We start from the raw sequence: 111,392 nt of genomic DNA on the forward strand, positions 1-111,392 counted from the left end.
CAACATCACAGACGCCCAGATCGCCCGCTATGCGGAAAGCGGCGAGCCGCTGGGCAAGGCCGGTGCCTACGCCATTCAAGGCGCGGCGGCCGCGTTCATCGAGCACATCAGCGGGTCCTATTCGGGCATCATGGGCCTCCCCATGTTCGAGACAGCAGGGCTGCTTCGAAACGCCGGTTTCAATACTTGAGAATTCCATGCAAGACATCCTGATCAACTGGTCTCCGCAGGAGACCCGTGTGGCGCTGGTCGAGCACGGCGCGGTGCAAGAGCTGCACGTCGAGCGAACGCTGGAGCGAGGCTTGGTCGGCAACATCTACCTCGGCAAGGTGTCGCGCGTGCTGCCGGGCATGCAGTCGGCCTTCATCGACATCGGCCTGGAGCGCACGGCTTTCCTGCACGTGGCCGACATCGTGGCGCCGTTCACTCCGGGCTCGCGGCCCAGTGCGCCGGCGCCCGAGCGCGACCACCGCAACGGCGGGCCGATGGTGCCCATCGAGAAGCAGGTGTTCGAGGGCCAGTCGCTGCTGGTGCAGGTCATCAAGGACCCCATCGGCACCAAGGGCGCGCGCCTGTCCACGCAAATCAGCATTGCCGGGCGGCTGCTGGTGTTCTTGCCGCAGGACAACCACATAGGCGTGTCGCAGAAGATCCCGTCGGACCAGCGCGAGTCGCTGCGCAACCGCATGCTGGCGCTGATCGAAGCGGCCGCTGCGGCCGACAGTGGCGGCGTGGTGCCGGCCAACACCGGCGGCTTCATCCTGCGCACCAACGGCGAAGATTCCACCGACCCCGAGCTTGCCGAAGACATTGCCTACCTGCGCAAGACCTGGTCGCGCATCCGTGACGCCTCGATGCGCATGCCGCCGATGTCGCTGCTGCACCAGGACCTGAGCCTGCTGCAGCGCGTGCTGCGCGACATGACCAGCGAAGACACGCAGACCATCCGCATCGACTCGCGAGAGCAGTTCGAGGTGCTGCTGAAGTTCGGGCTCGAATTCATGCCCAAGGCGGCAGGCAAGCTGCAGCACTACAAGGGCGAGCGGCCGATCTTCGATTTGTATTCGGTCGACGAGGAAATCGCCAAGGCGCTGGGCCGGCGCGTCGAACTCAAGTCGGGTGGGTATCTGGTGGTCGACCAGACCGAGGCGTTAACCACGGTGGACGTGAACACCGGCGGCTTCGTCGGTGCACGCAACTTCGACGACACCATCTTCAAGACCAACCTCGAAGCGGCACAGGCCATTGCGCGACAGCTGCGGCTGCGCAACCTGGGCGGGATCATCATCGTCGACTTCATCGACATGGGCCGCGACGACCACCGCGAGCAGGTGCTGGCGGAGTTCCGCAAGCAACTGGCGCGCGACCGCGTGAAGACCACGGCCGGCGGTTTCTCGCAGCTCGGGCTGGTTGAGATGACGCGCAAGCGCACCCGCGAATCGCTGGCGCACATGCTGTGCGAGCCTTGTGCGGCCTGCGGCGGCCAGGGCATCGTGAAGACCGCGCGCAGCGTGGCCTACGACGTGATGCGAGAGATATTGCGCGAGGCGCGGCAGTTCACGCCGCGCGAGTTCCGCATCGTGTCGTCGCCGCAGGTGATCGAGCTGTTCCTCGACGAGGAGAGCCAGCACCTGGCGGGGCTGAGCGACTTCATCGGCAAGCCGATTTCGCTGCAGTCCGAGCCCGCGATCGGGCAGGGACAGTACGACATCGTGCTGCTTTAAGGCCTAAAGCGTCGGGTCTTGCCCCGGCGGCGCGCTGCGCACCGCCAGTGTCTGCAGCCGCGCGTAGAGGCCGTCCAGCGCCATGAGTTGCTCGTGGCTGCCTTGCTCGGCGATACGGCCTTGCTCCATCACGATGATCCGGTCGGCATGCTGGATGGTCGACAGGCGGTGGGCGACGATCAGCGTGGTGCGGTTCTGCATCAGCCGCTGCAGGGCGTCCTGCACCAGCCGTTCGGATTCGGTGTCGAGCGCCGAGGTAGCCTCGTCGAGCAGCAGCACGGGCGCATTCTTGTAGAGCGCGCGGGCAATGGCGAGGCGCTGGCGCTGGCCGCCCGAAAGCTGCGTGGCGTTGTGGCCGAGCACCGTGTCGAGGCCCTGGGGCAGGCTTTCGACGTGCGCGCTCAGATTGGCTGCCTCGATGCATTGCAGCACGCGCTCGCGGTCGATTTCGGCGCCCAGCGCCACGTTGGCCGCCAGCGTCTCATTGAGCATCACCACGTCCTGGCTCACCATGGCGAACTGGGCGCGCAGGCTTTTCAATTGCCATTCGCTGGTGTCGTGTCCGTCGAGCAGCACCTGCCCGCCGCTGGGCTGCACGAAGCGCGGCAGCAGGTTGACCAGCGTGGTCTTGCCCGAACCCGAAGGGCCGACGAAGGCCACCACCTGGCCGGGTTCGATGGTCAGGCTCACGCCGTCGAGCGCGCGCTGTTCGTCTTCGCCGCGGTAGCTGACTTGCACGTTGCGCAGTTCGATGCGTCCTTCGGCGTGTTCGACCTGGAACGTGCCTTGCGACTCAGGGGCCACGTCGTCGATCAGTATCAGTCCGCGCTCCAGTGCGGCGAGGCCTCGGGTGATGGGGCCGGCCACTTCGGCGAGGCGCCGGATCGGCGCGATCAACATCAACATGGCCGTGATGTAGGCGACGAAGCCGCCTACCGTGAAGCCCTGCTTGCCGCTTTGCCACAGCGCGATCATCACCACGATCGACAGCGCGAGCGACGCCATCATCTGCGTGAGCGGCGTGGTGGCGGCCTGGGCGATGGTCGACTTCACGGCCAGCCGGTTCAGGCGCTGGCTCAGTTGCTCGAAGCGGCGGCCCTGCGCGCCTTCCGCGCCGTGCAGGCGCACCACGCGGTGGGCGAGCACGTTTTCCTCGACCACGTAGGCCAGCTCGTCGGTGGCCTGCTGGCCTTGCTGCGTGAGGCGGTACAGGCGCTTGGAGAACACCTTCATGATCCAGGAGATGCTGGGCACCAGGAAGGCGACGATGAGGGTGAGCTTCCAGTTCAGGTAGACCAGATAGCCCAGCAGCGCGATCAGCGTGAAGCCGTCGCGCGAGAGTCCGAGGATCGCCTGTACCAGCAGCATCGCGCCGGTCTGCACTTCGTAGACCACCGTGTTCGAAAGGGTGCTGGCCGACTGCCGGGCGAACAGCGCGAGTTCGGCGCCGAGCAGCCGCTCGAACAACACCCGCCGCAGCTTCTGCATGCCTTCGTTGGCGATGCGCGACAGCGCGTACTGGGAAATGAACTGGGCGATGCCGCGCACTGCAAACAGCAGCAGCACGGCGGCGGGCACGAACCACAAGGGCATCTCGCCGCGCGTGAAGCCCCGGTCGAGCAGGGGCTTCAGCAGGGCGGCCATCAGCGGTTCGGTGATTGCTGCCAGCATCGCTCCGCTCAGTCCGAGGGCCCACCATTGGCGGGAGCCGCCAAACCAGGTCATGAGTCGCGCCATACGGCGCATCAGGGGAGGGCGTACGTTCTCGCCGCCGGGGGGTGCTTGCATGGCGGCGGATTCTACGGGGGCCCTTATTCAGGGCCTTCCGCAGGTGCTTCTGTAGGACCGCGCCGCCGGATAAACGTTTTGTGACGGCGGCTTCAAGCCAGTGTGTAACATGTGGCCCGTTACAGCCGGGGAGAACTTTTTACCCGGAAACCTCTCCGAACCGCATGAACAAGCCGTTGCCAACTCTAATTCCAACTCCTTCTTCATCGTTATTTGCACGCCGCACGCTCATCGCGGCTCTCGCTGCCACTCCCATGCTTCCTGCACTGGCCCAGTTCCGGGTCGAGGTGTCGGGCGTCGGGCTCACGCAGCTGCCGATTGCGCTCGTTCCTTTCAAGGGCCAGGAAGGCTCGCCCCAGAAGATCTCGGACATCGTCCAGGCCGACCTGGAACGCAGTGGCCAGTTCCGCGGCGTCGACGCTTCGGGCCAGGCGCTGGATGAGGCCTCGCGTCCCGACCTGTCGCTGTGGCGCCAGCGCACGGCCGATTCGCTCGTGGTGGGCAGCGTCAACCGGCTGGCCGACGGCCGCTTCGACGTGCGCTTCCGCCTGTGGGACGTGGTGAAGGGGCAGGACCTGGGTGGCCTGAGCTACACAGTGCCTCAAGGCGACCTGCGCCTTGCCTCGCACCGCATTGCCGACTACGTGTACGAGAAGCTGACCGGCGAAAAAGGCATTTTCTCGACCCGCATCGCCTACGTCACCAAGGGCGGCAGCCGCTACTCGCTGTGGGTGGCCGACGCCGACGGCGAGAACGCCCAGGCCGCGCTCGCCAGCCCCGAACCCATCATCTCGCCCTGCTGGTCGTCGAACGGGCAACAGCTGGCGTATGTGTCCTTCGAGTCGCGCAAGCCTGTCGTGTACGTGCACAACGTGGCCACCGGCCAGCGCCGGCTGCTTGCGAACTTCAAGGGTTCCAACAGCGCGCCGGCCTGGGCGCCAGACGGCAATTCGCTTGCCGTCACGCTCAGCCGCGATGGCGGCTCGCAGCTGTTCTCCATTCCGGCCAGCGGTGGCGAACCGCGCCGCCTGACGCAAAGCTCCAGCATCGACACCGAGCCGGTGTACTCGGCCGACGGCGGCACCATCTATTTCGTAAGCGACCGCGGCGGTGCGCCCCAGATCTACAAGATGAGCGCCGGTGGCGGCAACCCGACGCGGGTGACCTTCAGCGGCACCTACAACATTTCTCCGTCTGTCAGCGGCGATGGCCGGTGGTTGGCCTACATCTCTCGAGTGGGCGGTGCCTTCAAACTCCATGTGATGGAGTTGGCAACCGGCAACGTCAGCGCAATCACCGACACCTCCGCGGACGAAAGTCCAAGTTTTGCCCCGAACAGCAAGCTGATCGTCTATGCAACGCAATTGCAGGGCCGCGAAGCCCTGATGACGACCACGCTCGATGGAAAAATAAAGGCACGACTGGCGGGACAGGCGGGAGACATCAGGGAACCGGACTGGGGTCCGTTTCAAAAGCAATGACCAAGGTTTATTTGAGGAGTTTGAAAATATGTTGAAACGTACGATTTATTCGCTGGCCATCGTGGCTCTCATCGCCGGTTGCTCGTCGGGCACCAAGCTCAACGAAACGCCGGTGACCGACCGTTCCGGCACGGCCGGTGGCCAGCAAGGCGCCAGCACCGTGGCACCTGTCACCATTGATCCGACCGCGGGCACCGCGCAAGGTCCGATTGGCGTCGAGCGCATCGTGTATTTCGACTACGACAGCTACACGGTCAAGCCCGAGTTCCAGTCGCTGATCGACGGCCACGCCAGGTTCCTCAAGGCCAACCCGCAACGCCGCGTCTCGATCGAAGGCCACACCGACGAACGTGGCGGCCGCGAGTACAACCTTGCACTCGGCCAGAAGCGTTCCGAAGCCGTGCGCCGCGCGCTGACCCTGCTGGGCGTGAGCGACAGCCAGATCGAAGCCGTGAGCTTCGGCAAGGAAAAGCCTGCCGTCACGGGTTCGGGTGAAGAAGTGTGGGCGCAGAACCGCCGCGCCGAAATCCGCTACACCCGGTGATGCCACGCGCCATGCTGCGAGGCGCGGCGCTGGCTGCCGCCTTGCTCTGCGTCTCGATGGGGTCGCAGGCTGCACTGTTCGAGGATGACGAGGCTCGCCGCGCCATCCTCGACTTGCGCCAGCGCGTCGAGGCCATGCGCCAGCAGACCGACCAGCGGCTGACCGACGAGAACGGCCAGCTGCGCCGCAGCCTGCTCGACCTGCAGAACCAGATCGAGCAGATGCGTGGCGACCTGGCGCGCATGACCGGCCAGAACGAGCAGCTCACCCGCACGGTGAGCGAGATGCAGTCGCGCCAGACCACCATCGACGACAAGCTCAAGCAGAGCGAGCCTTCGAAGGTGTCGGTGGACGGCCGCGAGTTCACCGCCGATCCCAAGGAAAAGGCCGACTTCGACGCCGCCCTCGGCGTGTTCCGCTCGGGCCAGTTCGCGCAGGCGCAGACCGCGTTTGCCGAGTTCGTCAAGCGCTATCCGCAAAGCGGCTACAACGCCTCGGCGCTGTTCTGGCTCGGCAATGCGCAGTACGCCACGCGTAACTACAACGAGGCCATCGCGAACTTCCGCTCCATGCTCTCGCTCGCGCCCGACCATGCCAAGGCCCCCGAGGCCGTGCTGTCGATCGCGAACTGCCAGATCGAGCTGAAGGACACGCGCGCCGCGCGCCGCACGCTGGAAGACCTGACCAAGGCCTATCCGCAGTCGGAAGCCGCACAGGCCGGCCGCGAGCGCCTCTCGCGCCTGCGTTGATGCCGGCGGAGCTTTCCGCTTGAGCGCCATCATCGCTGCCGCGTTCACCACTCCTCCTACCGCCGCGGATGTCGTCACCGACACCGCGGCGCCTGACTTTGCGCGCCGCTTCGGCGGGCTCGAGCGGCTGTATGGCGTGGCTGGTGCCGCGCACATCCGCAACGCGCACGTGCTGGTCGTTGGCATCGGCGGCGTGGGCTCGTGGGCGGTCGAGGCGCTGGCGCGCAGCGGGGTGGGGCGGCTGACCATGATTGACCTCGACCACGTGTCGGAGTCGAACATCAACCGCCAGATCCACGCGCTCGACGCGACCGTGGGACAGGCCAAGGTCGAAGCCATGCGCGACCGCATCGCGCAGATCAACCCCGAGTGCAAGGTGCAGGCGATCGACGAGTTCGTCGAGCCCGGCAACTGGCTCTCGCTGCTCGACACGGCACAGGCTGCGAACGGGCCGGCAACGGCCGTCATCGATGCCTGCGACCAGGTGAAGGCCAAGGTGGCCATGGCGGCATGGGCGCGTGCATCGTCGCGCACGGCGTTCATCACGGTGGGCGCGGCGGGCGGCAAGCGGCAGGCGCACAAGGTCGACATCGACGATCTATCGCTCGTCACGCACGACCCGCTGCTTGCGCAGTTGCGTCAGCGCCTGCGCAAGGAGCATGGCGCCCCGCGCGAAGGCCGCAAGATCGGCGTTGCCTGCGTCTTCAGCCGCGAAAGCGTGGCGCCGCCGGATGCGTCGTGCGCAATCGAAGGCGACGGTTCGCTCAACTGTCACGGCTACGGCTCGGTGGTGAGCGTGACAGCAACCTTCGGTCAATGTGCTGCAGGTTGGGTGCTCGACAAAATCGCGTCAAACGTCGCGCTATAATCTTTGGCTTTGCCGGATTCAACGTCGGCAAGAGCAAGAATAAAAATGGTTTGGGACGTTAGCTCAGTTGGTAGAGCAGCGGACTTTTAATCCGTTGGTCACTGGTTCGAATCCAGTACGTCCTACCAAACTTTCAAGAATCCCCGCCTGCCTTGTGCACGCGGGGATTTTTTCTGCGCGATCAAGCCAGACGTTCAGGTGCTCATAGAGGATCAACACGCCGATCCCGATCAGCACGAGGCTGCCGATGATCTCCGCTCGCTTGCCGAGCACCGCGCCCAATACGCGCCCCACCATCACGCCGATAGGTCTGCTACGATTTCGGTCCCGGGGAAACAGCCTCCCGGTCTGCAAAGTAAGACGGTGTCCCGTCCAAGCGCTGGCGACTCATAACGGAGCTATCCGTGGACACCGTACTGCCTGACTCCTCTCCCGCGCATTCCGCGCCAATCCAGCCCGTCTCCTTCGCCGAAGCATTCCGCTTCTGGCTCAAGCTCGGCTTCATCAGCTTCGGCGGTCCTGCCGGGCAGATCGCGATCATGCACACCGAGCTGGTCGAGCGGCGGCGCTGGATCAGCGAGAAGCGCTTTCTGCACGCGCTCAACTACTGCATGCTGCTGCCCGGGCCGGAGGCCCAGCAGCTGGCCACCTACATCGGCTGGCTGATGCACCGCACCTGGGGCGGCATCGTCGCCGGCGCGCTGTTCGTGCTGCCGTCGCTGTTCATCCTGATCGCGCTGTCCTGGATCTACATGGCCTACGGCAATGTGCCCGCGGTGGCCGGCATCTTCTACGGCATCAAGCCGGCCGTCACTGCGCTGGTGCTGCACGCGGCCCATCGCATCGGCACGCGTGCGCTGAAGAATCGGTGGATGTGGGGCATTGCGGGCGCGGCCTTCGTGGCCATCTTCGCCTTCGACACGCCGTTCCCGGCGATCGTGATCGGGGCTGCGCTGATCGGCCATTTCGGGGCGCGCCGGGCGCCGGGCGTGTTCGCGCTGGGCGGTGGCCATGGCGGCGCCAATCAGGGCTACGGACCGGCGCTGATCGATGACGACACGCCGCCCCCCGCGCATGCCCGCTTCACGCGTGGCCGCCTTGCCAATGTATTGGCAGTGGGACTCGGCCTGTGGGCCCTGGCGATGGGCGTGCTCGTGGCCACGCAGGGCTGGCAGAGCGCGCTGGCGCAGATGGGCTGGTTCTTCACCAAGGCTGCGCTGCTGACCTTCGGCGGCGCCTACGCCGTTCTGCCTTATGTGTACCAGGGGGCGGTCGAGCATTACCACTGGCTCAACGGCACGCAGATGATCGACGGCCTGGCGCTCGGCGAGACCACGCCCGGGCCGCTGATCATGGTGGTGGCCTTCGTCGGCTTCGTGGGCGGCTGGCTGCAGCAGATCGCGGGGCCGGGCGCCTTGTTCGTCGGCGGGGCGTTGGCGGCCACGGTGGTGACTTTCTTCACCTTCCTGCCGTCGTTCGTTTTCATCCTCGCGGGTGGGCCGCTGATCGAGGCCACGCACGGCAAGCTCGGGTTCACCGCGCCGCTGTCGGCGGTCACGGCCGCGGTGGTCGGCGTGATCCTGAATCTCGCGCTGTTCTTCGCGTACCACGTGCTGTGGCCGCAGGGTTTCGGTGGGCGCTTCGACGCGCTGTCCGCGGTCATCGCGGTGGCGGCGGCCGTGGCGCTCTTTCGCTTCAAGGTCGGCGTGATGCCGCTGCTCGGTGCCTGCGCGGCCGTCGGGCTGCTGGCGACCCTGGTGCCCGGGCTGCGCTGAGGAGCTGCGCGCGGCCGGCTGGTCTTGCGCTTCATCGAGCCCGAGGGGTCTTCTTCAGTGCGGATGCGCGTGGTGCGCGTCCGGCACGTGCGCATGCGTGTGGTGCAGCGGCGTGTGGTGGTGCGGGTGGCTGTGCTCGCCCACCGGCATCGGGTCGTGCGTATGGTCGTGATGCCCGTCGTCGTGCCGGTGCGCGTGTTCGTGGTCGAGCGGCTCGTGGTCGTGTGCATGGCCGTGGGATTCGGCCAGGTGCAAGGCAACGCCGGCAAGCATCAGCAAGCCGCCGGTCGCCATGCCCCAGCTCAAGGCACGGTCCCCCAGCGCGATGGCGACCACTGCGCCGATGAACGGTGCGAAGGCGAACACCGAGCCCGTGCGCGCCGCGCCGAAGGCACGTTGCGCCAGCAGGTAGAGCCGCAGGCTGAGCCCGTAGCCGCTGGCACCGATGGCGAGCAGTGCCAGGGCCGCGGTCCAGCCGGGCAGCGGTTCGCCGGTCGCAATTGCGAGCAGGGCGGTCGCGCCCGCGCCCAGCAGCGACTTGCCGAGCACCACCTGGCCGGGATCGCGCTCGGCCAGCGCGCGCGACAGGGTGTTGTCGATGCCCCAGGCAGCCGTGGCAGCCAGCACCGCGAGCAGGCCCAGCAGCTGCACGCCGCCGCTCAGGCCCCGGTCGATCACCAGCACCATGCCGCCCGCGAGCAGCAATAGCATCGCGCTCCACACCCGGCGGTCCATCACCTCGCGGTAGAGCGTGCGCGCCAGCACTGCGGTGAACAGCGCTTCGAGCGCGAGCATGAGCGAGGCGCTGGTGCCGCTGGTGTGCTGCAGGCCCCAGGCGAGCGCCACGGGGCCGATGACGGCGCCGAACAGCGCCATCCACGACAGCCGCTTCAGGTCGGCGCGGCGCAGCGCCGCTTCGCGTTCTACCGGCTGGCGCAGCCAGGCGCCCATGAACGCGGCGCCGGCGTAGAGCAGGGCAGCAGTGGTGAAGGCGCCGAGTTCCGCACCCGCACGCTGGACCAACGGCGTGCTGATGCCGAAGAGTGCCGCGGCCGCGAGGGCCAGCAGGCCGCCGCGCAGTGCAGGGAGATGGAAGAGGGGCACGTCTTCAGTCCTTCAAGAGTCATTGCTGCAATTCTGAAACGAAAAAGCCCGCTGCTTTCACGGCAGCGGGCTCGACCAGTGCGACCTGGCCCGAAGGCTCAGGCCTCCGGCGCCACCGCCCCCGGCAACGCCGGTTGTTCCGGCGGGTTCTCCGCGCTTTCTTCCTTCTGATGCCGCGCCGCGATGAACAGGTACATCGCAGGCACGACAAACAAGGTGAACAGCGTGCCGATCGACAGCCCGCTGAAGATCACGATGCCCATCGCCTTGCGCCCGGCCGCGCCGGCGCCCGAGGCAATGACCAGCGGCAGCACGCCGAATACCATCGCCGCGGTGGTCATCAGAATCGGGCGCAGCCGTGTGCCGGCCGCTTCGACGATGGCGTCGAGCTTGCTCAGCCCCTGCTTCTGCAGCCGGTTTGCCACTTCGACGATCAGGATGCCGTGCTTGCTGATCAGCCCCATCAGCGTGACCAGCCCCACCTGCGTGTAGATGTTCATCGAGGCAAAGCCCCAGAAGATGAAGATCATTGCGCCGAAGAGGGCCAGCGGCACCGACACCAGGATCACCACCGGGTCGCGGAAGCTCTCGAACTGCGCCGCCAGCGCCAGGAACACGATGATCAGCGCGAACAGGAAGGTGATGGCGAAGTTGCCCGACTCCTGCACGAACTGGCGCGACTGGCCCGAGTAGTCGACGGTGTAGCCGCTGGGCGCCAGCTGCTGCACCACGCCGCGCAGGTACTCCAGCGTTTCGCCCTGCGTGCCGCTGGGCACGCCCTGGATGGTCACGGAGTTGAGCTGCTGGAAGTGGTTCACCGTCTCGGGCTGCACGGTGTACTTCAGGCTAGCGACCGTGCTTGCCGGCACCACGCCGTTCGGGGTCTTGATGTAGAAGTTGAGCACGTCAGACGGGTTGAGCCGGTCGACCTGCTGCACCTGCGGGATCACCTTGTACGAGCGGCCCGAGATCGAGAAGTAGTTGACATACCCGCCGCCCAGCGCCGCGCCCATCGCGTTGCCCACGTCCTGCTGCGTGATGCCCAGCGTGGCGATCTTGTCGCGGTCGACCACCACGGTGGCCTGCGGCAGGTCGATCTTCAGGTCGGCATCGATGTAGTAGAACTTTCCGTCCGCGCGCGCCTTGTCCATGATCTGCTGCGCGAGCGTGTTCAGGTTCTCGAAGGGCTCGGTTGTCTTGATGACGAACTGCACCGGCAGGCCCGAGGCACCCGGCAGCGCCGGGAACTGGAAGGCCACGACCTTCGCGCCCGCAATGCCGTTCCAGCGGTTCTGTAGATCGGCCTGGATCTCGTGCGCGCTGCGCGTGCGCTGGTCCCAAGGCTTGAGCAGCACGCCGGCAATGCCCGCGTTGGTGCTCGGCACGCCGGTCAGCTGGAACAGCTGCGCGTATTCGGGCGTGTCGTGCGCAACCTTGAAGATCTGGTCCGCATAGGTCTGCATCTGGTTGATGGTGGCCGTGGGGGCGCCCACCACCTGCGACAGCACGATGCCCTGGTCTTCCTCGGGCGCAAGCTCCGACTTCGACATCTTGAACATCACGAACAGCAGCGCCACGAGGATGGCGCCCATCACGATCATCACCGGCCAGGTCTTCAGTACGCCGCGCAATATCAGCTGGTAGCGGCGGTGCACGCGTTCGAAGGTGTGCTCGATGAAAGTCGCGAACTTGCCGGTGTCCTGCTCGGGCTTGAAGAAGCGCGAGCACATCATCGGCGACAGCGTGAGCGCAACCACGCCCGACACCACCACCGAGCCCGCGAGCGTGAACGCGAATTCGGTGAACAGCGATCCGGTCAGCCCGCCCTGGAAACCGATGGGCACGTACACCGCAACCAGCACCACCGTCATGGCAAGAATGGGCCCGCCCAGTTCACGTGCCGCGAGCAGCGAAGCCTGCATCGGCGACTTGCCCTCCCGCATGTGCCGGTCGACGTTCTCCACCACGATGATCGCGTCGTCCACCACCAGCCCGATCGCCAGCACCAGCGCCAGCAGCGTGAGCAGGTTGATGGAGTAGCCAAGCACCAGCATCACGAAGAAAGTGCCGATCAGCGACAGCGGCATGGCAATCACCGGCACCACCACCGCGCGGAAGCTGCCCAGGAAGAGATAGATCACCACCGTCACGATGATCAGCGCCTCGACCAGCGTCTTGATCACTTCGCTGATGGAGGTGTTGATGAAGTCAGTCGAGTCGTAGACGATCTTTCCGGTCAGGCCCGTGGGCAACTGGGCCTGCAGGTCGGGGAACACGGTGCGAACCTGCTTGGCCACTTCGAGGATGTTGGCCTCGGGCGCGACCTTGATGCCGATGAACACCGAGCGCACGCCGTTGAAGGCCACGTTGAAGTCGTAGTTCTCAGAGCCGAGCGTGACATTGGCCACGTCCTGCAGCCGCACGATGGCACCGTTGCTGCTCTTCACAGAGAGCTGCTTGAACTCGTCCACGCTGTGCAGCGAAGTGCCGGCCGTGAGCGGCACGCTCACCATCTGGCCCTTGCTGGTGCCCACGGCCGCCAGGTAGTTGTTGGCGGCGAGCGCGGTGCTCACGTCGGTGGCGGTCACGCCGTAGGCGGCCATCTTCTGCGCGTCGAGCCAGGCCCGCAGCGCGAAGGTGCGCGCACCGAGGATTTCGGCAGTCTGCACGCCCGCAATGGCGTTGAGCTTGGGCTGCACCACGCGCACCAGGAAGTCGGTCACGTTGTTGTTGGGCAGCGTGTCGCTGTAGAAGCCGATGTACATGGCATCGGTGGTCTGGCCCGTGGCCACCGTGAGCACCGGCTGCTGCGCCTGCGGCGGCAGCTGGTTGCGCACGGAGTTCACCTGTGTGTTGATCTCGGTCAGCGCGCGGTTCGAGTCGTAGTTCAGCCGCAGCGTGGCGGTGATGGTCGACACGCCCAGGCTGCTCGACGACGACAGGTAGTCGATGCCCTGCGCCTGCGACACGGCGGCTTCGAGCGGCTGAGTGATGAAGCCCGCGACCGTGGCCGCATCGGCGCCGTAGTAGGCGGTGCTGATGGTGACCACGCCGTTCTCGGTCTTCGGATACTGGTTGACCGGCAGGCCGGCCAGTGCGCGCAGCCCCAGCACCACGATCAGCAGGCTCACCACCATCGCCAGCACGGGCCGGCGGATGAAGATGTCGGTGAAGTTCATGCGGGCTGCCTCACTTTTCCTGCGGCGTCGGCGCCGCGTCGTTGGTGGGCTGCACGCTGTTGTCCACCGTCACGGGCGAGCCGTTCTTCAGCTTGTTCTGCCCGCTGCTCACCACCACCTGGCCGGCTTTCAGCCCCTTGACGATGGAGATCTGGTCGCCGCGCGTCGGGCCGGTCTCGATGAAGACCTGCTCGGCGATGAGCTGCGGCTTGCCCGACGGGTTGGCCGCGGGGGCTGGCGTACCTGCAGCACCGGCAGCACCAGCAGAACCAGCCTTTGGCGGCTCGGCTTCCTTCACCACGTACACCGTGGAGCCGTACGGGTTGTAGGTGACGGCGGTGGAGGGCAGCGTCAGCTGCTCCTGCACGCCGCCGATGTCGATCTTCACGTTCGCGAACATGCCGGGCAGCAGCAGCAGCTTGGGGTTCGATACCGTGGCCTCGACCTGCACGTTGCGCGTGGCGGAGTCCACCTTCGGGCTGATCGCGTTGATCTTGCCGGTGAAGCTCTGGCCCGGGAAGGTGTCGACAGTCAGGTTCACCACCTGGCCCACCGCGAGGCCCGCGAGCTGCTGCTGCGGCAGCGAGAAGTCGGCGTATATCGGGTCCAGCGTCTGCAGCGTCACGAGCTTGTCGCCCGCGTTAACGTACTGGCCCGGGTTCAGCGCGGTGATGCCGAGGCGACCCGAGAAGGGCGCGCGGATCGACTTCTTCGCCACCACGGCCGCCTGTTGCTCGACCTGTGCGCGCTTGGCTTTCAGGTCGTTGGTGTCGGCGTCGATCTGCGCCTGGCTCACGGCCTGCACAGCCAGCTGCGCCTGGTCGCGCTTGAGCACGGTGGCGGCCTGCGCGGCGGCGGCTTCGGCCGAATGCAGCAGGGCGATGTCGGAGTCGGCGTTGAGCTCGACCAGCAGCGCGCCGGCCTTCACGTCCTGGCCCGACTTGAAGTGCACCGTGCGCACCAGGCCCGCCACTTCGGTGCTGAGGTCGGCGCCGCGCACCGGGTTCAGCGTGCCGACCGCGGTGAACTGCGTCTGCCACTGCAGCTTCTGCACCTGGGCCGTCGACACCGTCTGCGGCGCCGGCTTGGGCACGGCCGCGATCAGCGCGCGGATCTGCAGGAACTTGCCGAGCGCGAGCGCGGCGACCAGCAGCAGCACGCAGCCGATCATGATGATCATTCTCCGGGTCATAGGTAGGCTTTTCTTCGTGTTATTTGATGGAGGTGTTCGGTCAGTTCTGTGCGGCGGGCTGTGCCGCAGGTTGCTGCCCCGGTGCGATCACCGCATCGGCCAGCGCGCCACGGTTCCACCAGCCGCCGCCGAGCGCCTGGAAGAGGGCGGCGGTGTCGGCATAGCGCGCGGCCTGCGCCTGCACCAGCGCCGTGTGCGTCTGCAGCCAGGCCTGCTGCGCGGTCAGCAGCGTGACGTAGCTCACCGCGCCGGCACGGAACTGCGCGGTCGACAGGTCGAGCGACTGCCTTGCAAGGGATTCGGCCGTGGCCTGGGTTTGCAGGGCGTTGGCGTCGAGTTCCAGTGCGCGCAAGGCATCGGCCACGTTCTGGAAGGCGCCGAGCACTGTGTTGCGGTACTGCGCCGCCGCCGAGTCGTAGGCCGCGACTGCCGCGCGCTGCTGCGCGCGCAGGGCGCCGCCGTTGAAGATCGGCTGCGTGAGCCCGGCGCCGATGCTCCACAGGGTGGTCGGGCCGGTGAACAGGTCGCGCGCCCGCAAGGCGCTGTTGCCGTAGCTGGCGCTCAGCTGGATCTGCGGATAGAGGTTGGCTGTGGCCACGCCGACTGCCGCGCTGGCCTGGTGCAGCTGCGCCTCGCTGGCACGCACGTCGGGGCGCTGGCGCGCGAGTTCGGAGGGCAGTGAAAGCGGCAACGCCTGCGGCAGCGAGAGGCTTGCCAGGTCGAACTCGGGCAGGCCCGCTTCGGACGGCAGCCGGCCCGCGAATACCGCGAGCTGGTGGCGCGTCTGCGCGAGCGATTTCTCGATGGGCGGCACCGTGGCTTCGGTCTGTGCGACCTGCGTGCGCTGCTGCAGCACGATCGACTTCGCGATCGCGCCGGTGTCGAACTGCTTTTCGATCACGTTCAGCTGCTCGCGCTGCGCCTGCAGCACCTCGCGCACAGCCTGCAGCTGCGCGCGCAGCGAGGCTTCGCGGATGGCGGTGGTGACAAGGTTCGAGGTCAGCGTGAGGTAGACCGCCTCGACCTGGTAGCGCTGCGCTTCCACCGCGGCCCGTTCGCCTTCGATCTGCCGGCGCGAGCCGCCGAACACGTCGAGGTTGTAGCTGACGTTGACCGAGGCGTTGTACAGCGTGAGCAACTGGCCGCCCGGCACCTGCGTGCTGACTTCGGATGCGCGCTCGCGCTGCACGCCGAGCTGTCCCGTGACCTGCGGCCACAGCAGGTTGCCCGACTTGGCGTCGTACGTCGCTTCGGCCTGGCGCAATGCGGCCTGCGCAGAAGCCAGCGTGGGGCTTTGCGCGAGCGAGGCGCGGATCAGCCGGTCGAGCGGCTCCGAGTGAAACACGTCCCACCACTGCGCGGGAATGTCACGGCCCGGCAGCAATTCCTGGGCCTGGCCGGCCGGCACGTTGGCCTGTGCGGTGCGCGCGGGCATAGGCGCGGGCGTGTAGTCGGCGCCGCTGGCGGCGGCCGGCAGGTCGGGCGTCTTGAAGTCGGGGCCGACCGCACAGGCGCTCAACAGCAGCAGGACGGCACCGAGCACGGCACCCTGGGCAGGCCGCCCCATTCGTCGGCGCGCGGAAGCCGCGCGCGGAGAACTGGGGGGACCCTCCAACGCATTGTTTTCTTGATTTGGCATGGGGCAGCGGTTGTACACCCGGACCGTCCGGGATACCTGACTTTCCTGAAATGTCGTCGTCTGCGCTCCACGCCGCAAGAGCGATGCGACGAAATTTGCACTGCGTGGTGCGAAATGCATGGGCACGGCGCGAACCGCGGCTACCGGAATGCAGTCCTTTGCTTTCCTTTTTCTTTTCGCCGTTGCCGAATCTGTTCCGCGCGGGCTCCCGTATTGAAGACAGCCGCTGCCATTTCGCGGTGGTCGGTCATTCATTCAACCAGGAGCATCTTCATGCAGCGCAAACTTCATCGCCTCGCCGCCGTCTCTCTCGCCATCGCACTGTCTGCCGGCGCGGTCTCGGCCCTCGCGGCTTCGGTCATGGTGGGCGGCGCGCCGATGTTGCCGACCAAGGACATCATCGACAACGCAGTCAACTCCAAGGACCACACGACGCTGGTTGCCGCAGTCAAGGCTGCTGGCCTGGTCGACACGCTCAAGGGCCCCGGTCCGTTCACCGTGTTCGCGCCCACCAACGCCGCCTTCGCCGCACTGCCGGCCGGCACCGTCGATACCCTGCTCAAGCCCGAAAGCAAAGACGCCCTGACCGGCGTGCTGACCTACCACGTGGTGGCCGGCAAGCTGGACGCAGCCGCGCTGAAGAAAGAGATCAAGGCCGGCAAGGGCTCGGCCGAACTCAAGACCGTGGCCGGCGGCACGCTCGTAGCCAAGGAAAAGAGCGGCAAGATCACCCTCACCGACGAGAAAGGCGGCACCGCCACGGTGACGATTCCCAACGTCTACCAGTCGAACGGCGTGATCCACGTGGTCAACAAAGTGCTGCTCCCCAAATAAGCAAGGCGCCCCCGCCCCCTTCCAGAAACACCGAGGAACCGGCTCCGCCGGGCCTCAGGTGTTGCCCCCGGGAGGGGGAAGGAGAAGCGACACGAAGTGCGCGCAGCCTGGGGGCGAGCAAAAAAAAGCCCGCACTAGGCGGGCTTGAAGGTGACCTGCTGGAGGAGGGAGGATCAGAGGATGCAGGCCACAGGGAGAGACATGAATATCGCCTGTGAACCTGCACGCAACCTGACCTCGCTGGAATCTTGTTCCAGGCTCATTTCTCGCTAATTTTTGGACCGTCTGCGCTCAGTCTTCGTCTTCCCATTTGCCGACGACGGTGCCCAGCACGGTGAAGGCCTCGCGCACTGGCTCGTGCTTCGGATTCAGCGGCAGCAGCCAGCGTCGGCCGTCGTCTTCCTTGTAGACCTTGAACGTGACTTCGCCGCTGTCCTCGAGCTTCGCGATGATGCGTTCGCCGTCCTCGGGCTTCCTCAGCGACGTATCGACGAACACGATCGACTCTGCGGGATAGCTCTTCAGGTGGCCGCTGGACGCCGTCATGCTGTCGCCGCGCACGCGCAGGGCGTAGCTCTGGAGGCTGTGGTGGGCGATGCAGGGAATCCAGCGCTCGGCACGCGGCTGTTGCGAGACTTCGTGGCTGTCCCAGTTGGCGGCATCCGCCCAGGAAATGAGCGGCACGGTGCCGGGCGTGCGGGGCGAGAACGACGGAATCAACGGCGCTATGTGCGTCACCCGGTAGGGGCCCGGCGGCTCGTTGGCCTTGTCGCGGGCCTGGCGGATCTGGTCTTCGTCCCAAGGCGCGGGGCCGTCGCCGGTGTCGAGCCAGTGCGGGTCGGCGCGGTAGGCGCGTGCCAGCGCGAGCACGCTCATCGACCGGCTGACGTCCCCCCGCTCGATCTTGGAAATGCTGGACTGTTTGACGCCGGAAGCCGCTTCGGCCTGCTTCTGCGTCATCTTGGCGAATTTGCGCGCAGCCAATGCGCGTGTGGCAATGCTCTCCATCGGTTGGGGATTTAAGCCCAAACGAATATTCTTCCCAAACTCTAGAATATTAAAAAAAGGGAGTAATGCCATGAAGCCACGCGAGTTGGTGCTGGCGCTGAGGGCCATGGGGCTCACGCAGAAGCAGATCGAACAGAGAACCGGAATTCCGCAGCCAACGGTCAGCAAGATCGGCCTGGGGAGGGTGGGCGACGTCATGTCGCGCCACTACCTCGCGCTGCTGGCGGCCTACGAGCAGCGGATGAAAGAAGAAGCGCTCAAGCCCGCGCCGCAGGGCTTTCGCCAGCCATCGATCAATGAATGAATAGGCCGTGCGCCGCAGACGATTGCCGTCGGGCCTGTGGCTCGACCGCGCGCTGTGCGTGCTGCTGGCGCTGCTGTCCCTGGCGGGGCTGGTCGTCGGGCTGATCGCGGCGCACCCGGCCATCGCTGGCGGCGGCTGCTTCGGGCTGGTCTGCGCGGCGTGGGCGGCGCAGGTGCTGTTCGACCGCGAGGCGCTCAGGCGCTCGCGTGCGGTTCGGGCGGCGCGAGAGCGAGGGTGGAGCTGACGCGCACGCAGTCCTTGATGTGCTGCTCGCCGAGCGCCCGCAGCGCCGCATAGCCGAGCGCGGCCGACACGATCTGCCCGGCAATGGGCACGTACTTGGTCGCCTGCTTGGCGGTGAGGCGCACGCCCGCGTGCTTTGCAAGCCGGATCAGCAGGTCGCGCGTGACGAGCCGCCCGACCAGCAGGGCGCCGACCGTGGTCGCGGCCTTCTGGATGCGCTCGCGTTGGTGCGGCGCGAGCTTTTCGACCTGGGTGACCGAGAGGCCGAATTCCGCGCTGATCTGCGGCACCAGCCGCGAGAGCAGCGCGGCGTCGGCCATCCAGTCGATGCCGGGCAGGGGAACGGCGCTGGCCGCGGCCGCCATCAGCGCCTTGCGGGTGATGAGGCGGCGGCTGCGGTGCACGGCGGCGATGAGTTTTTCGTCACCCCGGGCCAGTTCGATTGCAGACGGCATCCAGCGGCTCCCTTGTTGTCGGCTTCCAGGCTCAGGCCGCGAGCGCTTCCAGCTGGTCCGACAGGGCCAGCCAGCGCTCTTCGAGGCGGCCGATTTCATCGTTGAGCGCCTTCAGCCGCTTGCCGGCTTCGGCGATCTCGGCGGAAGGCAGCGGTTGCGCCAGGCGCGCCTCGAGCGCGGTGCGCTCGGTGCCGGCTGCAGCCAGGCGTTCGTCGATCTGGGCGATCTCGCGCTTGATCGGCTTGGCCTGGTCGCTGCGCTGCTGACGCTCCTGGGCGTCCTGCTTACGCTGCTGCGGGGCGGCGGGCGCGGCCACCGGCGGTGCAGCAGCGGCCGCAGCCGCCGCGCTGACGGCCTCGCGCACGGCCACCTTGGCCTCTTCGCGCAGGCGCTTGGCTTCGTCGAGCAGGTAGCGCTGGTAGTCGTCCAGGTCGCCGTCGAAGTCGCCGACCACGCCGCGGCCGACCAACCAGAACTCGTCGCACACCGAGCGCAGCAGCGCACGGTCGTGGCTCACCAGCATCAGCGTGCCCTCGAACTCGTTGAGCGCCACGGCCAGGGCTTCGCGGGTCGCCAGGTCCAGGTGGTTGGTGGGCTCGTCGAGCAGCAGCAGGTTGGGGCGCTGCCACACCATCATTGCCAGCACGAGGCGGGCTTTTTCGCCGCCGCTCATGGTGCCCACGGCTTGCTTGACCATGTCGCCGCTGAAGTTGAAGCTGCCGAGGAAGCCGCGCAGCGCCTGCTCGCCGGTGGCTTCCTTCACGCTGCTGCCGAGTTCGCGCGCCATGCGCACCATGTGTTCGAGCGGGGTGTCTTGCGGGCGCAGCACGTCGAGTTCCTGTTGCGCGAAGTAGCCGATGTTCAAGCCCTTGCCCTCGGTCACCTGGCCGGCCAGCGCGCCCATTTCGCGCGCGATGGTCTTCACCAGCGTCGACTTGCCCTGGCCGTTGGCGCCCAGGATGCCGATGCGCTGCCCCGCCAGCACCGAACGGCTGACGCCGCGCAGGATGGTTTTCGGCTCTTCGTTCTCGATCTCGTAGCCGAAGCTCGCGTTGCTGATCGACAGCATCGGGTTGGGAATGTTGCCCGGCTCCTTGAACTCGAAGGTGAAGTCTGCCTCGGCCAGCAGCGGCGCCACGCGCTCCATGCGTTCCAGCGCCTTGACCCGGCTTTGCGCCTGCTTGGCCTTGCTGGCCTTGGCCTTGAAGCGGTCGATGAACTTCTGCAGGTGGGCGATCTTGTCCTGCTGCTTGCTGAATGCAACCTGCTGCTGCTCCATCTGCAGCGCGCGCATGTCCTCGAACTTGCTGTAGTTGCCGCCGTAGCGCGTGAGCTGGGCGTTGGCGATGTGCAGGGTGACGTCGGTCACGGCATCGAGAAACTCGCGGTCGTGGCTGATGACGATCATGGTGCCCGGGTACTTCTGCAGCCAGGCTTCGAGCCAGACGAGCGCGTCCAGGTCCAGGTGGTTGGTGGGTTCGTCGAGCAGAAGCAGGTCGCTCGGGCACATCAGCGCGCGGGCCAGCTGCAGTCGCATGCGCCAGCCGCCGGAGAAGCTGTTGACGGGCTCGTCGAGCTCGTGCGACTTGAAGCCCAGCCCCAGGATGAGCGCCTGTGCGCGCGGCACGGCGTCGTGCTCGCCGGCGTCGGCCAGGTCGGTGTAGGCGTGGGCCAGCTCCATGCCGATGTCGGCGTCGTCGGGGTTCTCGGTGTAGGCGGCCTCGATGGCGGCCAGCGACTCGCGCAGCTCGGTCAGGCGGGTGTCGCCGCCCACCACGAAGTCGGTTGCCGACTCTTCGGTTTCGGGCATGTTCTGCGCCACCTGGGCCATGCGCCAGTGCTTGGGCACCGAGAAATCGCCGCCGTCTTCGTGCAGCGTGCCGTTGAGCAGGGCGAACAGGGTCGACTTGCCGGCGCCGTTGCGCCCCACCAGGCCGACCTTTTCGCCGGGGTTGAGGGTGACGGTGGCGCCGTCGAGCAGAACCTTGGCGCTGCGGCGAAGAATGACGTTTTTGAGAGTGATCATGAAAGAGGAACCGTAGGGGCGATTATCCCGCCCGTCCTTTGCGGCCCGGCGAAAGGGGGCAAAAGCGCAGGGGAAAGGCGCGGCAGGCGCGGGGAATGGCCCGGTGAATGGGGTTTCGCGGCCAATGGCTGCGAGAAAGCGGCTGAAGGGGGCTTGCGGCGGGCGCCGCTAACGCACGCCGGCGCCGGCCACCAGGGCGTCACGCGTGACAAGCAAGACCTGGTCCTCGCCCGCCGAGGTTTCGAGCCAGACGACTTCGAGCTGCGGGAAGGCGGCTTCGAAATAGTCGCGCTCGTTGCCGATTTCCAGCACCAGCACGGCCTGTTCGCTCATGCGCGAGGGCGCGTCGGCGAACAGCTGGCGCACGAAATCCATTCCGTCGGCACCGCCGGCCAGCGCAAGCTCAGGCTCGGCGCGGTATTCGGCGGGCAGGGCGGCCATGCTGGCGCTGTTCACGTAGGGCGGGTTGCACAGCACGAGGTCGTACGGGCCGGGCAGGTTCTTCAGCCCGTCCGATTCGATCAGCGTGACGCGGGCGTCCAGCTGGTGGCGGGTGACGTTGATTGCGGCCACTTCAAGTGCCTCGACCGACAGGTCGGCTGCGTCCACCGTCACGTCCGGGTAAGTCAGCGCCGCGAGCACCGCGAGGCTGCCGTTGCCGGTGCACAGGTCGAGCACGCGCTGCGTGTGTTCGCCCAGCCAGTAGTCGATGCTGCCGTCGGCGATCAGTTCGGCGATGAAGCTGCGCGGCACGATGGCGCGCTCGTCCACATAGAAGGGCACGCCCTGCAGCCACGCTTCCTTGGTGAGGTAGGCGGCAGGCTTGCGCGTGGTGATGCGCTCGTCGATGAGTGCGGCGACCTTGCCGGCGTCCGCGGGCGACACGGGCCTGTCGGCCACGCTGTCGATGTCGTCCAGCGGCAGCTTCAGGCGCCACAGCACGAGCCATGCGGCTTCGTCGAAGGCGTTGGCGGTGCCATGGCCGAAGGCCACGCCGGCCTCTTCAAGTCGCTTGGCGCCCGACTCGATCAGTTCGATGACGGTGCTCATGCCGCAAGCGCAGCGTCGAGCTGCTTCAGCGTGCGCACGTAGATGTTCTTCAGCGTCTCGATCTCGGCCACGTCGATGTGCTCGTCGATCTTGTGGATGCTGGCGTTCACCGGGCCCAGCTCGACCACCTGCTTGCAGATCTTGGCGATGAAGCGAGCGTCGCTGGTGCCGCCGCTGGTCGACAGCTCGGTCTCGATGCCGGTCTCGTCGCGGATGGCGCCCTGCACGGCCGTGACCAGTTCGCCCGGCGTGGTCAGGAAGGGCAGGCCGCCGATGGTCCAGGCCAGCGTGTAGTCGATCTTGTGCGCGTCGAGCACGGCGTGCACGCGCTGCTGCAGCGACTCGGGCGTGGATTCGGTCGAGAAGCGGAAGTTGAAATCGATCACCGCGCTGCCCGGAATCACATTGCTCGCGCCCGTGCCCGAATGGAAATTGCTGATCTGCCAGCTGGTCGGCTGGAAATAGGGGTTGCTTGCGGTGTCCCAGCCGTCGGCGGCGTTGATGGCCACCAGTTCGGCCAGCGCGGGCGCCACCGAATGGACCGGGTTCTTCGCCAGGTGCGGATAGGCGATGTGCCCTTGTACGCCCTTGACCGTGAGCTTGCCGCTCATGGTGCCGCGACGGCCGTTCTTGATCATGTCGCCGCAGCGCTCCACGGCAGTGGGTTCGCCGACGATGCAGTAGTCGATGACCTCGCCTCGGGCGGCCAGCGCATTGCAGACGATGACGGTGCCGTCGACGCCGGGGCCTTCTTCATCGCTGGTGAGCAGCAGCGCCAGCGTGAGCTTCGGCTCGGGCGCGGCCTGCAGGAATTCCTCGATGGAGGTCACGAAGGCCGCCACCGAGGTCTTCATGTCGCAGGCGCCACGGCCGTAGAGCTTGCCGTCGCGGTGCGTGGGCGTGAAGGGGTGGCTGGTCCATTGCTCGACGGGGCCGGTGGGCACAACGTCGGTGTGGCCGGCGAACACGAGCGTCTTGGTCGCGACCGCGTTCGCGGGGCGGCGCACCGCCCACAGGTTGGTCACGCGGAAGTCGGCCGGGCCGCTTTCGATGGTTTCCAGCGTGAAGCCCAGTTGCGCCAGCCGCTCGCCGAGGATCTGTTGGCAGCCCGCATCGTCGGGGGTGACGGAGGGGCGCGAGATGAGTTGTTCGGCGAGCTGGAGCGTACGGGACATCGGGAAAAGGCTTGGTTCAGAACTTCACGTCGAGCGTGATGTCGGTGAAGGTGGGTTCGTCGACCTGGTCGGTCAGATTGCGGTCGTCGACCTGTGGCTTGGGCGCGGCGCGGTTCTGCAGGCGCCACATCAGGTTGGTGGGCGAGTCGGCTTGCGACAGGCCTTCTTCGCGTGTGACGCGCTCTTCGGTGATGAGGCGGGCGATGTCTTCCTCGAAGGTCTGCGAGCCTTCGGCCATCGACTTTTCCATCGCTTCTTTCACGGCGGAGAAGTCGCCCTTTTCGATCAGCTCGGCCACCAGCGCGGTGTTGAGCATGACCTCCAGCGCCGGCACGCGGCCGCCGGCCGGCGTACGCAGCAGGCGCTGCGAGACGATGGCGCGCAGCGCGCCGCCCAGGTCGCCCAGCAGCGTGGGCCGCACCTCGACCGGGAAGAAGCTCAGGATACGGTTCAGCGCGCGGTAGCTGTTGTTGGCGTGCAGCGTGGCCACGCACAGGTGGCCGGACTGCGCGTAGGCGATGGCGGCGGTCATGGTGTCGCGGTCGCGGATTTCGCCGATCTGGATCACGTCGGGCGCCTGGCGCAGCGCGTTCTTCAGCGCCGTCTGCAGCGAGGTGGTGTCGCTGCCCACGTCGCGCTGGTTCACCACCGACTTCTTGTTGGTGTAGGTGAACTCGATCGGCTCCTCGACCGTGAGGATGTGGCCGCTGGCGTGCTCGTTGCGGTAGTCGAGCATCGAGGCCAGCGTGGTGGTCTTGCCCGCGCCGGTAGCGCCGACCATCAGGATCAGCCCGCGCTTTTCCATGATCAGCGTCTTCAGGATGTCGGGCAGGTTCAGATCGGCAAAGCTCGGGATGTCGGCGGCAATGTGCCGCACCACCACCGCGTAGGTGCCGCGCTGGCGCATGGCGCTCACGCGGTAGTTGCCGGCGCCTTCGAGGGCGACGGCCATGTTGAGTTCGCCCGTGCTTTCCAGCTCCTGGATGCGGGCGGCGGGCACCACTTCGGACAGCAGCGCGAGCGGTGCGGTCGCAGGCAGCACCTGCGCGTTGATGGGCACGCAGATGCCGTTGATTCGGATCAGCACCGGGGAGTGGGCCGAGAGGTAGATGTCGGAGGCCTTGCGCTCGGCCATCAAACGAAGAATTCGCTCCATCATGTTCATCGGTCTCTCTCCTCGGGTGCTGTTGTTTTCTCTAAGGGGAAAAGGGTTCGGCCTTGAAGGAGCCGATCAGTCGCGCAGCAGGTCGTTCAGCGAAGTGGTGGAACGCGTCTTGGCGTCGACCTTCTTCACGATGATGGCTGCGTACATGCTGTAGCGGCCGTTGTCCTTGGGCAGGCTGCCGGCCACGACGACCGAGCCGGCGGGCACGCGGCCGAAATGGGTTTCGCCGGTGGCGCGGTCGTAAATGGGGGTGCTCTGGCCGATGAACACGCCCATCGACAGCACCGAGTTTTCTTCGACCACCACGCCTTCGACCACTTCCGAGCGGGCGCCGATGAAGCAGTTGTCTTCGATGATGGTAGGGCCGGCCTGCAGCGGCTCGAGCACGCCGCCGATGCCGACGCCGCCCGACAGGTGCACGTTGGCACCAATTTGTGCGCACGAACCCACGGTGGCCCAGGTGTCGACCATGGTGCCTTCGCCCACGTAGGCGCCGATGTTCACGTACGAGGGCATCAGGATCGCGCCCTTGGCGATGAAGCTGCCGCGGCGGGCCACGGCCGGCGGCACGATGCGCACGCCCGATTCCTTCAGCTCACCGGCCGACAGGTGCGAGAACTTGGTGGGCACCTTGTCGTAGAAGCCGAGCGAGCCGGCCTGCATCTGCTCGTTGTCCTTCAGGCGGAACGACAGCAGCACGGCCTTCTTGATCCACTGGTGCACGGTCCACTGGCCGACGGCTTCGCGGGTTGCCACGCGCAGCTTGCCGTTGTTGAGCTCGGTGATGACGTGCTCGACGGCGTCGCGCACTTCGGCCGACGAGGCGGTGGGCGAGATGTTGGCGCGGTCGTCCCACGCGGCGTCGATGATTTGTTGCAGTTGCTGGGTCATTGAGAAGGTCTCGGGTGAAAAATCGGGGCAGGAAAGCGGGTCAGCGGCGGGCGTCCTTGCAGAAGCGGACGATGCGCTCGGCGGCCTCCACGCATTCGGCTGTTTCGGCCACCAGCGCCATGCGGATGCGGCCGCGGCCCGGGTTGGCGCTGTGCGCGGTCTCGCGCGCGAGATAGCTCCCCGGCAGAACCGTCACATTGTATTGAGCGTAGAGCGCGCGGGCGAAGGCTTCGTCGTCGCCAGCCCACACTTCGGGCACGCCGGCCCAGAGGTAGAAACTGGCGTCGGGCAGCCGCACGTCGAGCACGGGTTCGAGCAGCGGCGTGACGGCCGCGAACTTGGCGCGGTACTGGGCGCGGTTGTCGACCACATGCGACTCGTCGCCCCAGGCCGCGATGCTGGCCGCGGCCACGGTGCCGCTCATGGCGCTGCCGTGGTAGGTGCGATAGAGCAGAAACTTTTTGATGATGGCCGCGTCGCCCGCCACGAAGCCGCTACGCAGGCCGGGCACGTTGCTGCGCTTGGACAGCGAGGTCAGCGCAATCAGGTTGCGGAAGTCGGGCCGGCCGAGCTTCACCGAGGCTTCGAGGCCGCTGAGCGGGGGCTCGTCGCGGAAGTAGATCTCGCTGTAGCACTCGTCGGCGGCGATCACGAAGCCGTGGCGGTCAGACAGGGCGAAGAGCTTCTTCCACTCGTCCAGCGACATCACCGCGCCCGTCGGGTTGCCCGGCGAGCAGACGAACACCAGCTGCGTGCGGGCCCAGACGTCCTCGGGCACGCTGTCCCAGTCGACTGCGAAATTGCGCGCGGGCACGCTGGCTGCGTAGTACGGCTCGGCGCCCGAGAGCAGGGCCGCGCCCTCGTAGATTTGATAGAACGGGTTGGGCGACATCACCACCGGCTGCGGCGAAACGGTGGGGTCGACCACCGTCTGCGCCAGCGAGAACAGGGCTTCGCGCGAACCATTGACGGGCAGTACCTGGGTGGCTGGGTCGAGGGCAAGGCTGTAGCGGGTCTTCAGCCAGTCGGTGAAGGCGGTGCGCAGCGCCAGGTCGCCGGCGGTGGCGGGGTAGGCGGCCAGCGCGCCGAGGCTGGCGCTCAGGGCGTCCTTGATGAAGCCCGGCGTGGCGTGCTTGGGTTCGCCGATGCCCAGGCTGATGGCCGGGAACTCGGGGTTGGGCGTGACGCCCGCGAACAGTTGCTTCAGCCGTTCGAAGGGATAGGGTTGCAACCGGGAAAGCAGGGGATTCATGCCCGGGATTATCGGTGACAGGTGTTACCGCTCCTGCCGAAGCGGCTACTGACAGCCATGACGGCTGGCAGGCGTCAGGTCGCGCTGCGCCGGTAGAAGGCCAGCGAGCCGGCCAGCGCCAGCAGCATGCCGCCGCAGGCGCGATCGATCCAGCGCGTGGCCGACACCGTCAGCAGCCGGATCGCGCGGGCGCCGACGAAGGCATAGGCCAGCATCACAGCCATGTCCAGGCCCGCGAAGATCAGGGCAATGACGATGTATTGCGGCGCCTGCGCGGCTGAGGGATCGATGAACTGCGGCAGCAGGGCCGAGCAGAAGATGTAGCCCTTGGGGTTGGTCACCGCCACCAGGAAAGACTTGAAGAAGATGCGCCGGCTTTCGCCCGCCATGACCGAAGGCGCGGCATCGGCGGCCGGCAGGTGAAAACCGCCCTTGGAGCGCAGCATGCGCAGCCCGAGCCAGGCCAGGTACACCGCACCGACCCACTTCAGCATCGAGAACCAGAACTCCGACGCCGCCAGCAGCGCGCCCAGGCCGAGCGCCACGGCGCCGACCAGCACGAAGTCGGACAGCACCGCGCCGAGCATGCCCGGCAGGGCCCGGCGCACGCCGTGGCGCGAACCGTTGCTGAGCGCCAGCAGCACCGTGGGGCCGGGCGTGGCGATGGCCGCGAAGGCCACGATGGCGAAGAGAAGGGCGGTGGCGAGCGTCATCGGGGCAGTCTCCTTCGTGGGTTTTCAGCGGGCGGTCAGATCTTCTTGACCAGCACCTGGCTCTTGCGATCCCAGTTGTACTTGCGCTTGCGCGCTTCGGGCAGCCAGTCGGGGTTGACCTGCTGGAAGCCGCGCTTGAGGAACCAGTGCATGGTGCGCGTGGTGAGCACGAAGATGCTGTCCAGGCCCATGGCCTTGGCGCGGTGCTCGATGCGCTTGAGGATGCGCTCGCCGTCGCCCTGCGACTGCGATTGGGGCGACACCGTAAGCGCGGCCATCTCGGCGGTGCGCGCCTCGGGGTACGGATAGAGCGCCGCGCAGCCGAAGATCACGCCGTCGTGCTCGATCACCGTGTAGTGGCCCACGTCGCGCTCGATCTCGTTGCGGTCGCGCTTGACCAGCGTGCCATCGCGCTCGAAGGGCTCGATCAGCTGCAGGATGCCTCCGATGTCGTCCACCGTGGCTTCGCGCAGGCTTTCGAGCTTCTCGTCGATCACCATGGTGCCGACGCCGTCGTGCACGTATACCTCCAGCAGCAGCGAGCCGTCGAGCGCAAAGGGCAGGATGTGGTTGCGCTCCACGCCGCCCTTGCAGGCCTTCACGCAGTGCTGCAGGTAGAAGCCCGTGTCGGTCGGCTTCTGGGCCGGCGGCAGCGAGGCCAGCAGCTTTTCGGCGGCGTCCAGCGGCAGCTCGGTGTCGATCGGGTTGTCTTCGCTCTCGGGCAGCTCGCTGTCGATGCGGATGCCCGGGATCTCGGTCAGGAAGATCAGCTTGTCGGCCTGGATGGAGATGGCGACGCTGGTGGCCACCTCTTCCATCGTCAGGTTGAAGGCCTCGCCGGTGGGCGAGAAGCCGAAGGGCGACATCAGCACCATCGCGCCGAAGTCCAGCGTACGGCGGATGCCGGCCGCGTCCACCTTGCGCACCAGGCCCGAATGCTTGAAGTCCACCCCGTCGACCACGCCGACAGGGCGCGCAGTGATGAAGTTGCCCGAGATCACCCGAACCGTCGAGCCCGCCATCGGGGTGTTGGGCAGGCCCTGGCTGAAGGCAGCCTCGATTTCGTAGCGTAACTGGCCGGCGGCTTCCTGCGCGGAGTCGAGCGCCACCTCGTCGGTGATGCGGATGCCGTGCGAATAGCGCGCCTCGTGGCCCTTGGCCGCGAGCTGTTCGTTGACCTGCGGCCGGAAGCCGTGCACCAGCACGATCTTCACGCCCATGCTCTGGATCAGTGCCAGGTCTTGCGCAATGTTCTGCAGCTTGCCCGCCGCGATCGCCTCACCCGCCAGGCCGACCACGAAAGTCTTACCGCGGTGCGTGTGGATGTAGGGCGCGACCGAGCGGAACCAGGGCACGAAGGTGAAATTGAAGACGGTGGACATGGGGCGTGATTGTGCATTCATGAGGCGTCATTTGCCTGACTCAGGCGATCGCGCGCAGCACGCGGGCTGCGCTGGCGGGAATGGCCGCTCCTGCGCCCGTGGGTGGCGTCGGCGGTGGCAGGCCGGCGTTGCGGGCGCGGAAGGTCGCCAGCAGCGCCGCGTAGGCATCCGTGGCCGCGCCGGCCGCCGGGTCCGGCAGCTCGAGCATCGCGGCCAGTTCGGCCGGCGCGATGGAGCCCTCACGCAGCAGTGCGTCGACCACCGCCATCAGCGCAGGCGTATGCGCGTCGAGCAGCGCCAGTGCGCGTGCGTGCTCCTGCGCCAGCAGGGCCTCGATCTCGGGGTTGGTCACCTCGATGTCGGTGTTGACGTTGTCGCCCGGGTCGTTCGCGACGTCGGTGCGGCTCAGGCGCGTGCCGAAGGCGAAGTGGCGCACGTACTGCGCGGCATAGGCGGTCGCCTGCATGAAGTCTTGCGTGGCGCCCGAGGTGCAGGCCTGCTCGCCGAACACCAGCTGCTCGGCGGCTCGGCCCGCGAGGCTCACGCAGATGCGGTCGCGCAGGTTCTCCTTCGACCAGGCCTTGCGCTGCTCGTAGCTGTTGTAGCCGCCCTCGAACGAGGCCACGTTGATCTTGATCTCCTGCGGTGCGCGGGCGAACAGCAGGCCGTAGGCCACGCCGTGGCCTGCCTCGTGCACGGCGAGCAGGGCGCGGAAGTCCTCGCTCGAGCGCTGCTTGAGGCGGTTCAGCTCCAGCGCGACCGGAAACTGGCGGCGCGCCTTGCGGTACTTGGCCGTGATGCAGGATGCGCCCGCGTCCAGCGTGAGCCAAACCGGCTCGCTGCCGTCGGCGCGTTGCTCCAGCGCCCACAGCGCGGCATTGACCAGCGTCGCGCTCAGGATCGCGTGGATCGACGAGAACAGCGGGCGCGTGCCCTGCGCCGGGAAGACGGCGTTGGCGTAGATCTGCTCGTACACGCTAGCGTCGAGCACGAAGCGCACGCCGGAGCTTTCCTGGATCTCGGCCACGTAGCGGTCGCAGATCGACAGGATCAGGCGCACGTAGGTCGCGCGGTTGAACGAGGGGTAGATCACGTGGTTGTTGCCCAGTCGGGCGATCTGCTCAGGGCGGAAGCGCTCGGCCAGCGCCTTCTTCACGTCGATGACGGAGAGTTTCTTCGTCAGCGCGTGGAAGATGTCGGCGTCGGTGTCGCAGTCTTCGACGCGCTGGGCCGTCTCGGCGTACATCTCGTCGAGGTTGCCCGAGACGAACACCAGCAGCTTGCTGTAGTCGGTCTCCCAGCTCTGCTGCGTGTCGCGGAAGGCGCGCAGGCGCGCGTGCACCTCGGCGGGCTTCCACGCCATGATCTGCAGCAGGGTCTCGGAGAGCTTCAGGCAGCGCTTGACTTCGCGCGCTTCCCAGGGCGACAGGTGCAGCTTGCGCTTCTTGTCGAACTTCTTCTTGTCGGTGCCGTCGCGGTCCTGCACGAACTCGGCATGCGCGAGTGACGACTCGATCTCTCCGAGCATCGAGAGCGCGGGCGGCAGGCGGCCGTCGGACAGCAGCGCCCACACGTCCTGGTAGCGCTCGACCTTGGCGTCGTTGCCGTTGCCGTCGACCGTGCGGAAGCGCTGGAACTCGTCGAGCACCAGGATGCCGGGCGTGCCTTCGGCGATGCCCGATTCGGCCAGCATGGCCGAGATGGAGCCGCGGCTGTGGTAGCCCGAGCCATGGCTGAAGCCGTCCATCTGCACTTCGATGAAGCGGTCGTAGAAGCCCAGGTGCTGCGCGAGCTTGCGCACCAGCTGCGTCTTGCCGGTGCCGGTGAGGCCCCAGAGGCAGACGATGACGGGGCGGCTGATGATCTGCGGCAGCACATACCAGGCACGCAGCGAATCGATCACGCGGTCGATGATGTCGTCGATGCCGAAGAGCTCGGTCTTCAGGGCTTCGGCGACGGTCTGCAGGTGGCGCGTGCGCTCTGCGAGCTCGGCGTGCAGACGGGAATGGATGTCTTTGGACATGGTGTTTTTCTTTTTTGATTCTTTTGAATCGAGCTGGTACGACAAAGGCGGCCGCTCCTTCGAAATGAAGGAGTCGGCAGGCAAGACGCTGTGGGGGTCGGTTGCGGCGCTTCAGTGTCCGAAGCGCGCCGACATGAGCGAGGGCGCGGGCTTCAGGCCGGGCGAGGCAACTTGACCCTCCCATGCGCGGCGGGCGCATGGCTTGCGCAGCGACGGCGCAAGGTGGTGGGGGCAAGGCGATAGGACATGGGACGCGATCGTAGTAGCGGTTTGCAATTGAGTAAAGACTATTTACGGATCGTGTTGCAACGAAGCAGCGCGCTGTGGATGCCGTGCAACAGCCACGGTGCGCACCGATAATCGATGGTTTGCCCGCCGCGCCAGCCCGACGACTGCCTTCCCTTGACGACCACGACACCTCTCCGCATCGAATTTCCCGAATCGCTCCCTGTCTCGGGCAGGCGCGACGAAATCATGGCCGCCATATCGGCGCACCAGGTCGTGATCGTTTGCGGCGAGACGGGCTCGGGCAAGACCACGCAGCTGCCGAAGATCGCGCTCGCACTGGGCCGCGGCAAGCTCAACGCCGAGCCGGGCAAGGGCCGGCTCATCGGCCACACGCAGCCGCGCCGCATCGCCGCGAGTTCGGTGGCCAAGCGCATTGCCGAAGAGCTGAAGACGCCGCTGGGCGACGTGGTCGGCTTCAAGGTGCGCTTTCAAGACCGCCTGAGCCGGGACGCCTCGGTCAAGCTGATGACCGACGGCATCCTGCTGGCCGAGACGCAGACCGATCCGCTGCTGAAGGCCTACGACACGCTCATCATCGACGAGGCGCACGAGCGCTCGCTGAACATCGACTTCCTGCTGGGCTACCTGCGCGAGATCCTGCCGCGCCGGCCCGACCTGAAGGTGATCGTCACCTCGGCCACCATCGATGCCGACCGCTTCGCGCAGCATTTCGCCTCGGCCAAGGGGCCTGCACCGACCATCATGGTGTCGGGCCGCACCTTCCCGGTGGAGCAGCGCTACCGGCCCTTCGAAGAATCGCGAGAGCATGACCTGAACGACGCGATTGCCGATGGCGTCGACGAACTCTGGCGCGATCCGCACAACGCGGGCGACATCCTCGTCTTCCTGCCCGGCGAGCGCGAGATCCGCGAGGCGGCCGACCACCTGCGCCGCCACCTGAGCCACCAGCCGCTGCTGCGCAATGCCGAGGTGCTGCCGTTGTTCGCACGGCTCTCGGGTCCCGAGCAGGACCGCATCTTCGACGGCCACACGGGCCGGCGCATCGTGCTGGCCACCAACGTGGCCGAAACCTCGCTCACGGTGCCGGGCATCCGCTACGTGATCGACACCGGCACGGCGCGCGTCAAGCGCTACAGCTTCCGCAGCAAGGTCGAGCAGCTGCTGGTCGAGCCGATCAGCCAGGCGGCGGCCAACCAGCGCGCGGGTCGGTGCGGGCGCGTGGCGAACGGCATCTGCATCCGGCTCTACGACGAGAAAGATTTCGAAGGCCGCCCGCGCTTCACCGATCCGGAAATCCTGCGTTCGTCGCTGGCCGGCGTGATCCTGCGGATGAAGTCGCTGCGCCTGGGCGACGTGGCGCGCTTTCCGTTCCTGGAGGCACCGTCGCCGCGCGCGATTGCCGACGGCTACCAGTTGCTCAACGAACTGGGCGCGGTCGACGACGCCAACGAGCTGACGCAGACCGGCGCCGAGCTGTCGAGGCTGCCGCTGGATCCGCGCGTGGGCCGCATGATCCTGGAAGCCCGCTCGCGCGGCGCGCTCGAAGAAGTGCTCATCATCGCGTCGGCCCTCAGCGTGCAGGACGTGCGCGACCGCCCGATGGAAGCCCAGCAGCAGGCCGACCAGGCGCATTCGAAGTTCGACGACGAGAAGAGCGAGTTCAGCGGCTACCTTCGCCTTTGGAAATGGATCGCCGACGCGCGCGGCGGCCATGGCGACACCCATAAGCTCAGCAACCGGCAGTACGAACAGCTGCTGCGGCAGAACTTCATCAACATCCGTCGCGTGCGCGAATGGCGAGATATCCATTCGCAGCTGCTCACGGTGGTCACCGAACACAAGTGGCGCCTGAATGCGGAGCCTGCCGGCTACGAGCCGCTGCACCTGTCGATGCTCGCAGGCCTGCTGGGCAACGTCGGCTGGAAGCTCGAAGACGACGAGGCGTACCTCGGCGCGCGGGGCATCAAGTTCTACAAGCACCCCGGCGCGCACCTGAAGAAGAAGCCGGGCCGATGGATCGTCGCGGCCGAACTGGTCGAGACCACGCGGCTCTTCGGGCGCGGCATCGCCAATATCGAGCCGCAGTGGCTCGAACAGGTGGCGGAGCATCTGCTGAAGAAGCAGTTGCTCGATCCGCACTGGGAGAAAAAGGGCGCGCAGGTGTCGGCGCTGGAGCGTGCAACGCTGTACGGCCTTGTTGTCTACAGCGGGCGGCGCGTCGATTTCACCAAGGTCGATCCGGTCGCGGCGCGCGAGATCTTCATCCGCGAAGCGCTGGTCGCCGGGCAGTGGGAGAGCAAGTTTCCGTTCCTGCAGGCCAACCGCAAGCTGGTGCGCGAGGTCGAGGGGCTGGAACACAAGTCGCGCCGGCAGGACGTACTGGTCGACGACGAACTGATCTTCGCCTTCTACGACGCCCAGCTGCCCGCCGACGTGGCCAGCGGCATCACCTTCGAGAACTGGTATCGCCATGCCTCCAAGGAACAGCCGCGCCTGCTGTTCCTGACGCGCGACGAGCTGATGCGCCACCAGGCGGCCGGCATCACGACGCAATCGTTCCCGCCGACGCTGCGGCTCGGCGGCGTGGATTGCGCCGCGACATACCTGCACGAGCCCGGCGACGCGAAGGACGGCCTCACGGCCAGCGTGCCGCTGTTCGTGCTCAACCAGGTGAGCGAGGAGCGCTGCGAGTGGCTGGTGACGGGCATGCTCAAGGACAAGATCCAGGCACTGCTCAAGAGCCTGCCGCAGCGTCCGCGCTCGCGGCTGGTGCCGCTGCCCGAGTCGGCCTCGAAGCTGGCGGAAGAATTGTCCGTGCCTGAGCTGTTCGGCACAGGCTCGCTGACCGACGTGCTGCTCAAGCGCGTGCGCGACATGACCAGCATCGACGTCAAGCGCGCGGACTTCAAGCTCGACATGCTGCCGCCGCACCTGTTCATGAACCTGCGCGTGATCGACGAGCACGGCCGGCAATTGGGCATGGGGCGCAACCTCGGTGCGCTGAAGGCCGAGCTTGGTGCGCAGGCGCGTGGTGCCTTCCAGGCGCTGGCTGGGCTCAACGTCAAGGCGTCGCCGGAGAAGAATGCGGCGGCTGCGCCTGAAGGCAAGTCCGGGGCGCCCGCGAAGGACGCGAGCCAGCCCGCACCCGCCGCATTGCCTGCCGGCCAGCGCTACACGGGCTGGACCTTCGGCGAGCTGCCCGAGCTGATGGAAGTGCGCCGCGGCTCGCAATCGCTGATCGGCTTTCCGGCGCTGCGCGACGAAGGCGACGCGGTGACCATCGAGGTGTTCGACGAGCCCGCCGTGGCAGCCGCCAAGCACCGCGCCGGCCTGCGCCGCCTGTTCGCGCTGCAGCTGAAAGACGCGCTCAAGTACCTCGAGAAGAACATTCCCGACCTGCAGAAGATGTCGGTGGCCTACATGCCGCTCGGCACCTCCGAAGAGCTGCGTACGCAGATCATCGATGTGGCGATCGACCGCGCCTTCCTGCAGGAGCCGCTGCCGACCGACGAGTTCGCGTTCAAGCGCCGGCTGGAGGAGGGGCGTGGCCGCCTCACGCTGATTGCCAACGAGGTGGCCCGGCTCGCGTCGACCATCCTCATTGAATACGCGGCGGCCGCGCGTAAGATCAAGGACACGAAGATCCAGCCCGACGCCGTGCAGGACGCCGCGCAGCAACTGCAGCGCCTCGTCGGCAAGCGCTTCATCGCCGATGCGCCGTGGACGCAGCTGCAGCACTTCGCGCGCTACCTCAAGGCCATCGTGCTGCGGCTCGACAAGCTGCGCGCCGACCCGGCGCGCGACGCCGCCAAGCTCGCGGAGCTGAAGCCGCAGGATCAGCGCTACTGGCGCCTTGTGGCCGAACGCAAGGGCGTGGTGGACGACCGCATGCTCGAGTTCCGCTGGCTGCTCGAAGAACTGCGCGTGAGCTTCTTCGCACAGGAGCTGCGCACGCCGCAACCGGTGAGCGTGAAGCGGCTCGACAAGGCCTGGGCGCAGTTGCAGGCCTGATCCGCTGGCCGCAGTGGACGAAAAAAAGCCCGCTTGCGCGGGCTTTTTCTTTACGGTGTGCCTGGGCCTATATGCGTCCCATGAGAACCAGGATCACGACGATCAGCACGACCAGGCCGACACCGCCGCTGGGACCATAGCCCCAGGCCCGGCTGTATCCCCAACTCGGCAGCGCGCCGATCAATATCAGGATCAGGACGATCAGCAGAATGAACGAGAGCGACATGTTTTCTCCAGGGCGGTTGTTGTGACGAGCTTTCATGCTCCCCCTGACATGTCGCGCGGATCGCCGGAGAGCCGCCCCTTCGGTGGTCGGTGAACGTCCTACCCTGGCCGTCGGCGCGTTGCCGGCGCCTGCGCAGGCAGGAACAGCATCGCCACCGCGACGAGCAGGAAAACGAGGCCAATGCCACCGGTGATGACGGCGCCGCCCCACAGCGAGAAGAAGCCGTTCAGCATGGCGTCCTGCGGGTTGCGTGGATCGAAGAAGACGTCGACTTTCTCGCCGACGTCGTAGGCTGGCGGGTTGCTGCTGCTCGACGGCGTGAACTCGATGATCTCGCCGCCCGGCGCCTTGAAGCGCACCAGCGGCTTCCAGGTGCCCGAACTGTTGCTCTTCGAGCTTTCCACGTGGAGCAGCCGCAGGACTTCGCCCTGCGTGCGGCTGGCCGACGCGATGAAGGCCGACGTATGCTGGTACAGCAGCAGGGCAATGCCGCACAGCAGCGCGCCGACCAGGCTGAAAACGAGCCTGATGATGGTGGTGGGCTGTTTCGTCATCGACGTGCGGCTGCCGCAGGCGTCAGAGCCGCGCGAGGCGCTCCAGCGCGGCGAGCAGCGTCTCGTCCTTCTTGGCGAAGCAGAAGCGCACCACGCGCTGGTCGAAGCCGTCGCCGTAGAAAGCCGACAGCGGGATCGCCGCCACGCCGATCTCGCGCGTGAGCCACAGGCAGAACTCGGCTTCGGACAGGTCGCTCACCGCCGAGATGTCGACGCACTGGAAGTAGCTGCCTTCGCTGCGCAGCAGCTTGAAGCGGGTTTTTTCGGCCAGGCCCGCCGCGAACAAGTCGCGCTTGCGCTGATAGAAGGCCGGCAGTTCGAGGTACGGCGCCGGCTCGCCCATGTACTGCGCAAGCGCATGCTGCATCGGTGTGTTCACGGTGAACACGTTGAACTGGTGCACCTTGCGGAACTCCGCCATCAGCGGGGCCGGCGCGGCCACGTAGCCGACCTTCCAGCCGGTGACGTGGTACGTCTTGCCGAAGCTGCTGACGATGAAGCTGCGCGCTGCCAGGCCCGGGAAGCGGGCCACGCTTTCGTGGCGGGCGCTGTCGAACACCATGTGCTCGTAGACCTCGTCGCTGATCACGAACACGTCGGTGGGGGCGAGCAGTTCTTCGAGCTGCCGCATCTCGGCTTCGGTCCAGACCGTGGCGCTCGGGTTGTGCGGCGTGTTGATGATGATGGCGCGCGTGCGCGGAGTGAGCGCTGCGGCGATCCTGTCGAAGTCGGGGCGGAAGGTGCCCGGCGTGAGCGGTACGCGCACCACGCTGCCGCCGGCCAGCTCGATGTTGGGCACGTAGCTGTCGTAGCAGGGTTCCAGCACGATCACTTCGTCGCCCGGGCGCACGATGGCGAGGATGGCGGTGATGATGGCCTGCGTGGCGCCGGCGGTAACGGTGATTTCCGCGGCCGCGCTGTAGCTGTAGCCGTACATCGCCGAGATCTTCGCGGCGATGGCGTCGCGCAGCGCCGGGATGCCGGGCATCGGCGGGTACTGGTTGTGGCCCGCGGCCATGGCGGCCGTGACGTCTTCGAGCAGCTTCGGATCGCAGTGGAAATCCGGAAAGCCCTGGCCCAGGTTGACCGCGTTCTTCTCGGCGGCCAGCGCCGACATCACGGTGAAGATGGTGGTGCCGACGGCCGGCAGCTTGGTGACGATGTCGGGCGTGCGTGGGGATTGAACTGTGCTCATAGCTCGTAGTCTTGTTGGTGGCCGCTCAGGGCCTTGGCGATCAGGTTGCGGTCGAGGCGGTCGGACAGCAGCTCGGCGAACTTGAAGACGAAGTTGCGCAGATAGGCGCTGCGCTTGAACGCGACACGCGCAATATTCTGGCCGAACACATGCCCCATCGGGCGCACCACGAGGTCGGCGTTCGACTCGTCGCGCACGGCCATTTCGGCCACGATGCCCACGCCCAGCCCGAGGCGCACATAGGTCTTGATCACGTCGGAGTCGATGGCTTCGAGCGCGATGCGGGGCGTGAGCTTTTTCTGTGCGAACGCATGGTCGATGCGCGTGCGGCCGGTGAACGAGGGGTGGTACGTGATGATCGGCTCGCTCGCCAGGTCTTCGAGCGAAATGCGCTCCTTGGCGGCCAGCGGATGGTCCTTGGGCAGCACCAGAACGTGCTGCCATTCATAGCAGGGCAGGGTCACCAGCTCGGCGTAGCCGTCGAGCGATTCGGTGGCGATGCCGATCTCGGCGATCTCGTCGATCACCATGCGAGCCACTTGGTCGGGCGAGCCCTGGTGCAGGCTCACGTTGACCTTGGGATAGGCCTCGCGCAGGTTCGCCACGGGCACGGGCAGCACGTAGCGCGCCTGCGTATGGGTGGTGGCGATGGAGAGGGTGCCGCTGTCCTGCGCGCTGAACTGTTCGCCGATGCGTTTGAGATTGCCCACCTCGCGCATGATGAGTTCGATGCTGGCGATGACGTGCTGGCCCGGCTCGGTAACGCGTTTGAGCCGCTTGCCGTGGCGCGCGAAGATTTCAACGCCCAGTTCTTCCTCGAGCTCGATGATGGCCTTGGAGACACCGGGTTGCGAGGTGTGGAGCGCCTTGGCCGCCTCGGTGAGGTTCAGGTTGCGCCGCACGGCCTCCTGAACAAACTTGAACTGATGCAGATTCATATCAAATTCCGTCTTATTACGGAATTCATTATGCCTTCGGAATCTATCGAAATTGCCGGATGATCACTATTTGACCGCAATTCTGGCCAGGAGATCGACCAGTTCGGGCTCTTCGCCCACGATGCGCGCGAGCGAAAAGTCAATGGCGGGCCATTTCTGGCGCAGTGCCTCGAGTTGGTGCGGCAGGTCTTCGCGGGCGTGCTTGCCCATGCCCAGGAACAGCGGAACCACGCGGATAGCGGTGGCGCCGCTGGCAATCAGCGCCGCCGTCGCCGTGGGCAGGTCGGGCGTGGCCAGCTCCATGTAGGCGCAGGCCACGCGGGCATTCGGCTCGTTTTTGCACACGCGTTCGGCCACGGCCTCGATGGGCTCGCGCCAGCGATCGTCGCGCGAACCGTGCGCCAGTAAAACGATGCCCTGGGTCATCGTCGCAAGACCAGCCAGCTGAAGGCCGTCAACGACATCACCGAATAAATCATGCCCGGCGCCGCCGCCGTGAGCCATGGCGACCAGTTGCTGAGGTTGCCGAGGTAGCCGAACACGTTGTTCAGCAGGAAGAAGCTGATGCCGATCATCACGCCGCCGAACACGTAGGTGGTGATACCGGCCTGGCGGAAGTGCAGGTAGGCGAAGGGCAGGGCGAGCACCACCATCACCAGGCACGAGAGCGGGTAGAACACCTTGCGCCAGAACTCGATCTCGTAGCGCTGCGCGGTCTGGCCGTTGGCGTCGAGGTGGCGGATGTAGTCGAACAGGTCGATCGTGCTCATGCGGTCGGGGCGCAGGAGCGCGACCGAGACCATTTCGCTGGTCAGCGAGGTGGCCCAGTTCAGCTGCGGGGTCTTGGTCGTGGCGATGCGGGCCTGGTCGGCCGCGCCGCGCGTGTCGTACTTCTGCTCTTCCACGTCGGTGAGCATCCAGTGCCCGTCGCCGATGCGGGCCGAGCCTGCGGTGATCTGGGTGCTGATGTAGCCGTTGTCGTCGAATTCGAAGATGCGCGGGCTCTTCAGCGCGCCTTTGCGGTCGATGGACAGCACGTTCACCGCGTACGAGACATTGCCCCGTTTTTCCTTGAGCCAGGCGCCCGTGTTGCCCGCCAGCGAATAGATGCCCTGGTACTTGGCCTTGAGCAGTTGCCCCGTGCGCTCGGAGGCCGGGGCGACATAGTCGCCGACGGCGAAGGTCAGCACGACGAAGCCGACGCCCAGCAGCAGCAGGGTGCGCAGCGCGCGCCAGGGCCCCAGCCCGCTGGTGCGCAGGATGGTGTATTCGGAGCTTTGCGCCAGCCGGGCCATCACGAAGATGGAGCCGATCAGCACCGTGATCGGCAGCAGTTCGTAGAGGTGGCTCGGCACCAGCAGCATCACGTAGGCCAGCGCCTGTGCGGGCCCGTAGTTGAGGCTGTCCGGCTTGCCGATGGATTGCAGTTCGTCGACGAAGTCGAAGAAGAAAAAGAGGCTCAGGAAGCCGAGCGTCACGAACGCAACGGCCTTCAGCACCTCCACGTAGATCAGGCGTCTTATCGTTTTCACGTGGGTTCGATCTTGGGTGTGGGCAGCACGGCGGCGGACGGGCTTTGCTTTGATCGCCGGCCCCAGTTGTTCTGGCGAACGCCGAGCCATGCCAGGTTGATCAGCAGCACGCCGCCATGCAACAGCAGCATGAAACTGCCCATGCTGTATTTGCCCGAGCTGATCCAGCTTTGGCCCAGGTTGAGCATGTTGTAGTACACGACGAACGCGAACAGCGCGAGAAGCAGGTTGCCGCTTCGGCCGACGCGCGGGTTGGCGCTGGATACATTCAGCGCCAGCAGCACGAAGTTGATGGCCGTCAGCAGCATGCCGATGCGCCAGGCCAGTTCGCCGCGGCTGGGGTCGCTGGTGTCGGGCAGCAGGGACAGCGTGCTGCGCGCGCGCGGCGGTGTCGCGTCGTTGACCAGGCCGCTGTTGCCGCCTGCCCGGGTGCCGTAAGTCTTGAACTCGCTGATCTTCAGGCCGGTGTTTGTCATGGGCTGCTCGAGCCGCTGGCCGCTGTTGAGCAGCAGGTAGCGCGAATCGCCGATGTTCTCGATGCTGCCGCTGCGCGCCGAGGTCGTGATCTGCATGTTGCGCTCGATCGACCAGATGAAGACGTTGGTGGCCTTGGAGTTGTCCGGCGTCTCCTTGTCGATGAAGAACACGCGCACCCGGCCAGCGGATTCACGGAACTCACCTGGCGCCACCCGCTCGATGTCGCTGCGCTGCTCGTACTGCTTGCGCATGCCAATGGTCTGCGAGTTGGCCCACGGCCAGCCTACCAGCGCCATCACCGCGATCAGGATCAGCACCGGCCAGGCGAAGCGGAAGAGTGGCTTGATGAAGTCGGTCAGGCCCCGCCCGCTGGAAAACCAGATCACCATTTCGCTGTCGCGGTACATGCGCGACAGGGTGCCGACGATGGCGATGAACAGGCTCAGGCTCAGGATGGTCGGCATGTAGCCGAGCACCGTGTAGGCCATCACCAGGAACACCTCCTGCGGGTTCACACTGCCCTTGGACGCGAGCCCGAGGGTACGGATGAGCATCATGGTCATCACGATGGTGACCAGTACCACGAGGGTCGCTCCGAAGCTGCGGGACAGCTCCTTGCGTAGGGAAGAATGGAATAACATCGTTCGAGGAAAAAAAGGATTATGGACTTTCAACTCAAGACCCTCACCGTCGCCCAGGCCGCAGCCGAGAAATCCGATGTCCTGATCGTGCTCGTCGGCAGCGCTCCTCTTACCTCCAAAGACCCGTTGTCGGTGCTCGCCGCCAGTGCCCGCAAGGCCGGCGACCTGCCCGACAAGGCCGGCAAGCTGCTGGGGCTTTACCGTCCGGAAGACGTCGTGGCGTCCCGCGTGGTGCTCGCCGCCATCGGTGACGGCAAGCCCGCCTCGGTTCGCAGCGGCGTGGTCGCGGCGGTCAATTCGGCCAAGGCCCAGGCCCCCAAGCGCGTGACCGTGGTGTTCGCCCAGCCTGCCGAAGGCGCGGCGGTGGCCAGCGCCGTCACGGCGGCGGCTGACGCCAGCTATGTCTACACCGCCACCAAGTCGAAGGCCGAACCCCGCAGCATCCGCCACCTGACCGTCGGCGTGGCTGATGCCGCCGCCGTCACCGGCGCCTTCGACGCCGCCCGTGCCACTGTCGCGGGCATCGAACTGGCCAAGGAGTGGGGCAACCGACCCGCCAACCATGCCACGCCCACGCTGCTGGCCGAGGCCGCCAAGGGGCTGGCCAAGCTGCCGAACATCAAGTGCGAGGTGCTGGGTCCGAAGGAAGTCGAAAAGCTCGGCATGGGCTCCTTTGCCGCCGTGGCACAGGGCTCGGCGGAGCCGCTGCGCTTCATCGTGCTGCGCTACCACGGGGCGCCCAAGGACCAGGCGCCCGTGGTGCTGGTCGGCAAGGGCATCACCTTCGACACCGGCGGCGTCTCGCTCAAGCCCGCTGCCGAAATGGACGAAATGAAGTTCGACATGTGCGGTGCGGCCAGCGTGCTTGGCACCTTCCGCGCGCTCGGCGACATCCAGCCCGCCATCAACGTCGTCGGCCTCATTCCTTCGTGCGAGAACATGAACGACGGCCGTGCGGTGAAGCCGGGCGACGTGGTGACCAGCATGAGCGGCCAGACCATCGAGGTGCTCAACACCGACGCAGAAGGCCGGCTCATCCTGTGCGACGCGCTGACCTATGCCAAGCGCTTCGAGCCGGCGGCGGTGATCGACATCGCCACGCTGACGGGCGCCTGCGTGGTGGCCCTGGGCGGCGTGCGCAGCGGCCTGTTCTCGACCAACGAAGCATTGGCCGCGGCGCTCGAAGCCGCTGGCGAGACCTCGCAAGACCGCTGCTGGCGCCTGCCGCTCGACGACGACTACGCGGAGGGCCTCAAGAGCAACTTCGCCGACGTGGCCAACATTGCCGGCCGCGCGGGTGGCGCCATCACTGCCGCCAAGTTCCTGCAGCGCTTTGCGGGCGACTTCGCCTGGGCGCATCTGGACATCGCGGGCACTGCGTGGAAGAGCGGCGCGGCAAAGGGTTCGACCGGGCGGCCGGTGGGCTTGCTGGTGTCGTACCTGACGAGTCGCGCGGCCAGCGGCGACGCCAAGACCGGCAAGGCCAAGAAAACCAAGACCCCTGGAGCTCCGGCCAAAAAGGCTCGGGCCACGAAGTGACGGAAATCGGCTTTCACTACAACGCGCGTGACAAGCTGAACTACGCCTGCCGGCTGGTTCGCAAGGCCGTGAACGCGCGCGGCCTGCGCGTGGTAGTCGTGGGCGATGCGCAGGCGCTCGACGCGGTGGATGCGGCACTCTGGCAGCTGTCGCCGGTGGACTTCGTCGCGCACTGCCGAGGCGATGCGCCGGCTCATGTGGTCGCGCGTTCGCCCGTCGTTCTGTCGGCGCAGGGCGCTGATGCGGCCTCGCTGCCGCACCGCGAAATGCTGGTGAATCTGGGCCTCGAAGTGCCTGCGGGCTTCGAGCGCTATGAACGCATGATCGATATCGTGAGCGACGAGGCCAACGACCGCCAGGTCGGTCGTTCGCGCTGGCGCCACTATGCCGATCGTGGCTACACCATCCAGCCGCACGACTTCGCAAAGAATCCCTGACATGGCCAGCACACTGCGCACGCCGCCCCGGTTCGTTCCCACGCTGACCACGGTGCTCGAGATCCCGGAGGAGCCCGCGATCCCCGAGCCGCAGGCCGCACCGACGCCCCAGCCCGACCCGGCGAGTGCCATGGCATTGCCGCCGGCCGCGCAGCTTTCGCAGGCGGAAATCGTCAGCCTCGAAGAGCAGTTGCTGCACCGCGTTCTGCAGCGCGTCGACCTGTCTCTGGAAGAGCGTTTGAGCGACACCGTGTCAGCTGCCGTTCAGCATCAACTCGATGCGATGGTGCCGCGTTTGCGCAATGAAATCGAAGCCGTTTTGCGTGCGTTGGTGATCGAGGCCATGGCCGCCGAACTCAGCGAAAACACAGGGTCTACGCCAGCTTCCGGAGCCTGAATCCTCGGCTAAACTGCGCCGCAGGTCGGAAGGGCGTGAGGGTGCCGCTGGTCCGCGGCGCGAAACTTGCGAGGTCAGCGCGCCCGGATCACACGACCGGTTTTTTATTCTTTTCATCCAAGTTCTGGAGGTTCTCATGCAATTGAAATGGACTGCGGTCGCACTGGCTGCAATCACGCTCGTGGCTTGCGGCAAGAAGGAAGAAGCTGCTGCTCCCGCTGCAGCGCCCGCGCCAACGGCTGCGGCCCCGGCTGCACCTGCACCCGCACCTGCCGGAGAAACCCTGGTCGTCAAGATCGGTCACGTGGGACCGACCAGCGGTGCCATCGCCCACCTCGGCAAGGACAACGAGTTCGGCGCCAAGATGGCCATCGAAGACCTGAATGCAAAGGGCCTCAAGATCGGCGACAAGGTTGCCAAGTTCGAACTGATCGCCGAAGACGACGCAGGCGATCCGAAGCAGGGCACGGCTGTGGCCCAGAAGCTCGTGGACGAGAAGGTCAACGGCGTGGTCGGTCACCTGAACTCGGGCACCACCATCCCCGCCTCGAAGCTCTACAGCGACGCCGGCATTCCGCAGATCTCGCCTTCGGCCACCAACCCGAAGTACACGCGTCAAGGCTTCAAGACCACGTTCCGCGTGGTGGCTGACGACACGCAACTCGGCGGCACGCTGGGCAAGTACGCAGTCGAAACGCTCAAGGGCAAGAACATTGCCGTGATCGACGACCGTACCGCCTACGGCCAAGGCGTTGCCGAAGAGTTCGAGAAGTCGGCCAAGGCCGCTGGCGCCACCATCGTGGGCCACGAGTTCACCACCGACAAGTCGACCGACTTCAACGCCATCCTGACCAAGCTGAAGGCCTCCAAGCCCGACGTGCTGTTCTTCGGCGGCATGGACGCCGTTGGCGGCCCGATGCTCAAGCAGGTCAAGCAACTCGGCCTGAACGTCAAGTTCATGGGCGGCGACGGCCTGTGCACCAGCGAACTGCCGAAGCTGGCTGGCGATGCCATCGGCGAAGAGATGGTTGTTTGCGCCGAAGCCGGCGGTGTGGACGGCGACTTCAAGCAGCCGCTGGAAGACTTCAAGGCCAAGTTCAAGACCAAGAACGGCGTCGAAGTGCAGATCTATGCACCGTACGTGTACGACGCGGTCAACGTGCTGGCCGAAGCCATGGTGAAGGCCGGTTCGTCCGACCCCGCCAAGTACCTGCCTGAAGTTGGCAAGGTGCAATACAAGGGCGTGACCGGCCCGATCGCCTTCGACGAAAAGGGCGACATCAAGAACGGTGCCCTGACGCTGTACACCTACAAGGGTGGTGCACGCACGCAGATCGCCGTGGTGCGCTGATTCATTTCGGCAAACCTGCGGTTATCCGCAAAAGAGAAAAGGGCCTTCGGGCCCTTTTTTCATGGCCGCTTCGAAGGCGGCTTATTCAGAGTTCAGAGCGGAGCAAGGCCCGATGGGCGGTTGGCATTGCAGTACTCGATGAAGGCATCGAGGTCGCGTGACTTGTCGAACACCGCATCGGCGCCGAGCGCCGTGCAGCGCGCCCGGATATCCGCCGTCACGTAGTTGCTGAGCACGACCACTCGCTGGCTGGGTTTGCGGGTCTTGCAGCCGCCCAGCACGCCGAGACCGGAGCCTTCCTTCAGGAACAGGTCGACGATCAGGAGCTGCCAGTCATCAGGATGCGCCGCGAGCCATGCAAGGGCTTCCGTTTCGGTTTCGGCGAAGCCGACCACGCGGCCGTTGACCAAGTCCTCGAGTGCCGGGACCAGGTTATCCCTGATGGTCTTGTTGTCCTCGACGAGGAACGTGATGAGGGCCATGCCGTGGTTTCGCTTTGAGAACCAATAGCGTAGCGTGCCTGACGCTGATGCAGCGTAGGAGAAAGGATACGGACGGCGTATTGCGCGCCGGTCAGTCGGAGCTTTCGGCGCGGATCTTTGCCTTGAGCTTCTCGGCCAGAGCCTGGCTTTCGTCGCGCTCAGCCGTGACCTCGAGACGCTTCTCGATTTCCTCGCTCAGCGCGGCATTGACCTCGGCCAGCTTCTCGGCGGACTTGGCCAGCTTCTCTTCCAGCTGGCTGGTGTGTTCGATGGCCTGTGCCACCTCGCCAACCTGCACTTCTTCGGGCAGTTCCTGTTCGAGCACCGTATTCACCACGGCGAGGTTGTCCGATGCCCGTTGCACGTCGGCAGCCACCTGCTCGCTCTTTTCGAGGGTGCGGTCCAGCGGTGTCTTGCCACGCGGCTGGGTTTTCGGTTGTCCGGCCATCGAGGCTCCTTTGTGGGCTTGAAATGAAAACCTTTGGATGGTACTGCCAGAAGAAAGTGTCTGAGTTCGGGAGTCAAGTTGTTGCAAAGCAACGCACTGCCTTTCAAGTCTGGTTGGGCCAGACGACAAAAAAGCCCAAGTGCTTGTGGCAACTTGGGCTTCTTGCTTTGTCTTCATGTTCGCGAACGGTTACGAACAATCAATCTCTGGCGGAGCAGGCGGGATTCGAACCCGCGGAGGGCTATTAACCCTCACACGCTTTCCAGGCGTGCGACTTAAACCGCTCATCCACCGCTCCTGAGCCCACGATTGTAGCAGTCAGTTCAGGTCGGATTCGACGGCTTGCCTGCCTGGACCATGCGCATGGCCGACGCGATGAGCGCGGCGGTCTCGCTCATGTTGCTTGGCACGATCAGGGTGGTCTTGGAATCGGCCGCGACCTTGCCGTAGGCGTCGACCGCGCGCTCGGCCACCTTCAACTGCACGGCCTGTTCGCCGCCCGGCTGGCGGATGGCCGCGGCCACGCGTTCGATGGCATCCGCCGTTGCGGTGGCGACTGCGGTAATGGCGGCGGCTTCACCCTGGGCGTTGTTGATCTGCGCCTGCTTCTCGCCTTCGGAGCGGGCGATGAAGGCCTCGCGTTCGCCGGTGGCGATGTTGATCTGCTCCTGGCGGCGGCCTTCCGAGGCCGCGATCAGCGCGCGTTTGCCGCGCTCGGCCGTGATCTGTGCCTGCATGGCCAGCAGGATTTCCTTCGGCGGCGTCAGGTCCTTGATTTCATAGCGCAGCACCTTCACGCCCCAGTTGAGCGCGGCCTCGTCGATGGCGGCAACCACCTGGGCGTTGATGACGTCGCGTTCCTCGAAGGTCTTGTCGAGCTCCAGCTTGCCGATCACGCTGCGCAGCGAGGTCTGTGCGAGTTGCGTCACGGCCACGATGTAGTTCGACGAGCCGTAGCTCGCGCGCATCGGATCGGTCACCTGGAAGTACAGGATGCCGTCGACCTGCAGCTGCGTGTTGTCGCGCGTGATGCAGATCTGGCTCGGCACGTCGAGCGGGATTTCCTTCAGGCTGTGCTTGTAGGCCACCCGGTCGATGAACGGAATCAGGAAGTTGGGGCCGGGCGTCATGGTGCCGTGGTACTTGCCGAGGCGCTCGCGCACCCAGGCGTTCTGCTGCGGCACGAACTTCACCGACTGGCTGATGAAGATGATCGCGATGACCAGGATGATGAGTGGGACCGAAAATTCCATGGTGCGCTTCCTTTTCTGAGTTCTACGTATTGACTAAACCTTGTCGACGACCAGCCGGCTGCCGATGACTTCGACCACGCGGTGCTCGCCGGTCGACGGCGTGCGGCCTGCGCGCTGGACCACCGTCCATTGCGCACCCCGGTAGCGCACGGTTGCCGTGCCGTCGGCATTCCAGGCATCGACGTGAACGGTCTCGCCGATGTCGAGGTTCACGTCGCGGTTGGTTCCGGTGGGCGGGGCAGGGGGGCGCTTGCGCTGGATCGAGTACCAGGTCAGCACGGCGCCCACGCCGATGACCGAGGCCACGATCAGTTGGGTGACGGTGCCGAAGCCCAGGTGCGCCGCAATTGCCGCGGCCGCGAAACCGGCGGCCAGCAGCAGCAGATAGACGGTGCCCGAGAGCAACTCAACCACGATGGCTACCCCCGCAATCAGCCACCAGACGGTGGAATTCGCCATGTCGACTCCTCTTTTCCTTATTCGATGCGCGCCATTCTGATGCATCTGCTCCAAGCGCTTGCCCTGCGTAGGGGTACTGCGCCCGAGCCGACGAAAGGGACCATGCCGGACAGGCCCGAATGGCTTGCACGAGCCTGACCAGATTCGTCATCCGAATTCCGTACACTTCGCGCCTCGCCTTATTGCCTGTCTGTCAGCCTGCCCGGAGCCCCGCTCATGAAATTCCGCTTTCCCATCGTCATCATTGACGAGGACTTCCGCTCCGAAAACACCTCGGGCCTCGGCATTCGCGCGCTCGCGCAGGCCTTCGAAAGCGAGGGCTTCGAGGTGCTGGGCGTCACGAGCTACGGCGACCTGAGCCAGTTCGCCCAGCAGCAAAGCCGTGCCAGCGCGTTCATCCTGTCGATCGACGACGAGGAGTTCACGGTCGGCCCCGACCTCGACCCGGCCGTGCTGAACCTGCGCAACTTCATCGGCGAAGTGCGGCGCAAGAACGCCGACGTGCCGATCTACATCTACGGCGAGACCAAGACCTCGCGCCACATCCCGAACGACATCCTGCGCGAGCTGCACGGCTTCATCCACATGTTCGAGGACACCCCCGAATTCGTGGCGCGCCACATCATCCGCGAGGCCAAGAGCTACCTCGAGGGCGTGCAGCCGCCGTTCTTCAAGGCGCTGATCGACTACGCGGAAGACGGCTCCTATTCGTGGCACTGCCCGGGCCACTCGGGCGGCGTGGCGTTCCTGAAGAGCCCGGTGGGCCAGATGTTCCACCAGTTCTTCGGCGAGAACATGCTGCGCGCCGACGTCTGCAACGCGGTCGAGGAACTGGGCCAGCTGCTCGACCACACCGGCCCGGTGGCGGCCAGCGAACGCAATGCGGCGCGCATCTTCAACGCCGACCACTGCTTCTTCGTGACCAACGGCACCAGCACCAGCAACAAGATGGTGTGGCACCACACGGTGGCGCCAGGCGACGTGGTGGTGGTCGACCGCAACTGCCACAAATCGATCCTGCACGCGATCATCATGACCGGCGCGATTCCGGTGTTCATGAAGCCCACGCGCAATCACTTCGGCATCATCGGCCCCATTCCCAAGAGCGAGTTCGAGCAGAGCGCCATCAAGGCCAAGATCAAGGCCAACCCGCTGCTGGCCGACGTGGACCCCGACAAGGTCAAGCCGCGCGTGATGACGCTCACGCAGTCGACCTACGACGGCGTGATCTACAACACCGAGACCATCAAGAACATGCTCGACGGCTACGTCGACACGCTGCACTTCGACGAGGCGTGGCTGCCTCACGCGGCCTTCCACCCGTTCTATGGCGCCTATCACGCGATGGGCAAGCGCCGCGTGCGCCCGAAGGAATCGCTGGTGTTCGCCACGCAGTCGACGCACAAGCTGCTGGCCGGCATCAGCCAGGCCAGCCATGTGCTGGTGCAGGACTCGCAGAACCGTCAGCTCGACCGCGACCTGTTCAACGAGGCCTACCTGATGCACTCGTCGACCAGCCCGCAGTACGCGATCATCGCGAGCTGCGACGTGGCCGCCGCCATGATGGAGCCGCCCGGAGGCACCGCGCTGGTGGAAGAAAGCATCCTCGAGGCGCTCGACTTCCGCCGCGCCATGCGCAAGGTCGAGGCAGAGTTCGGCAAGGACGAGTGGTGGTTCAAGGTCTGGGGCCCCGAGAAGCTCGTCGAAGAAGGCATCGGCCGCGCCGACGACTGGATCATGCAGGGCGAGAAGAACGGCAAGCCCAAGAACAAGAAGTCTCCGCGCAACTGGCACGGCTTCGGCGAGCTGGCCGACGGCTTCAACATGCTCGACCCGATCAAGTCGACCATCGTCACGCCGGGTCTCGACCTCGAAGGCAACTTCGCCGAAACCGGCATCCCGGCCAGCGTGGTGACCAAGTTCCTCGCCGAGCATGGCGTGATCGTGGAGAAGACCGGGCTCTACAGCTTCTTCATCATGTTCACCATCGGCATCACCAAGGGCCGCTGGAACACGCTGCTGACGGCGCTGCAGCAGTTCAAGGACGACTACGCGCGCAACCAGCCGATGTGGCGCATCCTGCCCGAGTTCTGCCAGCAGCATCCGGGCTACGAACGCCTCGGCCTGCGCGACCTGTGCCAGCACATCCACCAGCTGTATGCGCGCTACGACGTGGCCCGCCTCACGACCGAGATGTACCTGAGCGACCTGACGCCGGCCATGAAGCCCAGCGACGCCTTCGCCCACATCGCGCACCGCAAGACTGAGCGCGTGGAAATCGACGAGCTCGAAGGCCGCATCACCACCAGCCTGATCACGCCTTACCCGCCGGGCATTCCGCTGCTGATTCCGGGCGAGGTGTTCAACAAGAAGATCGTCGACTACCTCAAGTTCTCGCGCGAGTTCAACACGCAGTGCCCGGGCTTCGAGACCGACATCCACGGCCTGGTTGCGCGCGTCGACGAGACGGGCAAGAAGCGCTACTACGCGGACTGCGTCAGGGAAGTGAAGTAAGGAAGCAGGCCGGCCGGACGGGCCGGCCTAACCTTCGCGCACCCGCATGAAGCGCGCGAAGCGGGGCAGGCCCTTGGCGGTGGTGCCGTTGTAGCGGTAGGTCACCCAGCTGCCGACGGCGGGCGGGCTCTCGCGTTCCGCGTCGGTCAGTCCGGTGCCGAGCTTGAAGCGCTTGCCGTCGGCCGTCTCGACCACCAGCGCGCCGAGCCGGCCACTGTGCTTGCCCTTGCCGGGCACGTGCTCGACCACGCGGGCTTCGGCGTCTTCGTAGGGCTTGACCTTCAGCAAGTCGCTGTTGCGCTCGCCACGGTATTGGGAGCTGCCGCGATGGAGCATCAGGCCCTCGCCCCCCATCTTTACTGTCTTGTCGAGCAGCGCCTGCAATGCGGCGTGCGTGGTTGCGCGTTCCTGCGGAACCACGACGACCCATGGCGCGTCGGTAATTGGCAGCAGCTTGCGCAGCACGGCGAGGCGCGTCGAGAAGTCGCCGCCCTGCGCGGGCAGGTCGAACACCATGAAGTGCATTTCGCGCCAGGCGATGTCATTGGGCGTCTGGCTGCGCACCGTGGAGACGGCGCGTGTGAACTGGCCGCGGCCCACCCACAGTTCGCCATCGAGGGGTTGCTTCGGCAGCGGTGCGGTGAACCATGCCGGCGCCACGATCCGTTCGCCCCCGCGTGTCCAAAGCTGCTTGCCGTCCCAGTAGCCGCGTACCCCGTCGTACTTCTCGCTGACCCAGTAGTCGTGCAGCGACATGCCGGGGCGGTAGACGTCGGCCAGCATCAGCGAGGGCGCCGCCTCGCGCGCGAACGCGGCAGGCGCGGTGACCGCGCCGAAAGCGGCAAGCAGGAGGGAGCGTCGGTTCAGCACGATGCTATGAAATGAATAGCGCAGCACGGCCATCTGGTGGCCGTGTCGGGGCTCGATGGCAGGATTACTCGGCCATCCCGCCGACGACATTGCTGAAGCCGCCGTCCACGTAGGTGATCTCGGCGGTCACGCCGCTGGCCAGGTCGCTCAGCAGGAAGGCGGCCACGTTGCCGACTTCCTCGATGGTCACGTTGCGGCGGATGGGCGAGGCGTCGGCCACGGCCGCCAGCATCTTGCCGAAGCCCTTGATGCCGCTGGCTGCCAGCGTCTTGATCGGGCCCGCACTGATGCCGTTCACGCGCATGCCCTTCGGGCCGAGCGAGGCGGCGGTGTAGCGCACCGAGGCTTCGAGCGAGGCCTTGGCCAGGCCCATGGTGTTGTAGTTGGGCAGCGCGCGTTCGGCGCCCAGGTAGGTCAGCGTGAGCAGGGCCGACTTGTCGTTGAGGTAGGGCAGGGCCGACTTGGCCATGGCCGGAAAGCTGTACGCACTGATGTCGTGCGCGATCTTGAAGCCTTCGCGCGAGAGCCCGTCGAGGAAGTCGCCCGCGATGGACTCGCGCGGCGCGAAGCCGATGCTGTGCACGAAGCCGTCGAACTTCGGCCAGGTCTGCGAGAGGTCTGCAAAGAGCTTGTCGATCTGCGCGTCGTCGCCCACGTCGCAATCGAAAATCAGCTTCGAGCCAAAGTCTGCGGCATATTCGGTGATACGGTCCTTGAATCGCTCGCCGACATAGCTGAAGGCGAGCTCCGCGCCCTGTTCATGACAGGCCTTGGCAATGCCATAAGCAATGGAGCGATTGCTCAACACACCGGTGATCAACAGTTTTTTGCCGGAAAGAAAGCCCATGAAGTTGCCTCGTGAAAATCTTGGGCAGAATTCTCGCATGCGAGGTTGGCTGCTTCTGATATTGGCTCTCTTGGCGCTCCCCTCGTGGGCAGCGCATGGTCTGGGCATGGGTTACGAGCCGAAGTACCCGGCGTCGTTCAAGAATTTCGACTACGTGAATCCCGATGCCCCCAAGGGCGGCGAGCTGATCCTCTCGGCCAGCGGAACCTTCGACAAGCTCAACCCCTTCACGCTGCGGGGTGTGCCGCCGCAGGGCATGGGCTACAGCGCCAATGGTTTTGTGTTCTCCGAGTACGGCCTGATCTTCGATTCGCTGATGACGCCGAGCGAAGACGAGCCCTTCTCCAACTACGGCATGCTGGCCGAAGACGTGCAGCTTGCCGCAGACCGCCTGAGCGTCACTTTCCGCCTGAACCCGAAAGCCAAGTTCTCCGATGGCTCCCCGGTGCTCGCGAAGGACGTGAAGTACTCCTTCGACACCCTGATGAGCAAGCAGGCAGGGCCGACCTTCCGCTCGTACTGGGTTGACATCAAGGGCGCCGTGGTGGTGGGGGATCGCACGATCCGCTTCGACTTCAAGCGCCAGAACTCCGAGCTGCACATGATCATCGGCCAGCTGCCGGTTTTCTCGAGTGCCTGGGGCAAAGGCAAGCCCTTTGACCAGATCGTGAGCGAGCCGCCCATAGCCAGCGGGCCGTACGTGGTGGACAAGGTCGACTTCGGGAAGTACATCTCGTACCGTCGGCGGCCGGACTACTGGGCCGCCGATCTCCCGGTGCGCAAGGGGATGTTCAATTTCGGCGAGGTTTCGTACCAATACTTCAAGGACGCACTCGGAGAGGAAGAGTCGCTCAAGGCCGGCTCACTCGATGCGATGGAAGAACGCTCGATCATCGCCTGGGTGCGCCGCTACAAGGGGCGGCGCTTCGATTCCGGCGAGCTGGTCAAGGAAGAGATTTCGCACCGTCGCTTCACCGGCATGCAGGGCCTCTCGCCCAACCTGCGGCAGCCTCGCTTCCAGGACATGCGCGTGCGACAGGCATTGGCGCTGGCCTTCGATTTCGACTGGCTCAACCAGCATCTCTTCTACGGGCGCAGGGCCCGCACGATGAGCTACTTCCAGAACAGCGATGACCTCATGGCCCAGCCCGAGATCAGCCCCGAGGAGCAAGTGCTGATCGAGCACCTCAAGAACAGGCAGCGATACATCGACAACACGAAGGGCGAACTGCCGCGCCCCGCCAGCAGCGGAGACACCGCCGAAGGCCTGCGGCGCAACCTCGTTCGCGCGCAGGAGCTGCTTAGAGAGGCGGGCTGGACATACAGGGATGGCGCCTTGCGCGACAGGGACGGAACGCCTTTCGTCATCAATTTCGACATTGGGGATCGCAGTTCGGGCGTGGTGCTGGCGCCTTACGCGCGCAACCTCGCCAAGCTGGGAATCGCGCTGGACTATCGCTTGCGCGACCCGAGCCTGATAAAGAAGAAACAGGACGATCTCGACTTCGACATGGTCATCAACATCGCGGGTGGCTCATCGAGTCCGGGCAACGAGCTGTACGACGATTTCGGCTCGAAATCGGCCAACGAAAAGGGGAGCCAGAACCTCAGCGGCATCAGCGATCCGGTGATCGACGAGATTCTCGAAGTGATCGTCAACAGCCCGGACCGCAAGTCGCTCGCAGCAGGCGCGCGGCTGCTGGACCGTTACTTGCTCCACCAGCATTACGTGATCCCGATGTACTACGGCAAGCAATATTTCATTGCCCACAAGCGCAAGCTGCGCCGCCCCGAAGCGCCATTGCCGCAACGTCTTCTCGCCGGCTCGGCGATGCTGACGACGTGGTGGATCGACCCGGCAGCGAAGTAGACGACAGACACAGACAGACCGCATGGCCGCCTACCTGCTCCGACGCCTTCTGCTGATCATTCCCACGCTGTTCGGGGTGCTGCTGATCAATTTCGCCATCGTTCAATTCGTTCCGGGCGGTCCGGCCGAGCAGTTGCTGTCGCAACTGACCAACAAGGAAAACCGCCTCTCGGGTGGCCCCACGGGGCGCTCCCTCGACGCCAAGCAGGTGGCGGAGATCAAGGCTCTCTACGGCTTCGACAAGCCGGCACCCGAGCGCTTCTGGCAGATGCTCAAGCAGTTCGCGCGCTTCGACCTGGGCAAGAGCTTCTTCCAGAGCAAGGACGTGTGGCAGCTCATCAAGGAGAAGTTGCCGGTCTCGATCAGCCTGGGGCTCTGGACCTTCTTCATCAGCTACCTGATAGCGGTGCCGCTCGGCGTTGCGAAAGCGGTTCGCGCCGGTTCGCGCTTCGACTTTCTGACGACGCTGCTGGTGCTCGTTGGCTACGCGATTCCGGGCTTTGTGCTGGGCGTGGCGCTGCTCGTGATCTTCGGCGGCCAGCTGCAATGGTTTCCGCTGCGCGGGCTGACCTCACCGAACTGGGAGTCGCTGAGTTGGGGCGCGCGCATCGTCGACTACCTGTGGCACATCACCTTGCCGGTGACGGCGATGGTGCTCGGCAGTTTCGCGATTACCGCGATGCTCACCAAGAACTCCTTCCTCGAAGAGATCCGCAAGCAGTACGTGCTGACGGCGCGTGCCAAGGGACTGGCCGAGCGCCAGGTGCTCTGGAAGCACGTGTTCCGCAACGCGCTGATTCCGATCATCACGGGCTTTCCGACGGCCTTTATCGGCGCCTTCTTCTCGGGCGCGCTGCTGATCGAGACGCTGTTCTCGCTCGACGGGATGGGCCTGCTCAGCTACGAAAGCGTGTTGCGGCGCGACTACCCGGTGTTTCTGGGCACGCTCTATCTTTTCACGCTGATCGGTCTGGTGACCAAGCTCATCTCCGATCTTTGCTATGTCTGGGTCGATCCGAGGGTGAAGTTTGACTAAAGCGCCTGTCGTGTCCGTGAGCCCCGGCCGCCGCGCCTGGCGCCGTTTTCGCCGCAATCCGCTGGGGTTCTGGAGCCTGTTGATCTTCTCGGCGCTGGTGGTGCTGAGCCTTTTCGCCGACGTGCTTTCCACCGACAAGCCGCTCGTGGTGCGCTACGAAGGCAAGACCTATTTCCCGGTGCTGCGGGACTATTCCGAGAAAACCTTCGGCGGCGATTTCGAAACGCCGGCCGACTACCTTGATCCGTTCATCGAGCAGCGCATCACCCAGGGCGGCAACTGGGCGATCTATGCGCCCAACCGCTATGGCCCGGCCACGCTCAACTATTTCTCGAAGCCTCCGAACCCTGCGGCCCCGTCGAGCGAGAACCTGCTCGGCACCGATGAGCGGGGCCGCGACCTGCTGGCCCAGCTGATCTACGGCTTTCGCGTGAGCGTGCTGTTCGCGCTGGCGCTCACGGTAATAGGGGTGGTGCTGGGTATCGCGACTGGCGCGGTGCAAGGCTTCTTCGGCGGAAAGATCGACCTGACCTTCCAGCGGCTGATCGAGATCTGGGGAGCGATGCCCGAGCTGTACCTGCTGATCATCTTCAGCGCGATCTTCACGCCCAGCGTGGCGCTGCTGCTGATCCTGCTGAGCTTGTTCGGCTGGATGGGGTTGTCGGACTACGTGCGCGCCGAGTTCCTGCGCAACCGGCAGATGGACTACGTGCGTGCGGCGCGGGCGCTCGGCGTGGGCAATCTGCAGATCATGTGGCGCCACATCCTGCCCAACAGCATGGTGCCGGTCGTCACCTTTCTGCCGTTCCGCATGAGCGCGGCCATTCTGGCGCTGACCTCTCTGGACTTTCTCGGCCTTGGCGTGCCGCCAGGCACACCGTCGCTCGGTGAGCTGCTGAGCCAGGGCAAGGGCAACATCGACGCCTGGTGGATCTCGCTGTCCACTTTCGTTGTGCTAGTCGTCACGCTGATGCTGCTGACTTTCATGGGCGACGCGCTGCGCGATGCGCTCGATCCGCGCAAGGCAGACAAGTGATGAGCGATTCACAACAACCCAACCAGCCCCTGCTCGACGTAAAGGGCCTGCGCGTCGCATTCAGCGGCAAGGAGGTCGTGCACGGCATCGACTTCCAGATGGCCGCTGGCGAAAAGCTCGCGCTCGTCGGCGAGTCGGGCTCGGGCAAGACGGTCACTGCGCTGTCGCTGCTGCGGCTGGTGCAGAACGCCGATCTTTCTGGCACTGCCCGGCTCTTTGGCGGCGGGCGCTCGCAGGGCGCGCGCGACCTGTTGTCGATTCCCGAGCGCGAATTGCGCGGCATCCGCGGCAAGGAGATCGCGATGATCTTCCAGGAGCCGATGACCGCGTTGAATGCGCTCTACAGTGTCGGCGACCAGATCGCCGAGGTGCTCGAACTGCACGAAGGGCTGTCGGCCCGCGCCGCGCAGACGGCGGCCGTCCAGCTGCTGGCTGACACCGGCATCCCGGAGCCGGCGCGACGGGCGAGGGCGTTTCCGCACCAGCTCTCGGGCGGCCAGCGCCAGCGCGCGATGATCGCGATGGCGCTGGCCTGCAAGCCGCGCCTGTTGCTGGCCGACGAGCCAACCACCGCGCTCGACGTGACCGTGCGCGCGCAGATCCTCGAATTGCTGGCCGACCTGCAGCGCAAGTACGGCATGGCGGTGCTCCTCATCACGCACGACCTGAACCTGGTGCGGCGTTTTGCCGATCGCGTGGTGGTCATGGAGAACGGCCACATCGTCGAGCATGGCGCGGTGGCGCCTGTGTTCGATGCCCCGCAGCATCCCTACACGCGCAAGCTGATCGACAGTCATCCTGAGCGCAACGTGGCGGCCGTCGCTGCGCGCGCTGACGCGGCGCCAGTGATCGAGGCCAAGGCCCTGCGCGTGATCTATCCCGTGCCGAAGCCGGGCTTCGCCGGCTGGTTCCGCAAGGGCGAATTCGTGGCGGTGCAGGGGGCGGATTTCCGCATCGTGCCGGGCGAGACGCTCGGCGTGGTCGGTGAGTCGGGTTCGGGCAAGTCGACGCTGGCGCTGGCGGCGCTGGGGCTGCTGAAGCACCAGGGCGCGCTGACGGTCGCGGGCAAGGGCTGGGCGGTCGACCGCGCCTCCGATCTTGGCCTGCGCCGCGTGATGCAGGTGGTGTTCCAGGACCCGTTCTCGTCGCTGTCGCCGCGCATGACGGTGGAGCAGATCGTGGGCGAGGGGTTGCGCGTGCACGCGCCCGAACTCGACACAGCGGCGCGCCGTGCCCGTGCACTCGTCGCGCTGGCCGATGTCGGGCTGACGGAGGCCCAGTTCCCCTCGCTGCTCGACCGCTATCCGCACGAGTTTTCGGGCGGTCAGCGGCAGCGTCTGGCGATTGCCCGCGCGCTGATCGTCGACCCGCAGCTGCTGGTGCTCGACGAGCCCACCAGCGCGCTGGACGTGACGATCCAGAAGCAGGTGCTGAGCCTGCTGCAGCGCCTGCAGCGCGAGCGGGGGCTGAGCTATCTGCTGATCACGCACGACGTCGAGGTGATCCGGGCGATGGCGCACCACGTCATCGTGATGAAGGACGGGGCCATTCTCGAAACAGGGTCGGTCGAGCGCGTGCTCGACGCGCCCGAGCACCCCTATACAAAGAAGCTGGTGGCCGCCGCGCTGCTGGAATAAACGGAGACTGCAAGAAATGTCGGAAATCGGACGCGACCGGCGCGGAGCCTGGCGCGCGGCGCTGGCCTGCATGGTCACCCTCGCAGTGGCGATGGGCCTGGGGCGCTTTGCCTTCACACCCATGCTGCCCATCATGCTGCACGAGGGAAAGCTGGAGCTGGCGGCGGGCGGGGTTCTGGCGTCGCTCAACTACCTGGGGTACTTCCTCGGTGCGGTGAGCTGTGCCGCCATCGGCATCAAGGCGTCGAGCATGGTGCGGGGCGGGCTGGTGGCCACGGCCGCTCTGCTGATCGGCATGGGCTTGCTGCACAGCTTCACGAGCTGGGGCGTGCTGCGCACGGCGGCAGGCGTGATGAGCGCCTGGGTCTTCGTCTTCGCCTCAGGCTGGGGCCTGCGCCGGCTGGCGGAGACGAACGCGCCGACGCTGGCCGGCGTGATCTACACCGGGCCGGGAATCGGCATCGCGATGACGGGCCTGCTCGGTGGTGCGCTGGGGCGCTGGGGTTCCGAGGCGGGGTGGATCGGCCTTGGCATCCTGGCGGTCGTGCTGATCGCGGTGATCTGGCGGGTGTTCGACGACGGCGAGCGGGCATCCGCAGGTGGCGGTGCCGCTCCGGCGCCTGCTGCGGCGGTTCGCGCGGCCGGGCCGGCCGATCGCAGCGATGCGATCTGGCTGGTCGCGCTCTATGGGCTGGCGGGCTTCGGTTACATCATTACCGCCACCTTCCTGCCGGTGATCGCCCGGCAGGCGCTGCCGGGATCGCCCTGGCCGGACTTCTTCTGGCCGCTGTTCGGGCTGGCCATCATTCCGGGCGCGCTGATCGGGGCCCGCGCGCCGACGCATTGGGACAACCGGCTACTGCTGGCTTGCGCCTACGCGTTGCAGGCGCTGGGCGTCGTGCTGTCGGTGGCATGGCCGAGCATTGCCGGATTCGCGCTCGGAAGCCTGCTGCTGGGCATGCCGTTTACCGCGATCACTCTTTTTGCCATGCGGGATGCGCGCCGGCTGCGCGGCAATGCGGCTGCCGGGCTGATCGGCTACGCGACGGCATCCTATGGAGTAGGGCAGATCGTCGGGCCGCTGTTTGCGGCGCCACTGGCCCAGCGGACGGGGTCTTTTCAGCTGCCGTTGCTGGTCGCGGCGGCGGCATTGGCGCTCGGCGCGGTGCTATTCGCATTGGTTTGGTTCAAATCGCGCCAATCAATAGGTGGCTGAGCCTCGAAGCCCCTTCATTTATTACACAAATAGCATATAATTCGAGGCTCACGACCAAACGGGCGGGTACCAACCGCCCGTTTTTTTTGGTCTATGCATTCTGAGCATTCATGGCGATCTGGCATCCGTGGCGGGCGGATGGCATGAACCCAGTATTTAAAAGGCACCTTCGAACACGTGGCATTGCAGCAAATAGTGGAACAAACCGTGGCCGGTCTCGGCTATGACCTGGTCGAGATCGAACGCTCGGCCGGGGGATTGCTGCGCGTGACGATTGATTTGCCCTGGACGGCCCCCACCTTGGAAGATGCGGCTGCCGGCGTGCCAGAGCCCTTCGTGACGGTCGAAGACTGCGAGAAGGTAACGCGCCAATTGCAATTTGCGCTCGAGGTCGATGGTGTCGATTACAAGCGGCTCGAGGTGTCCTCGCCCGGTATTGACCGTCCGCTGCGCAATGAGCAGGATTTCGAGCGTTTCGTGGGCGAGGTGATCGACATCACGCTCAAGGCGCCCATGGGTGCTGCGGCGGCGGGCCAGGTGTCGGCCACTCGCAAGAAGTTTCGCGGCACGCTGGAGCGTGTTGCACGGGTTGAGGGCGCTGTCGGCGCCCAGGGCTGGCAAATCGTCTGGAGCGATGCGCCGGAGCCCAAGCCGGGTCAAAAAGTGAGCAAGAAGCGCGCGCCTGCAACGCTGCAGGCGCTGGGCTTCGTGCTGGACGAGCTGCGCGAGGCGCGGCTCGCGCCTATTGTGGATTTCAAGGGCCGCAAGGCCAAAACCCAACCGGGTTTTTCGGATATTGACGACGGAACGCAGGTTCCGGACTGACTAGAGGAGTGGTGGCATGAATCGCGAAATGTTGATGTTGGTGGATGCGATCTCGCGCGAGAAGAACGTCGAGCGTGACGTGGTCTTCGGTGCGGTCGAGTCCGCTCTGGCGCAGGCCACCAAGAAGCTCCATCAGGGCGATGTGGACATTCGCGTCGCGGTCGATCGCGACAGCGGCGACTACGAAACCTTCCGCCGCTGGCACGTCGTGCCCGACGAGGCCGGCCTGCAGCTGCCCGACCAGGAAATCCTCCTGTTCGAAGCCAAGGAAGAAATGTCGGACATCGAAGTCGGCGAGTACATCGAAGAAGCGGTGGACTCGGTGCCGATCGGCCGCATCGGCGCCATGGCCGCCAAGCAGGTCATCCTGCAGAAGATCCGCGACGCCGAGCGCGAGATGCTGCTCAACGACTTCATGTCGCGCGGCGACAAGATCTTCGTGGGCACCGTCAAGCGCCTGGACAAGGGCGACATCATCGTCGAGGCCGGCCGTGTCGAAGGGCGCCTGCGCCGCAGCGAAATGATCGCCAAGGAAAACCTGCGCAACGGCGACCGCGTGCGCGCCATGATCATGGAGGTTGACCTGACGCTGCGCGGCGCGCCGATCATCCTGTCGCGCTCGGCCCCCGAGTTCATGATCGAGCTGTTCCGCCAGGAAGTGCCCGAAATCGAGCAAGGCCTGCTCGAAATCAAGAGCTGCGCCCGTGACCCGGGTTCGCGCGCCAAGATTGCCGTGCTATCGCACGACAAGCGCGTCGACCCCATCGGCACCTGCGTCGGCGTGCGCGGCACCCGCGTCAACGCTGTGACCAACGAGCTCGCTGGCGAGCGCGTGGACATCGTGCTGTGGAGCGAAGACCCGGCCCAGTTCGTGATCGGTGCGCTGGCCCCGGCCAACGTGTCGTCGATCGTGGTGGACGAAGAAAAGCACGCCATGGACGTGGTGGTCGACGAGGAAAACCTCGCCATCGCCATCGGCCGCGGCGGCCAGAACGTGCGCCTGGCTTCCGACCTCACCGGCTGGAAGATCAACATCATGGACGCCAACGAGTCGGCCCAGAAGCAGGCGACCGAAACGGACGCCAGCCGCAAGCTCTTCATGGAAAAGCTCGACGTCGACGAGGAAATCGCCGACATCCTCATTTCGGAAGGCTTCAACAGCCTCGAAGAAGTGGCCTATGTGCCAATTTCCGAAATGCTGGAAATCGAGGCCTTCGACGAAGACACCATCAATGAGCTGCGCTCGCGTGCCAAGGATGCGCTGCTGACCATGGAAATCGCCAAGGAAGAGGGCGTCGAGGCCCAGTCGACGGTGTCGCAAGACCTGCACGACCTCGAAGGCCTGGACCCCGAGCTGATTCCCAAGCTGACCGAAGCGGGTGTGAACACCCGTGACGATCTTGCCGACCTCGCGGTCGATGAACTCACCGAGATCACCGGCCAAAGCGCCGATGACGCCAAAGCCCTCATCTTGAAAGCCCGCGAACACTGGTTCGCCGGCCAAGAGTGACGGTCATGGAGGCACGAAACCAATATGTCCAGTACCACTGTCGCCGAGTTCGCGAACGAGCTCAAGAAGACTCCCGAAACCTTGCTTGACCAGCTCAAGAGCGCAGGTGTGCCCAAAGCGGCCGCCACCGATGCGCTCACCGAGGCTGACAAGCAGCGCCTGCTCGGCCACCTGAAGGCCAGCCACGGCACCGTCGAGCCCGAGCGCAAGAAGATCACGCTGACCAAGAAGTCGACCAGCGAGATCAAGCAGGCCGACGCCACCGGCCGCGCCCGCACCATCCAGGTCGAGGTGCGCAAGAAGCGCACCTTCATCCAGCGCGAAGACGGCCATCCCGCCACGCCCGAGACGGCGCAGCAAGTGGCCGAGGCACCTGCCGCCGCACCCGCCGCTCCCCGCATCGACGAAGCCGAACTGGCCCGCCGCGAGGAAGAAGCGCGCCGCCAGGCCGAGCTGATTCGCCGCCAGGAAGAAGAGCTGGCCGAAAAGCGCCGCCTGCGCGAAGAAGCCGAAGCCCGCGAACGCGAGCAGGCCGAGAAGGCTGAGAAGGCCGAGCAGGAAGCCGCACGTGTCGCCGCCGAAACCGCCGAGAAGAAGGCCGCTGCCGCAGCAGCTGCTGCCGCCGCGAGCGCAAAGGACAGCACCACGGCCACCAAGCCGGCGGCTGCCCCCGCGCCCGCCGTGACGGCCGCCGCCGCTGCTGCAGAGCAGAAGGCTGCCGATACCAAGCTCGCCGCGCAAACTGCTGCGACGCAGGCCAAGGAAGACGCGAAGGCCAAGGCCGCCGCCGAATCGAAGGCCCGCGCCGACGAAGAAGCCGCGCGCGCCAAGGATCTCGACGAGCGTCGCCGCAAGGCCCTGGCCGAAGCCGAAGCCATCCGCGCCATGATGAACGCACCGGCCCGCGTGCTGGTGCCGCACAAGGCGCCCGAGAAGCCGCAGCCCGAAAAGGCCGCGGTCAAGGGAACGCTGCACAAGCCGACCGCGCCCGCAGCGCGTGCCGGCGCACCTGCCGCTCCCGGCGCTGCAGCAGCTGCACCCGGCGCCGCCGGTGCCGCAGGCAAGGAAGTCAAGTCCGCCAAGCTCTCGTCGAGCTGGGCTGGCGATCCTGCCAAGAAGAAGGAAATCAAGACCCGCGGCGATGCCAGCGGTGGTGTCGGTCGCGGCAACTGGCGCGGAGGCCCGCGCGGTCGCCGTGGCAACGACCGCGGCGGTCACGACGAGCAACATGCGCCGGCCGCACCGGTCGAGGCGCGCATTCTCGAAGTGCATGTGCCCGAAACCATCACGGTGTCCGAGCTCGCGCACAAGATGGCCGTCAAGGCGCAAGAGGTCATCAAGCAACTGATGAAGCTCGGCCAGATGGCGACCATCAACCAGTCGCTCGACCAGGACACCGCAATGATCCTGGTGGAGGAAATGGGCCACAACGCGGTGGTTGCCGCGCTTGACGACCCGGAAGCCTTCACCGACGAGGACGTGTCGGCGCAAACCGCCGAAGCCCTGCCGCGTGCACCGGTCGTGACCGTCATGGGTCACGTCGACCACGGCAAGACCTCGCTGCTCGACTACATCCGCCGCGCCAAGGTCGCTGCGGGCGAAGCCGGCGGCATCACGCAGCACATCGGTGCCTACCATGTGGAAACCGATCGCGGCATGGTGTCGTTCCTCGACACCCCGGGTCACGAGGCCTTCACTGCCATGCGTGCTCGCGGTGCGCAAGCTACCGACATCGTGATCCTGGTGGTGGCGGCCGACGACGGCGTCATGCCCCAGACCAAGGAAGCCATCAAGCACGCGAAGGCGGCTGGTGTGCCGATCGTGGTTGCCATCAACAAGGTGGACAAGCCCGACGCCAACCTGGACCGCGTGAAGCAGGAACTGGTGGCCGAAGAGGTCGTGCCCGAAGAGTACGGCGGCGACGTGCCGTTCGTGCCGGTGTCCGCCAAGACGGGCCAGGGCATCGACGACCTGCTCGAACAGGTGCTGCTGCAGGCCGAAGTGCTGGAACTCAAGGCGCCGGTGGATGCCGCCGCCAAGGGCCTGGTCATCGAAGCCCAGCTCGACAAGGGCCGCGGCCCGGTTGCTACCGTGCTGGTTCAGTCCGGTACGCTCAAGACCGGCGACGTGGTGCTGGCCGGCTCGACCTATGGCCGCGTGCGTGCCATGCTGGACGAAGACGGCAAGTCGACCAAGACTGCAGGCCCGTCGATCCCGGTCGAAATCCAGGGTCTGACCGAAGTGCCGCAAGCGGGTGACGAGTTCATGGTGATGAGCGACGAGCGCCGTGCGCGCGAAATCGCCACCTACCGTGCCGGCAAGTTCCGCAACACCAAGCTGGCGAAGGCCCAGGCCGCGAACCTGCAGAACATGTTCACCGACCTGTCGGCGGGCGAAGTGCAGACGCTGCGCATCATCATCAAGGCCGACGTGCAGGGCTCGCAGGAAGCTCTGGCGCAATCGCTGCTCAAGCTGGCGACGGACGAAGTCAAGGTGCAGGTGGTGTATGCCGGCGTGGGTGGTATCAGCGAAAGCGACATCAACCTCGCCATCGCCTCCAAGGCGGTCGTGATCGGCTTCAACGTGCGTGCCGATGCCGGTGCGCGCAAGCTGGCCGAGAACAACGGCGTGCAGCTGAACTACTACAGCATCATTTACGACGCCGTGGACGAGATCAAGGTCGCGATGTCGGGCATGCTGGCGCCGGAGCGCCGCGAGGAAATCATCGGCTCGGCCGAAATCCGCACGGTGTTCGTGGCCTCGAAGATCGGTACCGTTGCAGGTTCCTACATCACTTCGGGCTCGGTCAACCGCACTGCGCATTTCCGCCTGCTGCGCGACAACGTGGTGGTCTACACGGGCGAAATCGACTCGATCAAGCGCATGAAGGACGATGTGCGCGAAGTCCGCGAAGGTTTTGAGTGCGGTATCAAGCTCAAGAACTACAACGACATCAAAGAGGGCGATCAGCTCGAATTCTTCGAGATCAAGGAAATCGCCCGGACGCTGTAAGCGTTCCATGCGAGAAAGTCCATGCCGAAGAGAAAAGCCGCCGCCCCCAACCGCGCGTTCAAGGTTGCCGATCAGATCCAACGCGATCTGACGGAGCTGATCGCGCGCGAGTTGAAGGACCCGCGCGTGGGCATGGTCACGATCCAGGCCGTCGAGGTCACGCCCGACTATGCGCACGCGAAGATTTTCTTCAGCCTGCTCACGGGCGACGTGGCCGAGACCACCGAAGCGCTGAACCAGGCCGCGGGCTTCCTGCGCAACGGCCTGTTCAAGCGCCTGCACATCCACACCGTGCCCACGCTGCACTTCCTGTTCGACCGCACCACCGAGCGTGCGGCCGACATGAACGCGCTCATCGCGCAAGCCGTCGCTTCGCGCTCGAAAGACGACTAGCCATGAACGCGCCACGCACAAGGGTGCAGCGGCGCCCTGTGCATGGGGTGTTGTTGCTCGACAAGCCGCTGGGACTCTCCAGCAACCAGGCCTTGCAAAAGGCCAAGTGGTTGCTGCGCGCGGAAAAAGCAGGCCACACCGGCACGCTCGATCCGCTCGCCACCGGCGTCCTGCCGCTGTGCTTTGGCGCGGCCACCAAATTCAGCCAGTTGCACCTCGATGCCGACAAGACCTATGAGGCCACGGCTCGCCTGGGCATCAAGACTGCCACGGGCGATGCCGAGGGCGAAGTGATCGCCGAGCGGCCGGTGCACGTCACGTCTGAAGACCTGGCGCGCGTCGAGGCGCAGTTCACCGGCCCGATCCGCCAGGTGCCCCCGATGCACAGCGCGCTCAAGAAGGACGGCAAGGCGCTGTACGAATACGCGCGTGAAGGCGTCGAAGTAGAGCGGACACCGCGCGACGTCGTGATCCACAAGCTCGAGCTCAGCGTGATCGGCGACGACGTCATCCGCATCCTGGCCTCCGTCAGCAAGGGCACCTACATCCGCACACTCGGCGAAGACATCGGCGAGGCGCTTGGGTGTGGTGCACACCTGAGCTCGCTGCGCCGGACCGCAACGGGCGGCTTTGTCGAGGCCCAGTGCATCACGCTCGAAGCGCTCGAAGCCATGGACGAGGAAGAGCGCCTGGCACAACTCCTGCCTGCCGAAGCCCTGGTGGACGGCCACAGCCGCGTCACGCTCGGCGTGGAAGATGCGGCACGTTTTCTTTCGGGCCTGCGCCGCCGTGGCGGCTGGGCCGATGCCGATGAGGTGGCCGTGTTCGGCTCCGACCCGCGGGCGTTCCTGGGCACAGCCCATGTAACGGCCGGCGAATTGATCCCGGGGCGCTTGCTGAACCCCATCGAAATCCAGCAAATTCTTTTGAACGCACAACAGACCGAAGCGACACCATGAGTACCAAGCAAATTCGCAATATCGCCATCATTGCCCACGTGGACCATGGCAAGACCACGATGGTCGACCAATTGCTGCGCCAGTCCGGCACCTTCGCCGAGCACGAGAAAGTGGTCGACACGGTGATGGACAACAACGCCATCGAAAAGGAACGTGGCATCACGATCCTGGCCAAGAACTGCGCCGTGACCTGGGAAGGCACGCACATCAACATCGTCGACACCCCGGGCCACGCGGACTTCGGCGGTGAAGTGGAACGCGCGCTGTCGATGGTCGACGGCGTGGTGCTGCTGATCGACGCGCAGGAAGGCCCGATGCCGCAGACGCGCTTCGTGACCAAGAAGGCGCTGGCCCTCGGCCTGAAGCCCATCCTCGTGGTGAACAAGGTCGACAAGCCGGGCGCCAACCCCGACAAGGTGGTCAACGCCGCCTTCGACCTGTTCGACAAGCTCGGCGCGACCGACGAACAGCTGGACTTCCCCGTGGTGTACGCCTCGGGCATCAACGGCTGGTCGTCGCTGGAAGAAGGCGCGCAGGGCGAGCAGTGGGGTCCCGACATGTCGGCCCTGTTCAACACCATCCTGAAGCACGTGCCGGCGCAAAAGGGTGATCCCGCCGCGCCGTTGCAGCTGCAGATTTCCGCGCTCGACTTCTCGACCTTCGTCGGTCGCATCGGCGTGGGCCGCATCAGCCAGGGCACCCTGAAGCCGATGATGGACGTGGTGGTGATGGAAGGCCCGGACGGCAAGGCCATCAAGGGCCGCGTCAACCAGGTGCTGACTTTCCAGGGCCTGGACCGCGTGCAGGCCACTGAAGCCGGCCCGGGCGAGATCGTGCTGATCAACGGCATCACCGACATCGGTATCGGCGTTACCGTGACCGACCCCGCGAACCCCGCGCCGCTGCCGATGCTCAAGGTCGACGAACCGACCCTGACGATGAACTTCTGCGTCAACACCAGCCCGCTGGCCGGCCGCGAAGGCAAGTTCGTCACCAGCCGCCAGATCTGGGACCGCCTGCAGAAAGAACTGCAGCACAACGTTGCGCTGCGCGTGAACGAAACCGACGAAGAAGGCATCTTCGAAGTGATGGGTCGCGGCGAACTGCACCTGACCATCCTGCTGGAAAACATGCGTCGCGAAGGCTATGAAATGGCCGTGTCGAAGCCGCGCGTGGTGTTCCGCACCGTCAACGGCGAGAAGCACGAGCCGATCGAACTGGTGACGGCCGACATCGAAGACCAGCACCAGGGCGGCGTGATGCAGGCACTGGGCGAGCGCAAGGGCGAACTGGTCAACATGGAGCCGGACGGCCGTGGCCGCGTGCGCCTCGAATACCGCATTCCGGCGCGTGGCCTGATCGGCTTCACGAACGAATTCCTGAACCTGACGCGTGGCTCGGGCCTCATCAGCAACATCTTCGACAGCTACGAGCCGCACAAGGGCGACATCGGCAGCCGCAAGAACGGCGTGCTGATCTCCATGGACGACGGTGAAATCTTCACCTACGCCCTGGGCAAGCTGGACGACCGCGGCCGCATGTTCGTGAAGGCGAACGACCCGGTGTACGAAGGCATGATCGTCGGCATCCACAGCCGCGACAACGACCTGGTGGTGAACGCCACGCGCACCAAGCAGCTGACGAACTTCCGCGTCTCGGGCAAGGAAGACGCGATCAAGATCACGCCCCCGATCGAACTCACGCTCGAATACGGCGTGGAATTCATCGAGGACGACGAGCTGGTCGAAATCACGCCCAAGAGCGTGCGCCTGCGCAAGCGCTACCTGAAGGAACACGAGCGCAAGCGCGCCGGCCGCGATACGTCGCAAGGCTGATCGACTCCGTCGATTTGCCATGCGCCTGACGCACGGCGGCGCCGTCTGGCTGATGGTCGTCGTGACCCTGATGTGGGGCACGGCGGGCGTCGTCACCCGCCACCTGGCGCAGGCGCACAGTTTCGAGATCACCTTCTGGCGCAGCCTCTTCACGACGCTGGCGCTGCTGGTGATCTTGCCGCTTTGGCGGGGCCGCGCCGTGTTCTCGCAACTGCGCCGCGGCGGGCGCGAACTCTGGATCTCGGGCGTGTGCTGGGCCGTGATGTTCACGGCCTTCATGGTCGCGCTCACGCTGGCTTCGACGGCCAGCGTACTCGTCACCATGTCGCTCGGGCCGCTGCTCACGGCGCTGGCGGCGCGCTTCTTCATCGGCCATAAGCTGCCCGCGCGCACCTGGCTGGCCATCGTGGTCGCGGGTGCGGGCATCGGCTGGATGTACGGCACGCAGCTCATGCAGGGCGGGGGCGGATCGCTGGCCGGCACGCTGCTCGCGCTGTGCGTGCCGCTGGCGGGCGCGGCCAACTGGACCGTGGTTCAGCACGCGCAGGCGAAGGGCCACAAGGTGGATCTGGTGCCCGCGGTGCTCATCGGCGCGGTGCTCACGGCGCTCTTCACGCTGCCCTTTGCATGGCCGTTCCGGGCCAGCGCTCACGACCTTGGGCTGCTGGCCTTCCTGGGCGTGTTCCAGCTCGCCATTCCCTGCGTTCTGTCGGTGTTGTGCGCCCAAGTGCTGAAGGCGCCTGAAGTCGCGTTGCTGGCCCTGCTGGAAGTCATTTTCGGCATCGCGCTGGCCTGGATCGGTGCGGGCGAGCAGCCCGCAGCGAGCGTGCTGACCGGCGGGGCGCTGGTCATTGGCGCGCTGGTGTTCAACGAACTGCTGGCGCTGCGCGGCCGGCGCACCACGGTCGCCGACACCGCGGTGCCGGGCGCGCACTGATCGACAGGCGCTTCTGCCTACTGCGGCATGGCCGCGTCGGTGACGCCCATGCTGTTCAGGCGGGCTTCGAGCACCTTGCGCACGAAGGTCTTCGGAAAATCGTCGCTGACACGCCAGTTGCCGTTGTCTTCCACGAAGGTGAATTCTCCGGTCACGGGCAACGAGGTGTCGCTGCCCGAGAGGGCGCCCAGCAGGCTGTCGTTGTATTCGATGACCAGTGGGCAGGCGTGGCCAGCGCCGTCGTCCAGCTTGCGACAGGGGCCCGTGGGCTCGATCTCGGCGATCTCGCGCGAACGGTTCGGGTCCTTGCGCACCAGGCCCGAGTCGGTGCGCGGACGCATGCGCATGGCCGAAGCCGATCGTGCCGCGCTCAACGGTGCCGCGCCTTCGCGGAAGGCTTTTTCCATCGCCTCGCGGCCGATGGGCTCGGCGTTGTAGAGCGGTCTGCCATCGGAGTCGAGATGCCCGAAGCGGGCCTCGACGATGGCTACGTCTGCGCCGCGCACCACCATCTCGTCGCTCTTCGGCTCCGTGGGACCGATGGTGTACGCCATGGGTTCCTTGCTGTCGCCCCGCGTCATGACCGCCACGCAGCCTCGTACGCGCTCCGGCTTGCGGTAGCCGACTTCGCGCATGCTGCCGACGGAGGGCGTTTCGATCACAGTGCCGGCGTTCGGGTCGAGGTGGCGCATGCGCACGTCCATGGTCACGCGGCGCATGAGGCTGTCGAGTGTCTTGCGCGTGGAGACGGCGTCGCAGGCGGGCACGCTCGCCGGGGCGAACAGATACCAGCCGAGGCCGCCGCCGATCAGCGCCACGGCCAGGATGAACTTCCACGCGCCGATGCGGCGGCTGCGTTGCGCGCGAGCCTGCCATGCCTTGACGGCCTGCTCGTCGGCCTCGATCAGGGCCTGTGCCTCGTTCACGATGCGCGTGCGCTCGGCGGCCATGGCAAAGGCTGGCTCGGCGGCGACCTGGGCGCGCAGGGCGTCGAAGCGTTCCTTTTCGAGCGGGCCTTCAGTTGCCAGCCAGGCCAGCGTGGCCACGGGTGACGCAGCCACGGTGCCCACGACCGGCGTTTCCGTCAGCGCCATGTCGCGCGTCTCGGCGTCGATGAGGCTGTCCCTGAAGAGCACCTCGATTGCCTCGTGCGTGATGCCTTGCCCGGCCAACTCGATGAGGTCGTCGGCATCGATGGCGGTATCCGCGGCGTCGTCGGCGTGCGGGGCGTCGTCGCCGATCTTGTCGAGCGCCGCGTTCTGTTCTTCCTCGGTGACCAGGCCGCGTACGCGCATCCAGGCCAGCGCATGGGCCGGGCTCGGGAGCGGGGGAAGGGCGGCGGTTTCGGGGTGGGCGCGCGCGGCGTCGTGCTGTGCGTCGCTGATCAGGCCCTGGGTCAGCAGGGCGAGGAACGCATCCGGATTGGCGTCAGAGCTCATGCGGGGATTCTGCCGTGGGTGGTGCCGGCCTCTACACCGGGAAACGCCGGGAAAAGCCGATAAAAGAAAACGCCGGCAGGCGCCGGCGTTCTTGCGTCAGATCCTTGATGGATCAGGGACGAGCGACTTTCCAGGCGCCGTTTGCCACGCCGTCGCCGGTCTTGTCACCGGGCTTGGCATCTTTCGCCCAGTAGTACAGCGGCCAGCCCTTGTAGGCCCACTGGCGCTTGCCGTCTTCGCGAATGATGATGGTGTAGCCGCCGATGGGCTTGGCGGTGTCGGCCACGGCGAGCGCGGGCCAGTTGGCGGCGCACTGGGCGTTGCAGGCGGAGGTGCCGGAGCCGGCGGTGTCCTTGGTGAAGGTGTACAGCGTCATCCCGTTCGGTCCGACCAGCACGCCGTCGGCGGTGCGGGTGGGCGTGTCGGGGGCGCTGGCGGTCTTGTTGGACATGCCGCCGCAGCCGGCGAGCAGGGCCGCCGCGAGGATCGAGGCGCTGAGCAATTTCATGCAGTTTCTCCTTCAGTTGAAAAATCGCGAAAACAAGCCAGGTGACGGAAAGCCAGGCAATGTGATTGCGCGACCGGCAGTTTATGCGGTCGTTACGACAAATCGCGGTAGGCCAGCGTCGCAAGTTTGAGCAGAACTTCTCGCGGCAGCTTGCCGGCGAGGGCATAGCCGAAGCCCTGGTCGACCCAGTAGAAGCTGGGCACGGGGCCTTCGGAGGCGAAGCGGAAGGCGGTTTCGCGTGCGGCGGTGGCCCCGGCGGCATTGGCGTCCAGCGTGCCGATGTAGAGCGTCACGCGCTCGCCGGCCGCATCTTCGAACATGAACTGGGCCCGCGCGCCGGTTTCCCCGGGCAGCAGGCGGCCGCCGACCAGGGTGTAGCCCTGGGTGGAGAGGTCGGGCACCTTCAGCGGCCTGTCGAGGCGCCTGGAGAGCCATTGGACCAGGTGCTGCTGCTCGGAGGCGGCCACTTCGACGGGGTGTCTTTTCTCGGGTGCGTAGACGGCGTGCGCGACAGAGGCGTCGTGCACGAATTCGCGCACCGCCGGCACCTTGGCCAGTTGCGTGCCGCCGCGCGGCGCGGACCATTGGACATTCCCGAGCCAGCCGGCAGCGAAGGCGATAAGCAGACCTGCCGCCATGCCGCCCCAGCGAAGCCAGGAGACGTGCCGCGCCGTTCGCGGCAGATGCCGATCGAGTGCGCCCATCAGGGCAGCGGGAACCGGTTCGTCGAGCAGTTCGCCATGCAGCCGGCGCAAGGCATCGCGCTGCGTGTGCCAGGCAGCGACCTTGGCGGCCACGGCGGGATCGTTGGCAATGGCTTCCTCGACCGCGCCATGACGATCGGCGGCCAACTGGCCATCGACCCAGGCGTGCAGCTCGTCGTCGGTAGGGGGCGGGGCGGGGCGGCTCATGGTGCGGCGGGTTTCATTTGAGGCGGCGCAGGCCGGGGCGAATGGGCGCCGATGCGCCGTCCATCAGTTCCTGCAGCCGGACGCGGGCGCGCGACAGGCGCGACATCACCGTGCCGGCCGGGATGCCGAGCACCTTGGCCACTTCGGCATACGACAGGTCTTCGAGCGTCACGAGCAGCAGCACGGCGCGCTGTTCGTCCGGCAACTGCATCAGGCAGCGCTGCAGGTCGAGGCTGGTGCCCTGGTCGCGACCAGGATCGACGCCGCCCTGCAGTTCGTGCGGCAGGTCGTCGAGCGGCACCACGGCATGGGGTGGTGGCGTGCGGCGGACCTGGCTCGCGAAGATGTTGTGCATGACGGTGAAGAGCCACGCGCGCAGGTCGCTGCCCACCACCCACAGACGCCATTTGCTGCAGGCGCGCTCCAGCGTGTCCTGCACCAGGTCGTCGGCCGCCCACGCATTGCCCGTGAGTGCCCGCGCATAGCGGCGCAGGCTCGGGATGTGCTCGACCAGCAGGCGGGCGTCCATGGGGCGTGGATCGGTCGATCAGGGCTTGGCGGTTTTCCAGGTGCCGTTGACGCCGTCACCGGTCTTGTCGCCCGGCTTGGTGTCCTTGGCCCAGTAATACAACGGCCAGCCCTTGGCGGCCCATTGCTTCTTGCCGTCGTCGCGGGTGACGATGGTGAAGTCACCGCTCGGCTTGTCGCTGTCGGCGGCCATGAAAGGTGGCCAATTGGTGGCGCAGCCGCCATTGCAGACCGACTTGCCGTTGCCGGCCGTGTCCTTGTCGAAGGTGTAGAGCGTCATGCCGTTCGCGCCGACCAGCGCGCCGTCGGCGGGCTTGGGCTGGGCGAAGGCGGGGAGCGCGAGAACGGCGCTCAGCAATACGGCGGAAGATGCGCGAAAAGGCGACATGGAAAGACTCCTGGGTTGTGTGTGGCGACACCGGTGGTCCGGTGACAACCGCACAAACGCCCGCAGCCCGTCTTTTATTCCATTGCCCGCAAAAAAGATTCAGCGGCTGCGGTTCTTCATTGCGCGCTCGACTTCGCGCTTGCCTTCGCGGTCCTTGATGGTGTCGCGCTTGTCGTGCTCGGCCTTGCCCTTGGCGAGCGCGATCTCGCACTTCACCTTGCCGGCCTTCCAGTGCAGGTTGAGCGGCACCAGCGTGTAGCCCTTTTGCTCGACTTTGCCGATCAGGCGACGGATTTCGTCCTTCTTCAGCAGCAGCTTCTTGGTACGGACCGAATCGGGGTTGACGTGGGTGGATGCGCTCTTGAGCGGGTTGATCTGGCAACCCACGACGAACAGTTCGCCATTGCGGATCACCACGTAGCCGTCGGTGAGCTGCACCTTGCCTTCGCGCAGCGATTTGACTTCCCAGCCTTCGAGGACCATGCCGGCCTCGAAGCGTTCTTCGAAGAAATAGTTGTACGCGGCCTTCTTGTTGTCGGCGATGCGGGAGGAGGTATCTTGTTTCTTTGTGGCCATGACTCGGGAATGTGGGGGCTGCATGGCTTCAATACAATCCGTCGCGCACGCTGTGTCGATTCTATGAAAACAGTCAACAAGTCCGTCCTCATCTGGTACAGCGCCGAAGAGATGTATGCGCTCGTCACCGATGTGGCGAGGTATCCGCAGTTTCTTCCCTGGTGCGACAAGGCCCGCATCATCGAGCAGGACGAGGCCGGCATGACGGCCGAAGTCGGCTTGGCCTTTGCCGGTTTGCACCAGAGCTTTACCACCCGCAACACCCATGTTCCGGGGCGCGAGGTGCAGCTGAAGCTGGTCGACGGGCCGTTCTCCAACCTCGACGGCAAGTGGAAGTTCGTGCCCGTGGGCGAGCAGGGCGAGCGCGCCTGCCGCGTCGAGCTGCACATGAGCTACGGCTTCAGCAATTTCGCGCTGCAGGCGCTGGTCGGCCCGGTGTTCGACACCATCGCCTCCAGTCTTGTCGAAGCCTTCGTCAAGCGCGCCGAGCAGGTCTACGGCGCACCCTGATGACCATCGAGGTCACGCTGAGCTGCTCGCCCGCGGCACGCGAGGTGTTCGAGCAGGTGCTGCAGCTCTTGCCCGAGACGACACTGGCCGATGCGGTGCGGGCCAGCGATCTTTCGCTGTGTTTTCCGGACCTGGATTGGCGTCATGCGATGACGCCGGGCATCTGGGGCAGGGTGGTCGAGTGGGACCAGGCCCTGAAGGATGGCGACCGCATCGAACTGTGCCGCCCTCTCGCGGTGGACCCCAAGGTGGCGCGCCGGGAGCGCTTCCAGCGCCAGGGATCGAAGGGAACCGGCTTGTTCGCGAATCGCCGCAAGGGCGGCAAGGCCGGCTACTGAACTCGAGCTACCGGGCTACTTGCAGTCGCTGTTGATGACCGTCTGAAGGCGCTTCTGCTCGGCGGCGCGCGCGGCGTCGTCCATGATCTCGCGCTCGCCCTGCGAATTGACCTTGGCAATGCGCATGCCGCTGTCGACGGTGGCTTTGCCCTGGCGTGCGAGAGCGCAGTTGTCGGCCTTGGCCTTTGCGACCTTGGCGGCTTCTGCGGCTTCCTTGGCCTTTGCTTCGGCCTCGGCCTTCTTGGTCTTTTCCTCGAGTTCCTTGTCGACACCAGTCGGCTTCGGCGTGCTCGCCGTCTTGGCCGGTGCAGTTGCCTCGGCCGGCGTACCTTCAGCGGGCGGCGCATCGACGTTGGGGTTCGCAGTGGAGCGCGCCGCTGGCGGCGGGCCCACGCGGCGCAGGATGTTCTTCTCGGGCACATCAGGCGGTGGCGCCTGATCGCTGAAGACCTTCTTGCCGTTCTTGTCGAGCCATTGCCATTGCGCGCTTGCCGAAAGCGGCAGCGCAACGACACATCCCAGTACCAGCCAGTGCACGAATTTCATCCCCGAAGTTTAGCCGGGCCTTACTTTTTGCAACATCCCGCTTAGGTAGTTTTGCAACGCCCATGAAAAGCCCGGGCCGGCGAACAGGCCGGGCGCCTCGTTACAATCCGTCTTTTGGAGCTTCACCCATGCGCCTTCTCGGCAAAGCGCTCACCTTCGACGACGTGTTGTTGGTGCCAGCGTTCTCCCAGGTCCTGCCCAAGGACACCTCTCTCGCCACCAAACTCTCCCGCAACATCACGCTGAACCTGCCGCTCGTCTCGGCTGCCATGGACACCGTGACCGAAGCCCGCCTTGCGATCGCCATCGCGCAAGAGGGCGGCATCGGGATCGTTCACAAGAACCTCACCGCGCAACAGCAGGCCGCCGAAGTGGCCCGCGTGAAGCGCTACGAGTCGGGCGTTCTGCGCGACCCGGTGGTGATCACCCCGACGCACTCGGTGCGCCAGGTGATGGCGCTGTCAGACCAGCTCGGCATCTCGGGCTTCCCGGTGGTTGACGGCGGCAAGGTCGTTGGCATCGTGACGGGGCGCGACCTGCGCTTCGAGAACCGCTATGACGTGCCGGTCAGCGAAATCATGACCCAGCGCGAGAAGCTCATCACCGTGCCCGACGGCACCACGCTGGCCGAAGCCAAGGCATTGCTCAACAAGTACAAGCTCGAGCGGCTGCTCGTCATCAACGGCGACTGGGAGCTCAAGGGCCTCATCACCGTCAAGGACATCACCAAGCAGACCAGCTTCCCCAATGCAGCACGCGACGCCAACGGCCGCCTGCGAGTGGGCGCTGCGGTCGGCGTGGGCGATGGCACCGAAGAGCGCGTCGAAGCCCTGGTGAAGGCCGGCGTCGACGCCATCGTGGTCGACACCGCCCACGGCCATAGCTTTGGCGTGATCGAGCGCGTGCGCTGGGTCAAGAAAAACTACCCGCAGGTCGAAGTCATCGGCGGCAACATCGCCACCGGCGACGCCGCGCGCGCGCTGGCCGACGCCGGCGCCGACGCGGTCAAGGTCGGCATCGGCCCGGGCTCCATCTGCACCACCCGCATCGTGGCCGGCGTCGGCGTGCCGCAGATCATGGCGGTCGACAGCGTCGCCACCGCGCTGCAGGGCACGGGCATTCCGCTGATCTCCGACGGCGGTGTGCGCTACTCGGGCGACATCGCCAAGGCCATCGCGGCCGGCGCGAGCACCGTCATGATGGGCAGCATGTTCGCCGGCACCGAAGAGGCACCGGGCGAAATCGTGCTGTACCAGGGCCGCAGCTACAAGAGCTACCGCGGCATGGGCTCCATCGGCGCGATGCAGCAGGGCAGTGCCGACCGGTACTTCCAGGAATCGACCACCGGCAACCCCAACACCGACAAGCTGGTGCCCGAAGGCATCGAAGGCCGCGTCCCCTACAAGGGCTCGATCGTCTCCATCGTCTACCAGATGGCCGGCGGCGTGCGCGCCAGCATGGGCTACTGCGGCTGCGCGACCATCGAGGACATGCAGAACAAGGCCGAGTTCGTCGAGATCACCACGGCCGGCATCCGCGAAAGCCACGTCCACGACGTACAGATCACGAAGGAAGCGCCGAACTACCGCGCTGAGTAGTCTGGCCCCCACGCTCCCCCACTGCGTGTGGGTCGCTGCCCCCCGAGGGGGCCGCAGGCCGCCTTGGGGCGGCCCGACGCCGGCCTGAAGCCCATTCTGGCCAGACCTTGAAAGTCAGGCCAGAATGGATTTAGAATTTGGGCCAGATTCAAATTTTCTGGCCCAAATGCAATCCATCGGCATCGCTGAAGCCAAGAACAACTTCTCGGCCCTGATCGACTCGGTCGAAAAGGGCGAGGAGGTTCGCATCACCCGCCACGGCAAGGAAGTCGTGCGCATGCTGCCGGTGCGCCGCAAGCCGGTCATCACCGACGAGCAGATCGAGCGCGAACTCGGCCAGATCGACGCGCTGCACGCCACCATCCAACCCGGCCTGCCATTGCGCGCCTTGCTCGACGAAGGGCGCCAATCGTGACAGCCTTCGTCATGGACGCCTCCGTCACCGCCGCCTGGCTGCTGCCCGACATGGCCAGCGAACACACCCGCAAGCTCTACGCCGCCATCCGCCGCGACGAGGTCGAGCCGCAGGCGCCCAACGCATGGCAGTGGGAGTGCGCCAACATTCTTGCCAATGGCGTCCGCAGCGGCCGCATTCCGGCGTCCGCGGTCGAAGGGCTGTGGAGCGTGCTCGACGCCATCCGCCATCGCGTCGAGCTGCATGAACTCGCGCCGGCCCAGCACAAGGCTGTGCTCGCGGTCGCCATCGATGCCGGCGTCTCGCTCTACGACGCGGGCTACCTCTGGCTCGCAAAGTCGCTCAATCTCCCGCTCGCCACCTTCGACGAGCACCTCATCCAGGCGGCGCCGCAAGCGGGCGTCAAGCTGTTCGACATTTCAACGCTCTGAGTCCTTTCGCCATGCAACACGACAAGATCCTCATCCTCGACTTCGGCTCGCAAGTCACGCAGCTCATCGCACGCCGCGTGCGCGAGGCGCACGTGCTGAGCGAAGTGCACCCCTGCGACGTTACCGATGAATGGGTACGCGAATACGCCGCCGACGGCCACCTCAAGGGCGTGATCCTTTCCGGCAGCCACGCCAGCGTGTACGAAGAGACCACCGACAAGGCTCCGCAGGCCGTGTTCGACCTCGGCGTGCCCGTGCTCGGCATCTGCTACGGCATGCAGACCATGGCGCACCAGCTCGGCGGCAAGGTCGAGGGCGGCCACAAGCGCGAATTCGGCTTCGCGGCCGTGCGCGCCCATGGCCACACCGCGCTCCTCAAGGACATTGCCGACTTCACCACGCCCGAGGGGCACGGCATGCTCAACGTGTGGATGAGCCACGGCGACAAGGTCACCGAACTGCCACCGGGCTTCAAGCTCATGGCAAGCACCGACAGCTGCCCCATCGCCGGCATGGCCGACGAGGCGCGCCGCTACTACGCGCTGCAGTTTCACCCCGAAGTGACGCACACCGTGCAGGGCAAGGCGATCATCGAGCGCTTCGTGCTCGGCATCTGCGACGCCAAGCCCGACTGGGTCATGCGCGACCACATCGCCGAAGCCGTCGAGAAAATCCGCGAGCAGGTGGGTAACGAAGAAGTCATCCTGGGCCTCTCGGGCGGTGTGGATTCGAGCGTGGCAGCCGCGCTCATCCACCGCGCCATCGGCGACCAGTTGACCTGCGTGTTCGTCGACCACGGCCTGTTGCGCCTGAACGAGGGCGACATGGTCATGGAGATGTTCGAAGGCAAGCTGCACGCAAAGGTGATCCGCGTCGACGCCAGCGACCTGTTCCTCGGCAAGCTCGCAGGCGTGAGCGACCCTGAAGCCAAGCGCAAGATCATCGGCGGCGAGTTCGTCACCGTGTTCAAGCAGGAGGCCGCCAAGCTCAAGGCGGGCGACGGTGGCCACAAGGGTGCGACCTTCCTGGCGCAGGGCACTATCTATCCCGACGTCATCGAGTCTGGCGGCGCCAAGAGCAAGAAGGCCGTCACCATCAAGAGCCACCACAACGTGGGCGGCCTGCCCGAGCAGCTTGGCCTGAAGCTGCTCGAACCGCTGCGCGACCTGTTCAAGGACGAAGTGCGCGAACTCGGCGTGGCACTCGGCCTGCCGCCCGAGATGGTGTATCGCCATCCGTTCCCCGGCCCGGGCCTGGGCGTGCGCATCCTCGGTGAAGTGAAGAAGGAATACGCCGACCTGCTGCGCCGCGCCGACGCGATCTTCATCGAGGAGCTGCGCAACTTCACCGACGCCGAAACGGGCAAGACCTGGTACGACCTCACGAGCCAGGCCTTTACCGTGTTCCTGCCCGTGAAGAGCGTGGGCGTGATGGGCGACGGCCGCACCTACGACTACGTGGTGGCACTGCGCGCCGTGCAGACCAGCGACTTCATGACGGCCGACTGGGCCGAGCTGCCTTATGCGCTGCTCAAGAAGGTGTCGGGCCGCATCATCAATGAAGTGCGGGGCATCAATCGTGTGACCTACGACGTGTCGAGCAAGCCGCCGGCGACGATCGAGTGGGAGTGACGAAATCGAGCAGTGGCAGCGGGCTCTCCGGGACGCCGGCAATCGCCGCCACTGACTCCGAAATCGTTCAGGGATTGCCGGGCTGTTCATCCAAGTCGCCGCGTAGCAGTGCGATGTCGCGAATGGGCGGATTGCCGAACAGCCGCCTGTACTCGCGACTGAACTGGGTCACGCTTTCATAGCCGACACGGTACGCGGCAGAGGTCGCGTCCAGCCCCTCGGTCAACAGCAGACGTCGTGCTTCATGGAGCCGAATGTGCTTTTGATATTGCAGCGGACTCATGTGCGTGATGGCGCTGAAGTGATGGTGCAGAGTCGAAACACCCATTGCCGCTATTTCCGCCAGATCCTCGATGCGGATCGCTTCAGCGTAATGCTCGCGTAGCCAAGCGATTGCAGTCAGGATCTTGTCGCGCCGGGGATCTTGTCTGGCAATGCGACGAAGATGACCGCCCGACGGCCCCATGAGCAGGCGATATGTAATTTCGCGCAGCACCAGCGGCGCCATGATCGCGATGTCCTGCGGTTTGTCAGCAAGCGCGGAAAGTCGCACGAAAGCGTCAAGCAGTTCCGTGGTCATATGCCCGAAAGTCATGCCGGATTCGGCGTTGCTCGTCGCGGCGATGCCTTGCAGGTCGATCTCCCCTCCGATCGCCTGCACCAAGGCAAAGTCCAGCTTCAACATCATGGACAGGCAGGGGCGGCTGGGGTTGGCCTCCAGCACATGCGAGATCGTGGGTAGATCCACCGCCGTCAGGACAAATTTGGCCGCGTCATATTCATAGGCATCCGAGCCCAGGACGACACGCTTGCGGCCCTGAACGACGAAGCCGACGCTGGACTCGTAAAGCATCGAGGCGGGTTCGGTGGGGCCATCGCGGCGATACAGAGTCAGGCCGGGCAACGCGGATACGTGGTCGCCAGCTTTAGGCAAGCGCGCCAATAGATGTGAGCGAAGGCGCGCGCGCAGCCACGCGCCCTCCGAATCTTCATCGGGCCGAGCCAGCTGAAGCTGGGCGTCATTCATCAGAACCATGGAGTCATTGTGCCCAGCGGGCTGCTGCTCGGACAAGAAATCCGCGCCCGGCAAGACGATCAGGCAATGATCGGGAAGGATCAGGCTACCGACCACCTGCAGCCATGCATAGAGTCAGACCCCATCACAAACTGATGGATACGAGATCGAATATGTCTAAGGTATGGCTTGTTACGGGTAGCGGCTCCGGCTTGGGCCGGGCAATCACAGCTAAAGCGCTGGAGGCGGGCCACCGCGTCGTCGCGACTGCGCGTGATGTGAGCCAGTTGGATGACTTGGTCAAGTCTTATGGTTCCCGCGTAATGCCGGTCCGTCTCGACGTTACCGATGAGCGAGAGGGCGTCGCAGCGGTAGACGCTGCCGTCTCTGCTTTTGGGCGCCTTGATGTTCTCGTAAACAATGCGGGATTTGGTGAAACGCGGCCATTTGAAGAGGTTTCATCGGACGACTTTCGCCGTGTTGTGGAAACCAATTTCTTTGGTGTCGTGAACCTCACGCGGGCTGCCCTTCCTGTAATGCGCCAACAGCGGAGTGGTCACATCATCCAGATCTCGTCCGTCGGTGGGCGGTCGGCCTTGGCTGGCAATGCTGCTTACGTTGCTTCCAAGTGGGCGGTAGGCGGCTTTGCCGAAACCGTCGCTCTTGAGTCCGCATCGTTTGGAGTCAAAGTGACCGCACTCGAACCAGGCGGCATGCGCACGAATTGGGGTAAGCGAGCGTTTGGAAGCGTGCCTGCCATGTTGCCGGACTATGAAGCCTCGGTTGGGGAAACCGTCCGGCAACTGGAAGCATATTGGGGCAATGAACCAAGCGATCCTGAAAAGGTCGCGCAGGTTGTAGTCGGTGTCGCTGGAGCCGATCGTCTGCCGCCTCACATCCTCCTCGGCTCGGACGCATTCCAAGGAGCACTTGGAGCTGACGCGGCGAGAAATGCCGCTGCTGAGCGCTGGAAGGCTGTAAGTGCGTGGACGGATATTGCTTTCGAGGGGCCACTGCCCGATTTCCCTTCCGAGTAGCGGAGCGAGTCCTCCCGCAGGAGGACTTCTCGGGTTGGCGGCGCGCCACTCTTCTTGCTCAGAAACTCGCCTTCAGACCCACCGTCAGCATCCCGCCCTTGGCCTGCTTCGACAGCTTGCCGAAGTAGTCGTAGTCCGCGGTGATGGCAAGGTTCTGCGTCACGCGGTACTCCGCGCCGAAGCCCGCCATTACGCCGGTCGAACTGCCCGAGATGCGCTGGTTGACTGGCACCCAGTTGTTGTCGCCGGAAATGCGTCCACGCGAAACACCGAGGCGGCCGTTGATGGCGAAGGAATCGCCCAGCGGCAGGCGCGCGGTGGCGGCTGCGTAGAAGACCTGGCCCGTGCCGCTTTGCAGGCGGGAGTAGGCGCCGCCCGAGCTCCACTGGCTTACGCGGCCGAGGCGCGCATAGCCGGCTTCCACACCGAAGTTTTCCGTCAGCCTGTAGCCGCCGTAGAGCTTGTAGGCCGTGCCGGCCTTGCTGCTCTTCTCGCCGCCCCATGGCACGGGCACGCGGTTGGACGACGGCAGGCTGTAGCTCGAGCGGCCGATGGCGCCGCCTACATAGAGTCCGGTATCTGCGTTCGGAGCGGCGGCGTGCGCGCCGATGGCAGTGGTGCCGAGCAAAAGTGCGGCGAGGGCAGAGCAGGCAAGCGAATGCTTCAAGATGAAATTCCTGGTTGGAGCTGTTGAGATTTGTGCGACGCGTGACCGGCTGTTTGACCCTGTCACCGGCGTGCGACGATTCTCAAATTCCAATCTGAAGAAGAGCTTTGTGCTTGCTGAAGGGCTCATGAAGCGCACTCTCGATGCGCGATGATCGGAGCAATGCCAGAACAGCTTTTTCTTCCCGGAATCGATCCCCCGCCGCGGCCCCTGCCGCGTCCACGAAGCAAGGTGCTCCGCAAGGAAGCACTGCCGCACGCACTCTTTTTCGCACTGCTCCCCGACATGCAAGACGCCGCGATGATCGCCGCGCTCGGCGAGCGCATGAATTCGCAACACGCCCTGAAGGGAACGCTGGTCGAGGCTCATCGCCTGCATGTCACGCTGTTCGATCTCGGCGACTACGCGCAGGTGCCGGCCGACAAGGTGGCGCAGGCTTCGAATGCTGCTGCCTCGGTGCCTGTGCCGGCATTCGATGTCGCTTTCGAGAAATCCATGAGCTACGCGAAAGGCGCGCTGGTGCTGTGCGCCGACGATGAGGAGAACGTCTCGGCCCTGCGGATTTTCAGGCAGCGTTTGGGCGAGGCACTGGCCGATGCCGGCCTGAAACCCTCGCGCTCATTCACGCCGCACATGACCGTCGCCTACGCGCGGCGCAAGCTCGAGAAGCACGCGCTCGAAGCGCCAGTCCGGTGGACCGCAGGTTCACTCGTTCTGATCGACAGTCACGTCGGCGAGGGCGTGCACGAGGTGCTGGGGCGGTGGCCTGACAACACTGCGGTCGCCTGAGGCGAGCGTGCCGCGTCTCCCTGCCAGTCGCGATCAATCGCCGTCCGCGAAGTTGTCGAACAGCAGCCCGCGCAGCCATTGGTTGCCCGGGTCGCGGTGCGCCTTCGCGTGCCAGAACAGATTGATCGCAATCTGCGGCAGTGCCACCGGGTGAGGGCGCCACACCAGCCCGAAAGGCTCGGCGATGCTCTGCGCGAGCCGCTCGGGCACGGTCGCGATCATGTCGCTGGAGCGCAGGATGTGGCCGATGGCCACGAAGTGCGGCACCTTGAGCTTGATACGCCGGTGAATGCCCTGAGCCGCCATCACGTCGTCGGCCTTGCCATGGCCCGTGCCGGCCGCCTGCACCTGCACGTGGTCGGCCGCGCTGAAGTCCTTGAGCGACACGCTGCGCTTGCGTGCGAGTGGATGCTCCTTTGAAAAGATGCACACATAGCGCTGCAGGAACAGCCGGCGCTGGAACACGCCGGCTTTCAGCTGCGGCAGCAGGCCGATGGCGATGTCGACGTGGCCGGCTTCCAGCTCGTCGCGCAGGCTGGCCGCGGTGTTGTTGCGCACGGTACTGATGGTCACGCCGGGCGCCGCCACTGACAGCGCCTCCATCAGCCGTGGCGTGAAGTAGATCTCGCCGATGTCGGTCATCGCGAGCGTGAAGCCGCGCGTGCTCGTGGCGGGGTCGAACACCACCTGCTGGTTGAGCGCAGTATGCAGCGCACCCATCGCGTAGGCGACAGGCTCGGCCAGCTGCAGCGCGAAGGGCGTGGGCTCCATGCCGCGCGCGGTGCGCAGGAACAATTCGTCGCCCAGCAGCTTGCGCAGCCGCGCCAGCGCATTGCTGATGGCCGGCTGCGAGAGTCCGAGTGACTCGGCCACGGCCGATACGCGTTTCTCGGCCAGCATGCGGTCGAACACGAGCAGCAGGTTGAGGTCGATGTCCTTGAGTTGCATGGCGCACCTTTATTCATCGTGGTGATGCATAGGATTCACCAAATTCTATTGGTCAATCGGCAGCGGCCGCGCATCATCCGGCCCCAGAGACAAGCCGGCCATGACGCCGGCGTAAGAGAACCCCACGATGGACCTGCATATTCACCCCCTTGCCCGCACCCTCGAAGTTCGCCCCGGCGCGAACCTGCTCGAAGTGCTGCGCGAGCACCATGTGCCGGTGTCGTACAGCTGCATGTCGGGGCGCTGCGGCACCTGCCGCTGCAAGGTGGTGTCGGGCCAGGTGCTCGACGCTGGCCAGGACGCGATCCGGCCCGACGGGCAAGGCGAGCGCTACGTGCTGGCCTGCCAGAGCACGCTGACCGAAAGCTGCGCCATCGAGATCCCGGAGCCCGACGAAGTGGTGGTGCACCCGGCGCGCATCCTCAAGGCCACGGTCACGGGCATCGACGTGCTCACGCATGACATCCGCCGCCTGCGCCTGAAGCCGAACAAGCCGTTGGAGTTTTCTCCAGGCCAGTATGCGCAGCTGCAATTCGCGCCCGACCTGGCGCGGCCGTATTCGATGGCGGGGCTGAGCCACGACTCGGAGCTTGAATTCCACGTGCGCAGGGTGCCCGGCGGGCGAGTCACGGCGCACATCTTCGAGCAACTGCGCGTAGGCGATTCTGTGCGCGTGAGCGGGCCGTTGGGAACGGCCTACCTGCGCACGAAGCATCGAGGGCCGATGCTCTGCGCAGCGGGTGGCACGGGGCTGGCGCCCATCCTGTCGATCGTGCGGGGCGCCATCGCGGCGGGGCTCAAGCAGGCCATTCACCTCTACCTGGGCGTGCGCTCCGATGCCGACGTCTACGGCCTGGGTGAACTGCGCGAGCTGCAGGCGCAGCACCCCGGCCTGAACGTGCATGTGGTCGTCGTCACCGGCCCCGCGCGCGACGGCCAGCGTGTCGGCCTCATTACTGATGCCATCCGCGCCGACTGGCCCGGCAGCCTCGATGGCTGGCGCGCCTACCTCTGCGGCTCGCCGCCGATGGTCGAAGCCGTGACGCAACTGGTGCGCGGTCGCGGCCTCGCACCCGAGCAGACCCACGCCGATGCCTTCTACCTGCAAGGCACCTGAAGCCAAGACCCACGAGAAAAGAAAAGGAGACCCGCGATGACCACGCAAGCCGTGTTCCCCATCGAGCTGAAATGGGAAAGCGAAAAGAGCAGCCGCATTCCCTTCATGGCCTATACCGACGAAGCGCTGCACAAGAAGGAGCTGCAGCGCTTCTTCTATGAAAAGCACTGGTGCTACGTCGGCCTGGAGGCCGAGATCCCGAACCCGGGCGACTTCAAGCGCACCACCATCGGCGAGCGCTCGGTCGTCATGTCGCGCGACGAGGAGGGTGCCATCCACGTCTTCGAGAACGTCTGCGCCCACCGCGGCATGCAGTTCTGCCGCGAGCGCCAGGGTAACCGCAAGGAGTTCGTCTGCCCCTACCACCAGTGGAACTACACGCTCAAGGGCGACCTTCAGGGCGTGCCGTTTCGCCGCGGCGTGAAGCAGGACGGCAAGGTCAACGGCGGCATGCCAGCCAACTTCAAGACCGAGGAGCACGGCCTCACCAAGCTCAAGGTGGCCTCGCGCGGCGGCGTGGTGTTCGCGTCATTCGACCATGAAATCGAGTCGTTCGAAGACTTCCTCGGCCCCGACATCCTTCATTACTTCGACCGCCTGTTCGACGGCCGCAAGCTCACCATCCTCGGCTACAACCGCCAGCGCATTCCGGGCAACTGGAAGCTCATGCAGGAGAACATCAAGGACCCGTATCACCCGGGCCTGCTGCACACCTGGTTCGTCACTTTCGGGCTCTGGCGCGCAGACAACAAGTCGGAGCTGAAGATGGACGCTCGCGGCCGCCACGCCGCCATGATTTCCACGCGCGGCAACGCCGGCAAGGCGGCGCAGGTCACGCAGGTGTCGAGCTTCAAGGAGAGCATGCAGCTGAAGGACCCGCGCTTTCTCGACATCGTGCCCGAGCCCTGGTGGGGCGGGCCGACCGCGGTGATGATGACGCTGTTTCCGAGCCTGATCCTGCAGCAGCAGGTCAACAGCGTGTCGACGCGGCACATCCAGCCGGTGGGACACGACGCCTTCGATTTCGTCTGGACGCACTTCGGCTTCGCGGACGACACCGAGGAGATGACGCAGCGACGCCTGCGCCAGGCCAATCTGTTCGGGCCGGCCGGCTTCGTCTCGGCCGACGACGGCGAGGTGATCGAGTTCTCGCAGGAGGGCTTCGAGCAGAAGCCCTTCCACCGCACGCTGGCCGAGCTCGGCGGACGCGAGGTCGAGAACACCGATCACATGGTGACCGAGACGCTGATCCGCGGCATGTATCGCTACTGGCGCGAGGTGATGGAAGCATGACGAACCTCGACGCCAACACTTATCTCGATCTGTCGCGGCTCTACGCGGCCTACGCGCATGCCGTCGATTCCGGCAACTGGGACCTGTGGCCCGCGTTCTTCATCGAGCAATGCAGCTACCGCCTGCAGCCGCGCGAGAACCACGAGCGCAACCTGCCGCTGGCCACGCTCTCCTTCGAGAGCCGGGGCATGCTGGAAGACCGGGTCTACGGCATCAAGGAGACGCTGTTCCACGACCCGTACTACCAGCGCCACGTCGTCGGCCTGCCGCTGGTGCACAAGGTCGATGACAACGGCACGATTCACAGTGAGGCCAACTACGCGGTGTTCCGCACCAAGCTCGACCAGGCCTCGACCGTGTTCAACGTGGGGCGCTACCTCGACACCGTGGTGCCCACGCCCGAGGGCCTGAAGTTCGCCACGCGCCTGTGCGTGTTCGACAGCGAAATGATCCCAAACTCCATCATCTACCCCATCTGAAAGCAACCATGAGCACGATGACCTGGGTCGACGCCGCGGCAGTCGACGACGTTCCCTCCGACGACGTGGTGGGTATCGAGGTGCAGGGGAGGGACATCGCCCTCTACGGCACCGAGGAGGGCATTCACGCCACCGACAACATCTGCACGCACGGCCACGCGCGGCTGTGCGACGGCTTTCTCGAAGGCCACGAGATCGAATGCCCACTGCACCAGGGGCGCTTCGACGTGCGCACGGGCAAGGCGATGTGCGCGCCGCTCACGGAAGACCTGCGCAGCTATCCGGTGAAGATCGAAGGCGGGCGGGTGTTTCTCGCGTTCGAGGGCTGATCTGTTCTGCCTCTTGTCCGCACCGTCTGTATCTGTTCTGCCGCGAAAGGGCTGGCGACAATGACGCTCCCTTTCACGGAACAGCCATGACAGCAGAAAAGACCCGGGACCGGATCGCCGACCAGATTGCCGCCGAGCTTGGCCACAGCTTCGACGGCGAAATCATCGCCGGCGGCCACTACGTGCCGCTGGTGCGCGACGGCCGCACGATCTACCTCAGCGGCCAGGTGCCGCGCGTGGGCACCACGGTGGTGGTTACCGGCCGCGTCGGTGACGCGGTGTCGCTCGACAAGGCCCGCGAAGGCGCGCAGATCAGCACACTGCGCAGCCTCGCGCTGCTGCGGCGTGCGCTCGGTTCTCTTGATGCGGTAGAGAAGGTCTTGCGCGTCGGCGTGTTCGTGCAGTGCACGGCCGACTTCACCCAGCAGAGCGAGGTGGCCGATGCCGCATCCGACCTGCTGCACCGCGTGTTTGGCGATGCCGGCGTGCATGTGCGCACTGCGGTCGGTGTCTATGCGCTGCCGAAGAATGCGACCGTCGAGGTCGAGATGACGGTCGCTGCCAAGCAGAACATCGGCTAACGCGACGTCAGGCCGGTGAGGTCACGCGCCAGTTGGGCGATGGTCAGCGGTGCACAGCCTTCGGCGTTGTTGCTCACGGTGACGAAGGCGTTCTGGCCCGCACGGGTGGTGCCCGCAATCACTTTGGCCAGTGCCTCGCGCGTCTCGGGATCGGGGTCGACGATCTTGTCGAACGGTCCGTAGAGCTTTTCCGCGTCTTCGTAGCCGAAGCGGCCGTGGCGCCGGTGCAGGTTCCAGCGGCACACCAGCGGGCCGGGCCAGAGCGCGCGCAGCATCGGCAACTGGTCTTCGATGGGCGGCATCTTGGCGTGCAGGCCCATGCAGAAGGTGGCGTGCACGCTGCGCAGCATTTCGGCGAAGGCGGGGTTCAGCAGTTGCGGGTCGCGCACCTCGACGGCGATCACCGCGTCGGGCGCGACCGATGTGAGGTCGGGCAGCGATTCGAGCATTGCCGCGATGCGCGCGAGCAGCGCGGGCTGGTCGGCGAGGATGTGCCCGGGAATCGGGCTCAGCTGGAACACCAGCACGCCGATGCGATGGCCCAGGCCTTCGAGCGCGGGCAGCACGAATTCCTGCCGCGCGATCTCGCTGCTGAGGAAGACGGGGTTGGCCTGCATGCCGCGTCCGCTTTCATCGCGCACGGTGGCATCGGTGACAAGGCTCGGCGCTTTCACGACGAAGCGGAAGTCGTCGGGCACCATGGCCGCGTAGCGTGCGTACTGGCTGGCTGTGAGGGCGCGGTAGAAGTTGCGGTCCAGGCTCACGGTGCGGAACAACGGGTGCTTCGCCAGTGCGGAGAGGCCGTTTTTCGACAGCACGGTCTCGGCGTATTCGCCGTCCCACACCAGGTTGGCCCAACCCGGATAGCTCCACGACGAGGTGCCTAGCCGCAGCTTGGGCGGCAGTGCTGCGGCTAGCTCGACCAGCTCCGGGTCGGTGGGCGCGGGCTCGACCGTGCCGATGCGCGATTTCTTTTTCGCGGGTGGCTCGGGGGCGGGGGCCGCAGCCGCCTCTTGAGGGCGCGGCAGTTCGGGGAAAAGGGAGTCCTGTACTTCAGCCATGTCTGGGCTCGCATTCTGGGCCAACATCGAACACGCCTGCCGCGCCGGGCACAATCCGCGCCATGAAACAGTGGTTGCGGACGCAGGGTGGTTGGTGGCTGGCATGGCTGGCGCTCACCGCCGTGGGCGCGGTGTGGATCGCGCGCGCAGAGCTCGCGCAGATGCACCAGGACTTCGAGACTGACGTGCGCATCGCGCACCGGCTCCTGAGCCAGCAGATGGTGCAGTACGACGCGGTGCTGGCCACGCTTGCGCTGCTGGAGCCAAGCACCGGCGCGGACCATCCGGAGCAGCGCCTGCCCTCGGTGTACTCGTCGATCCTGCGCGTGCAGCGGCGCGACCGCGACGAGCCCTGGTCAGACGGCGCGCAGGCCGCTGCACTGGCCGCGGCGGAGGCGCGCTCGCGCAGCCAGCAGCGCGCAGAGTTGGCGGTTCTCGACCTGGTCCACGGCCGCTACGTGCTGGTGATCGGCGCCACACCGTTCAGCTATGCACTCGACATCGACCTGGCCGGCTCCGTGCCGTGGCGCGACTGGCCTATGAACCCGCAGCGCAGCCCCGTGCGGCTGAGCCTGCAGCGCGACGGTCAGCAACTGGTGCTGCAACCCGGCGTGCCGGCCGCGAACGGCTGGCGCTTCGACCTGACAAAGCCACTGGCGTCGCCGAGCCAGCCGTTCGACCTCGTTGCCGAGCGGCAGGTGGGCTGGGGAGAACTGCCGTGGCGTGGCATCGCCGGCTGGGCCGTGGCGATTGCGGTGTTGCTGGCGGGCCTGTGGGCCGCGCAGCGCCAGCGCGTTGCGCGGCGGCGGGCCGAAGAACTGCTGCGGCTTGGACAGGTCGCGCGGCTCAATGCGCTGGGCGAGTTGTCGGCCGGCCTGGCGCACGAACTCAACCAGCCGCTCACGGCTGTGCTGGCCAACGCGCAGGCTGCGCGCCGCCTGCTCGACGACGACCCTCCCGACCTGGCCACGGCACGCGATGCGATGGGGCAGGCCGTGGAGCAGGCGCGCCGCGCGGCCGGTGTGGTGGGGCGCCTTCGCCGCGTCATCGAGCGGCCCGAGGCGGGTGGCGAAGAAGCGAAGCCGCTGGTGCTGCAGGAGGTAGTGCGCAGCGCCATGCATCTGCTGGTGCCGGAGTTCACCAAACACGCGATCAACGCGCAGTTCGATGCCACTGCGCAGGCGCCGGTGCGCGTACAGGCCGAGGCGGTGGCGCTCGAACAGATCGTGCACAACCTGCTGATGAACGCGCTGCAGGCGCTCGACCTCGTGCCGGCGGCCGAGCGGCGCCTCGTCGTATCCGTCGGCCGCAATGGGCAGGAGGGCGTGCTGACCGTGACCGACAACGGACGCGGCATCGCCCCCGAAGCTCTGCCGCGCCTCTTCGAACCTTTCTTCAGCACACGCGAAGGCGGGCTGGGCCTCGGCCTGAGCCTCAGCGAAACGCTGGCCAGCGGCATGGGCGGCAGCCTGAGCGCGGCCAACGCCTCGCCGCGCGGCGCGCGCTTCACCTTGCTGCTTCCGCTTGTTGCGCCGTCTCAATGAACATACCGAGCACCCATCAGCCGCAATCCCCGCTGGTCCACCTGATCGACGACGACCAGGCGGTGCGTGACAGCCTGTCGCTGCTGATCGGCACGGTCGGCCTGCGCGTGCAGGCCTGGGCCGACCCGCAGGTCTTCATCGACAGCTTTGATCGCGCGAGCGTGGGCGCCATCGTGCTCGACGTGCGCATGCCCGGTATCAGCGGTCTTACGGTGCTCGACCGGCTGGTGGCGCAGGGCGTCGACCAGCCCGTGATCATGCTGACGGGCCACGGCACGGTCGAGATGTGTCGCCGTGCCTTCAAGGCCGGGGCAGCGGAGTTCCTCGAAAAACCGGTGGACGACGAGCAACTGCTCGAGGCGCTGCAGCAGGCGGTGCGGCAGCACGTGCGCTCGCGCCAACGCTCGCAGGCCGACAACGCGGCGCGCGAGCGGGTGGCGCAACTGTCGGAGCGCGAGCGCGAGGTGCTGGCCTTCATCGTGCAGGGGCTCACCAACAAGGAGATTGCGCGCACGCTGGCGCTGTCGCCGCGCACGGTCGAGACCCACCGCGCCAACCTGTTCGCCAAGCTCGACTGCGATTCGCTCGCGCAGCTGATCCGGCGCTATGCCGTGCTGGTGGACAGCGCTCCGTAGTTCTACGGAGCGCCGGGCGTAGCCGTACGAATGGTTGTGGCGGCGCATGTTTTCTACAGTGGCGCAGCTGTCGGCAACAGCCGGCGCAACCACCCGTTTCACTGGAGAAAACGAACAATGCAATCCATCCTTCGCCTCGGCGGCCTCGCCGTTCTGCTCGCCGCTTCCGTCGCCCAGGCCCAGACGCCCGCACCTGCGGTGCGCACCGAAAAGAACATGTCGCTCGTGCTGGCCAACCAGATCGCGGCCGAAGCCGTGGCGGCCTGCGCTGCCAACGGCTACAACGTGGCGGCCACCGTGGTCGACCGCGCCGGGACCGTGCGTGCCGTGCAGCGCGCCGACAACGCCGGCCCGCACACGCTGGCATCGAGCGAGCGCAAGGCCTGGACTTCGGCTTCGGCCAAGAGCCCGACGCAGGCCATGATGGAAGGCGCACAGAAGAACCCGGCCGCCGCCAACCTGGTGTACCTGCCGGGCTTCCTGGTGCTGGGCGGTGGCGTGCCGATCAAGTCGGGCAATGAAGTGATCGGCGCGGTCGGCGTGGGCGGCGCGCCCGGCGGCCACCTCGACGAGCAGTGCGCCAACGCGGCGCTCGAGAAGGTCAAGGGCCTGCTCTGATGACGGCACGTGGTATCTGGTCGGGGGTGCTGGCGGCTGCGCTCGGGTTGGGCGTGACGGTAGGCGCGCTCGCCCAGGTGCCGCCGCTGGCGGCCGAGGTGCTGGCCTACGAAGGGCTGCACCAGGCTGCGTGGCATGGCGACCTGCCAAAGCTGAAGGCGCTGATCGCCTCGGGCGCCAATTTCGATGTGCGCGACACGCGCGGCCGCACGCCGCTGCATGTCGCCACGCATGCGCGGCAGCGCGAGGCGATCAAGCTGCTGGCCAAGGCCGGCGCCAACCTCGACCTGCTCGAAGACGACCGCTACGACGCGGTCACCATCGCCTCCGTGGCCGACGATGCCGCGACGCTCTCGCTGCTGCTGTCGCTCGGCGCCAAGGCCGGGCAGACGACGAGCCGCTACGACGGCACGGCGCTGATTGCGGCCGCGCACCTCGGGCACGACGAAGTGGTGCGCAGGCTGATCGCCGCCGGCGCGCCGCTCGACCACGTCAACAACCTGCACTGGACGGCAGTGATCGAATCCATCGTGCTCGGCGATGGCGGCCCGCGCCATCAGCGCACGCTTGCCGCGCTGGTCGATGCCGGCGCCAATCTCAAGCTGGCCGACCGCCAGGGCAACACGCCGCTGCAGCTGGCGAAGGCACGTGGCTACATCGCCATGGTGAAACTGCTGGAAGCTCCGCGCGCAAGATAGGCGGCTCGGGGACAATGGCGTTTCTCCACGAGGAAACCGCCCCATGTACATGCCCCCGCAGTTCAATGCCAAGGACCCGGCCATCGCGCTGGAACTGATGCGCTCGCACCCGTTCGCGAGCCTGATCTCGAACGACGACGACGGGCTGCCGTACGTCACGCACCTGCCGCTGGTGGCCGAGCAGCGAGAGGGCGATGAGCTTGTGCTGTGGGGCCATTGCGCCAAGCCCAATCCGCACTGGCGTTACTTGCAGGCGCGGCCCAAGGCGGCAGTGACCTTTCTCGGTCCGCACTCGTACCTGTCGCCCTCGGTCTATCCCGACTTGGCCCGCGTTCCGACGTGGAACTACCTGGCCGTGCACTGCACGGTCGAGGCCCGGCTGATCGAGGAGCCGTCCGACAAGGACACACTGCTCAAGAAGCTCATCGGCGAGCACGAGCCCGCCTACGCGCAGCAGTGGCGCGACCTGGGCGAGGAATTCCAGCTCAAGATGCTGGCCGGCATCGTCGGCTTCGAGCTGCGCGTGACGGCGCTGCAATGCAAGATCAAGCTCAACCAGCATCGCCGCGAGTCGCATGCGGCAATGTACGCGGTCTACAGCGCGGGCACGCCGGACGAGCAGGCGCTTGCCGTGTGGATGGGTCGCCTCGGCATGAACGCCGCGGCAACCGTGGCGGAAGGACGCTGAGATGCGCGCGTTCGGGCTGATCGGCCTTGTGCTGGCGCTGGTGATCGTCGGGCTGGTCGCGAAGAAGCAGATGACGAGCATGGCTTCTTCCACGCGGCCGGCCGTGCCCGGCGTTGCCGCACCGGCCGCCGGCGAAGCGCCTGCGAATGTGCGCGATCAGGCGCAGCAGGTGCAGCAGCAAGTCAAGGAAGCGCTCGACGCGGCGGCGAAAGCGCGGCAGATGCCGGATGACAACTGAGGCCCTTCCAACGCTGGCGGCGAAAGACGAGCACTGGATGGCGCTCGCGCTCGCCCAGGCGCGGCTTGCCGCCGAGGCGGGCGAGGTGCCCGTCGGCGCGGTGCTGGTCAAGGATGGCCAGCTGATCGCGACGGGGCGCAACACGCCGGTCGCGCAGCACGACCCGAGCGCGCATGCCGAGATCAACGCGCTGCGCGCTGGCGCCGCTGCGCTTGGCAACTACCGGCTCGACGGCTGCGAGCTGTTCGTCACGCTCGAGCCCTGCGCGATGTGTTCGGGTGCCATGCTGCATTCGCGCCTGGCGCGCGTCGTGTATGGCGCGGCCGATCCGAAGACCGGCGCGGCCGGCTCGGTGCTCGATCTCTTCGCCGAGCCGCGGCTGAACCATCACACGCAGGTGCAGGGCGGCGTGCTGGCGCAGGAATGCGCTGCAGTGCTGCAGGCCTTCTTCCAGCAACGCCGAAGCGCCGCGCGCGCACAGGCCGAGCCCTTGCGTGACGATGCGCTGCGCACGCCAGCGGAACGCTTCGACGCATTGGCCGGCTACAGCTTCGCGACGCAGTACGTGCAGGACCTGCCGAGCCAGCAGGGCTGGCGCATGCACTACATCGATGAAGGTGGCGACGCCGCCTGCTGCCTGTGCCTGCACGGCCCCGGCGAATGGGGCTACTTCTTCCGGCATCTCGTGGGCCTGCCCGGGTTGCGCACGCTCGTGCCTGACCTGATCGGCTTCGGCAAGAGCGACAAGCCAAAGCGCGAAGCACCGCATCGCCTCGAATGGCACCGCGATGTGCTGCTCGAATGGCTGGCCCGTGTGCAGCCCGCACCGGCGACCATGGTGCTCGCGCACAGCGCGGCCGCCGCCGACCTGGCCGCGCTGCTGATGGCCGCGGCGCCTGAACGCTTCGCGGCGGCGCTAGCCGTACCCGAGGGCGATGAGCACACCGAAGACGCATGGCGCGCACCTTTCCCCGACCGTGGCTACGAAGCCGCGCTGCGCGCACTTGGCCCCATCGCCACATCGTCGGGACCAACGCTGGTGCAAGCCCGAACGTTCGTGCTGCAGGCGCGAAACGCAATGGGATACTCGAACACGTGACCAAACACATCTACATCTATTCCCCCTCCAGCGCGGTGCGCGACAAGGCCGCTTTCCGGCGCGGCGTGAAGCGGCTCAAGGCACTGGGCCATGAAGTCGAAGTCGACGATGCGGCACTCTCGGTGCATCAACGCTTTGCGGGCGATGACGCCACGAGGCTCGCCGCGATTTCACGCGCGGCCGCCAGTGGTGCCGACGTGGCGCTCATTTCACGCGGTGGCTACGGCCTCACGCGCATCCTCGACGCCATTCCGTACAAGGCCGTGGCCAAGGCGATCGACAAGGGCACCGAGTTCGTCGGCTGCAGCGACTTCACCGCACTGCAGAACGCACTGCTGGTCAAGACCGGCGCCGTGACCTGGTCGGGCCCTGCGGTCGGCGAAGACTTCGGTGCCGAGGCCGGCGCTGACGACATCATGGAAGCCTGCTTCGACGACCTCGTCACAGGGCAGGGCGAAGGCACCGGCTGGCGCATGCCGGCGCGCGATGCGGACCTGAAGTTCAAGCCCGTGCAAGACGCGGTGCTGTGGGGCGGCAACCTTTGCGTGCTGGCCAGCCTGATCGGCACGCCGTACTTTCCCGTGGTGGACAAGGGCGTGCTCTTCATCGAGGACATCAACGAGCACCCGTACCGTATCGAACGCATGCTCGACCAGTTGAAGATGGCCGGTGTGCTGGCGCGCCAGCGCGCCATCGTGTTCGGGCAATTCACGGGCATTCGCAAGGCGCCGGGCTACGACCGGGGCTTTGGCCTGAACACGGTGATCGACCGGCTGCGCGCATCGCTCAAGGTGCCTGTGCTGGCGGGACTGCCGTTCGGCCATGTGCCCACGAAGGTGCTGCTGCCCGTGGGTGCGAAGGTGTCGATGGCGGCGGAGGGGCGCGATGTCTTTCTCGTCTGGGGTCATCGTCACACGCCAGCGCATGACGATCATCACGGCCATGACCATCATCACGGCCACTGACCCGGCCATGGGGGGAGGAAAGCGGGAAAAGAAAACGGCCCCGAAGGGCCGTCGCAACTTCAACCGTTGTTGTTGGTAAAGCGCTGATGCGCGCGAGGCCCCATCGAGCCGGGCAATCCGCCCTTGAACATGCTGTTGATGGTTTTCATCTGGCGGCGTGCGGCGGTTTCGCCGTCGATGGCGCTCAACGCCATCATCACGTCCTGCCGCAGGTACCAGAGGGCTTCGACGTCGGCCGCAAAGCGCACGCGCTGGCTCACGCGCTGCACCGAGTGGCCGCCATGGCCCTGGAGCACCGACAGCATCGCCGTGCGAATGCGCCCCAGCTGACTTTCCGTCGCCTGGCGGGATCCGAAGCCGGGTACGTTCAGCAGACGAAGAATGCGGCGGAAGAGCATGGGGACGAAAAGCGTATTGCCGGAAGCCAGAACGGCCGCTACCTTAAGCCTCAGTTAACCATTTCACAAGATCTGAAACGGTGTTTCTTGTCTGTAAACAACACGCTTTACTTAGCGTATTTAACAGATGTTGTATTTTGTAATCCAAAGTACTACAAATTGAGGAATGCCCCTCTTGCATCTGCTCCGTTGCCCGCGGCGTATACCTATATGGTCAACACGATAGGTGCGAAGACCGTTTCTCCCGTGCGTAAATGAACGTATGCCCTGAGCATTTACAACCAGCGATAGAAATCGAGAATCACAACAGTATGGGTGTCAATTCCACAGTCGTATTCGCGGACTTGACGGGGAGCACCAGGGTCTTCGAGGCCATGGGGAATGCTCGAGCCACCGAGACCGTGACGCGGCTGACGCAATGGATCGGCGGCGTGTGCCAGGCGCACGGCGGACGGGTGGTGAAGTCACTCGGAGACGGAGTGTTCGCCATCTTCACCAGCGGCGCCGCCGCCACGCACGCGGTCGTCGAGCTGCAGCGCTATCACCAGAAGCGCCTGCTCGCATGGCCGGCGCCGTTACGCATGGCGCTGCAGATCGGCGTGGCCAGCGGCGAGGTGGTCGAGGTCGAGGGCGATTGCTACGGCGACGCCGTCAACCTGGCCTCGCGCCTGAGCGACCTGGCCGGCCCCGGCCAGATCTGGGTGACCGACGCCGTCATTTCCCAATTGCGCGAAGGCGCGGTGCAGCACCGCGATCTGGGCCTCATCAACATCCGGGGTCGAAGCGAGATGTCGGTCGTGCACCGGATTGACTGGCAGGAAGAGGTGACGAGCTTCCTCACCGTGCCCGCCGCGCTCGCCCCGCTGCGGATGCCGGATTCTTCCTTCGGCCAGATCGAGCTGGCCTGGCTCGACGTGCGGTCGATGTTCCGCACCGAAGAGCTCCCGATTCATCTGGGTCGCGTAGACGACGCGCAGTTCGTGGTCAACGACCCCCGCGTCTCGCGGCTGCACGCGCGCATCGAGTTGCGGCAGGGCAGTTGCGTGCTGATCGACGTCAGCACCTATGGCACCTGGGTGCGCTTCCATGGCAACGGCGGGCCGAGCACCGAGATTGCCCTGCGGCGCGAAGAGTGCGTGCTGCACGGCCGCGGTGAAATCGGCCTGGGCGCGCCGCTCAGCGATTTCAGCGCGCCGACCATCGCCTTCAACACGAACAGCGGCGACGTGATGTTGTCGCGCCGCGAAATCGCGGGTTGAGCGTTGGTTGCAACGCACCGCGCGGCAGTGACGTTTGGCAACCAGCCGTCGCGGTGACGGGTGCACCACGGGTACACGTCGGGCGTTGCGTATCAACCTGGGCGCTGTCCGCCCTTGGCCTTGGAGCCTCAGTGAACTTCAAACATCAATCTTCTGTTTTCAAGTGGGCCGCAATCGGTGCCGTCGTTGCCGGTGCATTGCTGGCCGCGGGTGCCGCCAACGCGCGCGGAAGCTGGTCGGTGCAGATCGGCACGCCCGGCTATGTCGCCGGCGGCTACCCGGCGCCTTACTACGCACCCCCGCCGGTCTATCCGTATCCGGCCCCCATCTATTACGAGCCACCTCCGCCGGTCTACTACCGGCCGCCGCCACCGGTGTACTACCGCCCGGCGCCCATCTACAGCCCGCCGCCCGGCCGCATCTACTACGGCCCCGGCTATCCCTATCGTCCGCCGAACGGCTGGGACGACGAGCGCGACTGACGACTGGCACTGTCACCTGAATGTTTGCTGAAACATTGGCATGCGCGCTGGCATGCCAATTTTGTTTCAAGGGGTGACTAAAAAGTCACATTGGCACACATTTATGTGGCGACTTCGCCAGTTTTAGACATCCGTCCAGCTGTTTTCCGCAGGGCATGCCGCTTGCCTTGATTGCTCGACCGGCGTTGATGCGCCGCAGGAGCGAGGAACATGGTGGAACAGTTCGAGGCCGGCTGCGCAAGCCCGGTCGACGAGGTGATGCGCGTTACTGCGCCGCCTGCGTATGCAGCAACAAGAACGACGGCGGCAATCGATGAAACAACGCGGCCCTTGAAGGCCGCGGCTGCGTTCTCCATCGCGGCGGCACTGGCCGCATGCGGTGGTGGCGGAGGAGGAGGCGGCTCTTCCGGTGGCTTCGGCTTCCCCACCGGCGGCAGCCCCAATCCGGGCGAGCAGCCCGACACCGGCCCCTATCACTACACCCAGGCGCAGAACGACGCGGAGGCCGCGCGCTTCTTGCTGCAAGCCCAGTTCTCGGCCTCGGACGCAGAGATCGCCGCAGTACGCGCCAAGGGCTACATGCCATGGCTCAGCGAGCAGTTCAGCGCGACGCGCGAGCCCACGGCCTGGGAATGGGTCAACGGCAAGACCTACGGCACCGTCGACACCGACGCGATGATCTGGCGCCAGCTCATGGTCGCAGCCGACCCGGTGCGCAAGCGCATGGCTCTGGCCCTCAGCGAAATCTTCGTGGTCTCGGGCACCGAGATCGGGTCGAGCTGGCCCACCGCCATGATGGCCCAGTACTGGGACACGCTGGCCAACGGCGTCACCGGCAACTTCCGCCAGCTGCTGGAAGACGTCTCGCTCAATCCCGCGATGGGCTTCTATCTCAACACCCGCGGCAACCGCAAGGAAGACGCCTCGGGCCGGCAGCCCGACGAGAACTACGCGCGTGAAGTCATGCAGCTCATGACCATCGGCCTGTACCAGCTCGAAGCCGATGGCACGGTGAAGACCGGCGCCGACGGCCAGCCGCTCGAAACCTACGTGCAGAGCGACGTGTCGAACCTCGCGCGCGTCTTCACCGGCTACGACCTCGACATCCGCTCCGCGGAGCGCAACGCCTTTCTTCCGCCCGCTGCAAGCAGCCGCATCGAGACCAACGCCTGGACCACGCGCCCCATGGCCTACACGGCGGGCAACCACTCGATGCTCGAGGCGCGCTTCCTCGGCGCCACCGTGCCCGCCGGCACACCCGGCCCGGCGGCATTGAAGATCGCGCTCGACACGCTCTTCAACCACCCGAACGTCGGTCCCTTCATCGGTCGCCAGCTCATCCAGCGGCTGGTTACCAGCAACCCCAGCGCGGCCTACGTCAAGCGCGTGGCCGACATCTTCGCCAACAACGGCGCGGGCGTGCGCGGCGACATGAAGAGCGTGTTCGCGGCTGTGTTGCTCGACGACGAGGCACGCGGCCCCACCGGTCTTTCAGACCCGAACTTCGGCCACCTGCGCGAGCCGATGCTGCGGCTCGTGCAATGGGGCCGCACCTTCGGCATCGGCTCGGCGCAAGACACCTGGGCGATCGGCAACACCTCCGACACGAGCCAGAGCCTGGGCCAGTGTCCGCTGCGCTCGCCCTCGGTGTTCAACTTCTTCCGGCCCGGCTACGTGCCGCCCTCTACCGCCATCGCCAGCAACAAGCTGGTGGCGCCCGAGTTTCAACTGGTCAACGAGACCAGCGTGGGCGGCTACCTCAATTTCATGCAGGGCATTCTGCAGAACGGCTTCAACAGCAAGGACGTGGTGGCGAACTACGCGGCCGAGAAGACGCTGGTGACCGACCCCGCCGCGCTGGTGCGCAGGCTCAGCCTGCTGCTCACGGGCAACCAGCTGTCGGCCGCCACGGTGGCGTTGATCACCGACGCGCTGACCAAGGCGCCGCTGCTGAACCCCACCACCGACGCCCGCAAGCTCGACCTCATCTGCGCCGGCGTGCTGCTGGTGATGGGCTCGCCCGAATACCTCGTCCAGAAGTAAAGAAGAAGCCGGAGCGAACCGACCATGCACCTGATAAATCCTGCCCAGCATTCGCGCCGCGCCTTCCTGCGCCGCACGGGCCAGCTCGCGATGGCCGGCACCGCGCTGCCGTTCGCGCTCAACCTCGCCGCCATGGGTGAAGCCGCTGCGCAGGCCGCGCCCGGTGACGACTACAAGGCGCTGGTCTGCGTCTTCCTGTTCGGCGGCAACGACTACGCCAACACCCTCGTCAACTACGACGCCGACAGCTACGCGAAGTACAGCGCCATCCGCGGCGCGATCGCGCTGCCGTCCGATGCCGCGCTCGCGGCCACCGAGCTCAAGCCCGCCGTCTCGCTAGCCAACGGACGCAAGTACGCGCTGAACCCGGCGATGACCAAGCTCGCGACGCTGTTCGACGAAGGCAGGATGGCAGTGCAGCTCAACGTCGGCCCGCTGGTCAAGCCACTCACGCGCGCGCAGTTCAACAGCTCCAACCGCAAGGACTTCCCGATTCCGCCCAAGCTGTTCTCGCACAACGACCAGCAGTCGATCTGGCAGTCGTCCTCGCCCGAGGGCTCCACCATCGGCTGGGGCGGCAACCTCGGCGACCTGATGCTGGCCGGGCAGCGCAACGCGTCGCTCTTCACCTGCGTCTCGGTGGCGGGCAACGCGGTGTTCCTGTCGGGCGACGAGGCGCTGCAGTACCAGGTGGGCACGCGCGGCGCGGTGCGCATCAACAGCGTGAGCAGCGCCACGGGCAACGTCTACGGCTCGTCGGCGGTCAAGGCGGCCATGCAGCAGCTGGCGCAGCAGGCGCGCAGTCACACGCTGGAGAACGAATACAACAAGGTCACGCTGCGCGCGGTGGAGGCGGAAGGCAAGATCACCGCCGCCATCCAGCCCGACGACCTGAACGGCAACTTTCCTACCGGCAACAACCTGGCCGACCAGCTCAAGATGGTGGCCCGCCTCATTCGAGGGCGCGTCTCGCTGGGCGTGAAGCGCCAGGTTTTCTTCGTTTCCATGGGCGGCTACGACCTGCACGACGACCTCGACACGAAGCAGGGCGGCCTGATGCTGCGGCTGTCCGAGGCCATGTTTGCCTTCCAGCGGCAGATGAAAGCTCTGGACATCGACGACAAGGTGACGGCCTTCACCGCCTCCGACTTCGGCCGCACGCTTTCGAGCAACGGCAATGGTTCCGACCACGGCTGGGGCAGCCATCACTTCGTGGTCGGCGGTGTCAATGCCGTGAAGGGCAAGGCGTTCTACGGCACGCCACCGCCGGTGAGCATCGGCAACACTGCTGCCGACGACGACCAGTGGCATGTCGGCCAGGGACGGCTGCTGCCGACCACCTCGGTCGACCAATACGCGGCCACGCTGGCCAAGTGGTTCGGCGTGCCTGACGCGGACCTCAACGGCATCCTGCCCAACCTGAAGAATTTCAACAACGTGACTGCGCCGAGTGGCATCAGCTATCCGCGCGATATGGGGTTCATGACATGAACGCAATGAGCAGCATGGCCGCCATCGGCGGCCTCAACGGCATGGAAGGTGGGGCCAGCGTGAACTTCAGCGCGGACCCTCCCGAGGCGCCCGCACTGGCGCGCAGCAAGGCTGTGACGCACGTGCGCCCCTTCACCAGCGTCGAGGCCGCCATCGCGGCACTGGAATCGCTGGACCGCGAGCTCAAGAAGTTCGAGCTCGCGGTGGCCGACAGCCTGCAGGATTACCTCGGCGTGCAGATGGCGCAGATCACCGACTGCGCGCTCGCACGCGGCTGGGAGCCGGTCAGCTTCTTGCAGAAGGACGGATTCCGCGTGTACCGCTACGAGGCCATGCGCAGCTACAAGGGGCGCAGCAAGAGGCGCTGAGTTTCCGGAGGCCGCAACGCCTCCACGACGAGCATCAAGGCTGGCGAAGCGCGTCGGCCGGCATAGTAGGCGTGATACCCGTCAAAGGTTGCCGCCCAATCGTCGAGTACCGGCACCAGCCGGCCTGCCTCGATGTGTTTCTCGACGAGGTCGGAGGGCAGCCATGCCAGCCCGTGCCCGGACAGCGCCGCGGCGACGATCAGCTCGCTCGAGTTGAAGACGAGCCGGCCCGTGACGTGCGCGTTGACGCCTTTCCGGCGCCGCGTGAATTCCCATTTCAGAAGGCCGCCGTGGGATGCCAGGCGCAATCCGATGCAGTCGTGCAGGGTCAGATCCTGCGGGGTAGACGGCCGGGGGTGGCGCGAGAAGTAGTCGGGGCTGCCCACCACGGCCATGCGCATGTCGGGCGCGATGCGTACGGCGATCATGTCCTTGGCCACGTCGCCGCCCAGTCGCACGCCGATGTCGAAGCGCTCGGCAACGATGTCGGTGAAGCGGTTGTCGCCGCTGATCTCCACCTTGATGTCGGGGTACAGGGGCAGCCATGGTTGAAGCCTGGGCCAGATCAAGGTTCGCATCGAGTGTTCGGTCGCCGTGATGCGGACCATGCCGGCGGGCTTGCCGCGCATCTCGCCCAGAACGGCGAGTTCTGCTTCGATGTCCTCGAAACGCGGGCCGACGGCTTGGTACAGGCGTTCGCCCGCTTCCGTGGGCGCGACGCTGCGCGTGGTCCGGTTGAGCAGCTTCAGGTCGAGGCGGCGCTCCAGCGCGCGGACGGTCTGGCTGAGCGCGGACTGCGTCACCCCAAGCTGGGCCGCCGCGCGCGTGAAACTGCCTGCGCGCACCACGGCCGCAAAACTGGCCAAGTCGTCGAAGCGTGCCATTGATTAGCCTGTCTTCTAGGTACATGTCGATCCAGCAGTCTAGTCATTGGCAAGCAGGCTGCCTAAAGTTCTTGTGATCGGTTAGCGACAAGGACACACACCATGAAAACACGTCAACTGGGCCGCGGCGGCCTCACCGTTTCGGCCCTCGGTCTCGGCTGCATGGGCCTGAGCTTCGGCTATGGGCCGGCGACCGGCACGGCCGAAGCGGTCAAGCTCATCCGCGCGGGCTTCGAACGCGGGATCACGTTTTTCGACACGGCGGAAGTCTATGGGCCCTTCGTCAACGAAAGCGTGGTCGGGGAAGCGCTGGAACCTGTGCGCGATCAGGTCGTGATCGCGACCAAGTTCGGGTTTCGCGAGGGTGACGCCGGCAAGGGCCTCGACAGCCGGCCGGAACGCATCCGGCAGGTGGCCGACGAGGCGCTGAAGCGCCTGCGCACCGACCGCATCGATCTGTTCTATCAGCACCGTGTCGATCCGCAGGTTCCGATGGAAGACGTGGCGGGCGCCGTGAAAGACCTGATCCGCGAAGGCAAGGTGAAGCACTTCGGTCTTTCCGAGGCCGGCGTCGACAGCATTCGCCGCGCGCACGCGGTTCAGCCGGTCGCCGCCCTTCAGAGCGAATATTCCCTGTGGTGGCGCGAGCCGGAGAAAGAGATTCTTCCGCTGCTGGAGGAACTGGGCATCGGCTTTGTGCCATTCAGTCCGCTCGGAAAGGGTTTCCTGACGGGAGCGATCGACGCGCAGACATCGTTCGGCGCGACAGATTTCCGCAGCACAGTGCCTCGTTTTGCACCGCAGGCGCGCCAGGCGAATCGTGCCCTGGTCGATGTTCTGGCGGAGATCGCCGCGCGCAAGCAGGTCACGCCCGCCCAGCTTGCACTTGCCTGGCTGCTCGCCCAAAAGCCGTGGATCGTGCCGATTCCCGGCACGACGAAGTTGCACCGCCTCGAGGAAAACGCCGGCGCCGCCTCTGTCGTGTTGTTGCCGGAAGACCTGAAGGAAATCGAGGCGGCCGTCTCGGGTGTCCAGGTCCAGGGCGACCGCTATTCGGCGGATCGACAAAAGCTCGTCGGCCGCTGAGCGATGACGACTGACGCCGAGCAAAAGGAATTGATCATGACTCAAGTAGTTGTTGTCATCGGAGCTGGGGCCATCGGCCAGGCCATCGCCCGCCGTGTCAGCGCGGGCAAGCACGTTCTGCTCGCCGACCTGCGACAGGAGGGAGCCGACGCAGCGGCCAAGGTGCTCGCGGATGCAGGCTTCGAGGTGAGCACGGCAGTCGTGGACGTGTCTTCGCGCGCCTCGGTCCATGCGCTCGTGGAGACGGCCACCGCGCTTGGCAACGTCACTGGCCTGATCCACGCTGCGGGCGTTTCTCCGTCGCAGGCAAGCGCGGAAATTCCCTGCGGGTCATGGCGGAGGCCGTGCGGTGGGGCAAGCGTGGCGCCCGGGTGAACACCATCAGCCCTGGCATCATCTTCACGCCGCTCGCAAGAGACGAACTGACAGGCCCTCGCGGTGAAGGCTACCGGCGCATGATCGAAGCGTCGTCCGCCAAGCGCGGTGGCACACCGGACGAGGTCGGCAACGTCGGCGCGCTGCTGATGGGGCCAGACGGCGGCTTCATGTCTGTGCCAGGATTCGCCCCAGCTCGTCGATATCGATCGGCTTCTGCAGATGGTGGTCGAACAGCCCCTCGGCCGCCTTGCCGCCCGCATCCTGCGCCGAAAAACCCGAGATCGCGACCAGCAGCTTCGGCGTGCCTTCCACCGTGCTCGCGCGCAGTCGGCGTGCTACTTCGGTGCCCGGAAAGTCGGGCAGCGTGAGGTCGATCAGCGCGGCGTCGAAGCTTTCGGCCGCTGCCGCGTCGAGCGCCTGCTGCGCGGTGTAGGTGCAGCGGGCGGTGTGGTCGTGCAGGCTCAGCAGCTCCTGCAGCAGATCGGCCGCGGCCTTGTTGTCGTCGACGATCAGCACGTTCACAGAGGTGTCTCCTTTTGGGTGTCGGCCGGGGGCGCCGGTGGTTGCAGCGGCAGGTCGACCACGAAGCGCGAGCCTTCGCCCGGTGCGCTTTCCACGCCGATCTGCCCGCCGTGCAAGGTCACGATCTTGCGCGTGATGTAGAGCCCGAGGCCCAGCCCCGCGGCGTGCTTGCGGCTGTCGTCGGTGCGCTCGAACTGCTCGAAGATGCGGCCCTGGTCTTCGGGCGCAATGCCTATGCCCTGGTCGCGCACGGCCACCTGCGCGGTGTTTCCCACCTGCTGTACGACCATCTCGACCGGCTTGCCGCCGCCGTAGCGCAGCGCGTTGGTCAGCAGGTTGGTCAGCACCTGTTCGATGCGGAACTCGTCCCATTCGCCGCGCAGTTCGGCCGGCGCCGCGAGCGTGATGACCGAGCCCGCGGCCTCGGCCTGGTGCCGCAGGCTCTCGACCACCGCCTGCGCCAGTGTCGCGAGGTCCACCGGTGTGGTCTTGATCGACAGCGCGTCGCGCCGCATGCGGGTGACGTCGAGCATGTCGTCGATCAGCCGCACCATGTTGCGGATCTGCCGCTGGTCGCGCTCGATCATCGTGGGCAGCCGCTCGGGCGTGAAGTTGGCGAGGTTGCCTTTCGACAGGTGCAGCTGCCGCAGCTGCGCTTCGAGGTAGAGCGTGTTGAGCGGCGTGCGCAACTCGTGCGACACCATCGACATGAAGTCGTCGCGCATGCGCACGGCGCGTTCCAGCTCGTGCTGCGTCTGCTGCAGCTGCTGCACCAGCTCTTCCTGCTTCTTGTGCGCGGCCGCGAGCGATTCCATTTCGTGGCGCAGCGCCTTGCGGTGCTGGTACAGGTCGACGAACACGTTCACCTTGCTGACCACCGCGTGCGGATCGAGCGGCTTGTGCAGGAAGTCGACCGCGCCGCTCTCGTAGCCCTGGAAGGCGTAGTTCAGCTCGCGCCCGGCGGCGCTCACGAAGATGATGGGAATGTGCCGCGTGCGCTCGGTGCCGCGCATCAGCTCGGCCAGCTCGAAGCCGTTCATGCCCGGCATCTGCACGTCGACGATGGCGAGCGCGAATTCATGCTCCAGCAGCAGCGCCAGCGCCGCATCGGCCGAGTCGGCCCGGTACACGAGGCGCCCCGGCGCGCGGATCAGCGCCTCCAGTGCCAGCAGGTTCTCCGGCAGGTCATCGACGATCAGCAGCTTGCTTTCGATGTCAATGTTCATGGGCGGCCTCCAACTGGAGCAGCAGCGTGCGCAGTTCGCGCAGGGGGAGCACGTAGTCGGGAATGTGGCGCGCGATGGCGGCTTGGGGCATGGTTGGAATAAGAGCTTCTTTCGGTTCCTGGACGGCGGTGAGCCCGCCGGCCAGATGAATGCGGTGCAGGCCTTCGGCACCGTCGTCGTTCGCGCCGGTCAGCAAAAAGCCGGCAAGGGCGGGGCCGTAGACGTCGGCGGCGGAGCCCATCAGCACGTCGATGGACGGCCGCGAGAACAGCACCGGCGGCTCGCAGCTCAGCGAGAAGGCGCGCTCGCGCTCGATCGACAGGTGGTAGCCGGGCGGCGCGAAGTACAGGCTGCCGGCCGCCAACGGCATCTTGTCGTTGGCCTCGTGCACCGGGATCGGCAGGCGCTGCGCGAAGATCTCGGCGAGATGGCTCTCGTGATCCCCGGGCAGGTGCAGCACCACGGCCATCGGAATGTGCCAGCCTGCGGGCAGGTCGTGCAGCAGCGTGGAGAGCGCATCGATGCCGCCGGCCGAGGCGCCCAGCACCACGGCGTCGACGCGCTTGCGAACGGGGGGGCGAAGGTGGCGCTGCATGTGGCTCGTCATGCGGCCTTCTTGCGGTAGATGCGCTCGACGCGCGCGTGCGTGTCGAAGCGGTCGGAGTAGCCCGAAAAGTCGATGCTCTCCTTCGAGCCCAGACCGAGAAAACCGCGGTGCGACAGCGACTCGTGGAACAGGCCCAGCGCCCGGTCCTGCAGCTCCCGGTTGAAGTAGATCAGTACGTTGCGGCACGACACCAGCTGCGTTTCCGCGAACACGCTGTCGGTTGCCAGGCTGTGGTCGGCAAAGATCACGCCGGCGCACAGCGAGGGGTCGAAGCGCGCGGCATCGTAGGCGGCGGTGTAGTAGTCGGAGAACTCGCCGCGTCCGCCCGCGCGCTGGTAGTTGGTGGTGTAGCCGCGGATCGCTTCCAGCGGAAAGATGCCCTGGCGCGCCTTCTCCAGCGAGGCGGGGTTGATGTCGGTGGCGTAGATCTGCGTGCGCGCGAGCAGGCCCTCTTCGCGCAGCAGGATGGCCAGCGAGAACACTTCCTCGCCCGTGCTGCAGCCCGCCACCCACACCTTGACGGACGGGTAGGTGTGCAGGATCGGCACCACGTGCTGGCGCAAGGCCAGAAAGTAGGCCGGGTCGCGGAACATCTCGCTCACCGGGATCGTCAGGAACTGCAGCAGCCGGCCGAACAGCGACGGGTCGCGCAGCACCCGCTCCTGCAGCGCCGAGATGCTCGGCAGCCCGAGTTGGTCGAGCGCGTGCAGCACGCGGCGCTTCTGCGAGGCCACGGTGTAGTCGCGGAAGTCGTAGCTGTACTTGAGGTAGATCGCCTCCATCAGCAGGCGCAGCTCGATCTCCGTGTCGCTCAGCGGATGTAGCGGCGGCATATGCGTGGCGGTCTTCGAGGTGCCGTGGCGTGTTGTCACAGGCGCTCCATCTTCGGCATCCACACGCGCAGCAGCGAGAACAGGCGCTCCAGGTCCACCGGCTTGGCAAGGTAGTCGTTGGCGCCGGCGGCAAGGCATTGCTCGCGGTCGTCCTTGGTGGCCTTGGCGGTGATGGCGATCACCGGCATCTTCTCGAAGCGTGGGTCGCCGCGCAGGCGGCGCGTGGCTTCCAGGCCGTCCATCTCCGGCATCATCACGTCCATCAGCACGAGGTCGATCTCGCTCACCTGGTCGAGCCGCGCCAGCGCCTCGCGGCCGTTGCGGCCGATCTCCACGATGGCGCCACGCTGCTCCAGCGCGCTGGTCAGCGCGAAGATGTTGCGCACGTCGTCGTCCACCAGCAGGATGGTGCGGCCCTCGAAGATGCGGTCGCGCCCGCGCGCCGTCTTCAGCATGCCCCGGCGCTCGCTCGAAAGCTCGGCCTCCACCTTGTGCAGGAACAGCGTCACTTCGTCGAGCAGGCGTTCGGGCGAGCGCGCGCCCTTGATGATGATCGAGCGCGAGTAGCGCTGCAGCTCGGCTTCTTCGTCGCGCGTGAGGTTGCGCCCGGTGTAGACGATGACCGGCGGGAACGACACGATTTCTTCCGCCGCCATGGCCTTGAGCAGCTCGCTGCCCTGCATGTCGGGCAGCTTCAGGTCGGTGATCATGCAGTCGAACACGCGGGTGCGCAGCAGCTCCAGCGCTTCTTCGCCGGAGCCGACGGCAACGATCTCGATGTCGTCGTCGCCGATCAGCCTGATGACGCTCTCGCGCTGCAGCTCGTCGTCTTCCACCAGCAGCACGACCTTGACCTTCTGCGTGAGCTTTTCTTCCAGCCGGCCGAACACCTTCATCAGTTCGTCGCGCGTGGCCGGCTTCAGCGCATAGCCGATGGCGCCCATCTGCAGCGCCGCGCCCTGTACGCCTTCGGCGGCGGACACCACGTGGATCGGAATGTGGCGCGTGTGCGGCGAATCCTTCAGCCGCTGCAGCACGTCGAGGCCGGTGCTGTCGGGCAGGCGCATGTCGAGCAGGATCGCGTCGGGCAGGAACTGCGTGGCCAGTTCGAAGCCGTCGGCCGCGCCGTGCGCCACCAGGCAGCGATAGCCCAGCTCGTGCGCAAGGTCGTAGAGGATGTGCGCGAACTGCGGCTCGTCCTCGATCACGAGCACGCGGCGCACCTGGTCGCGCGGGATGGAGCGGTCGTCGGCGAACTGCGGTGCGGGCACCGGGGCAGGGGGCTTCGGCGCCAGCGAGGCAACGGATGGCGCCTGCGCGGGCCGGGGCGTGTAGACCGCCGATGGCTGAAGCGCTGCCGGCGAAGCCTGTGGTGCCTTTGCCGGAAGTTGCAGGACGAAGGTGCTGCCCTGGCCCGGCTCGCTCTGCACCGTGAGCGTGCCGCCCAGCAGCTGCGTGAGGTCGCGCGAGATCGACAGGCCCAGTCCGGTGCCGCCGTAGCGCCGGCTGGTGGTGCCGTCGGCCTGGCGAAAGGCTTCGAAGATCAGCTCGTGCTTCTGCGGATCGATGCCGATGCCCGAGTCGGACACCGCAAAAGCGGCGCCACCGTCCGCGGCCGGCGAGACGGTCAGCGCCACTTCGCCGCGCTCGGTGAACTTGATCGCGTTCGACAGCAGGTTCTTCAGGATCTGCTCGACCCGCTGCCGGTCGGTGACCAGCGAGGCCGGTGCATCGGGCCGCACTTCGAGCCTGAAGCTCAGGTTCTTCTGCATCGCAAGCGGACTGAACGTGCTCTCCAGGCTGCGGCCCAGCTTGGCGAGCGTGACGTCTTCGGGCACCACTTCGAGCTTGCCGGCCTCGACCTTCGCGATGTCGAGGATGTCGTTGATCAGCACCAGCAGATCGTTGCCCGACGAGTAGATCGACTCCGCGAACTTCACCTGCTCCGGGGAGAGATTGCCCTGCGGGTTGTCGCCCAGCAGCTTGGCGAGGATGAGCGCGCTGTTGAGCGGCGTGCGCAGCTCGTGCGACATGTTGGCGAGAAATTCCGACTTGTAGCGGCTTGCGCGCTGCAGTTCGTCGGCGCGGTCTTCGAGGTCGCGCTGCACGCGGCGCAGCGCGGTGTTGCGCTGGTCCAGTGCCTCGGTGCGTTCGGAGAGCTGGCTGTTGGTCTGCTCCAGTTCGGCCTGCTGGTTCTCCAGCATGGCCTGCGAGGCGCGCAAGGCGCGCGACTGTTCTTCCAGTTCTTCATTGGCGGTGCGCAGCTCTTCCTGCTGCACCTGCAGTTCCTCGTTGAGCTGCTGGGTTTCGCCGAGCACCTCCTGCAGCTGCTCGCGGTAGCGCGCTGCCGCCAGCGAGGTGCCGATGTCGTCGGCCACCAGGTCGATCAACTGGCTGCCGCGGTCGTCCAGCGCGCCTGGCAGGCCGAGCTCGACCACGCCGTTGACCATGCCGCTGCTTGCAACGGGTACCAGCAGCACGGCCTTGGGCGCCATCTCGCCAAGGCCCGAGTTGACCTTCAGGTAGTCGGCATCGACCGGGTCGATCAGCATGCGCCGGCGCTCGGCAGCCGCCTGGCCCACCAGGCTTTCGGTAGGGGAGAAAACCTGCGGCGTGGCCTCGGCCGCGCTCGAAAAGCCGTAGCTCGCCGCCCGGCGCAGCGGGCCATGGCGCTCACGCACGTACATGGCGCCAACCGAGGCGCCCAGGTAGCGCGAGAAGAACGCGAGCACCTTGCGGCCCATGTCCGGCGCGCTGAGTTCGCCGACCAGCTCGCCCACCAGCCCGGTCTGCGCGTTGCGCAACCAGGCCTCGTGAGCGAGCCGTTCGGCGTGCGCAGCTTGTTCCTTCAGCACCACGTCGTAGCTGTCGGACAGCAGCACCAGCTGGCGCCGCCCGAAGTAGGCCATCAACCCGGTGAAGCTCAAGGTGAACAGCAGGAACAGCCCGACGACCCACCAGGCAGTGCTGTTGGCCGCGTTGTTGCGCTGGAAGCGCAGGGCCTGCTCGGTCTCCATGAAGGCGGTGAACTCGGCGCGCATGTCGTCCATCAGCCGCTTTTCGTCGCCGAGGCGCATGGCGGTCTGCGTGCCGCTGCTGGCGTCGCGCGCGGCAATCATGCCGTTGGCAAATTCGAGCCAGGCTGTCTGCAGCGTGGCGAGGCGATCGATGCGCTCCACCTGCTGGGGGTTGTCCGACACAAGGTTGCGCAGCCCGACCGTATCGCCCTTGAGGCGGGTCAGGGCGCTTTGATAGGGCTCCAGAAAGCTCCGCTCACCGGTGATCAGGAAGCCGCGCACGCCGGTTTCCATGTCGATGGTGCGGCGCTGCAACTCGCTGGCGGCGCGGGTGACACGGTCGGTGTGCTCGACCCAGCCGATGGTGTTGAGCAGGAACAGGATCAACCCCACGAACACCACGGCGCCGAACACGCCGCCGATCAGGGGCAGCTTGATGTTCCGGCTGAGCAGGCGCTCGAAGTCGTCGGGGTCGATCGCGGTGGGAGTGTTCATCGGTCGCAGTTGTAGGCAAAACTTGTCAAGTTTTGTCGATAAATCGAAGACGCCCTGTCGGAGAAGGCCCCGTCACGGTCTTGATGCGGATAGGGAAACCGCAAACGGCGTATTGGCGTGGCTATACTGTAAATTCATACAGCATTCCCAGATGGGCCCCGAACCCTCCAACCCGCAGGATGCGGCCTCCATGATCGCGCATGTAGTTTCCGTCAAGGCCCTGTGCGCCTTCGGCGCGAAGGCGGGCGACCTCGACCTGCGCTTCGTGCCCGCACCCAGCGCGCTCGAAGGCATGGCCGGGCACGCGATGGTGCAGCACCGGCGTGATCCCGAGCACTACGCCTGCGAGGTCGGGCTCGAAGCCACCTGCGGCGCGGTCCGCGTGCGCGGCCGGGCCGACGGCTACGAGGCCCGCGCATCCCGCGTCGAAGAAATCAAGACCTTCCGCGGCGATTTCGACGCCATCCGCGGCAACCACCGCGCACTGCACTGGGCGCAGGCCCGCACCTACGGCTGGATGCTGTGCGAACTCAACGGCCACGAAGAGATGACCGTGGCGCTGGTGTACCTCGACCTGGCCACCGGCGACGAAACCGTGCTCGAAGAGCACCACACCCGCGAAGCGCTGCGGGAGCACTTCGAGCAGCTGTGTGGCCGCTACAGCGCCTGGGCGCACAGCGAAGCCGGCCACCGCGCCGCGCTCGACGCCACGCTAGGCCAGCTCGAGTTTCCGCACCGCGCCTTTCGCACCGGCCAGCGCGAACTGGCCGAAGCCGTCTACCGCGCGGCCGTGGGCGGCCGTTGCCTGATGACGCAGGCGCCCACCGGCATCGGCAAGACGCTGGCCACCATCTTCCCGCTGCTCAAGGCCCGCGCGGCGCGCAAGATAGACAAGCTTTTCTTCCTCACCGCCAAGACCTCAGGCCGGCCGGTGGCGCTCGACGCGCTTCGCGTGCTCGACAAGGGCAGGGGACAGGGTCGCCTGCGCGTGCTCGAACTCGCGGCCCGCGAGAAGGTCTGCGAATACCCCGACCGCGCCTGTCACGGCGATGCCTGCCCACTCGCCAGGGGCTTCTACGACCGCCTGCCCGCCGCGCGCGAGCAGGCCGCGCAGGTGGCGTGGCTCGACCGAGAAGCGCTGCGCAACATCGCGCTCGCGCACGAGGTGTGTCCCTATTTCCTCGCGCAGGAAATGGCGCACTGGGCCGATGCCATCGTCGGCGACTACAACTACTACTTCGACAGCAGCGCCTTCCTCTACGCCACCATGCGCGACGCCGACTGGCGCGTGGCTGTGCTGGTGGACGAGGCCCACAACCTGCTGGAGCGCTCGCGCGGCATGTACACCGCGCAACTCGAAGGCGCGGCGCTCGAAGAGGCGCATCGCTTGGCGCCCGCTGCATTGCGCGGCCCACTGGCCCGGTTGTTTCGCGAGTGGGACGCGGTGCAGCAGTCGCAGGTGGCCGACTACGAAACCGCCGACGAGATTCCGGAACGTTTCCTGCGAACCCTGCAGGCAGCCAACACCGCCATGGCCGAGTATTTCGCGGCCACGCCCGATGCCTCGCAGGGGCCGCTGCAGCGCTTCTTCTTCGACGCACTGCACTTCGCCCGGCTGGCCGAGGCCTTCGGCGACCACTCGGTGTTCGAGCGCACGCTGGGGGCCACGCAGCAGGATCGGAGCCTGGCCATTCGCAATCTCGTGCCTGCGCCGTTCCTCGAAGCGCGCTTCGGCGATGCGGTGTCGGTCACCTGCTTCTCGGGCACGCTGTCGCCTTTCGCTTTCTACCGCGATGCGCTGGGGCTGCCGGAAGACACCGCGCTGCTCGATGTGGCCTCGCCCTTCGACAGCCATCAATTGCGCGTCGAAGTGGCGATGCATGTGTCGACGCGCTTTCGCGACCGCGCGGGGTCGCTGCGCAACGTGGCCGACATCATCGGCGCGCAGTTCGAGCGCCTGCCGGGCAACTACCTGGCCTTCTTCAGCAGCTTCGACTACCTCGAGAAAGCCTGCGCCGCGTTCTCGCAGCGACACCCCGGCGTACCCGTGTGGACGCAGACGCGCGGCATGCGCGAGGCCGACCGCCACGGCTTCATCGCACGATTCGAGGAGGGCGGGCAGGGCATCGGCTTCGCGGTGCTCGGCGGCGCGTTCGGCGAGGGCATCGACCTGCCAGGCAGCCGGCTGATCGGCGCCTTCGTCGCCAGCCTGGGCCTGCCGCAATACAACGAACTCAACGAGATCACGCGCGAGCGCATGCAGACGCGCTTCGGCAAGGGCTACGAGTACACCTATCTCTACCCCGGCCTGCAGAAGGTGGTGCAGGCAGCCGGCCGCGTGATCCGCACCGAGGAAGACCGCGGCGTGCTGCACCTGCTCGACGACCGCTTCGCGCGCGCCGAGATCCGCGAACTGCTGCCGCGCTGGTGGCATGTGCAACTGGCCGGGGGCAACGAAGATGCGCTCCGCTAGACGCATCGAACACGCAGGCCAGCCGGACCTGTTCGGTGAAGCGCCCGTGGCCGCCATCGAAGGCCTGCGCTACGAGCGCGACTTCCTGTCCGCCGAGGAAGAAGCCGACCTGCTGCACATCGTGCAGGGCCTGCCGCTCAAGGAGATGCGCTACAAGGAATACACGGCACGGCGGCGCGGCACCAGCTTCGGCGGCAGCTACGACTTCGAGAACAACCGCCTCAAGCCCGGCGCGCCGCTGCCTGAAGTATTGCATCCGCTGCGCGCGAAGGCGGCCGCATGGGCCGGCTTCGCGCCCGAGGAGCTCACTCACATGCTGATTGCCGAGTACCGTCCCGGCACGCCGCTGGGTTGGCATCGCGACGTGCCGGACTTCGAGGACATCATCGGCGTCTCGCTGCGCAGCGACGCGGTGATGCAGTTCAGGCCGTACGTGCCCGGCACACCGGCCTCAGGCCCCGCCACGCTCGAATTCCTGATCGAGCCGCGCTCCGTGTACCTGCTGCGCGGCCCGGCGCGCTGGGCATGGCAACATGCCATCGCACCGACCGAGGCCTTGCGCTATTCCATCACCTTGCGCACACGGAGAATTCGCGCCCCATGAACCGCACCACCTTCCTCAAGCTGCTTACGCAAAAACTCTTTCCTGTCCTGAAGGCCGAAGGCTTCGAGGGTTCGGGCCAGACGCTGCGGCGCATCGATGGGCCGCTGATCCATGTGTTCAACGTGCAGGGCGCGAGCGGGGGGAAGGCGTGCTACCTGAACCTCGGCGCGCATCTCGACTTCCTGCCGACCGAAGGCGGTGCCCAGGTGGCGCCCGATGCGCTGGAGGAATCGCATTGCGTGTTTCGCGACCGGATGGAGCCGCCGCCCGGCGCCGCTTTCGGATGGGCCTATGGCGCGACGAAAGAGCAGGCGGAAGAGAACGTCGAGTTCATCGTGAGCGAATGGGCGGGCCCG

106 protein-coding genes, 2 tRNA genes and 2 pseudogenes (2 of these 110 only partly in view) are annotated in these 111,392 nt (G+C 66.0%); 61 read left to right on the forward strand and 49 right to left on the reverse strand.

All coding sequences use genetic code 11. The features are described 5' to 3' along the window. Together BLV60_RS12055 and rng are read left to right on the forward strand one after the other, a co-directional pair. Positions 1-190, forward strand: partial view of a Maf family protein gene (locus tag BLV60_RS12055; protein ID WP_093054665.1) — the end only. It extends 413 nt beyond the left edge of the window; the window shows 190 of its 603 coding nt (coding positions 414-603); its start codon lies off the left edge, out of view; its stop codon occupies positions 188-190. A gap of 7 nt (positions 191-197) precedes the next feature. After that, positions 198-1,724 carry a ribonuclease G gene (rng, locus tag BLV60_RS12060; protein ID WP_093054667.1) on the forward strand — a complete coding sequence of 509 codons (1,527 nt, stop codon included), beginning with the start codon at positions 198-200 and terminating at the stop codon, positions 1,722-1,724. Positions 1,725-1,727: 3 nt separating this feature from the next. Here the strand turns inward: rng and msbA are convergent, their stop codons facing one another. Next, positions 1,728-3,512 (reverse strand): lipid A export permease/ATP-binding protein MsbA, encoded by a 1,785-nt coding sequence (gene msbA, locus BLV60_RS12065; RefSeq protein ID WP_093054669.1) that lies wholly within the window; start codon positions 3,510-3,512, stop codon positions 1,728-1,730. Positions 3,513-3,766: 254 nt separating this feature from the next. Here msbA and tolB point away from each other — a divergent pair, with 254 nt between their 5' ends. The 5 genes from tolB to BLV60_RS12090 all read left to right on the forward strand — a co-directional run bounded on the left by tolB (position 3,767) and on the right by BLV60_RS12090 (position 7,282). Next, positions 3,767-4,993 carry a Tol-Pal system beta propeller repeat protein TolB gene (gene tolB / locus BLV60_RS12070; RefSeq protein ID WP_218132221.1) on the forward strand — a complete coding sequence of 409 codons (1,227 nt, stop codon included), beginning with the start codon at positions 3,767-3,769 and terminating at the stop codon, positions 4,991-4,993. 28 nt (positions 4,994-5,021) lie between these two features. Beyond that, positions 5,022-5,537, forward strand: coding sequence for a peptidoglycan-associated lipoprotein Pal (gene pal / locus BLV60_RS12075; protein ID WP_093054673.1), 516 nt, complete (start codon positions 5,022-5,024; stop codon positions 5,535-5,537). Further along, entirely contained in the window at positions 5,537-6,286 is a 750-nt protein-coding gene (ybgF, locus tag BLV60_RS12080; RefSeq protein WP_093054675.1) for a tol-pal system protein YbgF, read from the forward strand. Before pal ends, ybgF begins: the two co-directional genes overlap by 1 nt. A gap of 19 nt (positions 6,287-6,305) precedes the next feature. Continuing rightward, complete coding sequence (locus BLV60_RS12085; protein ID WP_093054677.1) at positions 6,306-7,154, forward strand: tRNA threonylcarbamoyladenosine dehydratase; 849 nt, start codon at positions 6,306-6,308, stop codon at positions 7,152-7,154. 52 nt (positions 7,155-7,206) lie between these two features. Further along, a tRNA-Lys gene (locus BLV60_RS12090) sits at positions 7,207-7,282 on the forward strand. Positions 7,283-7,346: 64 nt separating this feature from the next. Here the strand turns inward: BLV60_RS12090 and BLV60_RS12095 are convergent. Continuing rightward, positions 7,347-7,460: pseudogene (locus BLV60_RS12095) on the reverse strand (manganese efflux pump); the annotation flags it as partial. Positions 7,461-7,558: 98 nt separating this feature from the next. Between BLV60_RS12095 and chrA the strand changes: the two are divergent. Further along, on the forward strand, positions 7,559-8,929 hold the full coding sequence (chrA, locus tag BLV60_RS12100; RefSeq protein WP_093054679.1) for a chromate efflux transporter: 1,371 nt from the start codon (positions 7,559-7,561) through the stop codon (positions 8,927-8,929). 54 nt (positions 8,930-8,983) lie between these two features. Here the strand turns inward: chrA and BLV60_RS12105 are convergent, their stop codons facing one another. The 4 genes from BLV60_RS12105 to BLV60_RS12120 form a co-directional block, all read right to left on the reverse strand. Continuing rightward, entirely contained in the window at positions 8,984-10,033 is a 1,050-nt protein-coding gene (locus tag BLV60_RS12105) for a DMT family transporter (RefSeq protein WP_256328997.1), read from the reverse strand. A 98-nt stretch (positions 10,034-10,131) separates the two neighbouring features. Further along, positions 10,132-13,212 carry an efflux RND transporter permease subunit gene (locus BLV60_RS12110; RefSeq protein ID WP_093054681.1) on the reverse strand — a complete coding sequence of 1,027 codons (3,081 nt, stop codon included), beginning with the start codon at positions 13,210-13,212 and terminating at the stop codon, positions 10,132-10,134. Between the two features lie 10 nt (positions 13,213-13,222). Further along, positions 13,223-14,392, reverse strand: coding sequence for an efflux RND transporter periplasmic adaptor subunit (locus BLV60_RS12115; protein WP_176928780.1), 1,170 nt, complete (start codon positions 14,390-14,392; stop codon positions 13,223-13,225). A gap of 52 nt (positions 14,393-14,444) precedes the next feature. After that, complete coding sequence (locus BLV60_RS12120; protein WP_093054942.1) at positions 14,445-15,947, reverse strand: efflux transporter outer membrane subunit; 1,503 nt, start codon at positions 15,945-15,947, stop codon at positions 14,445-14,447. 369 nt (positions 15,948-16,316) lie between these two features. Here BLV60_RS12120 and BLV60_RS12125 point away from each other — a divergent pair, with 369 nt between their 5' ends. Next, on the forward strand, positions 16,317-16,877 hold the full coding sequence (locus BLV60_RS12125; protein ID WP_093054685.1) for a fasciclin domain-containing protein: 561 nt from the start codon (positions 16,317-16,319) through the stop codon (positions 16,875-16,877). 291 nt (positions 16,878-17,168) lie between these two features. On the opposite strand, the gene BLV60_RS12130 is transcribed toward BLV60_RS12125, so the two are convergent. Further along, on the reverse strand, positions 17,169-17,885 hold the full coding sequence (locus BLV60_RS12130; RefSeq protein WP_093054687.1) for a helix-turn-helix domain-containing protein: 717 nt from the start codon (positions 17,883-17,885) through the stop codon (positions 17,169-17,171). Between the two features lie 70 nt (positions 17,886-17,955). Here BLV60_RS12130 and BLV60_RS12135 point away from each other — a divergent pair, with 70 nt between their 5' ends. Both BLV60_RS12135 and BLV60_RS12140 read left to right on the forward strand, forming a co-directional pair. Continuing rightward, positions 17,956-18,189, forward strand: coding sequence for a helix-turn-helix domain-containing protein (locus BLV60_RS12135; protein WP_093054689.1), 234 nt, complete (start codon positions 17,956-17,958; stop codon positions 18,187-18,189). Between the two features lie 7 nt (positions 18,190-18,196). Beyond that, positions 18,197-18,433 (forward strand): hypothetical protein, encoded by a 237-nt coding sequence (locus BLV60_RS12140; RefSeq protein WP_143042582.1) that lies wholly within the window; start codon positions 18,197-18,199, stop codon positions 18,431-18,433. Here the strand turns inward: BLV60_RS12140 and BLV60_RS12145 are convergent. The 10 genes from BLV60_RS12145 to BLV60_RS12190 all read right to left on the reverse strand — a co-directional run bounded on the left by BLV60_RS12145 (position 18,384) and on the right by BLV60_RS12190 (position 30,564). After that, positions 18,384-18,887 (reverse strand): hypothetical protein, encoded by a 504-nt coding sequence (locus tag BLV60_RS12145; RefSeq protein ID WP_093054693.1) that lies wholly within the window; start codon positions 18,885-18,887, stop codon positions 18,384-18,386. The two genes, BLV60_RS12140 and BLV60_RS12145, sit on opposite strands and share 50 nt — an antisense overlap. Positions 18,888-18,918: 31 nt before the next feature. Then, positions 18,919-20,913, reverse strand: a complete 1,995-nt coding sequence (locus tag BLV60_RS12150) for an ABC-F family ATP-binding cassette domain-containing protein (protein ID WP_093054695.1) — start codon at positions 20,911-20,913, stop codon at positions 18,919-18,921. A 168-nt stretch (positions 20,914-21,081) separates the two neighbouring features. Then, positions 21,082-21,963: a 50S ribosomal protein L3 N(5)-glutamine methyltransferase gene (prmB, locus tag BLV60_RS12155; protein ID WP_093054697.1), complete on the reverse strand. Its 882-nt coding sequence runs from the start codon at positions 21,961-21,963 to the stop codon at positions 21,082-21,084. Then, complete coding sequence (dapE, locus tag BLV60_RS12160; protein ID WP_093054699.1) at positions 21,960-23,138, reverse strand: succinyl-diaminopimelate desuccinylase; 1,179 nt, start codon at positions 23,136-23,138, stop codon at positions 21,960-21,962. Before dapE ends, prmB begins: the two co-directional genes overlap by 4 nt. A gap of 16 nt (positions 23,139-23,154) precedes the next feature. Then, entirely contained in the window at positions 23,155-24,303 is a 1,149-nt protein-coding gene (locus BLV60_RS12165) for a PilT/PilU family type 4a pilus ATPase (RefSeq protein ID WP_093054701.1), read from the reverse strand. A 66-nt stretch (positions 24,304-24,369) separates the two neighbouring features. Beyond that, positions 24,370-25,194 (reverse strand): 2,3,4,5-tetrahydropyridine-2,6-dicarboxylate N-succinyltransferase, encoded by an 825-nt coding sequence (gene dapD / locus BLV60_RS12170; RefSeq protein WP_093054703.1) that lies wholly within the window; start codon positions 25,192-25,194, stop codon positions 24,370-24,372. Positions 25,195-25,234: 40 nt separating this feature from the next. After that, positions 25,235-26,446 (reverse strand): succinyldiaminopimelate transaminase, encoded by a 1,212-nt coding sequence (gene dapC, locus BLV60_RS12175; RefSeq protein ID WP_093054705.1) that lies wholly within the window; start codon positions 26,444-26,446, stop codon positions 25,235-25,237. 74 nt (positions 26,447-26,520) lie between these two features. Next, positions 26,521-27,159, reverse strand: coding sequence for a LysE family translocator (locus tag BLV60_RS12180; protein ID WP_093054707.1), 639 nt, complete (start codon positions 27,157-27,159; stop codon positions 26,521-26,523). A gap of 35 nt (positions 27,160-27,194) precedes the next feature. After that, positions 27,195-28,541, reverse strand: a complete 1,347-nt coding sequence (gene argA / locus BLV60_RS12185) for an amino-acid N-acetyltransferase (RefSeq protein ID WP_093054709.1) — start codon at positions 28,539-28,541, stop codon at positions 27,195-27,197. 40 nt (positions 28,542-28,581) lie between these two features. Then, complete coding sequence (locus tag BLV60_RS12190) at positions 28,582-30,564, reverse strand: AAA family ATPase (RefSeq protein ID WP_093054710.1); 1,983 nt, start codon at positions 30,562-30,564, stop codon at positions 28,582-28,584. Between BLV60_RS12190 and BLV60_RS34370 the strand changes: the two genes are divergently transcribed. Further along, complete coding sequence (locus tag BLV60_RS34370) at positions 30,563-30,739, forward strand: hypothetical protein (RefSeq protein ID WP_176928781.1); 177 nt, start codon at positions 30,563-30,565, stop codon at positions 30,737-30,739. The two genes, BLV60_RS12190 and BLV60_RS34370, sit on opposite strands and share 2 nt — an antisense overlap. Positions 30,740-31,038: 299 nt before the next feature. Continuing rightward, positions 31,039-34,824: an ATP-dependent RNA helicase HrpA gene (gene hrpA / locus BLV60_RS12195; RefSeq protein WP_371127364.1), complete on the forward strand. Its 3,786-nt coding sequence runs from the start codon at positions 31,039-31,041 to the stop codon at positions 34,822-34,824. A gap of 67 nt (positions 34,825-34,891) precedes the next feature. Here the strand turns inward: hrpA and BLV60_RS12200 are convergent, their stop codons facing one another. From BLV60_RS12200 to lptF, 7 genes are all read right to left on the reverse strand, one after another. After that, positions 34,892-35,050 (reverse strand): DUF3309 family protein, encoded by a 159-nt coding sequence (locus tag BLV60_RS12200; protein WP_093054714.1) that lies wholly within the window; start codon positions 35,048-35,050, stop codon positions 34,892-34,894. Between the two features lie 98 nt (positions 35,051-35,148). Next, on the reverse strand, positions 35,149-35,604 hold the full coding sequence (locus BLV60_RS12205) for a DUF3592 domain-containing protein (protein ID WP_093054716.1): 456 nt from the start codon (positions 35,602-35,604) through the stop codon (positions 35,149-35,151). A gap of 22 nt (positions 35,605-35,626) precedes the next feature. Beyond that, the gene (locus BLV60_RS12210; RefSeq protein ID WP_093054718.1) at positions 35,627-36,799 is read right to left on the reverse strand and encodes a pyridoxal phosphate-dependent aminotransferase; all 1,173 of its coding nucleotides are present in this window, start codon (positions 36,797-36,799) and stop codon (positions 35,627-35,629) included. Next, positions 36,796-37,737 carry a CysB family HTH-type transcriptional regulator gene (locus BLV60_RS12215; RefSeq protein ID WP_007832298.1) on the reverse strand — a complete coding sequence of 314 codons (942 nt, stop codon included), beginning with the start codon at positions 37,735-37,737 and terminating at the stop codon, positions 36,796-36,798. The genes BLV60_RS12210 and BLV60_RS12215 overlap by 4 nt, the downstream gene beginning before the upstream one ends. 66 nt (positions 37,738-37,803) lie before the next feature. Further along, positions 37,804-38,163: a sirohydrochlorin chelatase gene (locus tag BLV60_RS12220; RefSeq protein ID WP_093054720.1), complete on the reverse strand. Its 360-nt coding sequence runs from the start codon at positions 38,161-38,163 to the stop codon at positions 37,804-37,806. Next, entirely contained in the window at positions 38,160-39,269 is a 1,110-nt protein-coding gene (gene lptG, locus BLV60_RS12225; protein ID WP_093054722.1) for an LPS export ABC transporter permease LptG, read from the reverse strand. The genes BLV60_RS12220 and lptG overlap by 4 nt, the downstream gene beginning before the upstream one ends. Then, the gene (gene lptF / locus BLV60_RS12230; protein WP_093054723.1) at positions 39,266-40,387 is read right to left on the reverse strand and encodes an LPS export ABC transporter permease LptF; all 1,122 of its coding nucleotides are present in this window, start codon (positions 40,385-40,387) and stop codon (positions 39,266-39,268) included. The genes lptG and lptF overlap by 4 nt, the downstream gene beginning before the upstream one ends. 21 nt (positions 40,388-40,408) lie before the next feature. On the opposite strand from lptF, the gene BLV60_RS12235 reads away from it, so the two are divergent. The 4 genes from BLV60_RS12235 (at position 40,409) to BLV60_RS12250 (ending at position 44,111) form a co-directional block, all read left to right on the forward strand. Next, complete coding sequence (locus BLV60_RS12235; protein WP_093054725.1) at positions 40,409-41,926, forward strand: leucyl aminopeptidase; 1,518 nt, start codon at positions 40,409-40,411, stop codon at positions 41,924-41,926. Then, positions 41,923-42,363 (forward strand): DNA polymerase III subunit chi, encoded by a 441-nt coding sequence (locus BLV60_RS12240; RefSeq protein ID WP_093054727.1) that lies wholly within the window; start codon positions 41,923-41,925, stop codon positions 42,361-42,363. The genes BLV60_RS12235 and BLV60_RS12240 overlap by 4 nt, the downstream gene beginning before the upstream one ends. A 1-nt stretch (position 42,364) precedes the next feature. Then, positions 42,365-42,760, forward strand: coding sequence for a hypothetical protein (locus BLV60_RS12245; RefSeq protein ID WP_093054729.1), 396 nt, complete (start codon positions 42,365-42,367; stop codon positions 42,758-42,760). Positions 42,761-42,896: 136 nt separating this feature from the next. Further along, the gene (locus BLV60_RS12250) at positions 42,897-44,111 is read left to right on the forward strand and encodes a branched-chain amino acid ABC transporter substrate-binding protein (protein ID WP_093054731.1); all 1,215 of its coding nucleotides are present in this window, start codon (positions 42,897-42,899) and stop codon (positions 44,109-44,111) included. A gap of 92 nt (positions 44,112-44,203) precedes the next feature. Here the strand turns inward: BLV60_RS12250 and BLV60_RS12255 are convergent, their stop codons facing one another. From BLV60_RS12255 to BLV60_RS12275, 5 genes are all read right to left on the reverse strand, one after another. Further along, positions 44,204-44,593 (reverse strand): response regulator, encoded by a 390-nt coding sequence (locus BLV60_RS12255; protein ID WP_093054733.1) that lies wholly within the window; start codon positions 44,591-44,593, stop codon positions 44,204-44,206. A 91-nt stretch (positions 44,594-44,684) separates the two neighbouring features. Next, complete coding sequence (locus BLV60_RS12260; RefSeq protein WP_093054735.1) at positions 44,685-45,041, reverse strand: hypothetical protein; 357 nt, start codon at positions 45,039-45,041, stop codon at positions 44,685-44,687. Between the two features lie 207 nt (positions 45,042-45,248). Next, positions 45,249-45,339: transfer RNA gene (locus tag BLV60_RS12265), tRNA-Ser, on the reverse strand. Positions 45,340-45,364: 25 nt separating this feature from the next. After that, complete coding sequence (locus tag BLV60_RS12270) at positions 45,365-46,294, reverse strand: SPFH domain-containing protein (protein WP_093054740.1); 930 nt, start codon at positions 46,292-46,294, stop codon at positions 45,365-45,367. Between the two features lie 33 nt (positions 46,295-46,327). After that, a complete protein-coding gene (locus BLV60_RS12275) occupies positions 46,328-46,753 on the reverse strand; it encodes an NfeD family protein (protein ID WP_093054742.1) in 426 nt (141 codons plus the stop codon). A 216-nt stretch (positions 46,754-46,969) separates the two neighbouring features. On the opposite strand from BLV60_RS12275, the gene BLV60_RS12280 reads away from it, so the two are divergent. After that, complete coding sequence (locus tag BLV60_RS12280; RefSeq protein WP_093054744.1) at positions 46,970-49,267, forward strand: arginine/lysine/ornithine decarboxylase; 2,298 nt, start codon at positions 46,970-46,972, stop codon at positions 49,265-49,267. A 27-nt stretch (positions 49,268-49,294) separates the two neighbouring features. On the opposite strand, the gene BLV60_RS12285 is transcribed toward BLV60_RS12280, so the two are convergent. Beyond that, positions 49,295-50,170 (reverse strand): DNA ligase, encoded by an 876-nt coding sequence (locus BLV60_RS12285; protein ID WP_371127365.1) that lies wholly within the window; start codon positions 50,168-50,170, stop codon positions 49,295-49,297. 31 nt (positions 50,171-50,201) lie between these two features. Then, positions 50,202-50,984, reverse strand: a complete 783-nt coding sequence (gene fabI, locus BLV60_RS12290) for an enoyl-ACP reductase FabI (RefSeq protein ID WP_093054746.1) — start codon at positions 50,982-50,984, stop codon at positions 50,202-50,204. Positions 50,985-51,054: 70 nt separating this feature from the next. Here fabI and BLV60_RS12295 point away from each other — a divergent pair, with 70 nt between their 5' ends. The 12 genes from BLV60_RS12295 (at position 51,055) to BLV60_RS12350 (ending at position 67,250) form a co-directional block, all read left to right on the forward strand. After that, the gene (locus BLV60_RS12295) at positions 51,055-52,854 is read left to right on the forward strand and encodes an extracellular solute-binding protein (RefSeq protein ID WP_256329002.1); all 1,800 of its coding nucleotides are present in this window, start codon (positions 51,055-51,057) and stop codon (positions 52,852-52,854) included. Positions 52,855-52,876: 22 nt separating this feature from the next. Beyond that, positions 52,877-53,890 carry a microcin C ABC transporter permease YejB gene (locus BLV60_RS12300; protein WP_093054750.1) on the forward strand — a complete coding sequence of 338 codons (1,014 nt, stop codon included), beginning with the start codon at positions 52,877-52,879 and terminating at the stop codon, positions 53,888-53,890. After that, positions 53,883-54,926, forward strand: a complete 1,044-nt coding sequence (locus BLV60_RS12305; RefSeq protein ID WP_093054752.1) for an ABC transporter permease — start codon at positions 53,883-53,885, stop codon at positions 54,924-54,926. Before BLV60_RS12300 ends, BLV60_RS12305 begins: the two co-directional genes overlap by 8 nt. Beyond that, on the forward strand, positions 54,926-56,563 hold the full coding sequence (locus BLV60_RS12310) for an ABC transporter ATP-binding protein (protein WP_093054754.1): 1,638 nt from the start codon (positions 54,926-54,928) through the stop codon (positions 56,561-56,563). Before BLV60_RS12305 ends, BLV60_RS12310 begins: the two co-directional genes overlap by 1 nt. A gap of 16 nt (positions 56,564-56,579) precedes the next feature. After that, complete coding sequence (locus tag BLV60_RS12315) at positions 56,580-57,779, forward strand: YbfB/YjiJ family MFS transporter (protein WP_093054756.1); 1,200 nt, start codon at positions 56,580-56,582, stop codon at positions 57,777-57,779. 177 nt (positions 57,780-57,956) lie between these two features. Beyond that, positions 57,957-58,604 (forward strand): ribosome maturation factor RimP, encoded by a 648-nt coding sequence (gene rimP / locus BLV60_RS12320; protein ID WP_093054758.1) that lies wholly within the window; start codon positions 57,957-57,959, stop codon positions 58,602-58,604. 16 nt (positions 58,605-58,620) lie between these two features. Next, a complete protein-coding gene (nusA, locus tag BLV60_RS12325; RefSeq protein WP_093054760.1) occupies positions 58,621-60,114 on the forward strand; it encodes a transcription termination factor NusA in 1,494 nt (497 codons plus the stop codon). 24 nt (positions 60,115-60,138) lie between these two features. Beyond that, entirely contained in the window at positions 60,139-63,126 is a 2,988-nt protein-coding gene (gene infB, locus BLV60_RS12330; RefSeq protein ID WP_093054762.1) for a translation initiation factor IF-2, read from the forward strand. Between the two features lie 21 nt (positions 63,127-63,147). Further along, entirely contained in the window at positions 63,148-63,519 is a 372-nt protein-coding gene (gene rbfA, locus BLV60_RS12335) for a 30S ribosome-binding factor RbfA (RefSeq protein WP_062479819.1), read from the forward strand. 2 nt (positions 63,520-63,521) lie between these two features. Continuing rightward, positions 63,522-64,478, forward strand: coding sequence for a tRNA pseudouridine(55) synthase TruB (gene truB, locus BLV60_RS12340; RefSeq protein ID WP_093054764.1), 957 nt, complete (start codon positions 63,522-63,524; stop codon positions 64,476-64,478). After that, positions 64,475-66,313 (forward strand): translational GTPase TypA, encoded by a 1,839-nt coding sequence (gene typA, locus BLV60_RS12345; protein ID WP_093054766.1) that lies wholly within the window; start codon positions 64,475-64,477, stop codon positions 66,311-66,313. Before truB ends, typA begins: the two co-directional genes overlap by 4 nt. Positions 66,314-66,332: 19 nt before the next feature. Next, entirely contained in the window at positions 66,333-67,250 is a 918-nt protein-coding gene (locus BLV60_RS12350; protein ID WP_093054768.1) for a DMT family transporter, read from the forward strand. A gap of 17 nt (positions 67,251-67,267) precedes the next feature. On the opposite strand, the gene BLV60_RS12355 is transcribed toward BLV60_RS12350, so the two are convergent. The 6 genes from BLV60_RS12355 to smpB all read right to left on the reverse strand — a co-directional run bounded on the left by BLV60_RS12355 (position 67,268) and on the right by smpB (position 71,600). Beyond that, positions 67,268-68,689 carry a hypothetical protein gene (locus tag BLV60_RS12355; protein ID WP_093054770.1) on the reverse strand — a complete coding sequence of 474 codons (1,422 nt, stop codon included), beginning with the start codon at positions 68,687-68,689 and terminating at the stop codon, positions 67,268-67,270. Between the two features lie 112 nt (positions 68,690-68,801). Continuing rightward, on the reverse strand, positions 68,802-69,197 hold the full coding sequence (locus BLV60_RS12360; RefSeq protein WP_093054772.1) for a COG4315 family predicted lipoprotein: 396 nt from the start codon (positions 69,195-69,197) through the stop codon (positions 68,802-68,804). A 92-nt stretch (positions 69,198-69,289) separates the two neighbouring features. After that, complete coding sequence (locus BLV60_RS12365; RefSeq protein ID WP_093054774.1) at positions 69,290-70,108, reverse strand: anti-sigma factor family protein; 819 nt, start codon at positions 70,106-70,108, stop codon at positions 69,290-69,292. Positions 70,109-70,121: 13 nt separating this feature from the next. Next, positions 70,122-70,637, reverse strand: a complete 516-nt coding sequence (locus BLV60_RS12370; protein ID WP_093054776.1) for an RNA polymerase sigma factor — start codon at positions 70,635-70,637, stop codon at positions 70,122-70,124. A gap of 18 nt (positions 70,638-70,655) precedes the next feature. Beyond that, entirely contained in the window at positions 70,656-71,024 is a 369-nt protein-coding gene (locus BLV60_RS12375; protein WP_093054778.1) for a COG4315 family predicted lipoprotein, read from the reverse strand. A gap of 99 nt (positions 71,025-71,123) precedes the next feature. Continuing rightward, entirely contained in the window at positions 71,124-71,600 is a 477-nt protein-coding gene (gene smpB, locus BLV60_RS12380) for an SsrA-binding protein SmpB (protein WP_007832247.1), read from the reverse strand. 63 nt (positions 71,601-71,663) lie between these two features. Here smpB and BLV60_RS12385 point away from each other — a divergent pair, with 63 nt between their 5' ends. Both BLV60_RS12385 and BLV60_RS12390 read left to right on the forward strand, forming a co-directional pair. Then, positions 71,664-72,110 carry a type II toxin-antitoxin system RatA family toxin gene (locus BLV60_RS12385; RefSeq protein WP_093054780.1) on the forward strand — a complete coding sequence of 149 codons (447 nt, stop codon included), beginning with the start codon at positions 71,664-71,666 and terminating at the stop codon, positions 72,108-72,110. Continuing rightward, complete coding sequence (locus BLV60_RS12390) at positions 72,110-72,448, forward strand: RnfH family protein (protein ID WP_093054782.1); 339 nt, start codon at positions 72,110-72,112, stop codon at positions 72,446-72,448. The genes BLV60_RS12385 and BLV60_RS12390 overlap by 1 nt, the downstream gene beginning before the upstream one ends. Before the next feature lie 15 nt (positions 72,449-72,463). Here BLV60_RS12390 and BLV60_RS12395 read toward each other — a convergent pair whose 3' ends face one another. Next, a complete protein-coding gene (locus BLV60_RS12395) occupies positions 72,464-72,994 on the reverse strand; it encodes a DUF4124 domain-containing protein (RefSeq protein ID WP_093054784.1) in 531 nt (176 codons plus the stop codon). A gap of 128 nt (positions 72,995-73,122) precedes the next feature. Between BLV60_RS12395 and guaB the strand changes: the two genes are divergently transcribed. The 4 genes from guaB to guaA all read left to right on the forward strand — a co-directional run bounded on the left by guaB (position 73,123) and on the right by guaA (position 77,069). Then, the gene (gene guaB, locus BLV60_RS12400; protein ID WP_093054786.1) at positions 73,123-74,592 is read left to right on the forward strand and encodes an IMP dehydrogenase; all 1,470 of its coding nucleotides are present in this window, start codon (positions 73,123-73,125) and stop codon (positions 74,590-74,592) included. A gap of 166 nt (positions 74,593-74,758) precedes the next feature. Next, a complete protein-coding gene (locus tag BLV60_RS12405; RefSeq protein ID WP_093054788.1) occupies positions 74,759-75,007 on the forward strand; it encodes a type II toxin-antitoxin system Phd/YefM family antitoxin in 249 nt (82 codons plus the stop codon). A gap of 11 nt (positions 75,008-75,018) precedes the next feature. Continuing rightward, positions 75,019-75,438 (forward strand): type II toxin-antitoxin system VapC family toxin, encoded by a 420-nt coding sequence (locus BLV60_RS12410; protein ID WP_093054789.1) that lies wholly within the window; start codon positions 75,019-75,021, stop codon positions 75,436-75,438. Between the two features lie 11 nt (positions 75,439-75,449). Continuing rightward, positions 75,450-77,069, forward strand: a complete 1,620-nt coding sequence (gene guaA / locus BLV60_RS12415; RefSeq protein ID WP_093054791.1) for a glutamine-hydrolyzing GMP synthase — start codon at positions 75,450-75,452, stop codon at positions 77,067-77,069. Positions 77,070-77,136: 67 nt separating this feature from the next. On the opposite strand, the gene BLV60_RS12420 is transcribed toward guaA, so the two are convergent. After that, the gene (locus tag BLV60_RS12420) at positions 77,137-78,201 is read right to left on the reverse strand and encodes an AraC family transcriptional regulator (RefSeq protein WP_093054793.1); all 1,065 of its coding nucleotides are present in this window, start codon (positions 78,199-78,201) and stop codon (positions 77,137-77,139) included. A gap of 56 nt (positions 78,202-78,257) precedes the next feature. On the opposite strand from BLV60_RS12420, the gene BLV60_RS12425 reads away from it, so the two are divergent. Next, positions 78,258-79,121 (forward strand): SDR family NAD(P)-dependent oxidoreductase, encoded by an 864-nt coding sequence (locus BLV60_RS12425; RefSeq protein ID WP_093054795.1) that lies wholly within the window; start codon positions 78,258-78,260, stop codon positions 79,119-79,121. Positions 79,122-79,179: 58 nt separating this feature from the next. Here BLV60_RS12425 and BLV60_RS12430 read toward each other — a convergent pair whose 3' ends face one another. Next, positions 79,180-79,788, reverse strand: coding sequence for a porin family protein (locus tag BLV60_RS12430; RefSeq protein ID WP_176928782.1), 609 nt, complete (start codon positions 79,786-79,788; stop codon positions 79,180-79,182). A 162-nt stretch (positions 79,789-79,950) separates the two neighbouring features. On the opposite strand from BLV60_RS12430, the gene BLV60_RS12435 reads away from it, so the two are divergent. Continuing rightward, positions 79,951-80,577 carry a 2'-5' RNA ligase family protein gene (locus BLV60_RS12435; RefSeq protein ID WP_093054946.1) on the forward strand — a complete coding sequence of 209 codons (627 nt, stop codon included), beginning with the start codon at positions 79,951-79,953 and terminating at the stop codon, positions 80,575-80,577. Between the two features lie 33 nt (positions 80,578-80,610). On the opposite strand, the gene BLV60_RS12440 is transcribed toward BLV60_RS12435, so the two are convergent. Further along, the gene (locus tag BLV60_RS12440; protein WP_093054799.1) at positions 80,611-81,525 is read right to left on the reverse strand and encodes a LysR family transcriptional regulator; all 915 of its coding nucleotides are present in this window, start codon (positions 81,523-81,525) and stop codon (positions 80,611-80,613) included. Between the two features lie 127 nt (positions 81,526-81,652). Between BLV60_RS12440 and BLV60_RS12445 the strand changes: the two genes are divergently transcribed. The 5 genes from BLV60_RS12445 (at position 81,653) to BLV60_RS12465 (ending at position 85,324) form a co-directional block, all read left to right on the forward strand. Next, positions 81,653-82,642, forward strand: a complete 990-nt coding sequence (locus BLV60_RS12445; protein ID WP_093054801.1) for a 2Fe-2S iron-sulfur cluster-binding protein — start codon at positions 81,653-81,655, stop codon at positions 82,640-82,642. Between the two features lie 36 nt (positions 82,643-82,678). Then, on the forward strand, positions 82,679-83,935 hold the full coding sequence (locus BLV60_RS12450) for an aromatic ring-hydroxylating dioxygenase subunit alpha (protein WP_093054803.1): 1,257 nt from the start codon (positions 82,679-82,681) through the stop codon (positions 83,933-83,935). After that, the gene (locus tag BLV60_RS12455) at positions 83,932-84,414 is read left to right on the forward strand and encodes an aromatic-ring-hydroxylating dioxygenase subunit beta (protein ID WP_093054805.1); all 483 of its coding nucleotides are present in this window, start codon (positions 83,932-83,934) and stop codon (positions 84,412-84,414) included. The genes BLV60_RS12450 and BLV60_RS12455 overlap by 4 nt, the downstream gene beginning before the upstream one ends. A gap of 8 nt (positions 84,415-84,422) precedes the next feature. Next, complete coding sequence (locus BLV60_RS12460; protein WP_093054807.1) at positions 84,423-84,743, forward strand: non-heme iron oxygenase ferredoxin subunit; 321 nt, start codon at positions 84,423-84,425, stop codon at positions 84,741-84,743. Positions 84,744-84,829: 86 nt separating this feature from the next. Further along, on the forward strand, positions 84,830-85,324 hold the full coding sequence (locus tag BLV60_RS12465) for a RidA family protein (protein ID WP_093054809.1): 495 nt from the start codon (positions 84,830-84,832) through the stop codon (positions 85,322-85,324). On the opposite strand, the gene BLV60_RS12470 is transcribed toward BLV60_RS12465, so the two are convergent. Beyond that, positions 85,321-86,385 carry a DUF72 domain-containing protein gene (locus BLV60_RS12470; RefSeq protein ID WP_093054811.1) on the reverse strand — a complete coding sequence of 355 codons (1,065 nt, stop codon included), beginning with the start codon at positions 86,383-86,385 and terminating at the stop codon, positions 85,321-85,323. The two genes, BLV60_RS12465 and BLV60_RS12470, sit on opposite strands and share 4 nt — an antisense overlap. A 62-nt stretch (positions 86,386-86,447) precedes the next feature. Here BLV60_RS12470 and BLV60_RS12475 point away from each other — a divergent pair, with 62 nt between their 5' ends. The 8 genes from BLV60_RS12475 (at position 86,448) to BLV60_RS12510 (ending at position 92,870) form a co-directional block, all read left to right on the forward strand. Next, complete coding sequence (locus tag BLV60_RS12475; RefSeq protein ID WP_093054813.1) at positions 86,448-87,929, forward strand: sensor histidine kinase; 1,482 nt, start codon at positions 86,448-86,450, stop codon at positions 87,927-87,929. Continuing rightward, entirely contained in the window at positions 87,926-88,564 is a 639-nt protein-coding gene (locus BLV60_RS12480; protein ID WP_093054815.1) for a response regulator transcription factor, read from the forward strand. The genes BLV60_RS12475 and BLV60_RS12480 overlap by 4 nt, the downstream gene beginning before the upstream one ends. A gap of 117 nt (positions 88,565-88,681) precedes the next feature. Further along, positions 88,682-89,182 carry a GlcG/HbpS family heme-binding protein gene (locus tag BLV60_RS12485; protein WP_093054817.1) on the forward strand — a complete coding sequence of 167 codons (501 nt, stop codon included), beginning with the start codon at positions 88,682-88,684 and terminating at the stop codon, positions 89,180-89,182. Further along, positions 89,182-89,880 carry an ankyrin repeat domain-containing protein gene (locus tag BLV60_RS12490; RefSeq protein ID WP_093054819.1) on the forward strand — a complete coding sequence of 233 codons (699 nt, stop codon included), beginning with the start codon at positions 89,182-89,184 and terminating at the stop codon, positions 89,878-89,880. The genes BLV60_RS12485 and BLV60_RS12490 overlap by 1 nt, the downstream gene beginning before the upstream one ends. Before the next feature lie 43 nt (positions 89,881-89,923). Further along, positions 89,924-90,568 (forward strand): FMN-binding negative transcriptional regulator, encoded by a 645-nt coding sequence (locus BLV60_RS12495; protein ID WP_093054821.1) that lies wholly within the window; start codon positions 89,924-89,926, stop codon positions 90,566-90,568. Between the two features lies 1 nt (position 90,569). Beyond that, positions 90,570-90,806 carry a hypothetical protein gene (locus BLV60_RS12500; RefSeq protein ID WP_093054823.1) on the forward strand — a complete coding sequence of 79 codons (237 nt, stop codon included), beginning with the start codon at positions 90,570-90,572 and terminating at the stop codon, positions 90,804-90,806. Further along, positions 90,796-91,905, forward strand: coding sequence for a tRNA adenosine(34) deaminase TadA (tadA, locus tag BLV60_RS12505; RefSeq protein ID WP_093054825.1), 1,110 nt, complete (start codon positions 90,796-90,798; stop codon positions 91,903-91,905). Before BLV60_RS12500 ends, tadA begins: the two co-directional genes overlap by 11 nt. Next, the gene (locus BLV60_RS12510) at positions 91,902-92,870 is read left to right on the forward strand and encodes an LD-carboxypeptidase (RefSeq protein ID WP_093054827.1); all 969 of its coding nucleotides are present in this window, start codon (positions 91,902-91,904) and stop codon (positions 92,868-92,870) included. Before tadA ends, BLV60_RS12510 begins: the two co-directional genes overlap by 4 nt. A 59-nt stretch (positions 92,871-92,929) precedes the next feature. Here the strand turns inward: BLV60_RS12510 and BLV60_RS12515 are convergent, their stop codons facing one another. Continuing rightward, the gene (locus BLV60_RS12515; RefSeq protein ID WP_093054829.1) at positions 92,930-93,268 is read right to left on the reverse strand and encodes a hypothetical protein; all 339 of its coding nucleotides are present in this window, start codon (positions 93,266-93,268) and stop codon (positions 92,930-92,932) included. A 311-nt stretch (positions 93,269-93,579) separates the two neighbouring features. Between BLV60_RS12515 and BLV60_RS12520 the strand changes: the two genes are divergently transcribed. From BLV60_RS12520 to BLV60_RS12540, 5 genes are all read left to right on the forward strand, one after another. Then, a complete protein-coding gene (locus tag BLV60_RS12520; RefSeq protein ID WP_093054831.1) occupies positions 93,580-94,527 on the forward strand; it encodes an adenylate/guanylate cyclase domain-containing protein in 948 nt (315 codons plus the stop codon). A 131-nt stretch (positions 94,528-94,658) separates the two neighbouring features. Beyond that, positions 94,659-95,009, forward strand: a complete 351-nt coding sequence (locus BLV60_RS12525) for a hypothetical protein (RefSeq protein WP_093054833.1) — start codon at positions 94,659-94,661, stop codon at positions 95,007-95,009. Between the two features lie 210 nt (positions 95,010-95,219). After that, positions 95,220-97,052, forward strand: coding sequence for a DUF1800 domain-containing protein (locus BLV60_RS12530; RefSeq protein ID WP_093054835.1), 1,833 nt, complete (start codon positions 95,220-95,222; stop codon positions 97,050-97,052). A gap of 24 nt (positions 97,053-97,076) precedes the next feature. Then, positions 97,077-98,543 carry a DUF1501 domain-containing protein gene (locus tag BLV60_RS12535; RefSeq protein ID WP_093054837.1) on the forward strand — a complete coding sequence of 489 codons (1,467 nt, stop codon included), beginning with the start codon at positions 97,077-97,079 and terminating at the stop codon, positions 98,541-98,543. 5 nt (positions 98,544-98,548) lie between these two features. Further along, entirely contained in the window at positions 98,549-98,911 is a 363-nt protein-coding gene (locus tag BLV60_RS12540) for a hypothetical protein (protein WP_256216662.1), read from the forward strand. Here the strand turns inward: BLV60_RS12540 and BLV60_RS12545 are convergent. Then, positions 98,884-99,795, reverse strand: coding sequence for a LysR family transcriptional regulator (locus tag BLV60_RS12545; protein ID WP_093054841.1), 912 nt, complete (start codon positions 99,793-99,795; stop codon positions 98,884-98,886). The two genes, BLV60_RS12540 and BLV60_RS12545, sit on opposite strands and share 28 nt — an antisense overlap. Positions 99,796-99,897: 102 nt before the next feature. Between BLV60_RS12545 and BLV60_RS12550 the strand changes: the two genes are divergently transcribed. Both BLV60_RS12550 and BLV60_RS12555 read left to right on the forward strand, forming a co-directional pair. Next, entirely contained in the window at positions 99,898-100,881 is a 984-nt protein-coding gene (locus BLV60_RS12550; RefSeq protein ID WP_093054843.1) for an aldo/keto reductase, read from the forward strand. Positions 100,882-100,917: 36 nt separating this feature from the next. Further along, a pseudogene (locus BLV60_RS12555) lies at positions 100,918-101,495 on the forward strand (SDR family oxidoreductase); the annotation flags it as partial. Here the strand turns inward: BLV60_RS12555 and BLV60_RS34640 are convergent. Genes BLV60_RS34640 through BLV60_RS12580 form a run of 5 tightly spaced genes read right to left on the reverse strand, consistent with a single transcriptional unit; the run spans position 101,425 to position 107,959 of the window. Next, positions 101,425-101,781: a response regulator gene (locus BLV60_RS34640; protein WP_093054845.1), complete on the reverse strand. Its 357-nt coding sequence runs from the start codon at positions 101,779-101,781 to the stop codon at positions 101,425-101,427. The pseudogene BLV60_RS12555 and the gene BLV60_RS34640 overlap by 71 nt on opposite strands. After that, a complete protein-coding gene (locus tag BLV60_RS12565; protein WP_093054847.1) occupies positions 101,778-103,007 on the reverse strand; it encodes a hybrid sensor histidine kinase/response regulator in 1,230 nt (409 codons plus the stop codon). Before BLV60_RS12565 ends, BLV60_RS34640 begins: the two co-directional genes overlap by 4 nt. Then, complete coding sequence (locus BLV60_RS12570) at positions 102,997-103,614, reverse strand: chemotaxis protein CheB (RefSeq protein WP_093054849.1); 618 nt, start codon at positions 103,612-103,614, stop codon at positions 102,997-102,999. Before BLV60_RS12570 ends, BLV60_RS12565 begins: the two co-directional genes overlap by 11 nt. After that, positions 103,611-104,447 (reverse strand): CheR family methyltransferase, encoded by an 837-nt coding sequence (locus tag BLV60_RS12575; protein ID WP_093054948.1) that lies wholly within the window; start codon positions 104,445-104,447, stop codon positions 103,611-103,613. Before BLV60_RS12575 ends, BLV60_RS12570 begins: the two co-directional genes overlap by 4 nt. Before the next feature lie 35 nt (positions 104,448-104,482). After that, a complete protein-coding gene (locus tag BLV60_RS12580; RefSeq protein ID WP_093054851.1) occupies positions 104,483-107,959 on the reverse strand; it encodes a response regulator in 3,477 nt (1,158 codons plus the stop codon). Between the two features lie 190 nt (positions 107,960-108,149). Here BLV60_RS12580 and BLV60_RS12585 point away from each other — a divergent pair, with 190 nt between their 5' ends. The 3 genes in view from BLV60_RS12585 to BLV60_RS12595 are tightly spaced (each overlapping or abutting the next) and all read left to right on the forward strand, a layout consistent with a single transcriptional unit that may run on beyond the window. Then, complete coding sequence (locus BLV60_RS12585; RefSeq protein ID WP_256329011.1) at positions 108,150-110,432, forward strand: ATP-dependent DNA helicase; 2,283 nt, start codon at positions 108,150-108,152, stop codon at positions 110,430-110,432. Continuing rightward, entirely contained in the window at positions 110,419-111,036 is a 618-nt protein-coding gene (locus BLV60_RS12590; RefSeq protein WP_093054855.1) for an alpha-ketoglutarate-dependent dioxygenase AlkB, read from the forward strand. The genes BLV60_RS12585 and BLV60_RS12590 overlap by 14 nt, the downstream gene beginning before the upstream one ends. Continuing rightward, positions 111,033-111,392: the 5' portion of a DUF4304 domain-containing protein gene (locus BLV60_RS12595; protein WP_093054858.1), read on the forward strand. 231 nt of this gene lie beyond the right edge of the window; 360 of the gene's 591 nt are visible here — the first part of the coding sequence; its start codon is at positions 111,033-111,035; the stop codon falls past the right edge of the window. Before BLV60_RS12590 ends, BLV60_RS12595 begins: the two co-directional genes overlap by 4 nt.

This window comes from Variovorax sp. YR634 (assembly GCF_900106655.1).
Classification (GTDB): Bacteria; Pseudomonadota; Gammaproteobacteria; order Burkholderiales; family Burkholderiaceae_C; genus Variovorax.

Excerpts from the sequence above, each read along its gene's own strand:
- BLV60_RS12245 (WP_093054729.1), top strand. The coding sequence starts at position 42,365 with ATGGCCAGCACACTGCGCACGCCGCCCCGGTTCGTTCCCACGCTGACC.
- tadA (WP_093054825.1), top strand. The coding sequence starts at position 90,796 with ATGACAACTGAGGCCCTTCCAACGCTGGCGGCGAAAGACGAGCACTGG.
- lptF (WP_093054723.1), bottom strand. The coding sequence starts at position 40,387 with ATGTTATTCCATTCTTCCCTACGCAAGGAGCTGTCCCGCAGCTTCGGA.
- BLV60_RS12575 (WP_093054948.1), bottom strand. The coding sequence starts at position 104,447 with ATGCCGCCGCTACATCCGCTGAGCGACACGGAGATCGAGCTGCGCCTG.
- typA (WP_093054766.1), top strand. The coding sequence starts at position 64,475 with ATGAGTACCAAGCAAATTCGCAATATCGCCATCATTGCCCACGTGGAC.
- BLV60_RS12455 (WP_093054805.1), top strand. The coding sequence starts at position 83,932 with ATGACGAACCTCGACGCCAACACTTATCTCGATCTGTCGCGGCTCTAC.
- BLV60_RS12490 (WP_093054819.1), top strand. The coding sequence starts at position 89,182 with ATGACGGCACGTGGTATCTGGTCGGGGGTGCTGGCGGCTGCGCTCGGG.
- BLV60_RS12475 (WP_093054813.1), top strand. The coding sequence starts at position 86,448 with ATGAAACAGTGGTTGCGGACGCAGGGTGGTTGGTGGCTGGCATGGCTG.
- BLV60_RS12580 (WP_093054851.1), bottom strand. The coding sequence starts at position 107,959 with ATGAACACTCCCACCGCGATCGACCCCGACGACTTCGAGCGCCTGCTC.
- BLV60_RS12270 (WP_093054740.1), bottom strand. The coding sequence starts at position 46,294 with ATGGAATTTTCGGTCCCACTCATCATCCTGGTCATCGCGATCATCTTC.
- BLV60_RS12570 (WP_093054849.1), bottom strand. The coding sequence starts at position 103,614 with ATGACGAGCCACATGCAGCGCCACCTTCGCCCCCCCGTTCGCAAGCGC.
- BLV60_RS12385 (WP_093054780.1), top strand. The coding sequence starts at position 71,664 with ATGAAAACAGTCAACAAGTCCGTCCTCATCTGGTACAGCGCCGAAGAG.
- BLV60_RS12405 (WP_093054788.1), top strand. The coding sequence starts at position 74,759 with ATGCAATCCATCGGCATCGCTGAAGCCAAGAACAACTTCTCGGCCCTG.
- rng (WP_093054667.1), top strand. The coding sequence starts at position 198 with ATGCAAGACATCCTGATCAACTGGTCTCCGCAGGAGACCCGTGTGGCG.
- BLV60_RS12530 (WP_093054835.1), top strand. The coding sequence starts at position 95,220 with ATGGTGGAACAGTTCGAGGCCGGCTGCGCAAGCCCGGTCGACGAGGTG.
- BLV60_RS12260 (WP_093054735.1), bottom strand. The coding sequence starts at position 45,041 with ATGGCCGGACAACCGAAAACCCAGCCGCGTGGCAAGACACCGCTGGAC.
- argA (WP_093054709.1), bottom strand. The coding sequence starts at position 28,541 with ATGTCCACCGTCTTCAATTTCACCTTCGTGCCCTGGTTCCGCTCGGTC.
- BLV60_RS12535 (WP_093054837.1), top strand. The coding sequence starts at position 97,077 with ATGCACCTGATAAATCCTGCCCAGCATTCGCGCCGCGCCTTCCTGCGC.
- guaB (WP_093054786.1), top strand. The coding sequence starts at position 73,123 with ATGCGCCTTCTCGGCAAAGCGCTCACCTTCGACGACGTGTTGTTGGTG.
- BLV60_RS12210 (WP_093054718.1), bottom strand. The coding sequence starts at position 36,799 with ATGAGCACAGTTCAATCCCCACGCACGCCCGACATCGTCACCAAGCTG.
- BLV60_RS12495 (WP_093054821.1), top strand. The coding sequence starts at position 89,924 with ATGTACATGCCCCCGCAGTTCAATGCCAAGGACCCGGCCATCGCGCTG.
- BLV60_RS12485 (WP_093054817.1), top strand. The coding sequence starts at position 88,682 with ATGCAATCCATCCTTCGCCTCGGCGGCCTCGCCGTTCTGCTCGCCGCT.
- BLV60_RS12300 (WP_093054750.1), top strand. The coding sequence starts at position 52,877 with ATGGCCGCCTACCTGCTCCGACGCCTTCTGCTGATCATTCCCACGCTG.
- BLV60_RS12435 (WP_093054946.1), top strand. The coding sequence starts at position 79,951 with ATGCCAGAACAGCTTTTTCTTCCCGGAATCGATCCCCCGCCGCGGCCC.
- pal (WP_093054673.1), top strand. The coding sequence starts at position 5,022 with ATGTTGAAACGTACGATTTATTCGCTGGCCATCGTGGCTCTCATCGCC.
- dapC (WP_093054705.1), bottom strand. The coding sequence starts at position 26,446 with ATGAATCCCCTGCTTTCCCGGTTGCAACCCTATCCCTTCGAACGGCTG.
- smpB (WP_007832247.1), bottom strand. The coding sequence starts at position 71,600 with ATGGCCACAAAGAAACAAGATACCTCCTCCCGCATCGCCGACAACAAG.
- BLV60_RS12255 (WP_093054733.1), bottom strand. The coding sequence starts at position 44,593 with ATGGCCCTCATCACGTTCCTCGTCGAGGACAACAAGACCATCAGGGAT.
- BLV60_RS12355 (WP_093054770.1), bottom strand. The coding sequence starts at position 68,689 with ATGAGCTCTGACGCCAATCCGGATGCGTTCCTCGCCCTGCTGACCCAG.
- BLV60_RS12540 (WP_256216662.1), top strand. The coding sequence starts at position 98,549 with ATGAGCAGCATGGCCGCCATCGGCGGCCTCAACGGCATGGAAGGTGGG.
- BLV60_RS12520 (WP_093054831.1), top strand. The coding sequence starts at position 93,580 with ATGGGTGTCAATTCCACAGTCGTATTCGCGGACTTGACGGGGAGCACC.
- BLV60_RS12360 (WP_093054772.1), bottom strand. The coding sequence starts at position 69,197 with ATGAAATTGCTCAGCGCCTCGATCCTCGCGGCGGCCCTGCTCGCCGGC.
- guaA (WP_093054791.1), top strand. The coding sequence starts at position 75,450 with ATGCAACACGACAAGATCCTCATCCTCGACTTCGGCTCGCAAGTCACG.
- BLV60_RS12545 (WP_093054841.1), bottom strand. The coding sequence starts at position 99,795 with ATGGCACGCTTCGACGACTTGGCCAGTTTTGCGGCCGTGGTGCGCGCA.
- BLV60_RS12440 (WP_093054799.1), bottom strand. The coding sequence starts at position 81,525 with ATGCAACTCAAGGACATCGACCTCAACCTGCTGCTCGTGTTCGACCGC.
- BLV60_RS12250 (WP_093054731.1), top strand. The coding sequence starts at position 42,897 with ATGCAATTGAAATGGACTGCGGTCGCACTGGCTGCAATCACGCTCGTG.
- BLV60_RS12275 (WP_093054742.1), bottom strand. The coding sequence starts at position 46,753 with ATGGCGAATTCCACCGTCTGGTGGCTGATTGCGGGGGTAGCCATCGTG.
- BLV60_RS12285 (WP_371127365.1), bottom strand. The coding sequence starts at position 50,170 with ATGGCCGTGCTGCGCTATTCATTTCATAGCATCGTGCTGAACCGACGC.
- BLV60_RS12145 (WP_093054693.1), bottom strand. The coding sequence starts at position 18,887 with ATGCCGTCTGCAATCGAACTGGCCCGGGGTGACGAAAAACTCATCGCC.
- BLV60_RS12450 (WP_093054803.1), top strand. The coding sequence starts at position 82,679 with ATGACCACGCAAGCCGTGTTCCCCATCGAGCTGAAATGGGAAAGCGAA.
- BLV60_RS12130 (WP_093054687.1), bottom strand. The coding sequence starts at position 17,885 with ATGGAGAGCATTGCCACACGCGCATTGGCTGCGCGCAAATTCGCCAAG.
- BLV60_RS12425 (WP_093054795.1), top strand. The coding sequence starts at position 78,258 with ATGTCTAAGGTATGGCTTGTTACGGGTAGCGGCTCCGGCTTGGGCCGG.
- BLV60_RS12280 (WP_093054744.1), top strand. The coding sequence starts at position 46,970 with ATGAAATTCCGCTTTCCCATCGTCATCATTGACGAGGACTTCCGCTCC.
- BLV60_RS12350 (WP_093054768.1), top strand. The coding sequence starts at position 66,333 with ATGCGCCTGACGCACGGCGGCGCCGTCTGGCTGATGGTCGTCGTGACC.
- BLV60_RS12590 (WP_093054855.1), top strand. The coding sequence starts at position 110,419 with ATGCGCTCCGCTAGACGCATCGAACACGCAGGCCAGCCGGACCTGTTC.
- BLV60_RS12460 (WP_093054807.1), top strand. The coding sequence starts at position 84,423 with ATGAGCACGATGACCTGGGTCGACGCCGCGGCAGTCGACGACGTTCCC.
- truB (WP_093054764.1), top strand. The coding sequence starts at position 63,522 with ATGAACGCGCCACGCACAAGGGTGCAGCGGCGCCCTGTGCATGGGGTG.
- BLV60_RS12370 (WP_093054776.1), bottom strand. The coding sequence starts at position 70,637 with ATGGACGCCCGCCTGCTGGTCGAGCACATCCCGAGCCTGCGCCGCTAT.
- infB (WP_093054762.1), top strand. The coding sequence starts at position 60,139 with ATGTCCAGTACCACTGTCGCCGAGTTCGCGAACGAGCTCAAGAAGACT.
- rbfA (WP_062479819.1), top strand. The coding sequence starts at position 63,148 with ATGCCGAAGAGAAAAGCCGCCGCCCCCAACCGCGCGTTCAAGGTTGCC.
- BLV60_RS12135 (WP_093054689.1), top strand. The coding sequence starts at position 17,956 with ATGAAGCCACGCGAGTTGGTGCTGGCGCTGAGGGCCATGGGGCTCACG.
- BLV60_RS12315 (WP_093054756.1), top strand. The coding sequence starts at position 56,580 with ATGTCGGAAATCGGACGCGACCGGCGCGGAGCCTGGCGCGCGGCGCTG.
- BLV60_RS12310 (WP_093054754.1), top strand. The coding sequence starts at position 54,926 with ATGAGCGATTCACAACAACCCAACCAGCCCCTGCTCGACGTAAAGGGC.
- BLV60_RS12180 (WP_093054707.1), bottom strand. The coding sequence starts at position 27,159 with ATGACGCTCGCCACCGCCCTTCTCTTCGCCATCGTGGCCTTCGCGGCC.
- BLV60_RS12470 (WP_093054811.1), bottom strand. The coding sequence starts at position 86,385 with ATGGCTGAAGTACAGGACTCCCTTTTCCCCGAACTGCCGCGCCCTCAA.
- BLV60_RS12220 (WP_093054720.1), bottom strand. The coding sequence starts at position 38,163 with ATGACCCAGGGCATCGTTTTACTGGCGCACGGTTCGCGCGACGATCGC.
- BLV60_RS12515 (WP_093054829.1), bottom strand. The coding sequence starts at position 93,268 with ATGCTCTTCCGCCGCATTCTTCGTCTGCTGAACGTACCCGGCTTCGGA.
- BLV60_RS12165 (WP_093054701.1), bottom strand. The coding sequence starts at position 24,303 with ATGAACATGATGGAGCGAATTCTTCGTTTGATGGCCGAGCGCAAGGCC.
- BLV60_RS12365 (WP_093054774.1), bottom strand. The coding sequence starts at position 70,108 with ATGAGCCGCCCCGCCCCGCCCCCTACCGACGACGAGCTGCACGCCTGG.
- BLV60_RS12500 (WP_093054823.1), top strand. The coding sequence starts at position 90,570 with ATGCGCGCGTTCGGGCTGATCGGCCTTGTGCTGGCGCTGGTGATCGTC.
- dapD (WP_093054703.1), bottom strand. The coding sequence starts at position 25,194 with ATGACCCAGCAACTGCAACAAATCATCGACGCCGCGTGGGACGACCGC.
- tolB (WP_218132221.1), top strand. The coding sequence starts at position 3,767 with ATGCTTCCTGCACTGGCCCAGTTCCGGGTCGAGGTGTCGGGCGTCGGG.
- prmB (WP_093054697.1), bottom strand. The coding sequence starts at position 21,963 with ATGAGCACCGTCATCGAACTGATCGAGTCGGGCGCCAAGCGACTTGAA.
- dapE (WP_093054699.1), bottom strand. The coding sequence starts at position 23,138 with ATGTCCCGTACGCTCCAGCTCGCCGAACAACTCATCTCGCGCCCCTCC.
- BLV60_RS12390 (WP_093054782.1), top strand. The coding sequence starts at position 72,110 with ATGACCATCGAGGTCACGCTGAGCTGCTCGCCCGCGGCACGCGAGGTG.
- hrpA (WP_371127364.1), top strand. The coding sequence starts at position 31,039 with ATGGCCGCCATATCGGCGCACCAGGTCGTGATCGTTTGCGGCGAGACG.
- BLV60_RS12480 (WP_093054815.1), top strand. The coding sequence starts at position 87,926 with ATGAACATACCGAGCACCCATCAGCCGCAATCCCCGCTGGTCCACCTG.
- BLV60_RS12190 (WP_093054710.1), bottom strand. The coding sequence starts at position 30,564 with ATGTCCAAAGACATCCATTCCCGTCTGCACGCCGAGCTCGCAGAGCGC.
- BLV60_RS12565 (WP_093054847.1), bottom strand. The coding sequence starts at position 103,007 with ATGAACATTGACATCGAAAGCAAGCTGCTGATCGTCGATGACCTGCCG.
- ybgF (WP_093054675.1), top strand. The coding sequence starts at position 5,537 with ATGCCACGCGCCATGCTGCGAGGCGCGGCGCTGGCTGCCGCCTTGCTC.
- BLV60_RS12205 (WP_093054716.1), bottom strand. The coding sequence starts at position 35,604 with ATGACGAAACAGCCCACCACCATCATCAGGCTCGTTTTCAGCCTGGTC.
- BLV60_RS12410 (WP_093054789.1), top strand. The coding sequence starts at position 75,019 with ATGGACGCCTCCGTCACCGCCGCCTGGCTGCTGCCCGACATGGCCAGC.
- BLV60_RS12215 (WP_007832298.1), bottom strand. The coding sequence starts at position 37,737 with ATGAATCTGCATCAGTTCAAGTTTGTTCAGGAGGCCGTGCGGCGCAAC.
- BLV60_RS12150 (WP_093054695.1), bottom strand. The coding sequence starts at position 20,913 with ATGATCACTCTCAAAAACGTCATTCTTCGCCGCAGCGCCAAGGTTCTG.
- BLV60_RS12585 (WP_256329011.1), top strand. The coding sequence starts at position 108,150 with ATGATCGCGCATGTAGTTTCCGTCAAGGCCCTGTGCGCCTTCGGCGCG.
- BLV60_RS12125 (WP_093054685.1), top strand. The coding sequence starts at position 16,317 with ATGCAGCGCAAACTTCATCGCCTCGCCGCCGTCTCTCTCGCCATCGCA.
- BLV60_RS12110 (WP_093054681.1), bottom strand. The coding sequence starts at position 13,212 with ATGAACTTCACCGACATCTTCATCCGCCGGCCCGTGCTGGCGATGGTG.
- msbA (WP_093054669.1), bottom strand. The coding sequence starts at position 3,512 with ATGCAAGCACCCCCCGGCGGCGAGAACGTACGCCCTCCCCTGATGCGC.
- BLV60_RS12550 (WP_093054843.1), top strand. The coding sequence starts at position 99,898 with ATGAAAACACGTCAACTGGGCCGCGGCGGCCTCACCGTTTCGGCCCTC.
- nusA (WP_093054760.1), top strand. The coding sequence starts at position 58,621 with ATGAATCGCGAAATGTTGATGTTGGTGGATGCGATCTCGCGCGAGAAG.
- fabI (WP_093054746.1), bottom strand. The coding sequence starts at position 50,984 with ATGGGCTTTCTTTCCGGCAAAAAACTGTTGATCACCGGTGTGTTGAGC.
- BLV60_RS12200 (WP_093054714.1), bottom strand. The coding sequence starts at position 35,050 with ATGTCGCTCTCGTTCATTCTGCTGATCGTCCTGATCCTGATATTGATC.
- BLV60_RS12235 (WP_093054725.1), top strand. The coding sequence starts at position 40,409 with ATGGACTTTCAACTCAAGACCCTCACCGTCGCCCAGGCCGCAGCCGAG.
- BLV60_RS12445 (WP_093054801.1), top strand. The coding sequence starts at position 81,653 with ATGGACCTGCATATTCACCCCCTTGCCCGCACCCTCGAAGTTCGCCCC.
- BLV60_RS34370 (WP_176928781.1), top strand. The coding sequence starts at position 30,563 with ATGGTGTTTTTCTTTTTTGATTCTTTTGAATCGAGCTGGTACGACAAA.
- BLV60_RS12465 (WP_093054809.1), top strand. The coding sequence starts at position 84,830 with ATGACAGCAGAAAAGACCCGGGACCGGATCGCCGACCAGATTGCCGCC.
- BLV60_RS12375 (WP_093054778.1), bottom strand. The coding sequence starts at position 71,024 with ATGTCGCCTTTTCGCGCATCTTCCGCCGTATTGCTGAGCGCCGTTCTC.
- BLV60_RS12395 (WP_093054784.1), bottom strand. The coding sequence starts at position 72,994 with ATGAAATTCGTGCACTGGCTGGTACTGGGATGTGTCGTTGCGCTGCCG.
- BLV60_RS12115 (WP_176928780.1), bottom strand. The coding sequence starts at position 14,392 with ATGATCATCATGATCGGCTGCGTGCTGCTGCTGGTCGCCGCGCTCGCG.